The sequence below is a fragment of the Aeromonas aquatica genome (genome assembly GCF_000764655.1).
GTDB classification, from domain to species: Bacteria; Pseudomonadota; Gammaproteobacteria; order Enterobacterales; family Aeromonadaceae; genus Aeromonas; species Aeromonas aquatica.
In genome coordinates, this window is the sequence record NZ_JRGL01000007.1 from 1 (window position 1) to 113,035 (window position 113,035).

109 protein-coding genes, 1 tRNA gene and 3 pseudogenes are annotated in these 113,035 nt (G+C 61.1%); 47 read left to right on the plus strand and 66 right to left on the minus strand.

Annotated features, from left to right (window positions below; translation table 11 throughout):
• From LG30_RS0100605 to clcA, 3 genes are all read right to left on the minus strand, one after another.
• Nucleotides 1-139, minus strand: a 139-nt coding sequence (locus tag LG30_RS0100605; RefSeq protein ID WP_033128953.1) for an iron-sulfur cluster insertion protein ErpA, incomplete at its 3' end; no start/stop codon positions are given.
• Between the two features lie 89 nt (nt 140-228).
• Complete coding sequence (locus LG30_RS0100610) at nt 229-921, minus strand: DUF6776 family protein (RefSeq protein ID WP_033128773.1); 693 nt, start codon at nt 919-921, stop codon at nt 229-231.
• Between the two features lie 87 nt (nt 922-1,008).
• On the minus strand, nt 1,009-2,403 hold the full coding sequence (gene clcA / locus LG30_RS0100615; RefSeq protein ID WP_033128774.1) for a H(+)/Cl(-) exchange transporter ClcA: 1,395 nt from the start codon (nt 2,401-2,403) through the stop codon (nt 1,009-1,011).
• Nucleotides 2,404-2,623: 220 nt separating this feature from the next.
• On the opposite strand from clcA, the pseudogene hemL reads away from it, so the two are divergent.
• Both hemL and LG30_RS0100625 read left to right on the plus strand, forming a co-directional pair.
• Nucleotides 2,624-3,909: pseudogene (gene hemL, locus LG30_RS20890) on the plus strand (glutamate-1-semialdehyde 2,1-aminomutase).
• Between the two features lie 208 nt (nt 3,910-4,117).
• Nucleotides 4,118-4,927, plus strand: coding sequence for a hypothetical protein (locus tag LG30_RS0100625; protein ID WP_033128954.1), 810 nt, complete (start codon nt 4,118-4,120; stop codon nt 4,925-4,927).
• A 135-nt stretch (nt 4,928-5,062) separates the two neighbouring features.
• Here the strand turns inward: LG30_RS0100625 and LG30_RS0100630 are convergent, their stop codons facing one another.
• The gene (locus LG30_RS0100630) at nt 5,063-5,965 is read right to left on the minus strand and encodes a sulfite exporter TauE/SafE family protein (RefSeq protein ID WP_033128775.1); all 903 of its coding nucleotides are present in this window, start codon (nt 5,963-5,965) and stop codon (nt 5,063-5,065) included.
• Nucleotides 5,966-6,249: 284 nt separating this feature from the next.
• Nucleotides 6,250-6,931: pseudogene (locus LG30_RS20895) on the minus strand (phosphatase PAP2 family protein).
• 205 nt (nt 6,932-7,136) lie between these two features.
• Here LG30_RS20895 and LG30_RS0100640 point away from each other — a divergent pair.
• A complete protein-coding gene (locus tag LG30_RS0100640; RefSeq protein WP_033128776.1) occupies nt 7,137-7,649 on the plus strand; it encodes a DUF2937 family protein in 513 nt (170 codons plus the stop codon).
• A 70-nt stretch (nt 7,650-7,719) separates the two neighbouring features.
• Here the strand turns inward: LG30_RS0100640 and LG30_RS0100645 are convergent, their stop codons facing one another.
• Nucleotides 7,720-8,601, minus strand: coding sequence for a LysR family transcriptional regulator (locus LG30_RS0100645; protein ID WP_033128777.1), 882 nt, complete (start codon nt 8,599-8,601; stop codon nt 7,720-7,722).
• A 156-nt stretch (nt 8,602-8,757) separates the two neighbouring features.
• Here LG30_RS0100645 and LG30_RS0100650 point away from each other — a divergent pair, with 156 nt between their 5' ends.
• Together LG30_RS0100650 and LG30_RS0100655 are read left to right on the plus strand one after the other, a co-directional pair.
• Complete coding sequence (locus tag LG30_RS0100650; RefSeq protein ID WP_081965927.1) at nt 8,758-9,159, plus strand: SMR family transporter; 402 nt, start codon at nt 8,758-8,760, stop codon at nt 9,157-9,159.
• Complete coding sequence (locus LG30_RS0100655) at nt 9,147-9,467, plus strand: SMR family transporter (RefSeq protein WP_033128778.1); 321 nt, start codon at nt 9,147-9,149, stop codon at nt 9,465-9,467. Before LG30_RS0100650 ends, LG30_RS0100655 begins: the two co-directional genes overlap by 13 nt.
• A gap of 80 nt (nt 9,468-9,547) precedes the next feature.
• Here LG30_RS0100655 and gloA2 read toward each other — a convergent pair whose 3' ends face one another.
• The 3 genes from gloA2 to hrpB form a co-directional block, all read right to left on the minus strand.
• Nucleotides 9,548-9,958 (minus strand): SMU1112c/YaeR family gloxylase I-like metalloprotein, encoded by a 411-nt coding sequence (gloA2, locus tag LG30_RS0100660; protein WP_033128779.1) that lies wholly within the window; start codon nt 9,956-9,958, stop codon nt 9,548-9,550.
• 40 nt (nt 9,959-9,998) lie between these two features.
• Nucleotides 9,999-12,326, minus strand: coding sequence for a penicillin-binding protein 1B (gene mrcB, locus LG30_RS0100665; RefSeq protein WP_033128780.1), 2,328 nt, complete (start codon nt 12,324-12,326; stop codon nt 9,999-10,001).
• A gap of 92 nt (nt 12,327-12,418) precedes the next feature.
• Nucleotides 12,419-14,884, minus strand: a complete 2,466-nt coding sequence (gene hrpB / locus LG30_RS0100670; RefSeq protein WP_033128781.1) for an ATP-dependent helicase HrpB — start codon at nt 14,882-14,884, stop codon at nt 12,419-12,421.
• Nucleotides 14,885-15,128: 244 nt separating this feature from the next.
• On the opposite strand from hrpB, the gene thpR reads away from it, so the two are divergent.
• From thpR to LG30_RS0100715, 9 genes are all read left to right on the plus strand, one after another.
• Complete coding sequence (thpR, locus tag LG30_RS0100675) at nt 15,129-15,680, plus strand: RNA 2',3'-cyclic phosphodiesterase (protein WP_033128782.1); 552 nt, start codon at nt 15,129-15,131, stop codon at nt 15,678-15,680.
• Nucleotides 15,677-16,420 (plus strand): DNA/RNA nuclease SfsA, encoded by a 744-nt coding sequence (gene sfsA / locus LG30_RS0100680; protein ID WP_033128783.1) that lies wholly within the window; start codon nt 15,677-15,679, stop codon nt 16,418-16,420. The genes thpR and sfsA overlap by 4 nt, the downstream gene beginning before the upstream one ends.
• 119 nt (nt 16,421-16,539) lie before the next feature.
• Complete coding sequence (gene dksA / locus LG30_RS0100685; protein WP_005329052.1) at nt 16,540-16,989, plus strand: RNA polymerase-binding protein DksA; 450 nt, start codon at nt 16,540-16,542, stop codon at nt 16,987-16,989.
• A gap of 116 nt (nt 16,990-17,105) precedes the next feature.
• Nucleotides 17,106-18,008: a tRNA glutamyl-Q(34) synthetase GluQRS gene (gene gluQRS, locus LG30_RS0100690; protein ID WP_033128784.1), complete on the plus strand. Its 903-nt coding sequence runs from the start codon at nt 17,106-17,108 to the stop codon at nt 18,006-18,008.
• A 99-nt stretch (nt 18,009-18,107) separates the two neighbouring features.
• A complete protein-coding gene (pcnB, locus tag LG30_RS0100695) occupies nt 18,108-19,583 on the plus strand; it encodes a polynucleotide adenylyltransferase PcnB (RefSeq protein ID WP_052100803.1) in 1,476 nt (491 codons plus the stop codon).
• A gap of 7 nt (nt 19,584-19,590) precedes the next feature.
• The gene (gene folK, locus LG30_RS0100700) at nt 19,591-20,088 is read left to right on the plus strand and encodes a 2-amino-4-hydroxy-6-hydroxymethyldihydropteridine diphosphokinase (protein ID WP_033128785.1); all 498 of its coding nucleotides are present in this window, start codon (nt 19,591-19,593) and stop codon (nt 20,086-20,088) included.
• 18 nt (nt 20,089-20,106) lie between these two features.
• Nucleotides 20,107-20,901: a 3-methyl-2-oxobutanoate hydroxymethyltransferase gene (panB, locus tag LG30_RS0100705; protein WP_033128786.1), complete on the plus strand. Its 795-nt coding sequence runs from the start codon at nt 20,107-20,109 to the stop codon at nt 20,899-20,901.
• A 100-nt stretch (nt 20,902-21,001) separates the two neighbouring features.
• On the plus strand, nt 21,002-21,856 hold the full coding sequence (gene panC / locus LG30_RS0100710; RefSeq protein ID WP_033128787.1) for a pantoate--beta-alanine ligase: 855 nt from the start codon (nt 21,002-21,004) through the stop codon (nt 21,854-21,856).
• Nucleotides 21,857-21,879: 23 nt separating this feature from the next.
• Nucleotides 21,880-22,227, plus strand: coding sequence for a putative quinol monooxygenase (locus LG30_RS0100715; RefSeq protein WP_033128788.1), 348 nt, complete (start codon nt 21,880-21,882; stop codon nt 22,225-22,227).
• A gap of 59 nt (nt 22,228-22,286) precedes the next feature.
• Here LG30_RS0100715 and LG30_RS0100720 read toward each other — a convergent pair whose 3' ends face one another.
• The 3 genes from LG30_RS0100720 to hpt all read right to left on the minus strand — a co-directional run bounded on the left by LG30_RS0100720 (nt 22,287) and on the right by hpt (nt 24,668).
• Entirely contained in the window at nt 22,287-23,060 is a 774-nt protein-coding gene (locus LG30_RS0100720; RefSeq protein WP_033128789.1) for an ABC transporter permease, read from the minus strand.
• Nucleotides 23,061-23,106: 46 nt separating this feature from the next.
• Nucleotides 23,107-24,024 carry an ABC transporter ATP-binding protein gene (locus LG30_RS0100725; RefSeq protein WP_033128790.1) on the minus strand — a complete coding sequence of 306 codons (918 nt, stop codon included), beginning with the start codon at nt 24,022-24,024 and terminating at the stop codon, nt 23,107-23,109.
• Between the two features lie 113 nt (nt 24,025-24,137).
• Nucleotides 24,138-24,668 (minus strand): hypoxanthine phosphoribosyltransferase, encoded by a 531-nt coding sequence (hpt, locus tag LG30_RS0100730; protein ID WP_033128791.1) that lies wholly within the window; start codon nt 24,666-24,668, stop codon nt 24,138-24,140.
• A gap of 201 nt (nt 24,669-24,869) precedes the next feature.
• Between hpt and LG30_RS0100735 the strand changes: the two genes are divergently transcribed.
• The gene (locus LG30_RS0100735) at nt 24,870-25,484 is read left to right on the plus strand and encodes a TetR/AcrR family transcriptional regulator (protein ID WP_033128792.1); all 615 of its coding nucleotides are present in this window, start codon (nt 24,870-24,872) and stop codon (nt 25,482-25,484) included.
• Between the two features lie 75 nt (nt 25,485-25,559).
• On the opposite strand, the gene LG30_RS0100740 is transcribed toward LG30_RS0100735, so the two are convergent.
• Together LG30_RS0100740 and mpl are read right to left on the minus strand one after the other, a co-directional pair.
• Nucleotides 25,560-26,171, minus strand: a complete 612-nt coding sequence (locus tag LG30_RS0100740; protein ID WP_033128793.1) for a flavin prenyltransferase UbiX — start codon at nt 26,169-26,171, stop codon at nt 25,560-25,562.
• Nucleotide 26,172: 1 nt separating this feature from the next.
• Nucleotides 26,173-27,540 carry a UDP-N-acetylmuramate:L-alanyl-gamma-D-glutamyl-meso-diaminopimelate ligase gene (gene mpl, locus LG30_RS0100745; protein WP_033128794.1) on the minus strand — a complete coding sequence of 456 codons (1,368 nt, stop codon included), beginning with the start codon at nt 27,538-27,540 and terminating at the stop codon, nt 26,173-26,175.
• A gap of 178 nt (nt 27,541-27,718) precedes the next feature.
• Between mpl and ppa the strand changes: the two genes are divergently transcribed.
• Nucleotides 27,719-28,252, plus strand: a complete 534-nt coding sequence (ppa, locus tag LG30_RS0100750; RefSeq protein WP_033128795.1) for an inorganic diphosphatase — start codon at nt 27,719-27,721, stop codon at nt 28,250-28,252.
• 25 nt (nt 28,253-28,277) lie between these two features.
• On the opposite strand, the gene LG30_RS0100755 is transcribed toward ppa, so the two are convergent.
• Nucleotides 28,278-28,613 carry a hypothetical protein gene (locus LG30_RS0100755; RefSeq protein ID WP_033128796.1) on the minus strand — a complete coding sequence of 112 codons (336 nt, stop codon included), beginning with the start codon at nt 28,611-28,613 and terminating at the stop codon, nt 28,278-28,280.
• A 140-nt stretch (nt 28,614-28,753) separates the two neighbouring features.
• Between LG30_RS0100755 and LG30_RS0100760 the strand changes: the two genes are divergently transcribed.
• The 11 genes from LG30_RS0100760 (at nt 28,754) to LG30_RS21240 (ending at nt 39,803) form a co-directional block, all read left to right on the plus strand.
• Nucleotides 28,754-29,629, plus strand: coding sequence for a hypothetical protein (locus LG30_RS0100760; RefSeq protein ID WP_033128797.1), 876 nt, complete (start codon nt 28,754-28,756; stop codon nt 29,627-29,629).
• Between the two features lie 221 nt (nt 29,630-29,850).
• Nucleotides 29,851-30,393: a YtfJ family protein gene (locus LG30_RS0100765; protein ID WP_033128798.1), complete on the plus strand. Its 543-nt coding sequence runs from the start codon at nt 29,851-29,853 to the stop codon at nt 30,391-30,393.
• Between the two features lie 44 nt (nt 30,394-30,437).
• Nucleotides 30,438-30,728: a hypothetical protein gene (locus tag LG30_RS0100770; protein WP_033128799.1), complete on the plus strand. Its 291-nt coding sequence runs from the start codon at nt 30,438-30,440 to the stop codon at nt 30,726-30,728.
• Nucleotides 30,729-30,768: 40 nt separating this feature from the next.
• The gene (locus LG30_RS0100775) at nt 30,769-31,344 is read left to right on the plus strand and encodes a DUF2796 domain-containing protein (RefSeq protein WP_033128800.1); all 576 of its coding nucleotides are present in this window, start codon (nt 30,769-30,771) and stop codon (nt 31,342-31,344) included.
• A gap of 4 nt (nt 31,345-31,348) precedes the next feature.
• The gene (locus LG30_RS0100780; RefSeq protein WP_033128801.1) at nt 31,349-32,035 is read left to right on the plus strand and encodes an ABC transporter ATP-binding protein; all 687 of its coding nucleotides are present in this window, start codon (nt 31,349-31,351) and stop codon (nt 32,033-32,035) included.
• A 79-nt stretch (nt 32,036-32,114) separates the two neighbouring features.
• Nucleotides 32,115-33,362, plus strand: coding sequence for an ABC transporter permease (locus tag LG30_RS0100785; RefSeq protein WP_033128802.1), 1,248 nt, complete (start codon nt 32,115-32,117; stop codon nt 33,360-33,362).
• A gap of 23 nt (nt 33,363-33,385) precedes the next feature.
• A complete protein-coding gene (locus LG30_RS0100790; RefSeq protein ID WP_378051619.1) occupies nt 33,386-33,856 on the plus strand; it encodes a DUF3299 domain-containing protein in 471 nt (156 codons plus the stop codon).
• Nucleotides 33,857-34,027: 171 nt separating this feature from the next.
• Entirely contained in the window at nt 34,028-34,879 is an 852-nt protein-coding gene (locus tag LG30_RS0100795) for a TIGR03899 family protein (protein ID WP_033128803.1), read from the plus strand.
• Between the two features lie 251 nt (nt 34,880-35,130).
• A complete protein-coding gene (locus LG30_RS0100800; RefSeq protein ID WP_033128804.1) occupies nt 35,131-36,759 on the plus strand; it encodes a methyl-accepting chemotaxis protein in 1,629 nt (542 codons plus the stop codon).
• A gap of 661 nt (nt 36,760-37,420) precedes the next feature.
• Nucleotides 37,421-38,143: a DUF2971 domain-containing protein gene (locus tag LG30_RS21235; protein WP_081965929.1), complete on the plus strand. Its 723-nt coding sequence runs from the start codon at nt 37,421-37,423 to the stop codon at nt 38,141-38,143.
• Nucleotides 38,144-38,285: 142 nt separating this feature from the next.
• Nucleotides 38,286-39,803 carry an SIR2 family NAD-dependent protein deacylase gene (locus LG30_RS21240; protein ID WP_081965931.1) on the plus strand — a complete coding sequence of 506 codons (1,518 nt, stop codon included), beginning with the start codon at nt 38,286-38,288 and terminating at the stop codon, nt 39,801-39,803.
• Between the two features lie 189 nt (nt 39,804-39,992).
• On the opposite strand, the gene cysC is transcribed toward LG30_RS21240, so the two are convergent.
• From cysC to cysG, 4 genes are all read right to left on the minus strand, one after another.
• Complete coding sequence (gene cysC, locus LG30_RS0100810) at nt 39,993-40,586, minus strand: adenylyl-sulfate kinase (protein WP_033128806.1); 594 nt, start codon at nt 40,584-40,586, stop codon at nt 39,993-39,995.
• Nucleotides 40,587-40,734: 148 nt separating this feature from the next.
• Entirely contained in the window at nt 40,735-42,177 is a 1,443-nt protein-coding gene (gene cysN, locus LG30_RS0100815; protein WP_033128807.1) for a sulfate adenylyltransferase subunit CysN, read from the minus strand.
• 11 nt (nt 42,178-42,188) lie between these two features.
• A complete protein-coding gene (cysD, locus tag LG30_RS0100820; protein WP_033128808.1) occupies nt 42,189-43,097 on the minus strand; it encodes a sulfate adenylyltransferase subunit CysD in 909 nt (302 codons plus the stop codon).
• Between the two features lie 105 nt (nt 43,098-43,202).
• Nucleotides 43,203-44,630, minus strand: coding sequence for a siroheme synthase CysG (cysG, locus tag LG30_RS0100825; protein ID WP_033128958.1), 1,428 nt, complete (start codon nt 44,628-44,630; stop codon nt 43,203-43,205).
• A gap of 198 nt (nt 44,631-44,828) precedes the next feature.
• Here cysG and LG30_RS0100830 point away from each other — a divergent pair, with 198 nt between their 5' ends.
• Entirely contained in the window at nt 44,829-45,752 is a 924-nt protein-coding gene (locus LG30_RS0100830; protein ID WP_033128809.1) for an SPFH domain-containing protein, read from the plus strand.
• Nucleotides 45,749-46,204 (plus strand): NfeD family protein, encoded by a 456-nt coding sequence (locus tag LG30_RS0100835; protein ID WP_033128810.1) that lies wholly within the window; start codon nt 45,749-45,751, stop codon nt 46,202-46,204. The genes LG30_RS0100830 and LG30_RS0100835 overlap by 4 nt, the downstream gene beginning before the upstream one ends.
• Before the next feature lie 92 nt (nt 46,205-46,296).
• Here the strand turns inward: LG30_RS0100835 and LG30_RS0100840 are convergent, their stop codons facing one another.
• The 3 genes from LG30_RS0100840 to LG30_RS0100850 form a co-directional block, all read right to left on the minus strand.
• Nucleotides 46,297-46,530, minus strand: a complete 234-nt coding sequence (locus LG30_RS0100840; RefSeq protein ID WP_033128959.1) for a hypothetical protein — start codon at nt 46,528-46,530, stop codon at nt 46,297-46,299.
• A gap of 310 nt (nt 46,531-46,840) precedes the next feature.
• Nucleotides 46,841-47,890 carry an oxidoreductase gene (locus tag LG30_RS0100845; protein ID WP_033128811.1) on the minus strand — a complete coding sequence of 350 codons (1,050 nt, stop codon included), beginning with the start codon at nt 47,888-47,890 and terminating at the stop codon, nt 46,841-46,843.
• A 160-nt stretch (nt 47,891-48,050) separates the two neighbouring features.
• Nucleotides 48,051-49,217: a multidrug effflux MFS transporter gene (locus LG30_RS0100850; protein ID WP_033128812.1), complete on the minus strand. Its 1,167-nt coding sequence runs from the start codon at nt 49,215-49,217 to the stop codon at nt 48,051-48,053.
• 233 nt (nt 49,218-49,450) lie between these two features.
• Between LG30_RS0100850 and LG30_RS0100855 the strand changes: the two genes are divergently transcribed.
• Entirely contained in the window at nt 49,451-50,047 is a 597-nt protein-coding gene (locus LG30_RS0100855) for an XTP/dITP diphosphatase (RefSeq protein WP_033128813.1), read from the plus strand.
• 164 nt (nt 50,048-50,211) lie between these two features.
• Entirely contained in the window at nt 50,212-51,357 is a 1,146-nt protein-coding gene (gene hemW, locus LG30_RS0100860; RefSeq protein WP_033128814.1) for a radical SAM family heme chaperone HemW, read from the plus strand.
• Nucleotides 51,358-51,453: 96 nt separating this feature from the next.
• Here hemW and LG30_RS0100865 read toward each other — a convergent pair whose 3' ends face one another.
• The 3 genes from LG30_RS0100865 to zntR all read right to left on the minus strand — a co-directional run bounded on the left by LG30_RS0100865 (nt 51,454) and on the right by zntR (nt 52,768).
• The gene (locus LG30_RS0100865) at nt 51,454-51,669 is read right to left on the minus strand and encodes a ribosome alternative rescue factor ArfA (protein WP_033128815.1); all 216 of its coding nucleotides are present in this window, start codon (nt 51,667-51,669) and stop codon (nt 51,454-51,456) included.
• A 117-nt stretch (nt 51,670-51,786) separates the two neighbouring features.
• Nucleotides 51,787-52,341, minus strand: a complete 555-nt coding sequence (locus LG30_RS0100870; protein WP_033128816.1) for a dihydrofolate reductase family protein — start codon at nt 52,339-52,341, stop codon at nt 51,787-51,789.
• Entirely contained in the window at nt 52,331-52,768 is a 438-nt protein-coding gene (gene zntR, locus LG30_RS0100875) for a Zn(2+)-responsive transcriptional regulator (RefSeq protein ID WP_033128817.1), read from the minus strand. Before zntR ends, LG30_RS0100870 begins: the two co-directional genes overlap by 11 nt.
• A gap of 413 nt (nt 52,769-53,181) precedes the next feature.
• Here zntR and purH point away from each other — a divergent pair, with 413 nt between their 5' ends.
• The 6 genes from purH to LG30_RS0100905 all read left to right on the plus strand — a co-directional run bounded on the left by purH (nt 53,182) and on the right by LG30_RS0100905 (nt 60,981).
• Complete coding sequence (gene purH / locus LG30_RS0100880) at nt 53,182-54,774, plus strand: bifunctional phosphoribosylaminoimidazolecarboxamide formyltransferase/IMP cyclohydrolase (protein WP_033128818.1); 1,593 nt, start codon at nt 53,182-53,184, stop codon at nt 54,772-54,774.
• Nucleotides 54,775-54,881: 107 nt separating this feature from the next.
• Nucleotides 54,882-56,171 (plus strand): phosphoribosylamine--glycine ligase, encoded by a 1,290-nt coding sequence (gene purD, locus LG30_RS0100885; protein WP_033128819.1) that lies wholly within the window; start codon nt 54,882-54,884, stop codon nt 56,169-56,171.
• 257 nt (nt 56,172-56,428) lie between these two features.
• Complete coding sequence (locus LG30_RS0100890; RefSeq protein WP_033128820.1) at nt 56,429-56,803, plus strand: cytochrome b562; 375 nt, start codon at nt 56,429-56,431, stop codon at nt 56,801-56,803.
• Complete coding sequence (locus LG30_RS0100895) at nt 56,784-57,335, plus strand: cytochrome b/b6 domain-containing protein (RefSeq protein ID WP_033128821.1); 552 nt, start codon at nt 56,784-56,786, stop codon at nt 57,333-57,335. Before LG30_RS0100890 ends, LG30_RS0100895 begins: the two co-directional genes overlap by 20 nt.
• A gap of 341 nt (nt 57,336-57,676) precedes the next feature.
• A complete protein-coding gene (locus LG30_RS0100900) occupies nt 57,677-60,253 on the plus strand; it encodes an alpha amylase C-terminal domain-containing protein (protein WP_033128822.1) in 2,577 nt (858 codons plus the stop codon).
• A gap of 257 nt (nt 60,254-60,510) precedes the next feature.
• Complete coding sequence (locus tag LG30_RS0100905; RefSeq protein ID WP_033128823.1) at nt 60,511-60,981, plus strand: tetratricopeptide repeat protein; 471 nt, start codon at nt 60,511-60,513, stop codon at nt 60,979-60,981.
• Between the two features lie 47 nt (nt 60,982-61,028).
• Here LG30_RS0100905 and LG30_RS0100910 read toward each other — a convergent pair.
• The 5 genes from LG30_RS0100910 to rpsU form a co-directional block, all read right to left on the minus strand.
• A tRNA-Ile gene (locus LG30_RS0100910) sits at nt 61,029-61,105 on the minus strand.
• A gap of 199 nt (nt 61,106-61,304) precedes the next feature.
• On the minus strand, nt 61,305-63,200 hold the full coding sequence (gene rpoD, locus LG30_RS0100915) for an RNA polymerase sigma factor RpoD (protein ID WP_338010722.1): 1,896 nt from the start codon (nt 63,198-63,200) through the stop codon (nt 61,305-61,307).
• A 183-nt stretch (nt 63,201-63,383) separates the two neighbouring features.
• The gene (gene dnaG, locus LG30_RS0100920; RefSeq protein WP_033128825.1) at nt 63,384-65,171 is read right to left on the minus strand and encodes a DNA primase; all 1,788 of its coding nucleotides are present in this window, start codon (nt 65,169-65,171) and stop codon (nt 63,384-63,386) included.
• Between the two features lie 88 nt (nt 65,172-65,259).
• Nucleotides 65,260-65,703 carry a GatB/YqeY domain-containing protein gene (locus tag LG30_RS0100925; RefSeq protein ID WP_033128826.1) on the minus strand — a complete coding sequence of 148 codons (444 nt, stop codon included), beginning with the start codon at nt 65,701-65,703 and terminating at the stop codon, nt 65,260-65,262.
• A 14-nt stretch (nt 65,704-65,717) separates the two neighbouring features.
• Nucleotides 65,718-65,933, minus strand: coding sequence for a 30S ribosomal protein S21 (rpsU, locus tag LG30_RS21245; protein WP_005309452.1), 216 nt, complete (start codon nt 65,931-65,933; stop codon nt 65,718-65,720).
• Nucleotides 65,934-66,112: 179 nt separating this feature from the next.
• Between rpsU and tsaD the strand changes: the two genes are divergently transcribed.
• Entirely contained in the window at nt 66,113-67,126 is a 1,014-nt protein-coding gene (gene tsaD / locus LG30_RS0100930) for a tRNA (adenosine(37)-N6)-threonylcarbamoyltransferase complex transferase subunit TsaD (protein WP_033128827.1), read from the plus strand.
• 68 nt (nt 67,127-67,194) lie between these two features.
• Here tsaD and rpoS read toward each other — a convergent pair whose 3' ends face one another.
• The 14 genes from rpoS to rlmD all read right to left on the minus strand — a co-directional run bounded on the left by rpoS (nt 67,195) and on the right by rlmD (nt 81,940).
• The gene (gene rpoS, locus LG30_RS0100935) at nt 67,195-68,178 is read right to left on the minus strand and encodes an RNA polymerase sigma factor RpoS (RefSeq protein WP_033128828.1); all 984 of its coding nucleotides are present in this window, start codon (nt 68,176-68,178) and stop codon (nt 67,195-67,197) included.
• A 46-nt stretch (nt 68,179-68,224) separates the two neighbouring features.
• Entirely contained in the window at nt 68,225-69,295 is a 1,071-nt protein-coding gene (locus LG30_RS0100940) for a LysM peptidoglycan-binding domain-containing protein (protein WP_033128829.1), read from the minus strand.
• A gap of 9 nt (nt 69,296-69,304) precedes the next feature.
• Nucleotides 69,305-69,886, minus strand: coding sequence for a YqaA family protein (locus LG30_RS0100945; RefSeq protein ID WP_033128830.1), 582 nt, complete (start codon nt 69,884-69,886; stop codon nt 69,305-69,307).
• On the minus strand, nt 69,883-70,500 hold the full coding sequence (locus tag LG30_RS0100950) for a protein-L-isoaspartate(D-aspartate) O-methyltransferase (RefSeq protein ID WP_033128831.1): 618 nt from the start codon (nt 70,498-70,500) through the stop codon (nt 69,883-69,885). The genes LG30_RS0100945 and LG30_RS0100950 overlap by 4 nt, the downstream gene beginning before the upstream one ends.
• Nucleotides 70,501-70,504: 4 nt before the next feature.
• A complete protein-coding gene (surE, locus tag LG30_RS0100955) occupies nt 70,505-71,266 on the minus strand; it encodes a 5'/3'-nucleotidase SurE (RefSeq protein ID WP_033128832.1) in 762 nt (253 codons plus the stop codon).
• A complete protein-coding gene (truD, locus tag LG30_RS0100960) occupies nt 71,247-72,305 on the minus strand; it encodes a tRNA pseudouridine(13) synthase TruD (protein ID WP_033128833.1) in 1,059 nt (352 codons plus the stop codon). The genes surE and truD overlap by 20 nt, the downstream gene beginning before the upstream one ends.
• Entirely contained in the window at nt 72,305-72,781 is a 477-nt protein-coding gene (ispF, locus tag LG30_RS0100965) for a 2-C-methyl-D-erythritol 2,4-cyclodiphosphate synthase (protein WP_033128834.1), read from the minus strand. The genes truD and ispF overlap by 1 nt, the downstream gene beginning before the upstream one ends.
• Entirely contained in the window at nt 72,778-73,485 is a 708-nt protein-coding gene (ispD, locus tag LG30_RS0100970) for a 2-C-methyl-D-erythritol 4-phosphate cytidylyltransferase (RefSeq protein ID WP_033128835.1), read from the minus strand. Before ispD ends, ispF begins: the two co-directional genes overlap by 4 nt.
• Nucleotides 73,478-73,795, minus strand: coding sequence for a cell division protein FtsB (gene ftsB / locus LG30_RS0100975; protein ID WP_033128836.1), 318 nt, complete (start codon nt 73,793-73,795; stop codon nt 73,478-73,480). Before ftsB ends, ispD begins: the two co-directional genes overlap by 8 nt.
• Before the next feature lie 231 nt (nt 73,796-74,026).
• Entirely contained in the window at nt 74,027-75,328 is a 1,302-nt protein-coding gene (gene eno, locus LG30_RS0100980) for a phosphopyruvate hydratase (RefSeq protein WP_033128837.1), read from the minus strand.
• Between the two features lie 89 nt (nt 75,329-75,417).
• A complete protein-coding gene (gene pyrG, locus LG30_RS0100985) occupies nt 75,418-77,055 on the minus strand; it encodes a glutamine hydrolyzing CTP synthase (protein ID WP_033128838.1) in 1,638 nt (545 codons plus the stop codon).
• A 141-nt stretch (nt 77,056-77,196) separates the two neighbouring features.
• Complete coding sequence (gene mazG, locus LG30_RS0100990) at nt 77,197-77,994, minus strand: nucleoside triphosphate pyrophosphohydrolase (RefSeq protein WP_033128839.1); 798 nt, start codon at nt 77,992-77,994, stop codon at nt 77,197-77,199.
• A gap of 62 nt (nt 77,995-78,056) precedes the next feature.
• A complete protein-coding gene (gene relA / locus LG30_RS0100995) occupies nt 78,057-80,267 on the minus strand; it encodes a GTP diphosphokinase (protein ID WP_033128840.1) in 2,211 nt (736 codons plus the stop codon).
• 350 nt (nt 80,268-80,617) lie between these two features.
• On the minus strand, nt 80,618-81,940 hold the full coding sequence (rlmD, locus tag LG30_RS0101000) for a 23S rRNA (uracil(1939)-C(5))-methyltransferase RlmD (protein ID WP_033128841.1): 1,323 nt from the start codon (nt 81,938-81,940) through the stop codon (nt 80,618-80,620).
• A gap of 237 nt (nt 81,941-82,177) precedes the next feature.
• Between rlmD and barA the strand changes: the two genes are divergently transcribed.
• The 3 genes from barA (at nt 82,178) to LG30_RS0101015 (ending at nt 86,421) form a co-directional block, all read left to right on the plus strand.
• Entirely contained in the window at nt 82,178-84,898 is a 2,721-nt protein-coding gene (gene barA / locus LG30_RS0101005) for a two-component sensor histidine kinase BarA (protein WP_033128842.1), read from the plus strand.
• 140 nt (nt 84,899-85,038) lie between these two features.
• Complete coding sequence (locus tag LG30_RS0101010; protein ID WP_033128843.1) at nt 85,039-85,518, plus strand: YehS family protein; 480 nt, start codon at nt 85,039-85,041, stop codon at nt 85,516-85,518.
• 21 nt (nt 85,519-85,539) lie between these two features.
• A complete protein-coding gene (locus LG30_RS0101015; protein WP_033128844.1) occupies nt 85,540-86,421 on the plus strand; it encodes an N-acetylmuramoyl-L-alanine amidase in 882 nt (293 codons plus the stop codon).
• Nucleotides 86,422-86,490: 69 nt separating this feature from the next.
• On the opposite strand, the gene pdxJ is transcribed toward LG30_RS0101015, so the two are convergent.
• From pdxJ to rpoE, 10 genes and pseudogenes are all read right to left on the minus strand, one after another.
• A complete protein-coding gene (gene pdxJ / locus LG30_RS0101020) occupies nt 86,491-87,228 on the minus strand; it encodes a pyridoxine 5'-phosphate synthase (protein ID WP_033128845.1) in 738 nt (245 codons plus the stop codon).
• Nucleotides 87,229-87,491: 263 nt separating this feature from the next.
• Entirely contained in the window at nt 87,492-88,196 is a 705-nt protein-coding gene (recO, locus tag LG30_RS0101025) for a DNA repair protein RecO (protein ID WP_033128846.1), read from the minus strand.
• A 14-nt stretch (nt 88,197-88,210) separates the two neighbouring features.
• Nucleotides 88,211-89,110, minus strand: a complete 900-nt coding sequence (gene era / locus LG30_RS0101030; RefSeq protein WP_033128847.1) for a GTPase Era — start codon at nt 89,108-89,110, stop codon at nt 88,211-88,213.
• A 58-nt stretch (nt 89,111-89,168) separates the two neighbouring features.
• Nucleotides 89,169-89,840: a ribonuclease III gene (rnc, locus tag LG30_RS0101035; RefSeq protein WP_033128848.1), complete on the minus strand. Its 672-nt coding sequence runs from the start codon at nt 89,838-89,840 to the stop codon at nt 89,169-89,171.
• Nucleotides 89,841-90,764: a signal peptidase I gene (lepB, locus tag LG30_RS0101040; protein ID WP_033128849.1), complete on the minus strand. Its 924-nt coding sequence runs from the start codon at nt 90,762-90,764 to the stop codon at nt 89,841-89,843.
• A 3-nt stretch (nt 90,765-90,767) separates the two neighbouring features.
• A complete protein-coding gene (gene lepA / locus LG30_RS0101045) occupies nt 90,768-92,561 on the minus strand; it encodes a translation elongation factor 4 (RefSeq protein ID WP_033128850.1) in 1,794 nt (597 codons plus the stop codon).
• 185 nt (nt 92,562-92,746) lie between these two features.
• A pseudogene (locus LG30_RS20900) lies at nt 92,747-93,207 on the minus strand (SoxR reducing system RseC family protein).
• 102 nt (nt 93,208-93,309) lie between these two features.
• Nucleotides 93,310-94,290 (minus strand): MucB/RseB C-terminal domain-containing protein, encoded by a 981-nt coding sequence (locus LG30_RS0101055; protein WP_033128851.1) that lies wholly within the window; start codon nt 94,288-94,290, stop codon nt 93,310-93,312.
• Between the two features lie 21 nt (nt 94,291-94,311).
• Nucleotides 94,312-94,899, minus strand: coding sequence for an RseA family anti-sigma factor (locus LG30_RS0101060; RefSeq protein WP_033128852.1), 588 nt, complete (start codon nt 94,897-94,899; stop codon nt 94,312-94,314).
• 24 nt (nt 94,900-94,923) lie between these two features.
• Nucleotides 94,924-95,505 (minus strand): RNA polymerase sigma factor RpoE, encoded by a 582-nt coding sequence (rpoE, locus tag LG30_RS0101065; RefSeq protein ID WP_033128853.1) that lies wholly within the window; start codon nt 95,503-95,505, stop codon nt 94,924-94,926.
• Between the two features lie 181 nt (nt 95,506-95,686).
• On the opposite strand from rpoE, the gene nadB reads away from it, so the two are divergent.
• The gene (nadB, locus tag LG30_RS0101070; protein ID WP_033128854.1) at nt 95,687-97,294 is read left to right on the plus strand and encodes an L-aspartate oxidase; all 1,608 of its coding nucleotides are present in this window, start codon (nt 95,687-95,689) and stop codon (nt 97,292-97,294) included.
• A 75-nt stretch (nt 97,295-97,369) separates the two neighbouring features.
• On the opposite strand, the gene LG30_RS0101075 is transcribed toward nadB, so the two are convergent.
• Both LG30_RS0101075 and LG30_RS0101080 read right to left on the minus strand, forming a co-directional pair.
• Nucleotides 97,370-97,741 (minus strand): protein YgfX, encoded by a 372-nt coding sequence (locus LG30_RS0101075; protein WP_033128855.1) that lies wholly within the window; start codon nt 97,739-97,741, stop codon nt 97,370-97,372.
• A gap of 68 nt (nt 97,742-97,809) precedes the next feature.
• Nucleotides 97,810-98,079: an FAD assembly factor SdhE gene (locus LG30_RS0101080; protein ID WP_033128856.1), complete on the minus strand. Its 270-nt coding sequence runs from the start codon at nt 98,077-98,079 to the stop codon at nt 97,810-97,812.
• A 113-nt stretch (nt 98,080-98,192) separates the two neighbouring features.
• On the opposite strand from LG30_RS0101080, the gene ygfZ reads away from it, so the two are divergent.
• Complete coding sequence (gene ygfZ, locus LG30_RS0101085) at nt 98,193-99,104, plus strand: tRNA-modifying protein YgfZ (protein ID WP_033128857.1); 912 nt, start codon at nt 98,193-98,195, stop codon at nt 99,102-99,104.
• Nucleotides 99,105-99,128: 24 nt separating this feature from the next.
• Here ygfZ and LG30_RS0101090 read toward each other — a convergent pair whose 3' ends face one another.
• A complete protein-coding gene (locus LG30_RS0101090; RefSeq protein WP_033128858.1) occupies nt 99,129-100,010 on the minus strand; it encodes a LysR family transcriptional regulator in 882 nt (293 codons plus the stop codon).
• Nucleotides 100,011-100,140: 130 nt separating this feature from the next.
• On the opposite strand from LG30_RS0101090, the gene LG30_RS0101095 reads away from it, so the two are divergent.
• On the plus strand, nt 100,141-100,578 hold the full coding sequence (locus LG30_RS0101095; protein ID WP_033128859.1) for a PACE efflux transporter: 438 nt from the start codon (nt 100,141-100,143) through the stop codon (nt 100,576-100,578).
• A 91-nt stretch (nt 100,579-100,669) separates the two neighbouring features.
• Here LG30_RS0101095 and LG30_RS0101100 read toward each other — a convergent pair whose 3' ends face one another.
• The gene (locus LG30_RS0101100) at nt 100,670-101,011 is read right to left on the minus strand and encodes a hypothetical protein (protein ID WP_033128860.1); all 342 of its coding nucleotides are present in this window, start codon (nt 101,009-101,011) and stop codon (nt 100,670-100,672) included.
• A 194-nt stretch (nt 101,012-101,205) separates the two neighbouring features.
• On the opposite strand from LG30_RS0101100, the gene cutA reads away from it, so the two are divergent.
• From cutA to LG30_RS0101115, 3 genes are all read left to right on the plus strand, one after another.
• Nucleotides 101,206-101,523, plus strand: a complete 318-nt coding sequence (gene cutA, locus LG30_RS0101105; protein ID WP_033128861.1) for a divalent-cation tolerance protein CutA — start codon at nt 101,206-101,208, stop codon at nt 101,521-101,523.
• Nucleotides 101,520-103,304 carry a protein-disulfide reductase DsbD gene (locus LG30_RS0101110; protein ID WP_033128862.1) on the plus strand — a complete coding sequence of 595 codons (1,785 nt, stop codon included), beginning with the start codon at nt 101,520-101,522 and terminating at the stop codon, nt 103,302-103,304. Before cutA ends, LG30_RS0101110 begins: the two co-directional genes overlap by 4 nt.
• 128 nt (nt 103,305-103,432) lie before the next feature.
• On the plus strand, nt 103,433-103,873 hold the full coding sequence (locus LG30_RS0101115) for a hypothetical protein (protein WP_033128863.1): 441 nt from the start codon (nt 103,433-103,435) through the stop codon (nt 103,871-103,873).
• Nucleotides 103,874-103,971: 98 nt separating this feature from the next.
• Here LG30_RS0101115 and LG30_RS0101120 read toward each other — a convergent pair whose 3' ends face one another.
• The 8 genes from LG30_RS0101120 to LG30_RS0101155 all read right to left on the minus strand — a co-directional run bounded on the left by LG30_RS0101120 (nt 103,972) and on the right by LG30_RS0101155 (nt 112,894).
• Complete coding sequence (locus LG30_RS0101120; RefSeq protein WP_033128864.1) at nt 103,972-105,282, minus strand: NAD(P)/FAD-dependent oxidoreductase; 1,311 nt, start codon at nt 105,280-105,282, stop codon at nt 103,972-103,974.
• Between the two features lie 205 nt (nt 105,283-105,487).
• The gene (gene fbaA, locus LG30_RS0101125; RefSeq protein ID WP_033128865.1) at nt 105,488-106,567 is read right to left on the minus strand and encodes a class II fructose-bisphosphate aldolase; all 1,080 of its coding nucleotides are present in this window, start codon (nt 106,565-106,567) and stop codon (nt 105,488-105,490) included.
• 116 nt (nt 106,568-106,683) lie between these two features.
• Nucleotides 106,684-107,847, minus strand: coding sequence for a phosphoglycerate kinase (locus tag LG30_RS0101130; RefSeq protein WP_033128866.1), 1,164 nt, complete (start codon nt 107,845-107,847; stop codon nt 106,684-106,686).
• A gap of 62 nt (nt 107,848-107,909) precedes the next feature.
• Nucleotides 107,910-108,920, minus strand: coding sequence for an erythrose-4-phosphate dehydrogenase (gene epd / locus LG30_RS0101135; RefSeq protein WP_033128867.1), 1,011 nt, complete (start codon nt 108,918-108,920; stop codon nt 107,910-107,912).
• Nucleotides 108,921-108,966: 46 nt separating this feature from the next.
• Nucleotides 108,967-109,896 (minus strand): ROK family protein, encoded by a 930-nt coding sequence (locus tag LG30_RS0101140; RefSeq protein ID WP_033128868.1) that lies wholly within the window; start codon nt 109,894-109,896, stop codon nt 108,967-108,969.
• Nucleotides 109,897-110,113: 217 nt separating this feature from the next.
• Entirely contained in the window at nt 110,114-111,181 is a 1,068-nt protein-coding gene (gene hemE, locus LG30_RS0101145) for a uroporphyrinogen decarboxylase (RefSeq protein WP_033128869.1), read from the minus strand.
• 155 nt (nt 111,182-111,336) lie between these two features.
• Nucleotides 111,337-112,116 (minus strand): NAD(+) diphosphatase, encoded by a 780-nt coding sequence (gene nudC, locus LG30_RS0101150; protein WP_033128870.1) that lies wholly within the window; start codon nt 112,114-112,116, stop codon nt 111,337-111,339.
• Nucleotides 112,117-112,288: 172 nt separating this feature from the next.
• The gene (locus LG30_RS0101155) at nt 112,289-112,894 is read right to left on the minus strand and encodes a TIGR04211 family SH3 domain-containing protein (RefSeq protein ID WP_033128871.1); all 606 of its coding nucleotides are present in this window, start codon (nt 112,892-112,894) and stop codon (nt 112,289-112,291) included.
• Nucleotides 112,895-113,035 lie beyond the last annotated feature (141 nt).

Here is a 113,035-nt window from a genome sequence, read left to right on the forward strand (position 1 = left end):
AACCGGAGCAGCCCCCCCCAGTGATATAGACCCGCAGCTTGAGCTCGGTATTTTCTTCTTCGGTAATCAAGGTCTTTACCTTGTTAGCCGCCGCATCCGTCATCTGGATTGGCAACGGGGCTTCTGCTACTGCACTCATTACTGACCTCACAACCGTTAAATCCACAAACATGGAAACTGTGAAATTATCCAATACCCGACCATTTAGTTCAAGTATTCACCGCTCTGTTACTGTGCCGCAGGCAGTGGGGCGGGTTGCGTCACCAGAGGCTTGAGCACCTCGCTCCACTCAGCCAGCAACTCCTGGGCGGGTTGGCGACCCTCTTTGGCAATGGTGACACTCACCCGATCCGGGATAAAACCTGCCGGCAATTGCCAGTTCCCTTCCAACAACTGGAAGTAGCGCAGCGCATAGCGCCCCTCCCCTACCTTCATGCCGAGATCCCGACCGCTGAGGGTCTTGGGCTTGTCAGCCAGGCTGCCCTCCACCTTTATCTGTATCTGACCACGGAACAGCTCACGCTTCTTGGCGGGCTGGGTCAGGGCCAGACGATAGTGGTAACGGCCGGGTACGCTGGTCTCTTGCAGGGTGAGATTATCGATCACCACCCCCACTTGCTCACCCGTGGGCCTCATGATCCGCTCGAAGAAGGCCAACTGGCGCTTCTGCTCCTGTACCTGCGCCTCCTGATCCTTGAGGGTCTGCTGCAACTGTTCGAAGGCCGCCTTCTGGGTCGCCAGCAAGGTATCCTTTACCCCCAGATCGGTCTTGAGCAGGCCGATCGCCTTGCTCTGACGCTCCAGGGTCTCCTGCTGCACTGTCAGCAAACTGCTCTGAGCCAGATCCTGTCGATTACCGACGAAATAACCGATGATCACCCCCACCATCAGCACCACCAATACCTTCACGATTCGGGACATAGGGCCTCTTTATATGACTCCGTCGCACACGGCCACTCTCCCTTCACTATACGCGACATCCTCTGATTGATGCGGATAAACAAGGAGTTAACCGGCCGTCACGCTGCTTTCTCCCCGTTTTTGACGCGCCGCCAGCCGTAAAGTTCGCTCCAGGATCTGGGAATAGATGGGACGCCCCCCCAGCCATTGCGCCACCAGGGTCGCCCCTATAGTGGTGATCATCATGGGCAGGATCAGCTGATAGTTATCCGTCATCTCGGTCACCAGCACTATGCCGGTGATGGGAGCCCGTACCGTGGCGGCAAACAGTGCCCCCATGCCAGCGATGGCGAAGGCGCCCGGCTCGATGCCAAGTTCGGGGAAGGCCGTATGAAACAGATGGCCGAATACCACACCGAACAGGGTGCCAAGCGCCAGGGTCGGGGCAAAGACCCCGCCCGGCGCCCCTGAGCAGAAGCAGATCAGGGTTGCAATCAGCCGTACAGAGAAGAGGAGGAACAGGGTCGCCAGCGCATACTCATTGCCCAGCAGATGCGGAATGAGCTCGGTACCGCCGCCGGTGACCGAGGGGACAAACAGCGACAGCACGCCGAAGATGCCCGCCACCAGCATGCCGATGGCGACGAAACGGTGCCGCTTGTTCTGGTGCAAGGCCAGATAGCCGTCCTGACAGGCGAGCACCAGCTTGTTGAAGACGAAGCCCAACACGCCAAAACAGCCCCCCATGAAGAGAAACAGCCAGAGTGCCTTCAGGGCGGGGGCATCGTAATGAGGGAGGCTTATCACCGGCCCCTGCCCCCTCATGTTTTGCAGCATCAGGGTCGCCATGACGGCGGAGATCCCCACCGCCTTGATGGCGAGGAAGGAGTAACGGAACTGCGGCCGCATCTCCTCCATCACGAACAGGATCCCCGCCAAGGGGGCGTTGAAGGCGGCGGCCAGGCCACCCGCGGCGCCGGCGGCCAGCAGGGCATGGCCATGCTCCTTGGGCAGCCGGAAGATATCGGCCACCATCTTGCCGAGATTGCCGCCGATCTGCACCGAGGGCCCCTCCCGTCCCAGCACCATGCCCGAACTCAGGGTGCAGATGCCGCCGAAGAACTTGACCGGCAGCACCCGCCACCAGCGCACCGGCCGCAGATCGTCCATGGCCCCCTCGATCTCGGGAATGCCGGATCCCCCCGCCTCGGGGGCGAAGGTGTGGGTGAGGAAATAACCGACCAGGCCCAGCAGGGCGCTGAACCCGAAGCCCAGCAGACCGAGTTGCCACCAGGGGCGATCCGCCAGCAGCGCTAGCCGCAGCTCCCCCAGCCAGCGTACCGAGAATTCGAACAGTCCACATACCAGTCCGGCCAGGATGCCGACCAGGGCCGCCAGCAGCAACACCAGCAATGGCATCTTGTCCTGCTGAATGAGGCGAAAAAAGACGGGTCTGCGGTGTGGCGCAGCCGGTTCAGAAGAGAAGAGAGATTCTTGCACCATGGGATACCATATTCATCTAACCAGGATCGGAAACACCCTGCCTCGGCTCGGCTGCCCAGCACAGGGCCTTTCTGCTATAGTCGGCCCGTTTCATGTGCCACGGAGCAGGCCAGGGCCCGGGTAACGAGAGCGCAAAGCATACTCCACCCCCTCCTGGCTGCCGAGCCTCATTCGGCCATCTTCCCGGGTACGACAACCAAAATCCCACTAAGGATGATCCATGTCAAAATCAGATCAGCTGTTTGAACAGGCCCGCCAGACCATACCGGGTGGCGTCAACTCCCCGGTCCGCGCCTTCAACGGGGTCGGTGGCACGCCCCGCTTCATCGATCACGCCGACGGTGCCTATCTCTATGATGTGGATGGTCAGGCCTATGTGGACTACATCGGTTCCTGGGGCCCCATGCTGCTCGGCCACAATCACCCCGCCATCAAGGCCGCCGTCATCCAGGCGGTGGAGAAGGGGCTGAGCTTCGGCGCGCCGACCGAGATCGAAGTGCTGATGGCCGAGAAGGTCGCCAGATAGTCCCCTCCATGGAACAGGTCCGGATGGTCAACTCCGGCACCGAAGCCACCATGAGCGCCATCCGCCTCGCCCGCGGCTACACCGGCCGCGACAAGATCGTCAAATTCGAGGGTTGCTACCACGGCCACGCCGACTCCCTGCTGGTGAAGGCCGGCTCCGGCGCCCTGACCCTGGGCCAGCCCAACAGCCCGGGCGTACCGGCCGACTTTGCCAAACACACTCTCACCTGTGTGTTCAACGATCTGGACTCGGTGCGCGAAGCCTTCACCCAGTACGGCAGCGAGATCGCCTGCATCATAGTCGAGCCGGTGGCGGGCAACATGAACTGCATCCCGCCGGTCCCCGGCTTCCTGGAAGGACTGCGCGCCATCTGTGACGAGTTTGGCGCCCTGCTGATCCTGGACGAAGTCATGACCGGCTTCCGGGTCTCCCTGCGCGGCGCCCAGGGCCACTACAACATAGATCCCGACCTCACCACCCTCGGCAAGATCATCGGGGCCGGCATGCCGGTGGGCGCCTTCGGCGGCAAGAAGAAGGTGATGCAATACATAGCCCCGACCGGCCCCGTCTATCAGGCGGGCACCCTCTCCGGCAACCCGGTGGCCATGGCTGCCGGCCTCGCCATGCTGGACCTGCTGCAAGCGCCTGGCCTCTATGAGCAACTGAGCGCCAAGACCACCCAAGTGGCCGAGGGGCTGAAGGCCGCCGCTGCCAAACACGGCATCCCGCTCGCCATCACCCATGTGGGCGGCATGTTCGGCTTCTTCTTCACCGACGAAGCCGAGATCACCCGCTATGAGCAGGTGACCCGCTGCGACATGGAACGCTTCAAGCGCTTCTACCATCTGATGCTGGAAGAGGGTGTCTATCTGGCGCCGAGCGCCTACGAGGCGGGCTTCCTGTCACTGGCCCACGGCGACAAGGAGATTGAACACACCCTGGCCGCCGCCGAGCGCAGCTTCGCCAAACTGGCGGGCTGAGCCCTGCCGGTATGAACCAAGGGCCCGTGAAGGGCCCTTTTTTGTTGCCTCTGTCGTCTCGCCGTGCCAGAGCCCCCTTCTGGTGCAGACCCCTCTCTTCTCGCCGATGTTTGCCACTAGCTGGTGCATCCACCACCACATTGGCTGTCATAAAGCGGGCCCACTATTTGCACGAGTTCATGCAGGAGCCCACTTGACCGAGGTGTGTATGGCAGAGATGAGCCCTATCGATGTGCTGCGGCGCTATCAGGAGTACGAGACCGAGCTGAGCCCCCTGCTGCTGGGGCTGCTCAGCCTGCCCCCGGAGGCCCTCAAGGGTTATCCCTTCGTGCAGAGCATAGGCCAGAGCCAGGCAAGCCCCGGCATACTGGCACCCATCCCCGCCCCGCAGGGGCAGCTTCGACTGGTGGTGCAGGGCCATGGCCGCGAGCTCGGTATCAATCTGCATCAGCTGATCGCCTGGTTGATGGGGGACAGGGAGCGGCGCCGTGCCATCCCCTGGTTCAGGGCCGTGTATGTGATCCTGAGTCTGGCGCTGTTTCTCATTGTCGCGACCCTGATCTGGCATGGGCTGGAGCAGATCTATTTGCTGCTGTGCGGCACCCAGCAGAACAAGCTCGGCGCCTTCAGCGCCATCATCTTCCTGACCCTGGCGCTGGCGGTGTTCGATCTGGGCAAGACCATTCTGGAGGAGGAGGTGCTGCTGCATAAGGACATCTTCCGCCACAGCGCCATTCGCCGCACCATCACCCGCTTCATCGCCGCCATCCTGATCGCGGTTTCCATCGAGGGCTTGTTGCTGCTGTTCAAGGGATCCCTCGGCCAGATCGAGCTGCTCTGGCCTGCGGTGGGGGTGATGGGCTGCGCCGTGGGGCTGCTGCTGGCGCTTGGGCTCTATGTCTTCCTTGGGGCCAAGGCCGAGGCGGCATTGGTCGCCTCCAGCCAGCGTCCCCCGCCGAGTACGGGTCAAATGAAGACGGGGACACTCGCCAGACGCGGGATCCGGCGATCCAAATGACAGGCCCAGCCGCTATCCGCCTGATGGGCCTTGTGACGCTATCGGGTAGCAGCGAGCCAGCCACTTCAGCATCTGCATGTCGGTGGACTACACCGGAACATGACCGCCAGAACCGTCCTGCCTGGTTGGTAGCAGCTAGCCGGTGGCACCCGCCAGTTGGGGCTGAGGTTGATGGCGCGCCGCCTTCCAGGAGGCATACATGGTCCAGGAGGTGTAGATGACGATGAAGGCCACCAGCCATTTCAGCATCTGCATGTCCATGGATTGCACCAGCATGGCCGCCAGCACCACCCCGATCGGGCCGAAGATGGCCACCGCCAGCACCGCCTTGGCATCGAAGGCTCCCTTGCGGATGAAGGTGCCCGCCGAGAAGACGCTGAGCACGGCGGTGGAGCCCATCATGATGGGGAAGGCCGCCAGCGGGTTCATTCCCAGCAGGTAGACCAGGGTCATGCAAGGGGCGAACAGGCCGATGCCGACATTCATCAGCACGCCGAAGATGAAGTTGCCGAGCAGCGCTATCCCCAACTTGTAACCGGTCAGCCCCATGGCCGCGCCCCCCAGGGGGAACAGGCCCAGCAACCCGGCGAAGATCAGCCCCGCCACCACCAGCAGGGAAACCGCCATCACCAGCCGGATGGTCTGCCTGTCGAAGGAGGCGACGTGACGAGCACCCCAGGCGGCCCCCGCCGCCGCCGCCGCCATCATGCCGATGAGGGTGACAGGATCCACCTTGACTGCGCCGACGAAGATGAGGGACTGGACCACGGTCGGCAACACGCACTGGCCGTTGAGGGTACCGGGCAACAGCCGGTCATCGATGAGCTTGAACTGCTTGTAGCAGGCTGTCTTCACCGCGAAGCTGCCGACCCCCAGGGTGTCGAGAAAGTTGGCGACAAACCCGATGCCCGCCACCGGCCAGAACGGCGTGGACTCAAGTTCGCCCTGACGCCGTTTGTGCCACCAGGCACGGACCAACATGAAGATGAAAACCAGGGCACAGCCAATAAACAACAGGCGTAAAAAAGTAATGAGCATACGAAGTCCTCCAGCGACGGGCGGCGATTCTAAGGCAGCAAGAATAAAAAATCTTGGTCAGGATCAACCCTTCAGCCAATGCAAACGATTAACTGGAGGATCTCTCGACAAGCACGCCCGAACGACTCTGCTAATACTTGTCTATGAGGGCGCAAGCCCGGGTTCATCGGTCGTAATCATGGTCATTTCGCGACGACCACAGATTCCGATGGTGCATCACCAAAAGAAGGCGGCTCACAACCGCCTTCTTTTTTATCGTTCGTGGGTCGGTGAGGGAGAAAACATCAGGACAGGCAGCGAGACAGTCTGGGGACGAGGCGCGCGATCAATCGATCCGACAATGGGGTCAGCAGCAGCGGCGGCAGGCAGAGCAGGGCCAGACTGAGGGCCCCCACATAGACATCCGTCAGCCAGTGGGCACCGGCAAGAATACGGGGGGCCGAGAACAGGGGCACCATCAGCACGGCTGACGACAGCGCCCGGCGCGGCAGGTAACGCAAGGCAAAACCGGCGAAGATCATCAGGAACAGGGCGTGATCGCCGGGAAAGCTGTTGCCGGCAGAGTCCTTGGTCGGGATCTGGCTAAGCTCGCTCACCCGCAGCGCCCGCCACCATCAAGGTGAGGCTGGAGCGGCTGATCGGCAGCAGGTGGACGACCTGATTGATAAGCAAGGCGCCGAGCAGCATGACCACCCCCATCGCCACCAGCCGGTGGCGTGCCTCACCCTGGACACGGAAGAAACAGGTGGCCAGGATCCCCCCCATGCAGGCCAGCACGGCCAGATCGAACAGCCGGTGATTGGTGATGGCAACCAGATAGGCCCAGTGCGGGGAGGCGCCAAGCCAGCCATTGACCAGCTGGAAGGTGGCGAGATCCCATCTATCCCAGGGGCCATGACCCGGCAGGACGGTCCAACTGAGGGCGATCAGGCCCCCGACCAGATAGAAAGGGATGAACTTGCTCATGCCAACGCCTCCTTCGAAAAGGGCCCATGTTAAGGCAGAGTTTTGGTGATCTGAATCACAAAAATGTAAGGGCGAGCGTCAAACACAGGCACCATCGATACTGACCCAGCCGCCTCTGCCTGCGTCGGGATCGGTGAACGCGCCGCCTTGGATCGCCCGCAACTTGCGGCTAGTATGGACTCTCCCCTCACTCAGGATGATGACGATGCGCAGCTACCTTCGCATGATGTTGTTTGCTCTCGGTTTGCTGGCAGGCGTGCAGATACCGGGGCTGATCGATCTCTACTACCAGCGGCTGGATGCCCGGCTGCAACAGGCCAACCTCAGTCTGGCGCCCTTCCAGGGCACCGCGGAACAGCATTTTGGCGGGGATCTGAATGCCTTGATCGCCCATTACGGCGCCAGCCAGGATCCCGTCTTCACCCAGGATGCCACCAGCCTGCAACTGCTGGTGAGCCAGCAACAGCGCCTGCAGCAGGAAAGCCTCTTCCAGGATTCCCCCTGGTATCGGCAGCTGTCCCACCTGCTGCTGCAACCGGATCCCCAGCTCTGGCAAGACACCCTGCACAACTACAGCTATGTGGTGCCCATCAAGCAGGCCGCCATCTTCTGTGGGATGATGGGGGGCCTGTTCGCGGCCCTGCTGGGGGATCTGCTGCTGGGGATAGTACTGCTGCCATTTAGCCAACGCCCTCCCTCCCGTCATAGCCTGCGCTGAGCCGGCGTCAGTGCAGAAAAGCAAGAGGGGCCCCGAGGCCCCTCTTGCTTTTCCCCTTCCCCCGAGGCGGCTACTCGAAGGGTTCGAGGTAGGCCTGGATCGCCTTCTTCAACCAGGCGAGCACCTTGCCGTGGTGGGCGTTCTCCGCCAGATAGACGCCGTAATCGCGCCACTGCAGGCTGAACTTGTGCTTGAGGGTCAACAGCTCCCCTTGCCGCAACTGGCTCTGGATCAGCGGCGAGGGCAGCACGGCCCAACCGAGGCCATCCAGCACGGCGTCCCGCATCAGCTCGAAGCTCGACAGGCCGATGTGCTGGCCGCCGATGGGCAGCAGGCTCTTGACCGAATACTCGTCGACGTAGGAGAGGGTGACCTGGGTATGGCCGGCCAGATCCTGCTGCAGCACCCGCTTCAGGCTGGCGAGGGGGTGGCTCGGCGCCACCACCATCAGGGTGCGGATCGGGTTCAGCACATCGATGCACAGACCGCTGCGCTCCTGCTCATCGGTGATGAGGCCGAAGGCGGCATCCACAAACCCCTCCTCCACCAGGGCCGGCAGTTCGGGGGGCGAGGCCAGCACCAGCGAAATACTGGTGCCCGGAAACTGGCGGCGCAGGGTGCCCAGCATGTCCCGCCAGACGGGTTCGGGGATGGCATCGTCCCGCGCCACCCGCAGCGCCACCTCGGCGCCTGAGGCGTGATGCTCGCACTTGAGCTTCAGACTGTTGGCCGCCTGCAGCAGCCGCTTGCAGTCGTCCAGCACCTGCTCCCCTATCTCGGTCAGCCGACTCTGGTTGGCCCCTCGTTCAAAAAGATCGACGCCAAGCTCCAGCTCCAGTGCCGCAATCGCCGTGCTAACCGCGCTGCGACTCTTGCCAAGCCGGCGCGCGGCATGGGCAATGGAGCCGCAGTCAGCTGATTCGACGAAGAGTTGTATCTGGTTAAGCTTCATAAGGATCGCGGATGGTGGAGTTTCCTATGACTACCTTAGCTCGCCCCCAATGCACAAGGCAAACCCACAGCGTCCGATTTCTCGACGCTCAGCGATTCCCGAGCCGGCTGTCACCACGGCTATCATCTCAGGGTCGCAGTCACAAAAGGACGTCGTATGTTAATCAGTCGCATGCTATTGGCCCGGATCTTTCTGACCGGCGCCATCCTGACCGAGGTGGCGGGCACCTCGACCATGGCCCTGATCCCGGACAATGAAGCCGGATGGCTCAACTATCTGCCCATGTGGGGGCTCATCGCCCTCTCCTATCTGTTGCTGGCCAAAGCCGCCAAAACAATCTCTATTGGGGTCGCCTTCGCCTTGTGGGAGGGGCTGGGGATCGGCCTCATCACCCTGGTCTCCATGCTGTTCATGGATTACGACCTCGGCACGCAGGAGCTGATCGGTCTGGCGCTGGCCATAGTGGGGATTGTTATGGTGACCCTGGGTGAAACCCATGAGGAGCCGCGCAGCCAGAATGGCCCGAGCAAGCTGAAGGAGGCGGTATGCACCCCCTGATCATCGTGCTCGGCGCGGCGCTGCTGGATATCTGTGCCAACATGGCGATCAACCGATCGGTCGGCTTTCGCTACAAGGGCTGGGGCTTTCTCGGCATCCTGCTGGTGCTCTGCGCCTTCACCCTGCTCTCGGAGGCGGTGAGCACCGGCAAGATAGATCTCGCCATCGCCTATGCCACCTGGGGCGCCATCGGCATCCTCGGTACCGCGCTCGGCGGTCTCTTGCTGTTTGGCGAGCGGCTCAAGCCCATCGGCTGGGCCGGGATCCTGGTGATGGCCGTGGCGGTGGCGCTGTTGACCACCGCCTGATTCTCTACCAGTTGCACATAAAAAAGCCGCCCGGTTTGCCGGGCGGCTTTTTGTTGGATAAAACCTCTACAGCAGATGACTCAGGCAGCGGAAGTCGCTACCTCATACAGCTCCAGCGGCAGGCCGTCCGGGTCGGCGAAGAAGGTGAAACGCCGGCCCGTCAGCTCGTCCAGCCGCACCGGCTCCACCTCGATCTGATGGGCTTGCAGATGGGCGATGACCCGCTCCAGATCCCCCACCCGAAACGCCAGATGACGCAGGCCGCAGGCCTCGGGCCGGGAGGGCCGCGCCGGCGGCGCCGGGAAGCTGAACAGCTCGAGCTGGCTGCCATCCGGCAGGCCCAGATCCAGCTTCCAGGACTCGCGCTCGGCACGCAGGGTCTCAGCGATGATGGGCAGCCCCAGCAGCTCGTGATAGAAGCGGCGAGAGCGGGCATAGTCGCTGGCGATGATGGCCACGTGATGAATGCCGTCAAACAGGGGCACTGTCATATCGACTCCGTGAAGACGGGCGACCAGGCCGCCCGCCTCGTTAGTTGAAGAAACCGTTGAACCAGTTGTCCAGGGCATTGACCGGGTTCGGGTTGGAGACCGGGCTGGCGCAGCTCATGGGTTCCCCCAGCCCCGCCAGTTTGGCCGGTACCTGCAGACTGCCGGGGCAATCGTTGGTGACCCGGGCACCGCTGGCGCGGGAGAAGCTGGCCCAGCTCACCCCTTCCGGCATGTTCAGGCTCAGGCTGTTGACCCCGCGCTGGCTCATGTAACCGCTGAACAGCTGCAAGGCGCCGCTGGCCCCGGTCAGTCCGGCCGGGGTGTTGTCGTCGCGGCCGACCCAGACGCTCACCAGCTCGTTGTTGTCGAGGCCCGCAAACCAGGAGTCCCGCAGCTCGTTGGTGGTCCCCGTCTTGGCGGCCATAGTGGCGCCGGGGAATTTGGCGCTCAGGGCGCGGGCCGTGCCCTGGCTCACCGTCTTGGTCATGGCGAACAGGGTCAGCCAGCTCGCCTGGGGATCCGTCACCCGCTTGGCGGCCTCATCGTGCTGATAGAGCTGGCTGCCATCGCTGTTCACCACGGCGCGAATGGCCGACAGCGGCTGGGTCAGCCCCTGGTTGGCGATGGGCAGGTACATCTGGTTCACCTCCATCGGCGACAGGGCCACAGCCCCCAGCACCAGGGACGGATAGGGCTGGATCTCCTGGGAGACGCCGAGCTTGTGCAGGGTGTCCACCACCTTGTCCAGGCCTACCTGCAGGCCGAGGTTGACGGTCGGCACGTTGAGGGAGCTGGCCAGCGCCTCCATCAGCGGCACGCTCTGGCGGAACTTGCGATCGTAGTTCTGGGGCGTCCAGATCTGGCCGTCCTGACCACGGATGCGGATCGGCTGATCTTTCAGCGGCGTGCCCAGGGTCAGGCCGTTGGAGAGGCCGGTCAGATAGACCGCAGGTTTGACCAGGGAGCCGATCTGGCGGCGGGCATCCAGCGCCCGGTTGAAGCCGGCGTAGCGCGGATCCCGCCCCCCCACCATGGCGACCACCTCGCCCTTGTGCCAGTCGGAGACCACCATGGCCGCCTCCAGCTTCTTCTTGCCACGCTGCTTCTCGATGGTGGCCAGACCGGACTCCACCGCCTGCTCGGCGGCGTGCTGGGCGATGGGATCCAGGCTGGTGAAGATCTTGAGGCCGGACTGCTTGAGCAGATCCGGGCCGAAGCGGCTCTGGATCTCGCGCTTGAGCAGGCCCATGAAGGCCGGGGTGCGACCATAGCTCATCTGGCCCCGGGTGATGATGCCGAGCGGCTGCTTGCTGGCCAGTTCATATTCCGGCTGGGTCAGGCTGCCGTGATCCATCAGCAACTTGAGCACCAGATCCCGGCGTGCCTTGGCCCGCTCGGGGAAGCGCCAGGGATCGTAATAGGAAGGCCCCTTCACCATGCCCACCAGCAGGGCCACCTGATCGATGTCCAGCTCGTTGACCGGGATGCCGAAGTAGAAGTAGGAGGCGAGCCCGAAGCCATAGACCCCCTGGGAGAAGTTCTGCCCCAGATAGACCTCGTTGAGGTAGGCCTCCAGGATCTCGTCCTTGCTGTAGCGATAGTCGATGAGTACCGCCATATAGGCTTCCTGCGCCTTGCGCCACAGGCTGCGCTCGCGGGTCAGGAAGAAGTTCTTGGCGAGCTGCTGAGTGAGAGTACTGCCCCCCTGCACCGTGCGGCCGGCCAGCACGTTGGCCACCATGGCACGCATGATGGCCACCGGCGAGACGCCGCCGTGCTGATAGAAGTCTCTATCTTCGGTGGTGAGCAGGGTCACCAGCAGGCTGTCCGGCACCTCGGCGATACGCACCAGCAGACGATCCTCCCGATCCTCGGTGTTGAGGCGGTCCAGCAAGACAGGGTCCATCTGGGCATAACCGAGCTGACGCTGGTTCTCGAGGGACTGGATCCCCTCCAGCCGCGCACCGTTGAAGCTCAGGCGCAGGCCGCGCGCCGCATCGGCACCGTCATGGAAGGCGAACGGACGACGAATGAGATCGATGCGATTGCCGTTGACCGCATATTCCCCCGGGGTGTGGGGCTGGCGCACCTGCTTGTAGCTCAGCATGCTGAGCTCGCGCAGCATCTGGGCCTGGGAGAGACGCTGGCTGGGGTAGAGCTCCAGCGGACGGCTGTAGACCATCACCGGCAGCTGCCACTTCTCACCGTCGAAGCGCTCGCGCACCTTGGTATCGAGATAGATACCGAAGACCACCATGAAGGCGCCCACCACCAGGGAGAGCTTGAAGCCAAGCCAGAACAGCTTGCGCCATATGGTGCGGTTGGGCGCCGCCTTCTTGGGCGCGCTCTTGCGTCTTTGGGTTGCCATGAATCCTCTTTGTTATTCGTCGTTATGCGTTGTGTCGCCTGAGTGGCGTGATCATTGATTCACCACCCTCTCCCGTCGGGAGAGGGTCAGGGTTAGATCCCCATCTTCTTCTTGGTCACCCTGGTCGGCATCGCCTCCAGCGGATTGTCCGGCCAATAGTGGCGGGGATAGCGCCCCTTCATCTCTTTCTTCACCTCGCCGTAGGAGCCGGCCCAGAAGGCGGCGAGATCGGCGGTGATCTGCAGCGGCCGCTGGGCCGGGGAGAGCAGCTCCACCACCAGGGGCACCCGGCCATCGGCCACGCAGGGGGTGGTGCCTTGCCCGAACATCTCCTGGATACGCACCGGGATCACCGGCGCCTGTCCCGGCTCATAGCGAATGCGCACCCGGCTGCCGGTGGGAGCGGTGAAGTGGCTCGGCAGCGCCTCGTCCAACCGCCTCGGCAGCGGCCAGGGCAGGGACTGGCGCAATATGTCCACCAGATTGAGGCGCTTGAGCTGCTCCAGCCGGCTCATGCCCGCGAGGGCGGGCAGCAACCACTCCTCGAGGCGCGCCAGCAGGCTCTCCTCATCCATGGCGGGCCAGCCCTCGTCCGGCAGCCAGCCCTCGTCCGGCAGCCAGTCGGCGGCGCAGCGCAGCCGGGCCAGCAGCCCTTCGCTGCCCTCATCCCAGGGCAGCACGTGCAACCCCTTGCGCCGGATCCCTTGCAGCAGGCAGCACCCCTTCTGCTCGTCGGAGAGATCCGTCAGCGGCCGCTGGCTCAGCACCAGTTCGCCGATCACCTGCTGGCGCTCGGCCCGCACCCGTTCCTCCCGCTCGTCCCAGTCGAACCACTGGCGCTCGCTCACCAGCTCCGGCAGTTGGCGCACCAGCTCGTCCAGCTCCACCGGCTCGGCGATGAAGATGCGGCTGCCGCGCTCGTTCTGCCCCATCTCCACGGCAACGATCGCCGCTTGTCCCTGACAGGGATGACCTTCTACCAGATCGCAGCTCACCCCACCACTGAGTTGATAACGCTGACCGCTGCGCAGCTTGCCGATCCGATCCGGCCAGGCGAGGGCGCACAGCAGCCCGAGCCATTGACCCTGGGCGACCGCAGGCCTTGCGCCGAGGCGCTCGAACCAGCGGGCGGCGCCCTGACGCAGGGCTCCTTGCCGGCGATGGAACAGCACGGAGAGACGCTCGGATCCTCGCAGATCCTCTTCCAGCAGCGCCACCAGATAGGCCGCGTCGGCGACAATCCCTGTCAGACCCCCGGCCTCCAGCGCCCGCGCGCGCAGCAGCAGGCGTGCGAGCCGGGGATGGGTACCGAACGCCGCCATGGCTCTGCCCTCGGGGGTGAGTTGCCGATCCGCCTCCGGCCGCATGGCGCCGAGTGCCACCAGCAACCGCTGGGCGCTGGCCAGGGCGGCGGCGGGAGGCATGTCCAGCAGCGGCAGGCTCTCGACCCTGGCGCCCCACTGGGCGGCGTCCAGCAACAGGCCGGTCAGCTCCTGGGTCAGGATATCCGGTGGGCTCTGCTCGGCGAGGCGCTCCTGCCCTTCACTGCTCCACAGCCGGTAGCAGACGCCGGGGCCGAGGCGGCCGGCGCGGCCCGCCCGCTGGGTGGCGGACGCCCTGGCGATCTGGCGGGTCTCCAGCCGGGTGACGCCGCTCTTCAAGTCGAAGGAGGCGCGCCGCTCCAGGCCGCTGTCGATGACGATGGAGACCCCCTCTATGGTGAGGGAGGTCTCCGCCACATTGGTGGTGAGCACCAGCTTGCGACGGCCCGCCGGGGCCGGCTCTATGGCGGCCTGCTGGGCCGCCATGTCCAGGCGGCCATAGAGCGGTGCGAGGCGTACGTCCTCCGGCAACCGCCCCTCCAGCCATTGTGCCAGCCGCTCTATCTCCCCCTGCCCCGGCAGGAACACCAGGGCGCTGCCGGCATGACTGGCCAGCGCCTCCAGCACCACGGCGCCGACTTGCGGCTCCAGCCACTGCTGACGGTTGGCGGGGCGATAGTGATAGTCGATGGGAAAGCCGCGTCCCTCGGAGCGGATGACGGGGGCATCCGGCAGCAGGCGCTCAAGCGCCATGCCATCCAGGGTGGCGGACATGATCAGCAGCTTGAGATCGTCCCGCAGCCCTTGCTGACTCTCGATGGCAAAGGCGAGCGCGGTGTCCGCATGCAGGCTGCGCTCGTGAAATTCGTCGAAGATGACCAGGGAGACGCCCGTCAGCTCGGGATCCTGCTGCAACATCCGGGTCAGCACCCCCTCTGTCACTATCTCGAGCCGGGTCTGTGCACTGGTACGGCTCTCGCCGCGCACCCGCAGGCCGATGCGCTCTCCCACCTTCTCCCCCAGCTGACGGGCCAGGAAGCTCGCAATGTTGCGCGCCGCCAGACGGCGGGGCTCCAGCATGATGATGCGACCGGGCAGCCGGTTTTGGCGCACCAGCTCCAGCGGCAGCAGGGTCGATTTGCCCGCGCCCGGGGGCGCCTGCAGGATCACGCTCGGATGAGCAGCGATGGCATCAAACAGCCCGGACAGCACCGAGACGATGGGGAGTTGGGACAAAACGGCGAAGACCTTCTGTGGCGACCTTAAAAACGGGGTCCATTCTGCCATAGCATCCGCCAAGACCATAAGCGGATGTCGCAGGCGCACCACAACAACCCAGGCATTAAGGCTACGGCGCGCGCTTCCACACGGCGGTTGCCACCATAAGCCAGGGATTGCCGGGCAGCGATGGCGAGACAGGGGCCGGCTCGCTGCCATAGAATGGGCCATTCCACTGTGCCCACGAGGACCGACGACTCGCATGCCCAAACTCTTCTTTGCCCTGCCTCTGCACGAGCTGGCTCCCACCCTGATCGCGTGGCGTGAGCGGTGTCCCTGGCCCGGTCAGCCGGTGCCGGAGATCAACCTGCATCTGACCCTGGCCTTTCTCGGGGAGGCCGACGAGACCACCCTGGTCCAGCTGATGGCGGCCGCCGAACTGCAACACTGCCCGCCATTCAGTGTCCGGCTCGATCAGACCGGCTGGTTCAATCGCGCCAAGGCCGCCTGGGTGGGGCCCAGCGAGTGGCCGAACGAGCTGAACGTGCTGGCCAGGGCGCTGCGTCGCCACGGCGAGAAGCTGGGACTTGGCAACGGCGAGCAGGGCTATCGCCCCCACGTCACCCTGTCGCGCAAGGCCGCCGAAGCCCCGGCCGAGCTGCCAGCACCGGATTTCATGCTGCACGCCGATCGCTTCTGCCTCTATCGATCCGCCAGCACGCCGGACGGAGTGCAATACGAGCCGCTGGCCTGCTGGCCGCTGCGGGCCCGCGCCAAAGACAAAGCACAGCAGAGTGAGGAGCTAAGCCGATGATCTTCGATCCTCCCCTGCAGTCCGGGCAACTGATCGCCCGCTACAAGCGCTTCCTGACCGACGTCCTGCTCGACAGCGGCGAGCAGATCACCATCCACTGCGCCAACACAGGTGCCATGACCGGCTGCGCCCTGCCAGGCACCCGGGTCTGGTACTCCACATCAAGCAATCCCAAACGCAAGCTGGCCCACAGTTGGGAGATCGCCGAGAGCCCGGCGGGGCACTTCATCTGCGTCAACACGGCGCGCGCGAATCAAATCGCCAGGGAGCTGATAGAACAGGGGCTGCTCGCCCCGCTGACGGGCTATGCCAGGCTGCGCACCGAGGTGAAATATGGCGAGGAGAACAGCCGCATCGATCTGCTGCTGGAAGACGATGACAAGCCCCGCTGTTACATAGAGGTGAAGTCCGTCACCTTGCTGGATGAGCGGGAACAGGCCGGCATGGGCTACTTCCCCGATGCGGTCACCAGCCGTGGCGCCAAGCACTTGCGTGAATTAATGGCCATGAAGGCGGCCGGTCACAGAGCCGTGCTGTTGTTCATGGTGTTGCACTCGGGGATTGAGCGGATGCGTCCTGCAGCCCATATAGATCCGCACTATAGTCTGCTTGTTGAGCAGGCAATGGCGGCAGGGGTTGAAATTTTATGCTATCGCCCCCATGTTGGGGTGCAGGGCATGGTGGCCCAGAGTTTTATTCCATTTGAATCTGACCACCTGCGACCCGAGGGCTGCGAATAAATACTGGAGTGGGTAACATAATTGGCAAGGCTTGTTTGCCTCCGGTTAACCCTTCTGCTATAGATACGGCCCTCAATTTACGGATGGCACGGGTAGCGTGCTGAATTAGGAGACAGGGCATGCCAACAGGCGAAAACAGGAAATCTCTGGGCCCCCTGGCCATTGCGGGTGTAGAGCCTTACCAGGTCAAAGCCGGTGAGGAGTACATGAATGACCAACAGAAGGTACATTTTCGCAAGATCCTGGGAGCCTGGCGCAACCAACTGATGCAGGAAGTTGACCGCACCGTTGACCATATGAAGGATGAGGCTGCCAATTTCCCGGATCCAGTCGATCGCGCTGCGCAGGAAGAAGAGTTTGCTCTCGAACTGCGGACCCGCGACCGCGAACGCAAGCTGATCAAGAAGATCGAGAAGACCTTGCTGCTGCTCGAAGAAGACGACTTTGGTTACTGCGAACACTGCGGTATCGAAATCGGCATTCGTCGTCTCGAGGCCCGTCCGACTGCAGACCTCTGTGTCGACTGCAAGACGCTGGCCGAGATCAAGGAAAAGCAGATGGCTGGCTGATGCCGACCGTCCAGATGCACAAAAGGGGGCCTGCGAGCTCCCTTTTTTATTGAGCTTTTGGCCGCAGCGTCCCAAAATGCTGCCTCAATGTACCCCTTGCCCGAATCGCCACGCCCGTGAACCCAGTTCCCCCTTCCCAGCCTCGTCCTTATATAGGCCGCTTCGCCCCCTCCCCCTCGGGTCCGCTTCACTTTGGCTCCCTGGTGGCGGCCCTTGGCAGCTTCCTGCAGGCCAGATCGCAACAAGGGCGCTGGCTGGTGCGGATCGAAGACATAGATCCGCCGCGAGAGATGGCGGGAGCCAGCAGCCTCATCCTCCAGACCCTGGAGGCTCACGGCCTGCACTGGGATGGGGAGCCGATGTTCCAGAGCCGACGCCACGCCCGTTATGACGAGATCATCGAGCAACTCTACCAGGTAGGGGCGCTCTACTGGTGCCGCTGCACCCGGCGCGAGATCATGGCCAGCGGCGGCCTGTATTACGGCCACTGCCGTGAGCTGGGGCTGAGCCCACAAGACTGCGCCGCCCGACTGCGCCAGCCTCATCCCGTCTACCGCTTCGACGATGGGCTGCAAGGCGAGATAATCGTGTCCGCCGGGCTCGCGGAGGAAGACTTCATCGTCCGCCGCCGGGACGGGCTCTACGCCTATAACCTGGCGGTGGTGGTGGATGACATGGACAGCGGTATCACCGAGATAGTGCGCGGCGCCGATCTGCTGGAACCCACGGTGCGCCAGATTGCGCTCTACCAGACCCTGGGAGCCACGGTGCCCGGCTGGGTGCACCTGCCGCTGGCGGTGCTGGCCGATGGCAACAAGCTGTCCAAGCAGAACCATGCGCCGGCACTGGCGCTGGATGACGTCAGGCCGGCCCTGTGGCAGGCGCTCGCGTTTCTCGGTCAACGTCCTCCGCCAGAACTCAGAGAAGGCGAGGTCGATGAGATCATCGCCTGGGCTATCGCCCACTGGCGGCTGGCACAAGTCCCTCGCCAGCAAAAGATCGTCATGGGATCCCGATAAGCAGGCCCAAACCAAGTGAGCAGACCACACCGTTTCTCATTTGGTCAGGGCTGAGCTATGATAGGCCGCTATTTTTTGGCCTCCCGTCAATTTGAAGTCATGAAGAGGTGTACCATTTTTTCCCAGATCGCAAACTTTTGCCGCAAGGTGCTCGGCAAGGAAGACGGCGAGCAGTCGATGGAGTCTCCCATTCCAGCCCGTGTCGCCGGTCAACGCCGAACCTTGAGCCGTGACCAGCACCCCATCTCGCGCAAAGAGATCAGCGAGAATGCGCTCAAGGTGCTCTACCGCCTGAACAAGGGGGGCTACGAAGCCTACCTGGTGGGTGGTGGCGTCCGGGATATTCTGCTCGGGAGAACGCCAAAGGATTTCGACATCGCCACCGATGCCACGCCGGAGCAGATCAAGGCGTTGTTCAGCAACTGCCGCCTGATCGGCCGTCGTTTCCGCCTGGCCCACATCGTCTTTGGTCGTGACGTGATCGAAGTGGCTACCTTCCGTGGTCACCACCATCAGGTCAATACCAGCAAGCACGTGTCGGCCCAGTCTGATGAAGGCATGCTGCTGCGTGACAACGTCTACGGCACCATCGAAGAAGATGCCGAGCGCCGCGACTTCACCGTCAACGCCCTCTACTACAGTGCCAAGGACTTCACCCTGCACGACTTCGAGGGTGGCATCGAGGATCTCGCCCAGCGCAAGCTGGAGCTGATCGGTGACCCCGAGACACGCTACCGGGAAGATCCTGTGCGGATGCTGCGTGCCGTGCGCTTCGCCGCCAAGCTGGACATGACCATCAGCCCGCGCACCGCCGCCCCCATCAAGGAGCTGGCGCCGCTGCTGCAGGACATCCCGGCCGCGCGCCTGTTTGAGGAGACCCTCAAGCTGTTCCTGGCCGGCGATGGCCTCGCGACCTACAAACTGCTGAGGGAATACGGGCTGTTCCAGCCGCTGTTCCCGCAGGTCGCCGCCCTGCTCACCCCGCACGGCAGCTCGCCGTTCGAGCAGTTCATCGAGCAGGCGCTGATGGACACCGACAACCGGGTCCGTGAAGACAAGCGGGTCAACCCGGCCTTCCTCTACGCCACCCTGCTGTGGGGCGCCGTCGAGGCCCGTGCCCGAGTGCTGGAAAACGAGAGCGGCCTGCCTTGGCACGATGCCTTCATGCTGGCCATCAACGAGGTGCTGGACGCCCAGGTACGGATCATCGCCGTGCCGCGCCGCTTCACCACGGACGTGCGGGACATCTGGGCGCTGCAACAGCGACTGACCCGTCGCCAGGGTCGTCACCCCGAGCGCGCCATGGAGCATCCGAAGTTCCGTGCGGCCTTTGACTTCCTGTTGCTGCGCAACCGGGTCGAACGGGGCCTCGGCGAGCTTGCCAGCTGGTGGGAGCGCTACGTGGCCTCCAATCCGGATGTGCGCCCGCAGCTGCAACGGGAAGCGACCCGTCGCCCGGCGAGCGGTGAACGCGCCCCGGCGGCTGAGCCGCACAGCGGGGACGGTGAGAAACGTGGCACCAACAGCCGCAATCGCCGTCGCCCCCGCCGCCGCAAACCGAAAGCGGCCGAGTGATACTCTGATGATCGAGGCCTTCGTTGCCATCGGCTCCAACCTGGGCAATCCCATTGCCCAGGCCCGGCGTGCCATCGCTGCCCTGGCGATGCTGCCGGAATCCGAGCTGCAACAGGCCTCGCAACTTTACGGCAGCCGCCCCATGGGCCCTGCGGACCAGCCGGACTACGTCAATGCCGTGGTGCGACTTCATACCCGGCTCGGCCCCCTCGCCTTGCTGGATCAACTGCAGAAAATCGAGTTGGAACAGGGACGTGTGCGCAAGGACGAGCGTTGGGGGCCAAGAACCCTGGATCTGGATCTGCTGCTGTACGGCGAGCAAGTCATCCAGCATGAACGCCTGACCGTTCCCCACTACGGCATGAAGGAGCGGGAGTTTGTCCTGCTCCCCCTTGCCGAGCTCGCACCCGCCCTGGTGCTGCCCTGCGGCACCCCACTCACCGAACTGGTTGCCCGCTGCCCGCGCAATGGTCTCGCGATCCTTGCCTGCGCCACGGGTGAGTAGAGGAGTAGGAGCAACGTTATGAGCAAGATAACCACCACCAGCCTGTTGAAAATGAAGCAGGACGGGCAAAAAATCACCGCCATCACCGCCTATGATGCCAGCTTCGCCAAGCTGTTCGACGACGAAGGCGCTCAGGTGCTGCTCATCGGTGATTCCCTCGGCATGGTGCTGCAGGGAGGTGAAGACACCCTGGGCGTCAACATGGATGAGATGGTCTACCACACGCGCTGCGTGGTGCGTGGCACCAGCAAGGCGCTGGTGGTCAGCGACATGCCGTTCATGAGCTACGCCACCCCCGAGCAGACCTACCAGAATGCCGCCCGCCTGATGGCCGCCGGTGCCCGCATGGTGAAGATGGAAGGGGGCGACTGGCTGTGTGACAGCATCCGCCACCTGACGCGTAACGGCGTGCCGGTCTGCGGTCACCTCGGCCTGACACCGCAATCCGTGCACGTGTTTGGTGGCTTCAAGATCCAGGGTCGCGACGAGTTCCAGGCCCAGGAAATGTATCGCCATGCGCTCGAGCTGCAAGCTGCCGGTATCCAGCTGCTGGTGCTCGAATGCGTGCCAGTTGCCCTGGCCGATCGCATCACCAAGGCGCTGCGCATCCCGGTGATCGGTATAGGGGCCGGCCCCGCCACCGATGGCCAGATCCTGGTCATGCACGATGCCTTCGGCATCACCTCCGGCTATGTGCCCAAGTTCACCAAGAACTTCCTGGCCGAGACCGGTGACATGCATGCCGCCATCCGCCTCTATGTGAAGCAGGTCAGCGAGGGCACCTTCCCCGGCCCCGAACACTGCTTCAACTGATTGCACGCCTCAGGGCAATAGCGGGGGCATAGGCCCCCGCTTCGTCATTCTTAACTGGTCGATTTTGTCTCTCTTTGAAGTATCTGAAGGTGAACTCTTGATGTTGGTCGTTAATAATCCCGTCGCGCTGCGTGAGCAGATCAATCAATGGCGTCGCGAAGGCCGTGCCATCGCATTCGTGCCCACCATGGGCAATCTTCATCAGGGCCACCTGACCCTGGTCAACGAGGCCCGCAGCCACGGTGAGAAGGTGGTCGTCAGCATCTTCGTCAACCCCCTGCAGTTCGACAAGGCCGAGGATCTCACCAACTACCCGCGCACCCTGGAACAGGACTGCGCCGCCCTGCGCGCCGCCGGGGTGGATCTGGTGTTCACCCCGACCCCGGAGCTGATGTACCCCCATGGGCTGGCAAGCCAGACCTTCGTGGAGGTGCCCGGCCTCTCCGGCCTGCTGGAGGGCGCGCTGCGCCCCGGCCATTTCCGCGGCGTCAGCACCGTCGTCACCAAGCTGTTCAATCTGGTGCAGCCGGACGTGGCCTGCTTCGGTCAGAAGGATTACCAGCAGTTGGCGCTGATCCGCAAGATGGTGGCCGACATGGCCATGCCGGTCCAGATCGTCGGCGTGCCGACCGTGCGGGCCGAGGACGGGCTGGCGCTCTCCTCGCGCAACGGCTACCTCACCGAGAGCGAGCGGGCGCTGGCCCCCGAGCTCGCACGCACCATGAACTGGATAGCCGAGCAGATTGAGGCCGGGGATCACCACCTGCCCTCCCTGGTGGCCCAGGCCAGTCAGCGCCTCGATAACGCCGGCTTCAGGACCGACGCCATCGACATCGTCGATGCCGATACGCTCGAATCCGCCACCGAGGCCAGCGAGCGGCTGGTGATCCTGATGGCCGCCTATCTGGGCAAGGCCCGCCTCATCGACAATTGTGTGGTCACGCTCGGGGCCTGACAGGTCCCGACAAGGAGAAAGAGATGTCCAAGAAGGTTTATTGCATCGCCCAGTTCCAGCCCAAGGCCGGTCAGGAGCAGGCGCTGTTCCAGGTGTTGCAGGGACTGGAGCCCAACACCCTGCGCGAGGATGGCTGCCAGCAATACATAGTCACCCGCCGCATCCCGAGCCCCTTCGCCGAAGGGGATAGCTTCCCCATCGTGTTCAACGAGGTCTGGCGCGACATGGCGAGCTTCGAGGCCCACTGTCAGCGGGCCGAGATCAAGGCCTTCTTCGAGCGTTACTGCCTCGCCGATGACGGCCTGGCGGCCAAATGGAACGTCTGCGTTTACAGCGACGAGCCCGAAGCCTACGACGCCCCCGTCCTCTGACTCCATTACGTCCACAAAACAAAAGGCGCCCGTAGGCGCCTTTTTCATGGTTCGAATACTCAGTGCCGCAGGCCGGTGCCACGGGAGATGAGCCACCAGGCCAGGGCGTAGAACACCACGATGAAGCCGATGATGATGAGGTAGGCGGTGCCGAGCGGCACGTCCGAGATGCCAAGGAAGCCGTAACGGAACGCGTTCACCATGTAGATGATGGGGTTCACCTGGGAGACCCCCTGCCAGAAGGGGGGCAACAGGCTGATGGAGTAGAAGACCCCGCCAAGGTAGGTGAGCGGCGTCAACACGAAGGTCGGGATGATGCTGATGTCGTCGAAGGTCTTGGCGAACACCGCATTGATGAGCCCTGCCAGGGAGAACAGGATGGCGGTCAGCAGTACGGTGAAGCAGACGCTGAACAAATGGTGGATCTGCAGCGGCACGAAGAACAGCGACACCAGGGTGACGATGAGGCCAACGCAGAGTCCACGGGCCACGCCGCCGCCTACATAGCCGGCGATGATGACGTAGTTCGGCACCGGCGCCACCAGCAGCTCCTCCACGTTGCGCTGGAACTTGGCGCTGAAGAAGGAGGAGGCGACGTTGGAGTAGGCGTTGGTGATGACCGACATCATGATGAGGCCGGGCACGATGAACTCCATGTAGCTGAAGCCCCCCATGTCACCGATACGCGACCCGATAAGGTTGCCGAAGATGACGAAGTAGAGGCTCATGGTGATGGCCGGTGGCACCAGGGTCTGCAGCCAGATCCGGGTGAAGCGGACCACTTCCTTGGTCAGGATGCTCTTGAAGGCGATGTAATAGGTGTTGGCGTTCATGCGCTGTGACTCTCTTCCACCAGGGTGATGCAATTAGGGTTGGTCTTCATGCCTTGCGGCCCTCTTCCACCAGATTGACGAACAGCTCTTCCAGCCGGTTGGCCTTGTTGCGCATGCTCTGCACCTGCACCCCCTGGGCCGAGAGCTGTTCGAACAGGCTGTTGAGGGACTGGCTCTTGTCCAGCTCCACCTCCAGGGTACGTTCATCCTGCATGCGGCCCTGGAATTCAGGCACGTTCGGCATGGCCGATCCCGGGGCCAGGTCCAGCATGAAGGTCTCCCGCCCCAGCTTGCCCAGCAGGTTCTTCATGCTGGTGTTCTCGATGAGGCGGCCCTTGTCGATGATGCCGATATTGCGGCACAGCATCTCCGCCTCTTCCAGATAGTGGGTGGTGAGTATGATGGTGACGCCCTGCTCGTTGAGCTGTTGCAGGAACTGCCACATGGAGCGGCGGATCTCGATGTCCACCCCCGCAGTCGGTTCATCCAGGATCAGCAGCTTGGGTTCATGCATCAGGGCACGGGCTATCATCAGCCTGCGCTTCATGCCACCGGACAGGGTGCGGGCCGGCATGTCGCGCTTGTCCCACAGATCGAGCTGGCGCAAGTACTTTTCGGCGCGCACCTTGGCCTCGCCGCTCGGCACGCCGTAGAAGCCGGCCTGGTGAGTGATGATCTGGCTCACCTTCTCGAACATGCTGAAGTTGAATTCCTGGGGCACCAGGCCGAGCTGGGCCTTGGCCTGCTCCAGCTGGCCATCGATGTCGTAGCCGAACACCTTCACCTTGCCGGCGCTCTTGTTCACCAGTGAGCTGATGATGCCGATGGTGGTGGACTTGCCCGCCCCGTTCGGACCGAGCAGGGCGAAGAAATCCCCCTGCTTGACGGTAAGATCTATGCCCTTAAGGGCTTCGACGCCCCCCTGATAGGTCTTTTTCAGGCCGGTGATTTCCAATGCGTTCATTGCAACCCCTGTGATGGATGATGCGCCCATCTCGAGACAGAAAAGGCGGCCAAGGCCGCCTGCTGACAGTGATGGCGGACCACCATACTGCCTTTGCCACTTCCGAGCCTTGCTTATTCTTGCGGAACAACCTTGCCGATGAACGGCAGGTTACGATATTTCTGGGCGTAGTCGATACCACAACCCACCACGAATTCATCCGGAATGGCGAAGCCTACCCAGTCTATCGGCACCTGTACTTCACGGCGGGACGGTTTGTCCAGCAGGGTGCAGATGGCCAGGGACTTGGGTTCACGCAGGGAGAGGATCTCGCGCACCTTGTTGAGGGTGTAACCGGTATCGATGATGTCTTCGACGATCACGATATCCTTGCCCTTGATGTCATCATCCAGATCTTTGAGGATGCGCACGTCACGGGTGCTGTGCATACCGGAGCCATAGCTGGAGGCGGTCATAAAATCCAGGGTGACGGGCAGCTGGGTCTGACGGCACAGATCGGCCAGGAAGACGCAGGAGCCGCGCAAGAGGCCGATCATGACCACTTCATCCGAACCCTGATAACGGGCGGTGATCTCTTCACCCAGTTTGGCGATCCGGGCGGCCACGTCGGCCTCGGAGATCATCACCTCGACAATGTGTTTCATCACATACTCCATTAATGGCCAAAGGGTTATTGGCCGTTCATTAACATCAAAACCGAAGATTCTACCATTCCAACCGGAGGGCGTCAGGCATACGTGATGCTTTTATCGGCTTATTTTAATTGATAGAGTTAGCGAGCCTTTTGGCATTATCGGTGACAATACTATAAACACCATAATCAATAACTATTAGATGAAAAAACTATGGAACCACGCGCAGAAATAAGACGTCGGACCCGGCTCTCGCCGGAGGCTCGCCGTGATCAATTGATGGAATGTGCCATCGAGGTGTTCTCCCGTCGCGGCATCGGCCGTGCGGGGCATGCCGAGATTGCCGAGCAGGCCAAGGTATCGGTCGCGACCGTGTTCAACTACTTCAACACCCGTGAAGAACTGGTCGATGAAGTACTGGCCGAGATCGAAGGCTTTGTGCAACAGATCCTCGAGCAGGCATACAGTGGCCAGGGTCCAGTCAGGGACAGCATCCACCGCCACGTGAAACTGTTTGTCGATGCGGCCTATGATCAGCCAGATCACGCCAGTATCTGGCTGGAGTGGAGCTCATCGGTACGCGAAGAGGTATGGCCTCGCTATACCCGCTTGCTGGACAAGGCGCTGGAACGCATCGCGCCCCACCTGCAAGCCGCCATGGACAGTGGCGAGATCCAGAGCGTGCTGTCGGCGCAGGATCTGGCCCGCTCCCTGACCGGGTTTGGCTATGTCATGATGCAGATGATCAATCAACCTCAACGCCCGTCCCGGGAAGAGGTGACCGATTTTCTGTTCAAATATGTGACGGCCCCCATTCAGGCTGCATAACCCGCCTCGCCAATAAAAAGCGGCGCCGGACTGTTCAGGTCGGCGCCGCTTTTGTTTGTCTGCCCTCTACCCGGCTCAGGGCTGGGCATAACCCCAGCGTTGGGTCAGATCCTGCTTTATCCCCAGATGGTCGAGGATCCGCGCCACCATGAAGTCCACCAGATCCTCGATGCTCTTGGGCTCGTGATAAAAACCAGGCGCCGCCGGCATGATGGTCACCCCTAGCCGCGCCAGTTTCAGCATGTTCTCCAGATGGATGGCGGAGAAGGGGCTCTCCCGTGGCATCAGGATGAGCTGGCCGCGCTCCTTGATCACCACATCCGCCGCCCGCTCCAGCAAGTTGTCGGAGGCGCCGTTGGCAATGGCGGAGACGGTGCCCATGGAGCAGGGGCAGACCACCATCTGTTTCGGCGCCGCCGAGCCCGAGGCCACCGGCGAGAACCACTCCTCCTTGCCGCAGGCCACTATCTGCCCTTCTTTTGCGCCATATTGGCGACAGAGGTAGGCGGACAGCTCCTTGGGTGACCCCGGCCAATCCACCCGCTGCTCGGTCTTGAGCACCACCCGGGCGGCCGAGGAGGCCAGCAGATAGACCCGATAATCGGCTTGTACCAGACATTGGAGCAGCCGCAGGGCATAAGGAGCGCCGGAGGCGCCCGTCAGCGCCAGAGTGATCTGTTTATCCATGCTAGTTCGCGATCTTTTGCTGGAGGCGGGCAAGCAGCTTGTCGTGAATGCCGCCAAAACCGCCGTTGCTCATGATCAGAATATGATCGCCCGGACGGCTCTCGGCCACCAGCCGCTCGATCAGGGCATCCAGCTCGCCGAACACGGTCGCCGGACGGCGCATGTGGGCAGTGACCTCCCCCAGATCCCAGCCGATGTTGGACGGCTGGAAGAAGAACACCTCGTCGGCGCCGTCGAAGCAGGCGGCCAGCTCCTGCTTGTGCACCCCGAGCTTCATGGTGTTGGAGCGTGGTTCCAGCACTGCCAGGATGCGGGCCTTGCCCACCTTGGCACGCAGGCCACCCAGTGTGGTGTCGATGGCGGTCGGGTGGTGGGCGAAGTCGTCATAGACGCTGATCCCCGCCACCTCACCCTTGAGCTCCATCCGCCGTTTCGGCGACTTGAACTGGCACAGAGCTTTGATCCCGTGCTCCACCATGACACCGGCATGACGGGCGGCGGCGATGGCCATCAGGCCATTGCTGACGTTGTGTTCGCCGATGCACTCCCAGTGCACCTCGCCCTGCTTGGCGCCGTCCAGCCACACCTCGAAGGCGGAGCCGTCGTCCGCCAGCTTGACCGCCTTCCACTTGGCGTCGTCCTGACCCACCAGCTCCACCTCGCTCCAGCAGCCCATCTCGCGCACGACCCTGAGGTTGTGATCGGCTTGGGGGAACAGCACCCGGCCATTGCTCGGCACGGTGCGCATCAGGTGGTGGAACTGGCGCTGGATGGCGGCGAGATCCGGGAAGATGTCCGCGTGGTCGAATTCCAGGTTGTTCATGATCAGGGTGCGCGGATGGTAGTGCACGAATTTGGAGCGCTTGTCGAAGAAGGCGCAGTCATACTCGTCCGCCTCGATGACGAAGAAGGGGGCGTCCCCCAGGCGGGCGGAAACCGGGAAAGTGCCCGGCACGCCACCGATGAGGAAACCGGGCTCCAGCTTGGCGTACTCCAGCACCCAGGCCAGCATGCTGGCGGTGGTGGTCTTGCCATGGGTGCCCGCCACGGCCAGCACCCAGCGATCTTTCAGCACATGCTCGAGCAGCCACTGCGGGCCCGAGATATAAGGCAGGTTGCGATCCAGCACATATTCCACGCAAGGGTTGCCACGGCTCATGGCGTTGCCGACCACCACCAGATCCGGCGCCGGATCGAGCTGGGACGGGTCATAGCCTTCGGTCAACTCGATGCCCTGCTGCTCGAGCTGGGTGCTCATGGGGGGATAGACGTTGGCATCGGAGCCCGTGACTCTATAACCCAGCTGCTTGGCCAGCACGGCGACGCCGCCCATGAAGGTGCCGCAGATACCGAGGATGTGAATATGCATACCGCTTCCCGTTCCTGTAGAGAGAGCGAGCATTCTAGCAAGATGGCGCCAATTTGGCAGACCCAAGCTGACCGGCTGCAGCCAACTCTGTCGCACTGCCCTTGAAATATGGTCATTTGATGCGACATCGCTATAATATCGGCCTGCAAACTTGACTCAAACACTCAAAGGAAACGTCATGAGCCTGAACCTGGTACCGGCTGGCAAGAGCCTGCCCGACGACATCTACGTCATCATCGAGATCCCGCAGAATGCCGATCCGATCAAATACGAAGTCGACAAGGACAGCGGTGCCATCTTCGTTGACCGCTTCATGTCCACCCCCATGTTCTACCCGTGCAACTACGGCTACGTGAACGCCACCCTGTCTCTGGATGGGGATCCGGTCGACGTGCTGGTACCGACTCCTTATCCGCTGCTGGCTGGCTCCGTCATTCGCTGCCGCCCGGTCGGCGTGCTGAAGATGACCGACGAGTCTGGCGAAGATGCCAAGATCGTGGCCGTGCCGCACTCCAAGCTGACCAAGCAATACGATCACATCAAGGATGTGAACGATCTGCCCGAGCTGCTGAAAGCCCAGATCCAGCACTTCTTCGAGCGCTACAAAGAGCTGGAAGCAGGTAAGTGGGTCAAGGTTGAAGGTTGGGGCGACAAGGCTGCCGCCGAAGCCGAGATCGTCACCTCCGCCGAGCGTTACGCTGCCGCCAAGTAAGCGTATCCCTCGCAAAAAAGGCGCCTCATGGCGCCTTTTTTATGTGACTTTGCGAACGTGAGCCCGGCGGATCACCCTGGATATAGAGGTCGCGCCCATTCTGCCGATAGGGGCGATAGTAGCTGTCACCACAGCGGTAATCCCCACCCGCTCCCCCCACCAGATCGCAGTTGACCGGCAACACCTCCAGCCACTTGACCGCCTGCTGGAAACGCAGCCACTCCTGCCATTCATGTTCCCGCGCCAGCTGATCCCGCAGGGCAAAGGTGTCGGCCGTGGACATGCCCTGATTGACGAAAACCTGACCCGCTGCCGCCGGCAACGAGAGCAATAGCAGAAAGAAGGTGGCGACAGCTTTCATGGTGGTTCCCCGTGTGACTTATTTTCAAAATTAAATTTAAAGCCTTATCAAATCATTACCAACTTATGTGCAATTGGAACAATCCAAATTCTGCCGCCTAACCTAGTTGTTTAGTATTACCCGGCGCAGGATGCAGCATCATGAAACTGGCACAAGCTCTGCTGTGGAGTCTGGCACTTGGCTCAGCCGCCGCCCACGAGGTCAACTTCAGCTGGCAATGGCAGTCTGCCGACGGCCAGCAGAAACACCTGCAGCTAAGCACGGATGAGCGCGTCATCTCCGCCAGTCGTCACGAGATGACGCTGATCGACACCTCCCTCAACTTTCCGCTGGAGACGCTCTACTCCTACATCAGCCCGCGGCTTTACAGCAGCATCAACCAGATCAATCAGAGCAGCCCCGAAACCGCCACCAAATTCCGCAACCTGGAGCAGGCGTTTACCCTGCACGACGACAGCCTGGAGTCGACCCAGTTCTGGCAGGCCTATCAGCAGTATCAGGAAGATGCCTTCTACCAGATGCGGGTGCTGCCCTGCGTTCATCCGGCCAATCGTAAACTGCCCTGTGTGAGACCCAATTATTCCCAGTTATTCTATCAATTCAAGGGGGATCTGAAGCCGCTTGCCCAGCAGTTCTCGGCCAAGGATCTGGCCACCAGCATCAACCTGCTGCAGGAGTGGTTGAACGCCATCCCCACCCCACCGGAACAGATGGACCACTTCGCCCCGCCCTTGCAGGCGCTGCAGGACAACAAGGCCGACAGCGACGAGAAGGCGCTGCTGATGGCCAGCCTCCTGGCCGAGCTGGCGCCGCAATATATGCTCAGCATCATCTACCCGAACATCAGCATCGGCAGCGTCTCCCCAGCCTGGCTCGCCATCACGGCCGACAGCGGACTGAAGGGGGATACCGTGGTGATCGACAATCAGCGCCACGTCTTGCTGACCGGCTCCCCCCTGCTGGCCCAGCAGATGACCATGGCCCAGATCCCGCTGGTCAGCGAGCCGCTCTACTGACTTTGACTCCTCAAACCAGTTAATAACGGGTTGATTATTAACTGCTGCATGCCATTCTAGCCGCCCTCGCCAGCCAGCGTTCTGCGTTGACACGAAGCATCGCCTGATCATTTGCGACTTCATTTAACACTTTTTAAACACATCCGATCAGTTTAGGATGAGTACTACCCCATTCCCTCAATCATAAAATCGTTATAACATAACAAAGGAGTGTCATCAGGATGAAACATCTCGTACTTACCCTGGCGCTGCTGCCAAGCTTGGTCATGGCCCACAACATCAAGGAATCCGCCCAAGTGCCGCTGGTCAATATCAGTGACAAGGGTGAGCTGGTGCTGAAGGACAAAGAGATCAGCTACCAGCCATGGCAGAGCCAGGTGCTGACCGGCAAGGTATTTCTGATCCAGCACATCGCGGGTCGCTCCAGTGCCAAGGAGCTCAATGCCCCCATGATCGAGGCGATCAAGGCGGCCAAACTGCCCCACGATCAGTACCAGACGGTCACCATCATCAACAGCAATGACGCCATCTGGGGAACCTCCGGCTTCGTGAAGAGCAGTGCCGAAGACACCAAGAAAGAGTTCCCCTGGTCCGCGCTGATACTGGATGCCAAGGGCATGGCCCGTAACGCCTGGGCGCTCGCGCCGGAGAGTTCGGCCATCGTACTGCTGGATAAAGAAGGCAAGGTGCTGTTCGCCAAAGATGGCCAGCTCGATGCCACCGACATCACCAAGGTGATGGGGCTCATCAAGTCCCATCTCTGAATCAGAGAGAAGGGGCGCTGATGGCGCCCTTTCCAAAAGGGTCTATGGGTCGTACCAAGCTGAAAATCTGGTTGCTGCTGCTGGGCTGGTTGTGGTTGCAACCGGCACTGGCACAGCATCCGCTGGAAGCTGATCTGCCCGATCACAGCCACCATTGCCTCATCTGCGCCCTCCACCTGGATGGCAAGTTGGCCCTGACCCCCAACTCCCTTGCCCCAGCCCACCCCTTTGTCGCCTACCAACCCCTCTCCACCGAGATCACCCGCATCTCGAGTCTGGATACCCCTCACTACAGCATCCGTGCCCCTCCCCTGCTTCAGCGTTTCACCATTTAAACATTTCCCTTAACGATCAATGGTTTTAAAAGGAATCACGATGAAAGCAGTCACCCTGTTGCTGGCGGCCGCCGCCTTTGGCGCACAAGCGAATCACGATGAACACGAGAGTCACGGTCACGGTCACGGTGCCCACGAGCATGGTCACGGCCACCTCAATCTGGTGCTCGATGGCAACCAGCTGATGATCGAGCTGCAGGCCCCCGCCGCCGATCTGGTGGGCTTCGAACACGCCGCCAAGAACGATGCGGAGAAGGCGCAATATGCCAAGGCAATGACCCAGCTCAAGCAGCCGGATGCCCTGTTCCGCCTCGATCCCGCCGCCGGTTGCACCCTGACCCAGCAGGAGCTCAATGCCCCCAAGGACGATCATGACCATGATCACGACCATGACAAGGCTGACGGCGCCAAGGATGAGCACCACCACGAAGACGGCCACGCCGATATGGGCGCCATGTACACCTACACCTGCGCGGCCCCGGCCAAGCTGACCGGGCTGGAGGCCACCCTCTTTACCGTCTACCCGAGCCTGGAGAAGCTGAGCGTGCAGGGCATCCTGCCCACCGGCCAGACCGCGGCCGAGCTGACCCCGTCCGCCTACAAGCTGAGCTGGTGATCCCATGAACAACGCCGTGGTTGAGATCCGCGATCTGGCCTTCGCCTGGCCAGGTGGCGAGGCTGTACTCGATCTGCCCGCCCTGCGTATCGCGCAAGGGGAGCGGGTGTTTATCAAGGGGCCTTCGGGCTCCGGCAAGTCGACCCTGCTCGGGCTGCTTGCCGGGATCCAGACCGCCAACCACGGCACCCTGGAGGTGCTGGGCCAACCCCTGGCCCAGCTCTCCGGCCGTGCCCGTGATCACTTCCGGGCGGCCAATCTGGGTTACATCTTCCAGCAGTTCAATCTGCTGCCTTTTTTATCCGTGCTGGATAATGTCACTACGGCGCTCAGCTTCTCCCCACAGAAACGATCCCGCCTGCGCGGCAGTCCAGAACAGGAAGCCCGTCGCCTGCTGGGAGAGTTGCAGTTGCCGGATGAGGCGCTGCACAGGCCGGTCCATGCCTTGAGCATCGGCCAACAGCAGCGGGTCGCCGCAGCCCGGGCGCTGATCGGCTCGCCGCCCCTGGTGATCGCCGACGAGCCCACCTCGGCGCTCGATACCGACAACAGGGCCGCCTTCATCAAGCTGTTGTTCGAGGAGTGCGACAAACGGGGCTCGACCCTCATCTTCGTCAGTCACGACCCCTATCTCGAGCCCCTCTTCCCCCGGGTGGAAAACCTGCAACAGCTCAACCGGAGGGCGGCATGATGAGATCTGCTAACCAGAACCTCTGCCCACGCGCGCCCGCACAGGCAGGCTGCCAGCCATCCAGGATGCGGAGGTCGCCATGCTGAAACTCGCCCTGCAAAGTCTCTGGGCCCGCCGCCTCACCGCCGGGCTCACCCTCTTGGCCGTGGCCATCAGCGTCACCCTGCTGCTCGGGGTGGAGCGGGTGCGCACCGAGGCGCGCGAGAGCTTCGCCAACACCGTCTCCGGCACCGATCTCATCGTCGGCGCCCGATCCGGCCAGGTGAACCTCTTGCTCTACTCGGTGTTTCGCATCGGCAACCCCACCAACAACGTGGGCTGGGACACCTATCAGGCCATCAAGCAGCGTCCCGGTATCGCCTGGACCATTCCCCTCTCCCTCGGGGATTCTCACAAGGGCTTCCGGGTGCTCGGCACCAATGGCGACTACTTCACTCACCTGAAGTACGGCCAGCAACAGTCGTTGCAGATGCGGGAGGGGCGCCCGTTCGAGACGCCGTTCGAGGCGGTGCTCGGCGCCCAGGTGGCCGAGAAGCTCGGCTACAAGCTGGATCAGTCCATCGTCATCGCCCACGGCGCCGGCAACACCTCCTTCAGCCAGCACGACAACCTGCCGTTCAAGGTGGTGGGGATACTGGCGCCGACCGGCACCCCGGTCGATCGCACCGTGCACGTGCCGCTGGCCGGTATCGAAGCCATCCACCTCGGCTGGGACACCGGCCGCCACAGCAAGAACGTCACCGCCGAGCAGGCGCTGGCCCAGGATCTCACCCCCAAGACCATCACCGCCTTTATGGTGGGCCTGAGCAACCGGATCCTGGCGTTCCAGCTGCAGCGCGGCATCAACACCTACACGGGTGAACCCCTGATGGCCATCTTGCCGGGAGCCGCCTTGCAGGAGCTGTGGGGCATGATGAGCGTGATGGAAACGGCGCTCACCGTCATCGCCGGCTTCGTGGTGGTGGCGGGCCTCATCGGCATGCTGACCACCCTGCTGGCGGGGCTCAACGAGCGGCGCCGTGAGCTCGCCATCTTGCGCTCCCTCGGCGCCGGCCCGTCCCACCTGTTCCTGCTGCTGGCGCTGGAGGCCATGGCCCTCACCACCCTCGGCATCGCCCTCGGGGTCGGGGTGCTCTACCTCGGACAAGGGCTTGCCACCCCCTGGCTGCTCAGCCACTATGGCCTGCAACTCGGCCTCGGCCTGCCGAGCGCCTATGAATGGCAACTGCTGGGACTGGTGTGGCTGGCGGGCATGGTGATAGGGCTGCTGCCCGCCGCCCGCGCGTATCGCTACAGCCTGAGCGATGGCATGAGTATCCGGATATGACAATGATCAAAGGAAAGATGACGATGTGGAGAATGCTGGCGCTGCTGCTGGGTGTGTTGGCATTGCCTGCCCATGCTGTGGATTACAAGACAATCGACTGGGATGTACTCATTCCAGAGGGTGAAAAGCTGCTACCGCCGCCCCAGGTCAGCCACGACGGCAACCTGGCCTCGGTGCCGCAGCCGGTCGGCGGGGTCAACAAGAAGCTGGACAACCAGGATCTGCGCATCCCGGGCTTCGTGGTGCCGCTGGAGGGGGATGCCAAGAAGATCACCGCCTTCCTGCTGGTGCCCTACTTCGGCGCCTGCATCCATGTGCCGCCGCCCCCCACCAACCAGGTGATCTATGTGAGCTACCCCAAGGGCGCACCGGTGGATGATCTCTGGGACGCCATCTGGGTGAAGGGCAAGATGCGCACCATCAGTTCCAGCCACGAGATGGCCACCGCCTCCTACTCCATGGAGGCGACCGAGGTCAGCGTCTACGAGGAGTAAGCCGCTGCGTCTATTGCCTTGATACGCAATCAAAATGGCCTCCCTTGGGAGGTCATTTTGTTATACGGCCTGCACATCGGGGGCCCAGCACCGCCTGAGGGATTGCTCGTTTGGCTGCTTGGGGTAACATTGAATACCAGCCTGATCCACCCCTGCCATCACGGAGCCAGCATGGCCGATCTTCCGCCCCCCAAGAAAGAGAGTTCCATTCTGAGCAGCCAGGAGCAGACCCTGCGCCTGGCCCGCAGCCGCAACATCGATGGCATGCTGACCCGCAACAGCGACAGCACCTTCGAGCAGCGCGCCACCTTCCGCCAGCTGGCGGATCAGGCCTCCCGTCAGCGCAACCTGGAATCCATCATGGTGATGGCGGCGCGCCACTGCGAGGAGACGGCCGCCGGCGGTGAGATGGACAGCGACTGGCTGACCCGCTTCCTGCAGCTGGCCGAGGAGATCAGCATGGTGCCCATGCAGCAGCTTTGGGGGCGGATCTTTGCGCTGGAAGTGGCGACCCCCGGTCGCTTCTCCATCCGGGCCCTCAGCACCCTCAAGGAGATGACCCAGCGCGAGGCCCAGCTGTTCCAGCGCATCTGCGCCCTCTGCTGCCACTACGAGGGCAGCGACGAGCAGCGCCTGCTGCTCGGCATGCACAAGGGCGCCAGCTTGCTCAGCCGCGCCAGGGTCACCCGCATGGGGCTTGGCAAATATCGGGTGCCCTACAGCGCCCTGCTGTTGCTGTTCGATCTGGGCCTGCTGCACCGGGGGGAGCTGGAATCCGGGCCGCTGCCGGCAGACGGGGTGGAGCTCGCCTTCGGTAACCAGCATTGGCGACTGCGTCAGCGTCAGAACGGCCTGACCCTGCTCTATTACCGCCTCACCCCGGTCGGCAACGAACTCGCCCTGCTGCTGGATGAACCGCCCCTGGAGGAGTACCTGCAGGACTTGAAGACCCTGCTCTCGACCAACCTGCAGATCGAAACCCTGACAGCCCCCCCCACCAGCACGCCGGAGATCCCCGCCTGAATCGGCCGGGAGCCCGTCTGGGCTCCCGCTTCACGGCTTGCCAAATTGCGAAACCGGGGGTTTTATTCCCAAAACGGCTCCCAAAAAGCGAATCGATTCAGCAACCCATCAATCCCCTGCCCTGTCGCCCTCCTCCACCGACAAATTTTCTTCGAATAACCCCCATCAAGCCCATTATTTGAGCTTTTTCCGCCACTCTGGTGCACGGCTTGCAGACGGGACTCATAGCCCCAATCCCAGTCGGAATCCCTATGAGAGTCAATCAACCCGTAACCCAGCGTGAGCGCCTCTTTCCGGAGCATCAGAGCCTGATCTCGACCACGGATCTGGAGAGTCGCATCACCTATGCCAACGAGGAGTTCTGCCAGATCGCCGGCTTCGCGCTGGAGGAGCTGCAAGGCGCCCCCCACAACCTGGTGCGCCACCCCGACATGCCGAGCCAGGCCTTCGCCGACATGTGGGCACACCTGCGCCAGAACAAGAGCTGGATGGGACCGGTCAAGAACCGCTGCAAGAATGGCGATCACTACTGGGTCAATGCCTTCGTCACCCCCATTCAGGATGCCAACGGCAAGGTGGTGGAGTATCAATCCGTGCGCACCGCGCCGGATGGGGAGCTGAAACAGCGGGCGGAGCAGGTCTATGCCCAGCTCAGGGAAGACAAGCAGCCCCTGGCCCTGCGTCTGCCGGCCTTCTCCCACACGCTGGTACTCAACCTCTGCCTGCTGCTTGCCCTGGTGGCCATGCTGGCGCTGGGCTATCGCCACGAGTCGGGTTGGCTGCTGGCCGCAGCCGTCCTGCCACTGGCAGGCGCCGCCCTGATCGTCAACGCCCTCTCCCGGCGCCTCGGCAAACTCGGCAAGCTGGCCCGCAACCGCTTCGACAACCCGCTGATGCAGTTGCTTTACACGGGCCGGGTCGACAACCTGGCCGCCGTCGAGCTCGCCATGCGGATGAATCAGGCCGAGTTCAATGCCGTGCTGGCCCGCACCCAGCAAACCTGCCAGCAAATCTTGCGGGCGGCGCAGACGGACCTGCACAACGCCGAGGCCATCACCGACAACCTGCAGCAACAACAGGCGCAGACCAACCAAGTCGCCACCGCCATCACCGAAATGGCGGAATCCATCCGCGAGGTTTCCCACAGCTCGACCGCCTCCTCCGATCGATTGGACGAAACCGCCGATCTGTTCAAGGAGGGCAACCGCAGCGTGCTGGAGACAATGACGGCGGTGGAAGGGATGCACAGCGAGCTGGTCACCTCCAAGGGGGTGATCAACACGCTAGCCAGCCAGTGCCGGGCCATCGACGGCATCCTGGATGTGATCAACAGCATCGCCAACCAGACCAACCTGCTGGCCCTCAACGCCGCCATCGAGGCCGCCCGGGCCGGTGAGGCGGGGCGTGGCTTCTCGGTGGTGGCGGACGAGATCCGCTCCCTTGCCATCAAGACCCAGTCCTCCACCGGCGAGATCCAGAAGATGATAAGCCTCTTGCAAGGCAGTGCCGGGGATGCGGAGCAGGCCATGGAGAAGGGAGAGCAGCTCTCGGCCAGCTGCCGCCTCAAGGCCTCCGCCACCGGCGACGTGCTGCAGCAGATAAGCGACCGCTTGCTGCAGGTGGCCGCCGGCAGCAGCCAGATTGCTCAGGCGGTGCAGGAACAATCCCAGGTCACCATGGACATCAACCGCAACGTGCTCAACATCAAGAGCCTCGCGGATGACTCCAGTCAGGGCAGCCAGCACGCGGTGCAGGGCGTCATAGCGCTGGTGCGCCAGTTGAACGAACTGGAGCGGCTGGTGCGCCAGTTCCAGCAACGCCCCGCCCCCCACGCAGCCAGTGAACCGCAACCCAATGGTCGAACCCTGCTCGCCCGCTGAGCCGATCCCGTCACCACCAAGAACTAAGTAGGCCGTGCGCTAAAAAAGAATGGGCCCGTATCGTCACCGGTACAGGGCCCATCGACATTATGAGGCTAAGGGCTGAGCCCTAAATCAGCCCCCGATTACACAGGACGGCCAGCCGCTCATTCACCATCACCGCCACCGGCTTCCTTTACCGATCTTTAATGGTTGCTGCACGACACCGTACTCAAAATGGCCCTAACTCCGCCCCGATGCACGATGAGCGTTGAGCGTTGAGCGTTGAGCGTTGAGGGAGTTGAACCGGCCATTACCACCCAATAGTCACTCAATTTATTGATCTCGCCCGAGAAACCACTATCTCCCCCTTCCCTCACCAGCCCCGTTCGATAACATAGCCATCAGGAAAATCTCTCGTCGGAGTCACCATGAATCAGGCCAGAGCAACACCGCAGGTAAACATCAGCAAACTGGAGGCTGTCATTCAGGGGCAGTAGCTTTGTCTGATGAAATAGATAAGCAAGTGGCGGCATGTAGTGCGTCACTCAAACATAGTGGCAGTCCCAATTTCATTACAAATTTTTTATTTCTGTGGGTGTAACTAGTTTTTCAAACACCGAGAAGTCAGAAATTAAATAACTATTTACCCCTCTCATAAGCATTGGTAACAAAGGAGGATATGTTGATATTATATAAATACATGCCATGCAATGAATTTACTTTCAAAGCATTAGCTGTGAGAGGATTATGGTGTCATAACCCTAGAGAAATGAATGATCCTTCTGAATGTTTGGATATACTTGAACGAACTTTACCTGTTCCTGAGATTGTGAAGCTTCACGAGCTAATTAAATCAACTCCAAACTCACCACTAGCTATGCTGGCTAATTTACCTAATAATCAAGTAAACAAAATACTCTCTGAGTCCAGAAAGAGAATGGCTAATTCATTTGCCTTTTGCTCACTAAGCACAAAGTGCGATGACGTATTAATGTGGTCTCATTATGCTAATTGTCACAAGGGAATGGTAATTGGTATTGAGCCTGATACGGACGAAGCTCAAGACAGTTTACAAAAAGTTGAATACTTGAATCATTTGCCAGATTGGAACGTTGAAGAATACTTTAGATTTATGAATGGTGAAGACGAGTTCAGGCATATATTCCTGAGAGACTTATCTGTTAAGTCAAAACATTGGCATCAAGAATCTGAATATAGAATTTGGAGAAAACAACCAGGATATTGGCTTTACAAAGAAGAGCAGATTAAAGAAGTATATTTTGGGGTTGATTGCGATTTAATCACTAAGAAAGTTGTTTTGGAATTATTGAATTTCCTACCAGAGAATTTCCCTATATATGAAATGGAAATAAACAAGGAAACATTAGACCTGACTTGGTAATGTCACCTCACAATATTTTAATAGTGATTCGCAACGCATGTCGCTTTTACTATGCATTGTGTTTAGCAATTAAGGTTCCTGCAGATTATTATGTATTGCGTTACTCACACATTTAAAAAGCAGTATATTTACAAGGATAATTATGAGCTGTATCAACCAATTGAATTATGATGTAAAAATAAGCCTTTTTTCATCAATATACTTAAAAAACTACTTTCTCTGGATAGGTTCAGGATTTTCATATAATTTTGGATTTGGTAGCTGGGAAGATGTTTTAAAAAAGATTAGTGATAAAATTAAATATCCGCTGGATCTCGATGTTAAAAATCCCCTCAAAGCTGCAGAACTACTATGTGCATTTTCAAAACAAGAAAAAGGGTTTGATGAAATCAAGTTTAACTCTTTAGTTGCTGAATCACTCTTAGAGCTAAAAAGTGATAATGTTGAACCTGACTGGGTTCGACGTTTTAGAGCATTTTCTCCCAATATGATAGTGACTACCAACTGGGATAACCAATTAGAAACTATATATGATAACCTCGTAAATGTTGTAGTTAGAAAAGATAGAGCACCTCAAGTTTCAAATACGGGTAAAAATTTATTTAAAATTCATGGTGATGTGGGAAGACCGGCAAGTATAGTAGTCACCCAAAGCCAATACTTTTCATTTCAAAGAGAGGACACTTACCTCAACAGGAAAATATACACCTTATTTTCAGAGGCTTCTCCAATTTTCCTTGGCTATAGCCTGACAGATCCAAATATTGGATTTTTATATGACGAAGTTTATGCCCACTTAGGAGAAGAAAAGCCGCCTGCATTTATGGTTGTTCACCCAACAGTTGATGACAAGGTTTTACAAGAATCAAAATTACTATTTAAAGATAAAAACATTCATATTATAAAAGCTGAAATAGGTGAGTTCTTAGAAGATCTTTCAAGTGAATTCAGAGAGTATAAAAAATCCGGAAAACGATTTTTTGTGGAGCATGCAAATATAAAAGTGAGATTAAAGGAAATTGTAGATCTTATTATTGTCAATAAAAAAATATCTCAAGATGATGTATTGAAACGCTTTAATAATCGTGACTCTAGACAGCAATCTGTTAAAGCTTTTGTAGAAATACTATCTAATCAATTGCTGTATGTAGAATTTGGTGGGAAACTATTATCCCCTGAAAACATAATGTCTTATAGAGAAATCGATCAAATAGTTAACTCTATAGTTTTATTGGTAAATGAAGATGGGTATCCTAACCAAGTTGTAAGAGAAAATTTTTACACATCGGTAATGAGATTGTGCTCCAAGTCAGATGGAGTATGGGATTTTTATAGTGCCAAACAGCCATTCTATAACGTATTGAGAATTTCACCAGGCGTCGAAAGCTCAATATACAGTGAACGAATCTCTCACATAATAGAAGTTTTAAGGTGGTCTGGAAAAGGTAAACTTGGTAAGTGCTGGGATACATGGGATGTGTTTTGCAAGCAAATAAATTGGTTTAGTGAATCAGATATTGAAGGAATTCTCATTGAAATGGAAAAAGATGAACTCTCATTTTATCGAGAATCTGACCAAGCTTGGCTATCAAAATTAAAGGATTGTAAAAACATTACTAACGCACAAAAAATGCGTATAGATAGCATTGTTAACATATAACTAGCAGTTTATAGATGGGACGTAAACAATTTGACTTACGGTGCAATGCGCTGCACTTATTGCACCCTACATCCATCTCAAAAACGCTCGGCGGAGAAATAGCGGCAGCGACAAAGGGAATGGTTGGCAGGCAGTAAGCGGGGGCACCTGCCCCCCTCTTATATCAATGCTCGTTATGGTCAAGCGACCTCAGTCGAGAAGCTCCCGCTGGCGCAGGGCGGTCAGCAGCTCATCCACCAGCACGGCCGCCGGCTTACCGGCGTTTAGCAGATGGATCTCGGGTTGCTCCGGCGCCTCGTAGGCGGAATCGATGCCGGTGAAATTGCGGATCTCCCCCGCCCTCGCCTTCTTGTATAACCCCTTGGGGTCGCGCTCTTCACAGACGGAGAGCGGTGCATCGACAAATACCTCGACGAACTCGTCCGCCCCCAGAAGGTTTCGCACCAGATCCCGCTCGGCACGGAACGGCGAGATAAAGGCGGTGAGGACGATTAGGCCCGCATCCACCATTAATTTCGCCACTTCGCCGACCCGGCGGATGTTCTCCTGCCGGGCGGCATCGTCGAAGCCGAGATCACCACAGAGGCCGTGGCGCACGTTATCGCCATCCAGCAGATAGGTGTGCTTGCCCTCGGCCGCCAGTGCCTGCTCCAGCGCCCCCGCCAGGGTGGACTTGCCCGCCCCGGACAAGCCGGTAAACCAGAGCACCAGCGGTTTCTGTGCCTTCAACTGCGATCGGCTCTGCTTGCTGACGGCATGCTGATGCCACACGACATTGTTCATCCAGACTCCTTCTCTACGGCTCGATCCCTCGCCCTCTTCCAGAGGAAGTAACCCCCTCTCCTTCTCTTTTTAATGGCGGGAGAAAGGGCTGGGGATGAGGGGGAAGCTCTTCATCGTGCTCTCCCCCCGAGGGAGAGGGCACCAGGCTCTATTGCTTGCCGCTGTCGTTGCCGACGGCCAGCGCCTGCCAGTGGGGGAAATGCTTGCGCACCAGGGCGTTGAGCTCAACTTCAAACTCGCTGTACTGCTCCGCTTTGCCACCAAGAGTCACCACTTTCGCGGCCAGCCCTTCCACTATCATTCCGGCGCCGACGGTGACGTTGGTCAGCCGGTCAATGAGGATGAAGCTGCCGGTGTCGCGGATATCCGTATAGGGATCGTACGCCACCGGGTCTGTCAGGCTCAGCTCGCACAGGCCGATCTCGTTGAGCTTGAGCTCGCTCGCCGCCAGCTCGCCCAACTTATTGATCTCGATGCGATGGCGGATGGCCTCCACCTGACCGCGGCTCTTCTTGGTGGCCAGCTTGACGTCATAGACCCGGCCCGGTTGCAGGGACTCCTCCCCCATCCAGACGATGTGAGCAAGTACGTTCTGGGTCACCTTGGGCTGGCGAGCGGCGTCCACCAAGAGATCCCCGCGGCTGATGTCGATCTCGTCCGCGAAGGTGACGGTAATGGCCTGACCCGGCAGGGCGTACTCCAGATCCCCGTCGAAGGTGACGATGCGCGTCACCTTGCTCTGCTTGCCGGACGGCAGCACCGCCAGGGTATCTCCCACCCGCAAGATGCCGGATGCCAGGGTGCCCGCGAAGCCGCGAAAATCCAGGTTCGGACGGCTGACGTACTGCACCGGCAGGCGCACCGGATGGCGTTCCAGCTCGCGCTCCACCTCGGCAGTTTCCAGCAGGGAGAGCAGGGTCTCCCCCTGATACCAGGCCAGCTTGTCGCTTTGGTTGACCACGTTGTCCCCGTCCAGCGCCGAGACCGGCACTATCTGGATAGTCTCGACGTTGAGCTTCTTGGCGAACTCCCGATACTCGGCGCTGATGCGATCGAACACCGGCTGGCTGAACTCCACCAGATCCATCTTGTTGACCGCCACCACGAACTGCTTGATGCCGAGCAGGCTGGCGATAAAGCTGTGGCGACGGGTCTGATCCAGCACCCCCTTGCGGGCATCGATGAGGATGATGGCGAGATCGCAGGTGGAGGCACCGGTGGCCATGTTGCGGGTGTACTGCTCGTGGCCCGGGGTGTCCGAGATGATGAACTTGCGCTTCGCCGTGGAGAAATAGCGGTAGGCCACGTCTATGGTGATGCCCTGCTCGCGCTCGGCCTGCAGGCCGTCCACCAGCAACGCCAGGTCGAGCTTCTCGCCCGTGGTGCCGAGCTTCTGGCTGTCGGACTCCAGCGCCTTGAGCTGATCTTCATAGATCTGTTGGGAGTCGTGCAGCAGGCGGCCAATGAGAGTGCTCTTGCCGTCATCCACGCTGCCGCAGGTGAGAAAACGCAGCAGGCTCTTATGCTGCTGGGCGTGCAGGTAGGCTTCGATACCCTGCTCTGTGATGGCGGTCTGAATGTGGTTGTTCATGTGTCGATTCCTTAGAAATATCCCTGACGCTTCTTCTGCTCCATGGAGCCCGCCTGATCGTGGTCGATGAGCCGTCCCTGCCGCTCGCTGGAGGTGGTCAGCAGCATCTCCTCGATGATCTCCGGCAAGGTGGTGGCATCGGATTCGATGGCCCCGGTCAGCGGGTAGCAGCCGAGGGTGCGGAAGCGCACCAGCTCCTGCTTCACCTCGTCTTCCGGGCCTATGGGCATGCGCTCGTCATCTACCATGATCTTGATACCGCTGCGCTCCACCACGGGGCGCACGGCGGCGAAGTAGAGCGGCACTATGTCGATGTTTTCCAGGTAGATGTATTGCCAGATGTCGAGCTCGGTCCAGTTGGAGAGCGGGAACACCCGGATGCTCTCCCCCTTGTTGACCTGGCTGTTGTAGACGCGCCACAGCTCGGGCCTCTGGTTCTTGGGATCCCAGCGGTGGGACTTGTCGCGGAAGGAGTAGACCCGCTCCTTGGCGCGGGACTTCTCCTCGTCCCGGCGGGCGCCACCGAAGGCGGCATCGAAGCCGTATTTGTTCAGCGCCTGCTTGAGCCCCTCGGTCTTCATGATGTCGGTGTGCTTGCCACTGCCGTGCACGAAGGGGTTGATGTCCATGGCGAGGCCATCCGGGTTCTTGTGGACGATGAGATCCAGCCCGTACTTGGCGGCGGTCTCGTCCCGGAACTTGATCATCTCCTTGAACTTCCAGTTGGTGTCCACGTGCAGCAGCGGGAAAGGGATCTTGCCCGGGTAGAAGGCCTTGCGGGCCAGGTGCAGCATGACAGAGGAGTCCTTGCCGATGGAGTACATCATCACCGGGTTTTCAAATTCGGCGGCCACCTCGCGGATGATGTGGATGCTCTCGGCTTCCAGTTGTTGCAGGTGGGTTAGTCTTTCACGATCCATGTCTGGGTCCTCAGTCATTACCAGCACGCCTTGGCGTGCCGTGGGTTCAGTGCGGCGCCGCGTTGGCGGCGCCAAAAAATCGATTCGTCTTTGGCGGGAGATGGCTCAGGCCAGGCTGACCAGCTTCAGATCCGTGCTGCCCGCATCGGCAGCCTGCTCTCGCCCTTGCTCGCCAAACCAGGCCAGCTGCTCGCGCAGGGCCACCACCTCACCGATGACGATAAGGGAGGGGCTGGCCGCCTGGGCGGCCAGTGTGGCCAGCTCGCCAAGCGTGCCGGTCAGCACACGCTGACTGGCCTGGGTGCCTCTCTCTATGATGGCGATGGGGGTGGCTCGGCTTCGGCCATGGCTGACCAGCTGCTGTTGAATGTGTTCCGAGCGCATCAGCCCCATGTAGATGACCAGGGTCTGGTTGGTCACTGCAAGCTGCTGCCAATCCGGCTCCTTGCCATCCCCCTGGCAGTGGCCAGTGATGAAGACGGCGCTCTGGGCATGATCACGGTGGGTGAGCGGGATGCCCGCATAGGCGGTGGCACCGGCGGCGGCCGTGATGCCCGGCACCACGGAGAAGGGAATACCCTCGGCGGCCAGCACTTCCAGCTCCTCGCCACCCCGGCCAAACATGAAGGGATCCCCGCCCTTGAGGCGCACCACCCGGTTGCCCGCCCTGGCATATTCCACCAGCAGGCGGTTGGTCTCCTCCTGGGGCACGCTGTGGGCGCCGGCCTTCTTGCCGACCGACACCAGGGTGGCATCACGGCGCACCAGATCCAGGATCTCGGGGGAGACCAGCTGATCGTAAAGCACCACTTCCGCCTGCTGGATCTGTTGCAGCGCCTTGAGGGTCAGCAGGCCCGGATCGCCGGGACCGGCCCCGACCAGCACCACCTCGCCGACTTCGGTCTGTGCCTTGTCCAGCCCCTCGTTGAGCCAGCGCTCGGCCCCCTGCCAATCCTGCTTCTCGATCAAACTGGCGAGGCTGTTGGAGGCGAAGGCCCGCTCCCAGAAACGGCGGCGATCCGAGATGGACGCAAGCAGCTGCTTGGCCTTGCCGCGCACCCGGCCGGAGAGCTCCGCCAGCCCGCCCAGATGGCGGGGCAGCAGGCTTTCGAGCCGCTCGCGCAGCAACCGCACCAGCACCGGTGCCTTGCCGCCGCTGGAGACGGCGACCATGATGGGACTGCGATCGATGATCGAAGGGAAGATAAAACTGGAGCGCTGTGGATCGTCCACCACATTGACGAACAGGCCGAGCGCGTCGGCGCTCTGATAGACCAAGGCATTGACTTCCAAGCTGTCGGTGGCGGCCACCACCAACTGCTGGCCCGCCAGGTGATCCGGCGTGAAGCGCTCCGCCAGATGGGTGAAACGGTCGCCGAATTCATGAAACGCCGGGTCGAGCTCGGGGGAAACCAGGGTCAGCTTGGCACCCGCCGCCAGCAGCAGGCGCGCCTTGCGCAGGGCAACCTCGCCCCCACCCACCAGCAATACCGGGCGGCCTTCCAACCTGGCAAACATAGGTAAATAATCCATCAGGGCCCACTCCTCGGCATACGACGACATCTGGGGCGACTATAGGCAGGCTGCTTATTCCTTCAAAATAATAAAAAATGCTCTTTAATGCGTTTTGGTAATTAGTAAAGCCCCAAGCTGGCAAAGGCGAGTGAATGTCCTTGTGGTGCCGGGCACCAGACTCTAGGCTAATGAAAGTGTTTCATAAGGAGCTTAATAATGAATGAGTCATTGATTGTATTGGGGATCTTTGTATTCCTGGTGCTCGCTACCCTGAGCGCCGGCATCAAGATAGTGCCCCAGGGTTATAACTGGACGGTGGAGCGCTTCGGCCGCTACACCCGTACCCTGACACCCGGCCTCAACCTGCTCATTCCCTATGTGGACCGCGTGGGCCACAAGATCATCATGATGGAGCAGGTGCTCGACATCCCCGCCCAGGAGGTGATCTCCCGCGACAACGCCAACGTCACCATAGACGCCATCAGCTTCGTGCAGGTGGTGGATGCCCGCAAGGGCGCTTATGAGGTCAACGATCTCACCAGCGCCATCCGCAATCTCACCATGACCAACATGCGGACGGTGCTGGGGGCCATGGAGCTGGACGAGATGCTCTCCCAGCGCGACACCATCAACGAGAAGCTGCTGCGCACCATGGATGCGGCCACCGCCCCCTGGGGCATCAAGGTGACCCGGATCGAGATCAAGGATGTGCGCCCGCCGCTGGCGCTGGTGGAAGCCATGAACGCCCAGATGAAGGCCGAGCGGCAGAAACGGGCCGAGATACTGGAGGCCGAAGGGGTACGCCAGTCCAAGATCCTGAAAGCCGAGGGCGAGAAGCAGTCCCAGATACTCAAGGCCGAGGGTGAACGCCAGGCCGCCTTCCTCGCCGCCGAGGCACGGGAGCGGGCCGCCGAGGCGGAGGCCAAGGCGACCAACATGGTCTCCAAAGCCATTGCCGAGGGGGATATGCAGGCCATCAACTACTTCGTGGCCCAGAAATACACAGAGGCGCTGGCCCGCATCGGTGAAGGCCCCAACAGCAAGATCATCATGATGCCGCTGGAGGCGGGCAGCCTGATAGGCTCGGTCGCCGGCATGGCCGAACTGTTCAACAAGGATGGCAAGGGCAGCAAATCATGACAGCCCTGTTCGAGGGGCTGACGCACTGGCACTGGCTGGGGCTGGGCTTCGCCTTGCTGGCCATCGAGGTGCTGGGCTCGGTGGGCTTCCTGCTCTGGACCGGCATAGCCGCGCTGGAGGTCGGGATCCTGCTGCTGCTGTGGCCCTTCGGCTGGCAGGCACAGCTGCTGCTGTTCGCGGTGCAGTCCCTGTTCACCACCTGGGCCTGGTGGCGCTGGCAGCACAGGCGCGACCGCTCGAGCCGCGATGCGGCCGCCCCCATCAACGAGCGGATGCACAGCTACCTGGGGCGGGAGCTGACCCTGCTGGATGATGTGACTCAGGGCACCAGTCGGGTGCACCTGGACGACACCGTCTGGACGGTACGCTGCGAGGTCGCCCTGCCGGCGGGCAGCAAGGTCAGGGTGGTGGGTGCGGATTCCCACATCCTGCTGGTGGAGCCGCTGACCTGAGCGCGGCACCAGCCTCATAACCTCGTGAGAGCCCCATAAAAAAACGGGCCCGGCGCACAAGCGCCGGGCCCGTCTTCAGATGAGGTGCAGGCTTAGTTGGCCTTGGCATCGCTCACTGCAGCTTCCGCCTTGGTGGCTACGTCAGCAGCAGCCTTCTCGACGGTAGCAGAGGCTTCGGAAGCAGCCTTCTCTACGGTAGAGGCAGCTTCGCTAACAGTTGCAGCAACTTCGGCGGCCGGAGTAGCGGCCGGAGCGGCGGCTTCTTCTTTTTGACCACAGGCGGTCAACATCAGACCCAGGATACCGGCTACCAGTACTTTGTTCATGTGCATACCCTCAAAAAAAGATGGAGAGATAGTCTCGACGACCATCACTGTGCGTCTTCACCCCCGGTAAGCAAAGCCATACACCGGGAGCCAAGAGGCGCGCGAAATATAGCGCCATACGCCGCCAATGAAAACGCATATCACAATGATATTTTCTCGTGGGCTGGATGAAAAGGACTACTGCAACGACAAATATTAATACAATCCACTATAAATAGCCGAAAGTTGCATAATAAAACACCACCATCATGGTCATTGTCAGCCATGAATTGCCGTTTCAGCCAGCCGGCACCGGCCCCGAAAATCAACCTCAGTCAGACAGCTTCTGACAGCTCAACCGTTTGCCCTGGCTGTCGCTCTCCCTGGCCAGATCCAGCAGCGCCATCACCGCCAGCGCCTCCTGCGCCGGCACCGGATTGGCGGCCTCTCCCCTGATGGCGGCGCAGACCCCGCGGTAATAGGCACCGTAGTCACCGGCCTCGCCGTTTACCGGCTGGGATTGAGACTGCCCGTCAACCACACGGCTGAGCTGGCCCGACTCGGGATCCCGACCCCAGTCGGCGGCGGGTGGACGTAGCCCGAGCTTGAGCTGCTCTTCCTGCACATCCATGCCGAACTTGATGAAGGAGCCTGTGCTGCCGTGGATCACGAAACGCGGCATGGTGGCGGACACCAGGCAGCTGCCGTGCAGTATCACCCGCAGCGCCCCATAGCCCAGCACCACGTGGAAGTAGTCATCGCTCAGAGCGCCGGGACGCTGCTGGGCGAGATCGGCCTGGATCCAGTCGGGCTGACCGAACAGCTGCAGGGACTGGTCGAGGATGTGAGGGCCGAGATCGAACCACAGGCCGGAGCCCGGGCCGCCAGCCTCCCGCCAGCGCTGACGCACCTCGGGACGGTAGCGGTCAAAGTGCGACTCGAACTGGGCAATCTCGCCCAGGGCTCCCTCGGCCAGCAGCCGGCGCACCGTGAGAAAGTCCCCGTCCCAGCGCCGGTTGTGGAAGATGCTGAGCAGCCGGTCCTGCTTCTGTGCCAGTGCCACCAGGGCCTCGGCCTCGGCCAAGTCCAGCGCGAACGGCTTGTCGATCACCACGTGCTTGCCGGCCAGCAGCGCCTGACGGGCGATGGGGGCATGGGTGTCGTTCGGCGTGGCGATCACCACCAGATCCACGCTCGCATCGGCCAGCACCTGCTCCAGCGAGCCGACCTGGCAGCCGGGCAGTTCGGCCTGCACCTTGGCGGCATCCCGGCTCACCACCCAACCGAGGGAGAGACCCGGGGTGCTGGTCAGGAAGGGGGCATGAAAGGTCTGGCCTGCAAAGCCATAGCCCACCAGGGCGGCATTAATTGTGTGACTCATCCGGTTGTCTCCACGGGCATCTGTGTCATGAGTATCAGGCGAGTTGCCTGCAAAAGAAAAGGGGGCCTAAGCCCCCGTTTGTGCTCATCAGAGCACAGGATTTATTGCCAACACAAGCCGCGTTATCCATCAGCCCTGAGGAAATGGGCGGCCCGCACCATCAAGGCTGCAGGCAGAGGCGACGGCCCTGACGGGTCATCAGCAGCAACAGCGGCGGCAACAGCAGCCACATGTGCAGCGCCAGCTGGCTGAGGGGGTCCGGCATCAACGCGCCTGTGATCCCCACCAGGGCGCCGGAGCCGCTCATCTGGAACAGGCCGAGCAGGGCCGCCGCGGTGCCGGCACAGTGGCCGAACGGTGCCAGCGCCATGCCGGCTGCGGCCCCCAGGATCATGGCAAAGCCGATGCTGGAGAGGAACACAGGGCCCATCATGGCCAGCGGGTGCGCGAGGTGCATGCTCAGCGTCAGCACCACGGCCGATACCAGCAATACCAGCAGGCCGATGCGCAGGGTGCGTCTCGGGCCCACCCTGGCGATGAAGCGCGGCGCCAGGAAGCAGGCCAGGATGTTCAGCGCCGCGTTGGCGGTAAACCAGTAGCTGAAGCCGTTCATGTCCAGACCCAGCTTCACCATCAGTTGCACGGGCGCGGCGGTGACATAGGCCAGGATCACCGCCATCGCCAGCATGCAGAGGCTGGCGTTGAACAGGAAGCTTGGGCTGCGCAGCACAGGGCTGTAGCGGGACCAGCTGATCAACTGGCCGTGGCTGCTGGTCTCCTCCGGACGGGTCTCCGGCATGCGCCACAGCAGCCAGCTACCGACGATAACCGCGTAACCGGCCATGAACCAGAAGTTCGCCGACCAGCCCGCCTTGGCGGTGAGCCAGCCACCGAGCAGCGGTGCCAGCGCGGGAATGAAGCAGATGGCGCCATTGAGGTAGGAGATCATCTGGCCGCTCTTCTTGGGGCCATAGCTGTCACGCACCACCGAGAAGGCGGCGACCGAGGTAGCGCAGGCGCCGAAGCCTTGCAGCACCCGCGCCAGCATCAGCTCACCCAGGCTGGCGGCAAAACCCGCAGCCAGGGCGCTCAGGCCGTAGAGCAAGACGCCGCCCAGGGCGATGGGTTTGCGGCCATAGCGATCGGCGAGCGGCCCCACCAGCAGCTGGCCCAGCCCCATGCTGAACAGGAACCAGGTGATGGTGCCCTGCATCAGGGTGACCTCGGCGCCGAGCTGCTCGGCCATCTGCGGGATGGCGGGCAGGTAGATGTCGATGGCCAGCGGACTGAACAGCACCAGGAGTACAAGCAGAAGAATCAATGGCATCAGTCACCTCAAGCCGTGGGGAATTTCGATTGGGGCGCGAGTCTACTGACTCAGAGTAATGAATTGAAATGGTATTTAATCACTTCGGTTATTCCATTATGGAAAGATGTATTTTACTTGCTCCTCAGCGTCCCGTGATCCGGGCCCGGGGCGGCCCTGCCAAGGGGTAATTGAGCTTTGACTAAATGCCTGCCCCGCATAGAATGCGCAGATAATTTTTGCGGAGATGCGTGATGAGCAAGCTTGTCCTGGCAACAGGTAACCAGAAGAAGGTGAAGGAATTGGCCGCCATGCTGGCCGATATGAAGATCCAGGTGATCCCGCAGAGCGAGTTCGCCGTCTCCGATGCCGAGGAGACCGGCACCACCTTCGTCGAGAATGCCATCATCAAGGCCCGCCACGCCGCCCGCATCACCGGCCTGCCTGCCGTCGCCGACGACTCGGGTCTGGAAGTGGACCTGCTGCACGGTCGCCCCGGTGTCTACTCCGCCCGTTTCGCCGGTGTGGGCGCCAGCGACAAGGAGAACATCGACAAGCTGCTGGAAGAGCTCAAGGGTGCACCAGATTACCTCAAGAGCGCCCGCTTCTGGTGTGTGCTGGTCTACATGCGTCACGCCGACGACCCCACTCCCATCATCTGCCAGGCGAGCTGGGAGGGGACAATCCTCGATGAGCCCCGCGGCCAGCACGGCTTTGGCTACGATCCCGTATTCTTCGTGCCGGATCACGACTGCACCTCGGCCCAGATGCCGGCGGAGCTGAAGAACCAGCTCAGCCACCGTGGTCAGGCGCTGGCCAAGCTCAAGGCCGCCCTGGCGGCGGCGCACTGAGACCCGACCGGGTTCCGGATACGCCGGAGCGCATTTCATCTACAATGGGGGCCGTCGGCCCCCGTTTTGCTCGCTGCATCGCCGATCTGCAAACACACATTGTCATCTGCAACGGGGGTCAGTTCCATCAGCCCCCGTTCTGATTTTTGATTACTGGAAACCCCATGCTGCAACTGCCGCCCCTCTCCCTCTATATCCATGTGCCCTGGTGCGTCCAGAAGTGCCCCTACTGCGACTTCAACTCCCACGCCCAGAAGGGGGAGCTGCCGCACCTCGAGTATGTGGCGGCCCTGCTGGAGGATCTGGATCAGGATCTGCACTGGGCCCAGGGGCGTCCGCTCTCCTCCATCTTTATCGGTGGCGGCACCCCGAGCCTGCTGAGCGTCGAAGCCATGCAGACCCTGCTGGACGGTGTGCGGGCGCGCATCGCCCTGACCCCGGACTGCGAGATCACCATGGAGGCGAACCCGGGCACGGTAGAGGCGGACAAGTTCGCCGGCTTCCAGCGGGCGGGCATCAACCGCATCTCCATCGGGGTGCAGAGCTTCCAGCAGGAGAAGCTGACCCGGCTCGGCCGCATCCACGGCCCCGAGGAGGCGCGCAAGGCCGCCGAGTTGGCTCACGCCATAGCGCTTCCCACCTTCAACCTGGATCTGATGCACGGCCTGCCGGATCAGAGCCTGGAGGATGCGCTCTATGACCTGCAGCAAGCCATCGACTGCGCGCCGCCGCACCTGTCCTGGTATCAGCTCACCATAGAGCCGAACACCGCCTTCGCCTCCAAGCCCCCCAAGCTGCCAGAGGATGACACCCTGTGGGACATCTACGAGCAGGGCCACGCCATGCTCACCGCCCAGGGTTACCACCAGTACGAGATCTCGGCCTACGCCAAGGTGGGCTATCAGTGCCGCCACAACCTCAACTACTGGCGCTTTGGCGACTATCTGGGCATCGGCTGCGGTGCCCACGGCAAGATGACGGATCTGGCCGGTCAGCGGATCCTACGCAGCGCCAAGGTGAAGCACCCGAAAGGTTATCTGGATCCCGCCCGTCCCTACCTGGACAACCAGTGGACTGTGACCGAGGACGATCTGCCGCTGGAATACTTTATGAACCGGTTCCGGCTCTTCGAGCCGGCCCCCAAGGCGGAGTTCGAGGCCTATACCGGTCTGGCGCTGGAGCGGGTGGAGACCATGCTGGCGATTGCCCAGACCAAGGAGCTGATCGAGGATCTCGGCGACAGCTGGCAGCTGACCTCCCTCGGCCATCGCTATCTGAACGTCCTGCTCGAGCTCTTTATGGACGAATAAGCCGACGGGGCATCAAGGTCTGGCTTCACCGCCAAAACAGAGAGGGTGCCCATGGCACCCTCTCTGTTTCAGTCATGCCTAGCGGCAGAAACCCGCTCAGCAGCAGACGCGTACCATCTGCTGTTGACCGGGCTCCCACCGCTGGCCCTGCTTGGCCTTGCGTTGGTAGCTGCCCTTGCCCTTCTTGCTTGGTTCGACCCTGGCCTGAAACAGGGTTGAGGTGACCAGCGCCTTGAGGTGATTGTCCTGGATGACACCCCGCCCATGATCGTGGGCCTGATCGATGATATCGACCCGCTTCTTCTTGGCCATATTGGCTCCTGTCTGTGTGGTTGAAACTGGCTAAAAATACGCCAGTGGAAATAAAAACGCGCCGATTGTGCGCCTCCCGGCCCCCGAGTGCAAGAGGCCGGGGCGGATTGCCCAGGCTCAGGGAGCGGGCCGGTAGATCACCCGCACCAGGCCGCTCGCCAGCACTGCAGTGGAGAGCGGGACAAGCCGCTCTGGCAGCGGCTCGCCGCCAAACAGCGAGACTCCCTTGCCCAGCACCACCGGCACCCAGAACAGGGTCAGCTCATCCACCAGTCCGGCCTGCAAGCCCTGGCGCACCAGCTCGCCGCCGTCCAGATAGAGGTGCCGTACCCCCTCCTGCCACAGATCGCGCAGCACTTGCCCAAGCTCCCCTTGCCGGAAGGAGAGGTTAGCACCGGGCTCGGCAGGCCTGTGGGTCAGCACCACCACCGGCTTGTCGCCGTAGGGCCAGTCGGGGAAGGCGCGCACGACATCGAAGGTGTTACGCCCCATCAGCAGCACATCCGCGCTCGCCATCAGGGCGCTGTAGCCGGTCTCTTGCGGTGAGTCGCCGGAGAAGGGGGTCAGCCAGTCCAGATCGCCACCCTCCCCCGCGATAAAGCCGTCGAGGGAGAGTGCCAGGAAGGCACAGACGCTGGGGCGGCGCTGGGTGCTCAGGGATTCAGTGCTCATGATCGTGATGCTCATGTTGAGCGGGCGCACCGGACTCCAGGGTCTCCAGGATGGCGCAGTGCTCCGCCGAGCGCGGGCCACCGCAGCAGATGTTGGAGAGCTCGCGCAGGTTCTCGCGAAAACGGGTCAGCTCGATGATCTTCTGCTCCACCTGCGCCAACTTGGCATCGGCCACCGCCTTCACCTCCTGGCAGGTGACGCTGGCCTTGTTGGTGTCAAGATCCAGCAGCTCGCCTATGTCCGCAAGGGAGAAGCCCACCGACTTGGCACGGATGATAAACTCCAGCCGCCGCCTGTCCTGCTCGCCATAGACACGGTAGCCGGAGTCGTTGCGCAGACCCGGCGAGAGCAACCCGTTCTTCTCGTAAAAGCGCAGGGTATCCGCCTTTACTCCGCATGCCTTGGCCAGTTCTCCGATCCGATACATGTCCGCTCTCCCGCCGGCGTTGGTACTCAATATGAAGCGGTTCTCACTATCTCCCCTTTGCCTGCCGATTACCAGCCAAAGGCAGGAAAGCAGTAGATAACGGGCTCCCGCCCGGTCATTTCCAATCAATACACTGAAAAGACAAACGTTTCACAAAATACGAGCGGAAAACGTTTAACACCGCACCACAAAAGGCTTCGCCATTTCAAAAAATCCACCACGGCTCACATTTTCTGTGTAGAATACGCGCCCACAAGAGAGCGTCGCGTCAAGCGGGTATTTCCTAAAATACTCTTGCCCAGTGCCGGTGAGAGTGCTTTGCGAAATCCCCCACTTCCATTTATTTGGGGACTCTCTGTGTTGAGCCTCGCCTCCCATGGAACGGTCCCCGTTATGCTGAGGACGATAGTGTGATGGAACAAGCTCGACCCATTCGCCGTGCGCTGCTGAGTGTGTCTGACAAGACCGGCATCCTGGAATTTGCCGAGGCGCTCAACGAGCGTGGCGTTGCCCTGCTCTCCACCGGTGGCACCGCCAAGCTGCTTGCCGAGGCGGGTCTGCCGGTGACCGAGGTCTCCGACTACACCGGATTCCCCGAGATGATGGACGGCCGGGTCAAGACCCTGCATCCCAAGGTGCACGGTGGCATTCTCGGCCGCCGCGATCGGGATGACGCCATCATGGCCCAGCACGCTATCTCCCCCATCGACATGGTTGTCGTCAACCTCTATCCCTTCGCCGCCACCGTCGCCAAGCCAGGCTGTACCCTGGAAGACGCGGTCGAGAACATCGACATCGGTGGCCCGACCATGGTGCGCTCCGCCGCCAAGAACCACAAAGACGTGGCTATCGTCGTGAAGGCCGCCGACTACGGTCGGGTGATCGCCGAGATGGACGGCAACGGCAACAGTCTGCGCCTTTCCACCCGCTTCGATCTCGCCATCGCGGCCTTCGAGCACACCGCCGCCTACGACGGCATGATCGCCAACTACTTCGGCACCCTGGTTCCCTCTTACGGTGACAACAAGGAAGGCGACGCAGAGTCCCGTTTCCCGCGCACCTTCAACAGCCAGTTCATCAAGAAGCAGGACATGCGCTACGGCGAGAACAGCCATCAGGCCGCCGCCTTCTATGCCGAGGAGCAGGCCGCCCCTGGCTCGGTGGCGAGCGCCGTCCAGCTGCAGGGCAAGGCACTCTCCTACAACAACATCGCCGACACGGACGCGGCGCTGGAGTGCGTGAAGGAGTTCAGCGAGCCGGCCTGCGTCATCGTCAAGCACGCCAACCCCTGCGGCGTGGCCATAGGTGCCGATCTGCTGGCGGCCTACGAGCGCGCCTGGCAGACCGACCCCACCTCCGCCTTCGGCGGCATCATCGCCTTCAACCGTGAACTGGACGGCGCCACCGCCGCCGCCATCGTCGAGCGCCAGTTTGTGGAGGTGATCATCGCCCCCAGCGTCAGCCAGGAGGCCCGTGACACCGTCGCGGCCAAGCAGAACGTGCGCCTGTTGGAATGCGGTCAGTGGACCGCACCGGCGCAAGGGTTTGATCTCAAGCGCGTCAACGGTGGCCTGCTGGTGCAGGAGCGCGATCTGGGCATGGTCACGCTCGGGGATCTGAAGGTCGTCAGCAAGCGCCAGCCCACCGAGGCCGAGCTCAAAGACCTGCTGTTCTGCTGGAAAGTCGCCAAGTTCGTCAAATCCAACGCCATCGTCTACGCCAAAGACGGCCAGACCATAGGCGTTGGCGCCGGCCAGATGAGCCGGGTCTACTCCGCCAAGATTGCCGGCATCAAGGCCGAGGATGAAGGGCTGACCGTAGCGGGCTCCGTCATGGCCTCCGACGCCTTCTTCCCGTTCCGCGACGGCATCGATGCCGCCGCCGCCGCCGGCATCGCCTGCGTCATCCAGCCCGGTGGCTCGATGCGGGATCAAGAGGTGATCGACGCCGCCGACGAGCACGGCATGTGCATGCTGTTCACCAACATGCGCCACTTCCGTCACTGATGAGACAGGGCCGCCCCGGGGTGGCCCTCTTTTCAACGGACTATTTCAACTGACTGGTTTGCACCTGCAAATGCAGTGGGTTATCACGAATAGAAGCGAGCGAGACGATGAAAGTACTGATCATTGGTAATGGTGGCCGTGAACATGCCCTGGCCTGGAAGGCCAAGCAATCTCCCATGGTGACCCGGGTGTTCGTCGCCCCCGGCAATGCCGGCACGGCCCACGAAGGCAGCATAGAGAACGTCGCCATCGAGCCCACCGACATCGCGGCCCTGCTGGCCTTCGCCAAGGCCCAGCAGATCGGCCTCACCATAGTCGGGCCCGAAGCCCCGCTGGTGAAAGGGGTGGTGGATGCCTTCCGCGCCGAAGGGCTCGCCATCTTCGGCCCGACCGCCGCCGCCGCCCAACTGGAAGGCTCCAAGGCCTTCGCCAAGGACTTCCTGGCCCGTCACGCCATCCCGACCGCCGACTACCAGAACTTCACCGAGGTGGCGCCGGCACTGGCCTACCTGCGCGAGAAGGGCGCCCCCATCGTCATCAAGGCCGATGGCCTGGCCGCCGGCAAGGGCGTCATCGTCGCCATGACCCTTGAAGAGGCCGAAGAGGCCGTGATCGACATGTTGTCCGGCAATGCGTTCGGCGATGCCGGCGCCCGGGTGGTGATCGAGGAGTTCCTGGACGGGGAAGAGGCTAGCTTCATCGTCATGGTGGACGGCGAGCACGTGCTGCCCATGGCCACCAGCCAGGATCACAAGCGGGTTGGCGATGGCGACACCGGTCTCAACACCGGCGGCATGGGAGCTTATTCCCCGGCCCCCGTGGTGACCGATGAAGTGCACAAAAAGGTGATGGAACAGGTGATCATGCCGACGGTGCGCGGCATGGCGGCCGAGGGCAACCTCTACACCGGTTTCCTCTACGCCGGCCTGATGATCGATGGCCAGGGCAATCCCAAGGTGATCGAGTTCAACTGCCGCTTCGGCGACCCCGAGACCCAGCCCATCATGCTGCGCATGCGCTCCGATCTGGTGGAGCTGTGCCTCGCCGCCTGCGCCGGCAAGCTGGATCAGGTAGAGGCTATCTATGATCCCCGCGTCGCCATCGGCGTGGTACTGGCCGCCGGCGGTTACCCCGGTGACTATGTCCAGGGCAAGCCCATCAGCGGCCTGCCGGTGGAAGAGGCGAGCGGCGAGAAGGTGTTCCATGCCGGCTCCCGTCTCGAAGGGGATACCGTCGTCACCGCCGGTGGCCGCGTGCTGTGCGCCACCGCCCTGGGCCACACTGTCGCCGAAGCGCAGCGACGCGCTTACCTGCTGGCGGACCGCATCCAGTGGGACGGCGTCTTCTACCGCCGCGACATCGGCTGGCGCGCCATCGAACGTGAGCAGGCCCAATAATCGGGCACTCGTCTCAAGCTGAACATCAGGGCCTGCGGGCCCTTTTTGCTGCCCGTGACGGCAGTCTCAGGCCCGATTCCCCTCTGGTTTTCCTCACTGGCTTGCTACATATCATCAGCACAATGCGCACACTTAGTCACAATTGGTCGCACTTTATCCATACAATTGACCCCGCTTTCATGGCATCATGCTGCATGACGCCGCACTCAAATGAGTGCCATAAAAACTGCAATGTCGTTACTTCATAAGGAAATCCCATGTTGAAAACTGTGCGCCCCCTGCTGTTGCCCCTGATGTTCGGCCTGATGGCCCTGCCTGCCATGGCCGGCGATCTGGAGCAGCCGATGAAAAATATCGGCTTCAACTACAAGCAGGCCGTCAAGGCTGACGATGCCGCCACCATGGAGAAACACATCAAGGAGATGAAGGCCCAGCTCGACATCGCCAAAGCGAAGAACATGCCGACCGCCAAGAAAGAGAAGTTCCTGGAAGGCATGAACGAGGTGCAGACCGAGCTGGATGCCAGCCTGGCGGCGCTGCAGGCCGGTGATCAGGAAAAGGCCCGCGCTCACCTGGCCAAGATCAACGACCTGAAGAAGGAGTACCACACCTATGCCAAGCAGAAGGGCTGATCCCTTTCGCTGGGATGCGCTGGTTCGCCTCACCCACTGGGGGGTGGCGGCCGCCTGCGTCGCCAACCTCTGGTTCAACGAAGCCGGGGAGACCTGGCACGAGCGGCTCGGCTATCTGGCCATCATTCTGATCAGTGTCCGGCTGGGCTGGGGCCTCTCCTTTGCGCGGGGTCATGCCCGCCTGAGTTCCCTCATCCCGAACCGGGTTGAGTTCCGCCAGCAGGCGGCGGCGCTGCGCGAGCGCACCCCTCCCGCCCCCGGCCATCACGGCAGCGGCAAGCTGGCGGTCTGGGCACTCTGGCTGATCATCCTGGCCACCGCCGGCAGCGGCTGGTTCCAGAACACCGAGCTGGGCTTCGAGCTCGATGCCGATGACTGGCACCAGTGGTGCACCTGGGCGCTGCAGGCCATGATAGCCCTGCACCTGGGCGCCATCGTCTATACCTCCTGGCGCCAGCGCAACAACCTGGTCGCGCGCATGCTGCCAACGCGCCGCCGCGCAACCCCGGCCCGGCAAGAAACCCATTCCTGAGCCAGACGGGCACCCACTTCGGGTGCTCGTTCCATTATCCCGCCAGCCTGATGCCACCTTGCATGGCCAGGCATGGCGTCCTCCCTCCCCCTCTGAATATGCTCCAGGCTTTCGCAAGCCAACCCTTTACCGAGATGGCACAAATGTCCGATCAGGGTCTCAATACAGCCTTTCATGAGCCTCATATGAAAGCATTTTCATTCACAATTCTTAACTAAATCCCGCTGTTCGATTTTCAACCATTTCGATTTCATGAATGCTACTGACCGAACGAGGTTGTTCGTCGTCCGTTCGAGACTCAGGCAGTGATAACCAATAACAAAGTCGAAGGGAAAATCGTCATGCACAACACACTGTTTCGAACCGCCCTGCTCGCGGCGGCGCTTGGCTCATTCAGCCACAGCGCCAGCGCCGAAGGGGTCATGGTCCACCTGTTCCAATGGAAGTTCAACGACATCGCCAACGAGTGCGAGACCGTGCTCGGGCCCAAGGGATTCGGGGGTGTCCAGATCACGCCACCGGCCGAACACAAGCAGGGCAGCGAGTACTGGTGGACCGTCTACCAGCCCGTCAGCTTCAAGAACTTCAACAGCTTCGGCGGTAGCGAGGCGGAGCTCAAGAGCATGATCGCCCGCTGCAACGCCGCCGGGGTCAAGATCTACGCCGATGCCGTCTTCAACCAGCTCGCCTCCGGGACCGGTACCGCCACCGGCGGCGGCAGCTACAACTCGGGCCAGTTCCAGTATCCCCAGTTTGGCTACAACGACTTCCACCACAGCGGTGACATCACCAACTACGGCGACAGCAACAACGTCTGGAACGGCGCCCTCTACGGCATGCCGGATCTGAACACCGGCTCCGTCTACGTGCAGGATCAGATAGCCACCTACATGAAGACCCTGCTCGGCTGGGGGGTCGCCGGTTTTCGAGTCGATGCGGCCAAACACATGGCCCCGAGCGAGGTGAAAGCGATCCTCGACAAGGCGGGCAGTCCCAAAGCCTACCTTGAGGTGATAGGCGCCGGCGGTGAGTCCGCCGAGATCCAGCCCAACCGTTACACCTATATCGACCGCGTCACCGACTTCAAATACGGCACCAGTCTGGCCGCCAACTTCAACGGCCAGATCAAGAACCTCAAGACCCTGGGCGAGAGCTGGGGCCTGCTCCCCTCCGACAAGTCCTTCATCTTCGTGGTCAACCACGACCGCGAGCGCGGCCACGGTGGCGGCGGCATGCTCACCTTCATGAACGGCGCCCGCTATGAGCTGGCCAACGTCTTCATGATGGCCTGGCCCTATGGCTGGAAGCAGGTGATGTCAGGCTATCGTTTCGCCGACATGGGAAAATACGAGACCGACAAGGGGGCGCCAGGCAGCACGCCTTGCTCCGACAGCCAGTGGAACTGCGAGCAGCGCCGCCCGACCATCATGAACATGGCCCTGTTCCACAACCGCACCGAGGGCACGGCGGTCAGCAACTGGTGGGATAACGGCAACAACCAGATCGCCTTCGGCCGGGGTGACAAGGGCTTCGTCGCCATCAACAACGAGGGCGGCAGCCTGGTGGCCTCGGTGCAGACCGGCCTGCCGGCCGGCGAGTATTGCAACATCTTGAGTGGCAACGACTACTGCAGCGGCGCCTACATCACAGTCGACGGCAGCGGCAAGGCCAACCTGAACCTCGCCGGCATGAAGGCCGCCGCCATCCTGGCCGGCTGTACCAAGGCCAGCCCCTGTGGCGGGACCACCCTGCCTGGCAACAAGTTCAGCAGCATGAACCTGCGCGGCACCCACAATGCCTGGGGCAATACCCCTATGACAGTCGATGCCAACCGCGTCTGGTCCGCCACCGTCAACCTGACCGGCACAGGTGATGCCACCGGGGCCCAGCGCGTCAAATTCGACGTCTTCGGTAACTGGACCGAAAACTATGGTGACAACGAGGGGGATGGCATCGCCGACAAGGGCAGCACCAAGGACATCTTCATCAGCGGCGCCGGCCAGTATCGCATCTCCCTCAAGGAGAGCGATCTCAGCTACCAGATCTCTCCGCTGAACGACAACCAGGCCCCCGTCGCCGTCCTCTCTCCCAAGACCATCAGCGTCAAGCTGGGTGAGAGCGTGGTGTTCGACGCCTCCGCCTCCAGCGACGATGCCGGTGTGCTGAGCTACGCCTGGTCCACCGGCGGCAGCGCCAAGACAGAGACGGTGCTGTTCGATGCCCTGGGTACCCGCACCATCACGGTCACCGTCACCGACGCCGAGGGGCTGACCGCCAGTGCCAGCGCCACGGTGACCGTCACCGACAGCAACGGCGCCTACAACAGCGTGCTGCCGACCCTGAGCTTCCGTGGCACTCCCAACGGCTGGGGGACGCTTGCCATGACGCTGGTCGCCGACAACCAGTGGGAAGCGCTGGTCAGCTTCGACGGCCAGACCAATCAGCGCTTCAAGTTCGACGTCAAGGGGGACTGGAGCCAGAACTACGGCGATACCAACAAGGATGGCGTGGCCGAGCAGGCCGGTGCCGACATCGCCACCACTGTCACCGGCCTGTACCGCGTGCGCTTCAACGACCAGACCCTGGCCTACAGCCTGACCCCGGTCAGCGTCGGCTATGCGAAGACCTTCCCCAGCCTGAACCTGCGTGGCACCCCCAACAACTGGGGCACCACCCCCCTGACCCTGGTCGGCGACCACCTGTGGCAGGCCAGCATCACCTTCAGCGGCACCGGTGATGCCAACGGCGGGCAAAGCTTCAAGTTCGACGTCAAGGGGGACTGGACCCAGAACTACGGCGACAGCAACCAGGACGGCGTGGCCGAGTCGGCAGGGGCTGACATCGCCACAGCCGTGGTCGGTGCCTATCTGGTTCGCTTCAACGACCAGACGCTGGCCTACAACCTGAGCGCCCAATAAGCCTAGGGCGAGAATGCTCTGGCGGCAGACGGTACCCATGCCGATTGCCACCGAAGCAGATCCGCCACCATAATGAAGCCGTGTCACCGGGTCCTCGACCCGGTGACATTTTTCTACTCGCTCTCCCCCTCACACCCCGACCTCCCAGCCGAATATTCTCCTGCCTTCTCCTCCGCCGCCAGGGGACCTCGCTTACCCCATTTCCCGACCGCCGACTCACAGGCATACTGGATCGACATCCCCATGCAGGAGCGCATATGAAACAGCTGGAAGCCCTCAAGGCCGAGGGAAGGATTGAAGAGGCCCGTCAACACGGCCTGCTGCAGCTCACCGAGCATCCGCAGCACGCCGAGCTGCACTACGAGGTGGCCTGTCTGCACGACATGCTCGGGCGCGAGACCCAGGCCATCCCCCTCTACCAGAAGGCCATAGCACTGGGGCTGGGGGGAGTGACACTGCGCGGTGCCTGGCTCGGCCTCGGCAGCTCCTATCGCAGCATCGGCCAATATGCCGAGGCGCTGGCCGCCTTTGAGCAGGGACAGGCCCGTTTCCCCGAGGCCAATGAGTTCAAAGTGTTTGGTGCCATGGCCAGCTACAACCTGGGGAACCACAAGGAGGGGATCGAGACGCTGCTGAGGGTACTGGCGGAGACGACGACGGATCCCGATCTGGTTCCCTATAGACGCGCCATCACGCTCTACGCCGAGGATCTGGACCGGCGCTGGTAACGCCAGAAACGACAAAGCCGCTCATGATGAGCGGCTTTGTCTGAATTTGGTGGCCCCTGCCTGACTTGAACAGGCGACCAATCGATTATGAGTCGACTGCTCTAACCAACTGAGCTAAGGGGCCAGAATCTTGGTTTTGCGGCGTGGATTATAGGGGATGCGAGATACCTCGTCCATAGGCAGATCAATCACTTGCTGATATTTTGTACAGCCCCCGCCAATATGCGTGATCCCCCCGACTCGTGAAACCCTGATAAAACAAAGCCCCGCATGGCGGGGCTTTTGACAAGGCTGTATCGGGTTGACCACCCCCTACCCTGAGACTACTCGTCCAGGAAGCTGCGCAGCACTTCCGAGCGGCTCGGATGACGCAGTTTACGCAAGGCCTTGGCTTCGATCTGACGAATACGCTCACGGGTCACGTCGAACTGCTTACCCACTTCCTCAAGGGTGTGGTCAGTGTTCATGTCGATACCGAAACGCATCCGCAGCACCTTGGCTTCACGGGCAGTCAGGCCAGCCAGCACTTCGCGGGTAGCGTTGCGCAGGCTCTCGCTGGTGGCCGCATCCGCTGGCAAGGCCAGGGTGGTATCTTCGATGAAGTCGCCCAAGTGGGAATCTTCATCATCACCGATGGGCGTCTCCATGGAGATGGGCTCCTTGGCGATCTTCAACACCTTGCGGATCTTGTCTTCCGGCATGCCCATGCGCATCGCCAGCTCTTCCGGGTTCGGTTCACGACCCATCTCCTGCAGCATCTGACGGGAGATACGGTTGAGCTTGTTGATGGTCTCGATCATGTGCACCGGGATACGGATGGTACGGGCCTGATCCGCGATGGAGCGGGTAATGGCCTGACGGATCCACCAGGTGGCATAGGTCGAGAACTTGTAGCCACGACGGTACTCAAACTTGTCCACAGCCTTCATCAGACCGATGTTGCCCTCCTGGATCAGATCCAGGAACTGCAGACCGCGGTTGGTGTATTTCTTGGCGATGGAGATCACCAGACGCAAGTTAGCTTCAACCATCTCTTTCTTCGCACGGCGGGCCTTGGCCTCACCGATGCTCATGCGACGGTTGATGTCTTTGATCTGGGCGATGGAGAGGCCGGTTTCCTCTTCGATCTGCTGCAGCTTGCCGATGGCACGCAGCACGTCTTCGTCCATCTCGAGCAGACGCGGAGACCAGGCCTTGCCAGCCTGTTTCTGGTATTCAAACCAGGCGGTCTCGCACTCGTTGTTGGTGAAGGCCGCGACGAAGGTTTTCTTCGGCATCTTGGCCTGCTCAACGCAGAGTTTCATGATGATGCGTTCCTGCACGCGAACCCGCTCCATCATCTCGCGCATGTTGTTGACCAGGCGATCGAACTGCTTGGGCATCAGGCGGAATTGACGGAACACATCGGCCAGCTGGGCGATAGCGGCCTGGGTGTCATCGTGGGCACGACCATTCTTCTGAATGGAGAGACGGGTTACTTCGTACTGGGCACGCAGCTCACCGAACTTCTCACGGGCGACTTCAGGATCCGGACCACCGTCCCCCTCGTCATCGGCGTCGTCGCCATCCCCATCTTCGTCTTCGTCTTCGTCTTCGTCTTCGTCAGCCAGGTCATCTTCGCTGAGCTCGGAGCCGATATGAGTGGCGGTTGGCGCCACGTCATCCGCTTCGTTCGGATCGATAAAGCCGGAGATGATATCGGACAGACGCAGCTGCTCGGCTTCGTACTTGTCGTACTGTTCGAGCAGGTAAGTGATAGCTTCGGGGTACTCGGCAACGGAGCTTTGTACCTGGTTGATACCGTCTTCGATCCGCTTGGCGATGTCGATTTCGCCTTCACGGGTCAGCAGTTCGACGGTACCCATTTCCCGCATGTACATGCGGACGGGATCGGTCGTGCGACCAATCTCAGATTCAACAGATGCCAGAGCCTGGGCCGCTGCTTCGGCAGCGTCTTCATCGGCGGTACCACCTTCAGCCATGATCAAGTCGTCGGCATCCGGGGCGTTCTCCACCACCTGGATACCCATGTCGTTGATCATCTGGATGATGTCTTCGATCTGGTCAGAGTCGACAATGTCTTGCGGGAGGTGATCGTTCACCTCGGCATAGGTCAGGTAGCCCTGTTCTTTACCTTTGGCAACGAGGAGTTTAAGCTGAGACTGCGGGGTTTGCTCCATAGAACTCATCCGGTTGGTGTTGCTAGGTTGCGCGTACAGTGCGCTGCTGCGCAAATAGCCAATTCTAATAGAAAACCGCCAGACATGCTATGTCTGGTTGCGGCGTCGGTCATGAGAAACCCCTGCCCGCAGTATTGTCGGGGCCAGGCGGTTATAAAATTTTTGCTTTTAATCCCGTCGATTCGGGCAACAGTAGACATATTGGGGCCCATCACTCAAATATCAAGCCCCGCTCTCATTTCTTTTCTCGGTCTGTACTTCTTTGATCAGCATCATCAGCTCCTGTGTTTCCTCAGAGCTTAGTCCCTCCTGAGCCACCTTAGCCTGCAATTCTTCAATTCGTTGCTTCAGGAACTGATTGATGAATCCGACGAAGGTATCCTGCAACTCCCCCAAAATATCCGGCTCCTGGTCGAGCTTGATATCTTCAAACAGGTCATGCATCGCTAGCTGAGCGAGGATCTCCCCCTCCCGAGTACCGCGCCAATGCTCCAGCAAGATGCCGGTGGTGACAGCGGGTTGGGACAAGATCTGTTGATGCAGTTGCAGCAGGAATTTGATGCCCTGCACTCGCAATCCGGCCAGCTCCGGCATGGCCGGCAGCTCGGCCGTCACCGCCGGATATTGCAACATCAACGCCAGCGCGCGGCGGATCGGCGTCAGCTTGGCGGCCTTGGGTTTGGTCAGCTCGGTCTTTGGCTGACTGTTGCGGGCAAACAGCTCGGCGATCCGCTGCTTGTTCTCTCCCCAGCGCATCATGCTGGAGAGTCGGGTGATAAGTCCCTCCCGGGTGAAACCTTCCGGCACCCGGCGAATAAGCTCGGCCGCCTTGTTGGCGACTTCGAACTTGCCCGCCTCACCGGAGAGGGCGGCATCCCGTCCCAGACGCTCGAACATGAAATCGGCGAAAGGTTGTGCCTCGTCCAGCAGGGCTTCGAAGCCCTCCTTGCCAATCTGGCGCACCAGGGAATCTGGATCCTCACCATCCGGCAGGAACACAAACTTGAGCTCCCGCCCGTCCTGCAGGTGAGGCAGCGCATTGTCCAGCGCCCGCCAGGCCGCTTCACGACCGGCATTGTCACCGTCATAGCAGCAGACCACTTCGGCCGTGGTACGGAACAGGGTGTGGATATGGTCGCTGGTGGTGGCCGTACCAAGCGCAGCCACCGCATAGTCGATGTCATACTGACCGAGCGCCACCACGTCCATGTAGCCTTCCACCACCAGGATCCGGCGAGGATCCTTGTGTGCCTGCTTCACCTCGTAGAGGCCAAACAGTTCTCGTCCCTTGTGGAAGATGGGCGTTTCCGGCGAGTTGAGGTACTTGGGCGTGCCGTCCCCCAGCACCCGGCCACCGAAGCCAATGACCCGGCCGCGCTTGTCACGGATCGGGAACATGATGCGATCGCGGAAGCGATCATAACTGCCGGGGCCGCTATCACGCGTGATCAGCATACCGCCCGAGATGAGCAGTTGCTCGTGATCCCGGCTGGCGCCAAAGCGGCGTCTCACCTGATCCCAATCTGCAGGGGCATATCCGATATTGAAACGCTTGACCACTTCCCCGGTCAGACCACGGCCCTTCAGATATTCAACAGCTTGGGGGGCATTCTTCAGATTGCTCTCGTAGAAGCGAGCAATCTGGCTCATCAGCTCAAAAAGATCCTTGCTGACAGCAGGCTGTGCCTTGCCCGTCCCGCCCACATTCTGCTCACGGGGCACCTGCATGCCCTGCAGGTTGGCAAGCTCTTCGATGGCATCGGGGAATTCGAGTCCGTCGTACTCCATGACAAAGCCGATGGCGTTGCCGTGGGCGCCACAACCGAAACAGTGATAAAACTGCTTCTCCTGGCTGACGGTGAAAGAGGGGCTTTTTTCGTTATGAAAAGGGCAGCAAGCCTGATAGTTCTTGCCGGCTTTTTTCAGACGCACTCGTGAGTCGATCAGCTCGACTATGTCTGTGCGTACGAGCAGATCATCGATAAAGGATTGTGGGATCCTGCCTGCCATAACCGTCCTGTTTCATGACTCGGAAAATAAAAAAGCCGCGCATTCACAGGGAAGCACGGCTTCTTTCGACTAACAAGAGAAATGCCTGTTATGCCAAGCGGGTTTTCACCTGAGCACTGACAGCGCCGACATCGGCACGCCCCTGAATCTTCGGCTTCAAAACAGCCATGACCTTGCCCATATCAGCCATGACGGCAGCACCACTTTCAGCGATGGCTTGCTCGATCAACGCGGCAATTTCGTCTGCGGTCAGCTGTTGCGGCAGGAATTCCTGCAGAACCAAGATCTCGGCAGACTCTATGTCGGCAAGATCCTGACGACCGGCAGCTTCAAATTGGCTGATGGAATCGCGGCGCTGTTTGACCATCTTGGTCACGACAGCGAGGATATCCTCATCATTGAGCTCGATACGGGAATCAACTTCACGCTGCTTGATTTCTGCCATCAACAAACGGATCGTCCCCAGGCGAGCCTTATCTCTGGCAAGCATGGCGAGTTTTTGTTGATCCTTGAGTTGATCCTTCAGAGACACGGCATTACCCCCAATTAGTACAGGCGGATACGACGTGCGTTTTCGCGGGACAGCTTCTTGGCGTGACGCTTAACGGCAGACGCTTTGGCGCGCTTACGGATGGTAGTCGGCTTCTCGTAGAACTCACGGCTACGAACTTCAGACAGGATACCGGCCTTTTCGCAAGAACGCTTGAAGCGACGCAGAGCAACGTCAAACGGCTCATTTTCACGGACTTTGATTACTGGCATGTGCCTTTCACCTCAGTGATATATTGTTAGCTGACCATCAGTCGATCAGCATGTCTTAAAATGGTGCGAAATTATACTCTGGACAGGGAATGAAAGTAAACCCGTAGAGATCGCTCTGGTTTAAAAAACCCGCGAAGGTTACCATAGCCGTCTCATTTTAGCAGTGAAATTTTTTAGCAATGCGTGTATTGGGCATAGAGACATCCTGTGACGAAACCGGGATCGCGATCTTCGATGATCAAAAAGGGATCCTTTCCCATCAGTTATACAGCCAGGTCAAGCTGCATGCGGACTACGGTGGCGTCGTCCCCGAGCTTGCCAGCCGGGATCATGTACGCAAGACGATCCCCTTGATCCAGGCCGCATTGCAAGAAGCGGGGCTGGGTAAAGATGATATCGACGGCATCGCTTACACTGCCGGTCCAGGTCTGGTTGGCGCCATTCTGGTCGGTGCCACCATAGGCCGCTCGCTTGCCATGGCGTGGAACAAACCGGCCATTGCCGTGCATCACATGGAGGGTCATCTGCTGGCCCCCATGCTGGAAGAGAAAGCCCCCGAATTCCCCTTCGTGGCGCTACTGGTCTCCGGCGGTCATTCCATGCTGGTGCGGGTCGATGGTATCGGCAGCTACCAGCTGCTGGGAGAGTCCATCGACGACGCCGCTGGTGAGGCCTTCGACAAGACCGCCAAGCTGATGGGGCTGGACTATCCAGGTGGCCCCCTGCTCTCGCGCCTTGCCGAGAAGGGCACTACCGGACGATTCGTCTTCCCGCGCCCCATGACCGACAGACCCGGCCTCGACATGAGCTTCTCCGGCCTCAAGACCTTTGCCGCCAATACTATCGCCGCCAATGACAACGATGAGCAGACTCGTGCCGACATCGCCCGCGCCTTCGAGGATGCGGTGGTCGACACCCTAGCCATCAAGTGCCGCCGTGCCCTGAAAGAGACGGGTCTGCAGCGCCTGGTTGTCGCCGGTGGCGTCAGCGCCAACCGCCATCTGCGGACCCAGCTGGCCGAGCTGATGGAGAGCCTCAAGGGCGAGGTATTCTATCCCCGCACCGAATACTGCACCGACAACGGCGCCATGATCGCCTACGCCGGCATGCAACGCCTCAAGGCTGGCGTGTTTGAACCCCTAGTCATCAAGGCGGTGCCACGCTGGCCGCTGGACACCCTGGATCCGGTGTGATCCACAAGATCCATTGCAATATAAAAAAGGGGCCTCAGGCCCCTTTTTGTTGTTTCTGACTGCAAAGCTTAGTTTGTGCGGAACAATGCCTCGATGGAGAGCCCTTGCCCCATCAGGATCTCCCGCAGACGGCGCAGCCCCTCCACCTGGATCTGGCGCACCCGCTCCCGGGTCAAGCCAATCTCGGCCCCCACGTCTTCCAGGGTGGCAGGTTCATAGCCGAGCAGGCCGAAGCGACGAGCCAGCACCTCACGCTGCTTGGGATTAAGCTCCTCCAGCCAGTGCACAATACTGGCACGCATGTCGTCGTCCTGGGACTCCAGCTCCGGGCCCATGCCGCGCTCGTCGGAGAGCACATCCAGCAGCGCCTTGTCCCGATCGCCGCCGATGGGGGTATCCACCGAGGTGATCTTCTCATTGAGCTTGAGCATGCGATTCACGTCATCGACCGAGCGATCCAGCGCGTGGGCAATGTCCTCGGCGGTAGGTTCATGATCGAGACGATGAGAGAGCTCGCGAGCGGTGCGCAGGTAGACGTTCAGCTCTTTGACCACATGGATGGGCAGACGGATGGTGCGGGTCTGATTCATGATGGCCCGCTCTATGGTCTGGCGGATCCACCAGGTGGCATAGGTGGAGAAACGGAAGCCGCGCTCGGGATCGAATTTTTCGACCGCGCGGATGAGACCGAGGTTGCCCTCTTCGATGAGATCCAGCAGCACCAGGCCCCGGTTGTTGTAGCGTCGGGCGATCTTGACCACCAGACGCAGGTTGGATTCGATCATGCGCTTGCGGGCGGCTTTGTCACCGCGCAAGGCACGACGGGCGTAATAGACTTCTTCTTCGGCCGTGAGCAAGGGGGAGAATCCTATCTCCCCCAGGTAGAGCTGGGTGGCATCCATTACCTTGTTCAGTTCGGGCACCATGAGCTCGTCGGAGATAGTCTCCTCAGCCTCGGCGGTGACTTCCTGAACTTCTTCTTCCTCTTGGGACTCCAGCTCCTCGTCGAACTCTAACTCTGCATCCTGCATTACCAGTTGTTCTTGGCTCATGATATGTCTCCCTGACCTGAACCAGAGCAAGACTCAGCTCTCTGGGTTAACGCTTTGGCAAATAGCCCATCGGATTGATTGATTTGCCTTTGTACCGGATTTCAAAGTGCAAGCGCACATCCGGCGCATCCGTGCTACCCATATTGGCGATGACAGCTCCGCCCTTGACGGAGTCTCCCTCCTTCACCCTCAACTCGTCGTTGTGGGCATAAGCCGAGAGGTAGTCATCGTTGTGTTTGAGAATAATCAGCTTGCCATAACCCCGCAGTGCGCTACCCGCGTAGACCACCTTGCCACCACTCGCGGCGTAGATGGGTTGCCCCTTCTGGCCCGAGATATCGATACCCTTGTTACCCTGTTCCGCAACAGAGAAACCTTCGACGATCCGGCCTTGTGTCGGCCAGTGCCACGAGAGTGTCGACTGGGAGTTGCTGTTTTTTTGTTCTGTCGACTGAGCGTATGCTGTTGAAGATGCCGGAGCAATGCTTTTTTGTGAGATGAATGGGGTGGTCGTACCTGCTGGTGCAGTCGCCAGCGGTTTGGGGCCGGAACTGGCCACAGCCGGTGTCGTCACCGCCACCATCTGACCGCCGCTCGCCGCACCGGACGACGGCACGCTCAGCACCTGGCCGACATGCAGCCCATAGGGTGCCTGCAGGTTGTTGCGCTGTGCCAGCGTCTGATTGGACACATTGAACTGGCGGCCAATGCTGCTCAGAGTGTCGCCACGGCGTACTTCATAAGTGCCGTTACTGGCCCCGCTACTATGGCTGACAGCACTAGCTGTGCTCACCACAGTACCGGATGATGCGCCATCCAACCTGAGTTGCTGGCCCGGATAGATGTTGTAGGGAGGGCTGATGCCGTTGAGGCTGACCAGGGATGCGACATCCATGCCCGAACGGAATGCGATGGAGTACAGGGTATCCCCCTTCACCACTGTGTAACTGCCACCCTGCATGCCCGAATTGGCCATGTTTTGACGAGTCGGGATGGTCGAGGCAATGGGGTCATTGCCGAGACTCTGTACCGGGGCAGCAGTCTTGCTGGAAGAGCAGGCAAGCAGCAGCCATGACAACACGACGACACTACTTCCTTGCCAAACACGCGAACGCATAGTGGATCCTTAACGACTAAACCAGAAATAGGCCGCAATGGCCAAACCAATACAGAGCCAGCCGAGCACATCCACATAGTGCATCAGCTTGCGCTCCATCTTCTCACCGCCCCAGCGCATCAGGCCCGCCACCAGGAAGAAGCGCATACCACGACCTATCAGCGAGGTCAGGATGAAGGGCAATAGCGCCATGTGGAGCAGGCCCGCCGTGACGGTAAACACCTTGTAGGGGATCGGCGTGAAACTGGCAATAAAAATCACCCAGATGCCCCATTGTTCAAACCACTGCTCGGCCAGAGCAATCTTGTCTTCATAGCCGACCGAGACCACCAGCGGCTGTACCACGGGCTCCCATAAGGCGTAGCCAAGCAGGTAACCAAACAGTGCCCCCAATACCGAGCACAGGGTCGCCAGGGCGGCATAGTGCCAGGCCCGCCGGGGCTTGGCCAGCGCCATGGGGGCCAGCATCACATCCACCGGGATGGGCCAGAACACCGACTCGATAAAGGCAGTGATCGCCAGATAATAAGGTGCGTACTGATGGCGGGCCCAGCGCATCACCACGACATAGAGTCGGGAGAACAGCGTCACTCAACATCTCCGTCGATAAGAGGAACGAAACGCACCGGCTCCAGGACCCGGCTGGTCAGCTGGGAACCGGAGCGTTCGATCAGCTGCAGCGTCTGCTGGCTGTCACCCACCGGCAACACCAGACGGCCGCCATCGGCCAGTTGATCGGTCAAGGCCTTGGGCACCTCGCTCGCCGCCGCCGTCACCAGAATCGCATCGAACGGCCCCTTATTTGGCCAGCCCAGCCAGCCGTTACCATGCTTGGCCGAAACGTTGTGCAGATCGAGCTGACGCAACCGGCGCCGGGCCAGAAATTGCAGAGACTTGATCCGCTCCACCGTATAGACATGCTCCACCAGATGAGCCAGCACCGCAGTCTGATAACCGGAACCCGTGCCTATTTCCAGCACATGGGCCGGATTGTTCTGGATCAGCAGCTCGGTCATCCGCGCCACCATGTAAGGCTGCGAGATGGTCTGGCCCTGACCGATGGGCAGAGCCGTGTTGTCCCAGGCTTTGTGCGCCATGGCTTCATCTACAAATAGCTGGCGCGGCACTTTCGCAATCGCCGCGAGCACGCGGAAATCGCGAATGTCCTGGGCGATCAGCTGGTTCAACAGGCGCTGTACGATCACCGCGTCATCCCTGCAGATCCAACCAGGCTCCCAGACTCGCCAGACTGCCGTAGGCCGTCATGTCGATGGTCAAGGGGGTGATGGAGACATAACCCTGCTCGATGGCGGCGAAATCCGTACCCTCCCCCGCATCCTGCTGGCTGCCCGGCGGGCCTATCCAGTAGATGGGTTGACCACGGGGATCCTCGGTGCGGATCACCGCCTCGGCCCGATGGCGATTGCCAAGACGGGTCACCCTGATCCCCTTGATCTGCTCGATCGGCAGATCCGGCACATTGACGTTGAGGATCTGGTCGGCAGGCAAGGGGTGCACCATCAGGCCTCGCACCAGCTGGGCCGCATAGTGGGCGGCCGTGGCGAAGTGGGTCTTGCCCACCAGGGAGATGGCGAGCGACGGGAAGCCGAGGTGACGTCCCTCGGTCGCGGCCGCCACTGTGCCCGAGTAGATGACATCATCCCCCAGATTGGCACCGTGATTGATGCCGGCCACCACCATGTCCGGCTCGGGGCGCACCAGCTCATTGACCGCGAGGTGCACGCAGTCGGTCGGCGTCCCCTTGACCGCATAGCTTTTGATCCCGTGAAAGGCAGCGTCGCTGATGCGGGTGACCCGCAGCGGCACCTCCAGCGTCAGAGAATGACTGGCGCCACTGCGGTTGCGATCCGGCGCCACCACAATGACCTCACCACAAGCCGTCAAGGCCGTGCTGAGGGCAAGGATCCCCTCGGCATGTACTCCATCGTCATTACTGACCAGAATTCGCATCGGTTGGGTTCCTGAAACCGTGATCGGCCTCTTCGGCCTGCATTAACTCGCGTACCACGCTGGTGGCAAAGGCACCGGCCGGCAGGAAGAACGACAGGGTCAGCGCATCGGCGCCCAGCTCCCAGCTCATTCCTTCCGGTTGCAGCAGCAGCGGGCGTCTGTCCTGATCCAGCCCGGCCTTCTCCAGGCCAGCGCACCAGTCGGGGTAAGCGGCCAGCACGCCCAGCTCGAATTCGGCGGCGGCGCCCTGACTGGCCAGCCGGCCACGGCCCCACTGGGGAGCGGTCAGCTGCACGTCACCGGAAGCCAGCCGCGCCTCCAGCTCGGGGGTCACCGCCTCCTCGCTGAAGATGGAGTGGCTGCCCTTGAGCATCAGGCAATCGCCGGCCAGCAGCTGCTGAGCCAGGCCCTGCTCGATGCGGGCGCTGACGATGGCGTTGAACAGCATGCTGCGGGCGGCGGAGAGATAGAGGGAGCGCTTGTTGCGATCATTGATCCGCTTGCCGGCGAACATCGCCTTGGCCGCCTCCAGGTTGTTGCCACCGCGACCGAAGCGCTGTTCGCCGTAATAGTTCGGCACCCCCTGGCTGGCGATGGCGTGCAGACGGGATGCCAGCCCATCGGCTTGCTCTATGCCGGTCAGGCGCAAGGTGAAGTGATTGCCCTTGAGGTAACCGACCCGCAGCTTGCGGTTGTGGCGCTTGGCCTGCAGGATCTGGATGCTGTCGCTCTGGATGACCGACAGATCCGGCTCGCCCTTGCCCGGCAAGTGAATGCCGAACCACTGCTCGGTCACCGCATGGCGATCCTTGAGGCCGGCCCAGGTCACCGCATTGCGGTTGACCCCGGCCGCATCGGCCAGCAGGCCCGCCACCCAGGCGGTGTTCTCACCGGTCTTGCGCACCCGCACGAAGATATGTTCACCCTCGCCGCAGGGTTCGAAGCCGAGATCCTCGACCACCACGAAGTCACTGGCCTCGGCCTTGAGGATGCCGCGGGCGGTCGGCGCCCCGTGCAGATAGCTAAGCTGTTCCAACATTATTGTTTCACCAGTAAGACGACGGCTTCGGTGGCAATCCCTTCCTTGCGCCCCGTAAAACCAAGCTGTTCGGTGGTGGTCGCCTTGACGTTCACCCGATTCAAATCACATTGCAGATCCGCCGCCAGCACGGCGCACATGGCATCGATATGGGGCGCCATCTTGGGAGCCTGGGCGATGATGGTCACGTCCAGATTGCCGATGGCATAACCCGCCTGCAGCACCCGGGCATAGACGTCCCGCAGCAGGATACGGCTGTCGATCCCCTTGAACTCGGCGGCGGTATCAGGGAAGTGGCGGCCGATATCACCGGCACCGATCGCCCCCAGCAGCGCATCGCTCACCGCGTGCAGCACCACATCACCGTCGGAGTGGGCCAGCAGCCCCTGTTCGTACGGCACCGCTACCCCGCCCAGCATGCAGGGGCCGACCCCGCCAAATCGGTGTACATCAAAACCATGTCCAATGCGGATCATGATGGCTCCTTGAACGATGAATTCTGTTGATCTAAAAACAGCCCCGCCAGAGAGAGATCCTCCGGCCGGGTCACCTTGATATTGTCGGCGCGCCCCTCCACCATCCGCACCGGGAAACCGGCCCGCTCCATGGCGGAGGCCTCATCGGTGATGCTGGCGCCGAGCGCCAATCCTTCTTCCAGCGCCCGCTTGAGGCGGACGGTGGGAAACATCTGCGGGGTCAGTGCATGCCAGAGCTGTTCGCGCTCGACGGTCGCCACTATGTTGCCAGCTGCGTCGGTGCGCTTCATGGTGTCCCGCACCCGACTGCCGAGGATGGCGCCATCGCAGGCCAGGGCCGCCGCGATGAGCGCATCGAGATCGCTGTGGCAGAGGCAGGGACGGGCGGCATCGTGCACCAGCACCCAGTCCGAGCTCGCCACCTGCAGGGCATTGAGCACCGAGTAGGCGCGCTCCGCGCCGCCTTCGACCCGCAGGATACGTGGATCGGCCGCGATGGGCAGGGCATCAAACCAGCCATCGTGGGGCGCCAGCGCCACTATCACCTGGGCGATGGCCGGGTGGGACAGCAGACAGCCGAGGGTATGCTCCAGAATGGTCTTCCCCGCCAGCGGCAGGTACTGCTTCGGGCACTCGGCGCCCATGCGGCTGCCGATACCGGCGGCCGGGACTATGGCGGTCAGCCCGGTTGGCAGATCAATCATCGTAGGGCGCACCGTCCGGCTCTGTTACTTGGTCTTTTTCCTTGGGAATGATCCGGTAGAAGGTCTCGCCCTGCTTGATGTAACCAAGATCGTTGCGCGACAGCTCCTCGATGGCCTCGAGGCCCGAGGTGAGATCGTCGATCTCACGATAAATCAAATTGTTGCGATCCTTGAGAGTCAGATTGTCCTGCTGCTGCCGGTTGATGGCATCGGAGAGTTCCCGATAGTCGGAGAGGCCGTTCTTCCCCAGCCAGAAATCATACTGCAGCCCTCCCAACAGGAAGAGCAGGATAAGAGTGAATAGCCGCATGCACTGAATCTCCTTCAAGCGGCCTAGTTTCCCATATTCGCAGGCAAGACAAAAGGAAGCCGGTGTGCCAGACGGGTAAGGGGGAATAAAAAAACGGGCGGGATCCGGGGGGCGGATATGAAAAAACCGAGATAGAGAAGATGGTGAGGCTTTGTACCGCCCAGGCAACAGAGACGAAAAAGCCCCGCCACAAGGTGGCGGGGCTTTGCGCAGCTCAAGTGAAACTCGGCATTAAGCGTGGTTTTTCACTTCTTTCAGACCGCGGAACGGAGCCTTGGCACCCAGGGCTTCTTCGATACGGATCAGCTGGTTGTACTTGGCAACACGGTCAGAACGGCTCATGGAACCGGTCTTGATCTGGCCAGCAGCAGTACCCACGGCCAGGTCGGCGATGGTCGCGTCTTCGGTCTCACCGGAGCGGTGGGAGATGACGGCAGTGTAGCCAGCGTCTTTGGCCATCTTGATGGCAGCCAGAGTCTCGGTCAGGGAACCGATCTGGTTGAACTTGATCAGGATGGAGTTGGCGATGCCGTTGTCGATACCGCGCTTCAGGATGCTGGTGTTGGTTACGAACAGGTCGTCACCCACGATCTGGATCTTGCTACCCAGTTCCTTGGTCTGGTAGGCAAAGCCATCCCAGTCGGATTCGTCCAGGCCATCTTCGATGGAGACGATCGGGAACTTGGTGGTCAGATCGGCCAGGTAGTCAGAGAACTCGTTGGAGGTGAAGATACGACCTTCGCCCTTCAGGTTGTACTCTTTCTTCTCTGCGTCGTAGAACTCGGAAGCAGCGCAGTCCATGGCCAGGGTGATGTCGGTGCCCAGCTTGTAACCGGCAGCGGCAACGGCTTCGGCGATCACTTCCAGCGCTTCGGCGTTGGACTTCAGGTTAGGCGCGAAGCCACCTTCGTCACCAACGGCGGTAGCGTAGCCCTTGGACTTCAGTACCTTGGCCAGGTTGTGGAACACTTCGGCACCCATGCGGATGGCTTCTTTCAGAGTCTTGGCGCCAACCGGCTGGATCATGAACTCCTGGATGTCGACGTTGTTGTCGGCGTGCTCACCACCGTTGATGATGTTCATCATCGGCAACGGCATGGAGTAGACACCCGGGGTGCCGTTCAGCTCGGCGATGTGAGCGTACAGCGGCAGGCCCTTGGAGGCAGCAGCAGCCTTGGCGGCAGCCAGAGAAACGGCCAGGATGGCGTTGGCGCCAAACTTGGATTTGTTCTCGGTACCGTCCAGATCGATCATGATCTGGTCCAGAGCGGCTTGGTCCTTGGCATCTTTACCCAGCAACGCTTGGGCGATCGGGCCGTTGACGGCGGCAATGGCTTTCAGTACGCCTTTACCCAGGAAACGGCTCTTGTCGCCGTCACGCAGTTCCAGCGCTTCGCGGGAACCGGTGGACGCGCCAGACGGAGCGGCTGCCATACCAACAAAACCACCTTCCAGATGAACTTCGGCCTCAACGGTCGGGTTACCACGGGAGTCGATGATTTCACGACCGATCACTTTAACGATCTTGGACATGTGTATTTCCTCAGGTTTCGTAAAAAAACAACAAAAATATGCCAAAAAAAGCGGCTGCGGCACAGAGCCTCAACCGCATTTATTTTAAATTACTTCAAATTACGCTTCTGATACTCGCCGGCAGCCTTCACGAAACCGGCAAACAGGGCGTGTCCATCGCGGGGAGTCGAGGTGAACTCCGGGTGGAACTGCGCCGCTACAAACCAAGGGTGATCCGGAATCTCGATAATTTCCACCAGCTTCTTGTCGGCGGAGAGACCGGTGACCTTCAGGCCGGCCGCTTCGATCTGCGGCAGCAGCTTGTTGTTCACCTCATAGCGGTGACGGTGGCGCTCATAGATGGTCGGGCTGCCGTACATCTGACGCACCTTGGAGCCTTCGACCAGGTGGCAGAGCTGGGAACCCAGACGCATGGTGCCGCCCAGATCGGATTTCTCGGTACGAGTCTCGACGTTGCCTTCTTCATCCACCCATTCGGTGATGAGGCCAACGACCGGATAAGCGCAATCTTTCTTGAATTCGGAGGAGTGAGCGCCAGTCATGCCGGCCACGTTGCGAGCGAACTCGATCATGGCTACTTGCATGCCGAGGCAGATGCCCAGGTAAGGGATCTTGTTCTCACGGGCATACTGGGCGGCCAGGATCTTGCCTTCCACGCCGCGCTCACCGAAGCCACCCGGCACCAGGATCGCGTCCAGACCTTCCAGCAGCTCGGCGCCACGGGTCTCGATGTCCTGAGAGTCGATGAACTTGATGTTGACGGACAGGCGGGTTTTCAGGCCACCGTGCTTGAGCGCCTCGTTGACGGACTTGTAGGCATCCGGCAGGGACACATACTTGCCGACCATGCCGATGGTCACTTCCGCGGTCGGGTTGGCCTCTTCATAGACAACCTGTTCCCACTCGGACAAGTCGGCTTCGTTGCACTTCAGGCCGAAACGGGCGATGAAGTAGTCATCCAGATTCTGGGATTTCAGCAGCGCCGGGATCTTGTAGATGGAGTCGACGTCCTTCATGGAGATGACGGCGCGCTCTGGCACGTTGCAGAACAGGGCGATCTTGGCACGCTCGTTGGCCGGAATGGCGCGATCGGAGCGGCAGATCAGCACGTCTGGCTGGATCCCGATGGAGAGCAGCTCCTTGACGGAATGCTGGGTCGGCTTGGTCTTCACCTCGCCGGCGGCGGCCAGGTAAGGAACCAGCGTCAGGTGCATGAACATGGCATTGTCGCGGCTCACTTCGGCGGCCAGCTGACGAATGGCTTCGAGGAACGGCAGGGACTCGATATCGCCCACAGTACCGCCCACTTCGACGATGGCCACCTGATGGCCTTCGGCACCGGCAATCACCCGCTCCTTGATGGCGTTGGTGATGTGCGGGATGACCTGGATGGTGGCGCCCAGATAGTCACCACGACGCTCTTTGCGCAGCACGTCGGCGTAGATACGGCCGGTGGTGAAGTTGTTGCGACGGGTCATCTTGGTGCGGATGAAACGCTCGTAATGGCCCAGATCCAGATCGGTCTCGGCCCCGTCCTCGGTTACGAACACTTCACCGTGCTGGGTCGGGCTCATGGTGCCCGGATCCACGTTGATATAGGGGTCCAGTTTCATGATGGTCACATCCAGACCACGGGCTTCCAGAATGGCTGCCAGAGAAGCTGCGGCAATGCCTTTGCCGAGGGATGAAACAACGCCACCAGTTACAAAAATATATTTTGTCGTCATGCTGAACCTGAAAGAAGTTTAGGGATTTTTAAGGGGTGCTTCGGGGATGAAGCAGGACGGGGAAACAGTATACCAAAACCCCCTCTCCCAAACAATGAACAAAAATCTATCAGGCTCGCCGCGCCCCCGTCTTGCGCCAAATCAACTTTGCTCGGTTTCCTTGGCCTTGTCCCAGGCCGCATCCAGCTTCTCCAGAGTACAATCGGTCATTTTCAAGCCTTCCGCAGCAATAAACTGCTCAACCTGACGAAAACGACGTTCGAACTTGGCGTTGGCGGCCCGCAGTACCTGCTCCGGATCCTTGCCCAGATGCCGCACCAGATTGACGGTGGCAAACAGCAGATCCCCGAGCTCGTCGCTCACCCGCTCCTCGTCCACGTCGACCATCAGCGCCTCTTCCATCACCTCCTCGATCTCTTCGTGGATCTTGTCCACCACGGGGCCGAGGGTCTTCCAGTCGAAACCGACGGTGGCGCAGCGCTTCTGGATCTTGGCGGCCCGGCTCAGGGCCGGCAGCGCGAGCGGAATGTCATCCAGCACGCTCTCTTTATCGAGGGCGGCCCGCTCTTTGGCCTTCTCTGCCTCCCAGTTCTGCTTCACTGCCTGCTCGTCCTCGAGGTCCGCCTCGGCGAACACATGGGGATGACGGCGGATGAGCTTCTCGCTCACGGTATCGACGATATCGGCAAAGTCGAACAGCCCCTGTTCCTTGCCCAGCTGGGCGTAGAACACCACCTGGAACAGCAAATCGCCAAGTTCACCCTTTAATCCCTCCCAATCCCGGGTTTCGATGGCGTCGGCCACTTCGTAGGCCTCCTCCAGGGTGTGGGGGACTATGGTCTGGAAATCCTGCTTGAGGTCCCAGGGGCAACCGCCGTTCGGGTCGCGCAATTGAGCCATGATATCGAGTAGCTGGGGCAAGTCGTAATGCGAGGACATAAGCGGTTCACTTCATCAAAGGGGTCAAAGAACAACCGGCCACTGAGGCCGGTCGGTTGATGTCACAGGCGCTTGGCGCTGATCACGTCGTTGAGCTGGCTGAGCTTGGCCAGCGCCCGGTTGAAGGCGTTGATGTTGTAGATCTCCAGCTCCATGTCGATCTCCGCGGTCTGCTCGCGCACGTTGGAGCGCGAGCGCACCCCCATCACGTTGATCTTCTCGTTGGCGAGCACCGTGGTGATGTCACGCAACAGGCCGGATCTGTCGTTGGAGAGGATCCGAATGGTGAGGCCATAACCGCCGGAGTAGTTCTCCCCCCAGACCGCCTCGATCAGCCGCTCCGGGTTGCGGCGGGACAGCTCCTTGAGCTGCTCGCAGTCCTCCCGGTGGATGGAGACGCCGCGCCCCATGGTGATGAAGCCCTGGATGCCGTCCCCCGGAATGGGCTGACAGCAGCGGGCGATGTGGGTCATCAGATTGCCGACCCCTTCCACTACGATGTGATCCTTGGGCTTGGGCCGGAACGGCACATTGGCCTTCTGCTCCAGCTTCGCCAGCAGGCGGCGATCCTCTTCCTCCGCCGTCGGCTTGTTGTAGCGGGTGTCCAGGTAGTTGAGCAGTTGGTTGATGCGAATGTCGCCGCTGCCGATGCCGGCAAGCAGGTCGTCCAGCTCCTCGGCATGGAAGCGCTCCAGCACCACCTTGTCCACCTTGGAGAGGGTCAGGTTGTGCCTGTCCAGCTCCTTCTCCAGCAGCTCCTTGCCAGCGGCGATGTTCTTGTCCCGATCCAGCTTTCTGAACCAGGTCGCCACCTTGGCCCGCGCCCGGCTGGAGCGCAGGAAGCCGGCGTTGGGGTTCATCCAGTCGCGGCTCGGGTTCGGCTCCTTCTGGGTGATCACCTCCACCTGATCGCCGGTCTGCAGGGTGTAGGTGAAGGGCACGATGCGGCCATCCACCTTGGTGCCGATGCAGCGGTGACCGATCATGCTGTGCACGTGGTAGGCAAAATCCAGCGGCGTGGCGCCGGCCGGCAGATCGATGACATCGCCCTTGGGGGTGAAGACATAGACTCTGTCTTCGAACACCTGACTGCGCAGATCGTCCAGCAGAGAGCCACTTTCCGACAGATCCTCCTGCCAGGCGAGGAGCTTGCGCAGCCACTCGATCTTGTCCTCGAAGGTGCTGGTCTTGGCGGCGACCTGGGCACCTTCCTTGTAGCGCCAGTGGGCGGCGACACCGAGTTCGGCGTCCTGGTGCATCTGATCGGTCCGGATCTGGATCTCGACCGTCTTGCCCTCCTCCCCTACCACCACGGTGTGGATGGACTGGTAGCCGTTGGGCTTGGGGTTGGCGACATAGTCGTCGAATTCACGGGGAATATGGTGGAAATGGGTGTGCACTATGCCGAGCGCCGCGTAGCAATCCTGCAGCCGCTTGGTCACCACCCGTACCGCGCGCACGTCGAACAGCTCGTTGAATTCGAGGTGCTTCTTCTGCATCTTGCGCCAGATGCTGTAGATGTGTTTAGGCCGGCCATAGACCTCGGCCTCGACTCCGGCTTCGGCAAGCGCATCGCGCAGGGACTGCACGAACTCACGGATGTAGCGCTCCCGATCGAGACGCTTCTCGTCGAGTTGCTTGGCAATCTGCTTGTAGGTGTCCGGGTGCAGGTAACGGAAGGCGAGATCTTCGAGCTCCCATTTCAGCTGACCTATGCCGAGGCGGTTGGCCAGCGGCGCATAGATGTTGGTGATCTCCTGGGCCATCAGCACCCGGGTCTCCTCATCCGCCAGCTTGGCCTCCCGCAGGCAGGCGATCCGCTCCGCCAGCTTGATGACGACGGCGCGCACATCCTCGACCATGGCGAGCAACATGCGGCGCACGTTGTCCACCTGCTCCGGCGAGGTTTCGCTGCGGTGCAGGGTCTGCAGGGAACGGATGGCCTCCATCTCCAGCACCCCTTCCACCAGCTTGGCGATTTTGGGGCCAAAGTCCTCTTCAAGCTTCTCCTGCTGGAGGAGGCCGGCTTCCACGAAGGGGTAGAGGATAGCTGCCTTGAGGGTGGCGAGATCCATGCTGAGCATCAGCAGTATGCCGACCATCTCGACCCCGCGCACCAGCAGGCGGCTGGTGAGCGCCTCGTCACCGAGGGTCAGGCAATACTGGTAAGCGGTTCGCAGCTGATTCTTGTCGCCTTCACTCAGGGAGAGGGAACTGACCCACTCTTCCAGAGTGAAATTGTCTTTCAAATGAATATCGCGCACCGCAACCATGGTATCAATCCTTAAAATTGTGGGGTCGAAAGCCGGTGCTTTCCTGCCCCTCATCAGCTGATGAATGCCTCAAATGGGGATAAACAAGAGACTTTTCAAGGCATGTCATCCTCAAAGGTGACAGGAGTCTCCAACAAGCCTTGCCGATCCCTGCGGGCCTAGATTACCCCAATCATTTTCTCTCAAACAGCACCCTGGATGCCAGATGGCCAGCATGAAAGCGCTCGCTGCCGGGGCTGGATTACCTTGTCCATTTTCTCTCGAGCAGCTCCCTGGATGCCAGATAGCCAGTATGAGAGAGCACATCCAGCCCCTACAACAAGCCAACTGTCGGGGCCGGATTACCTTCTTTATTTTCTCTCAAACAGCGCCATGGATTCCAGATGGCCGGTGTGAGGGAACATGTCCAGCATCCCCAGGCGGGTCAGCCGGTAGCCCTCTTTCACCAGCACCTGACTGTCCCGCGCCAGGGTGACCGGGTTACAGGAAACATAGACCACCCGTTTCGGGGAAAGTGCCGCCACGTGGCTCATCACCTCCAGCGCACCTGGCCTGGCCGGATCCAGCAAGACCAGGTCAAAGCCTTCCCGCGCCCAGGACATGCCGACGATGTCACCGCTCAAGTCCGCCTTGTAGAAGCGGGCGTTGTCGATGCCGTTGCGACGGGCGTTTTCTTCGGCGCGCGCCACCATGGCCAGCTCCCCCTCGACCCCCACCACCTCGCGGGCCTGACGGGCCAGCGGCAGGGTGAAGTTGCCGATGCCGCAGAACAGATCCAGCACCTTGTCATCCTTGGTCGCCCCCAGCCAGGACAGCGCCTGGGCAACCATGCTCTGGTTGATGGGACCATTGACCTGAATGAAGTCACCGGGGGCGAATGCAAGAGCCAGGCCATCGAGGGAATAGCTCGGCTGGAATTGCTGACGCAGGGGTTCTATCTGCTCGTCCGCGGCCTGCAGGTAGAGATCGATGCCCTGAGCCTCGGCAAACTCCACCAGCAGGGCGCGGTCCATCTCGTTGGGGCGGCCGGTGTGGCGCAGCAGCATCATGATGCCCTGCTCGGCCTGGATGAACTCGGCATGACCCAGCTCACGCTGGCTCTTGAGGCGATTGAGACAGTCGCGCAGCGGGTTGATGAGGGCAGACAGGGGCGCGCTCAGCACGGGACAACCGCTGATCTCCACCAGGTCATTGGACTGGCGACGGCGGAAGCCGACCCGGGTGCAGCGACCGTTCTTGTCAAACTTGATGGCCAGGCGGCAGACCCGGCGATAGGCACGGGACTCGCCGGTCAGCACGGGCTCCAGCGTCGGTGCCTGGATGTTGCCGAGCCGCTCGAACAGGCTGACCAGCCCGGCCTCCTTGACCGCCTGCTGATCCGCTTCGCCGAGGTGCTGGGCACTGCAACCGCCGCACTCGCGATAATGGGGGCAGAAGGGATCGATGCGATTGGCCGCCGGGGTCACTATCTGTTGCAGGGCGGCGTGGGCATAGTGCTTCTTGTCATCGACGATGCGAGCCTTGATCAGCTCACCGGGGAGTGCCCCTTCGACGAAGATGGCCTTGCCCTGATGACGGCCGACACCGACACAGTGGTGGTCCAGACTGTCTATCGTAAATTCAATACGTTGGGGCTGGGTGGATTTCTTTTGGGGCTTGAAAAACTGGGCCATAAAACTTGGTGCCTATAGGTGGCTATGTCATGATTGTGGAATCTGCAGCAGGCCATTGTCCCACAAGAATAATAGTATGACCAAATACGGTCTGAGGGCCCGGGCTGTGGCATTCAACCCTATCGCCAATGCTGACCATAAGTGGCCCATGGATATGACCCGATACGGCCCCCAAGCCCGTGCTGCAATGACCCTTATCTTCCTGCCCATCTTCATCATCGCCGGTGGTTTATCAGCATGACTAGATACGGTCTGCGGGCCCGTGTGCTGGCTTTTACCATATTGCCAACCCTGATCATCGGCGGCCTGATTGCCGGGTATTTCACCTTCCACCGCTATCATCAGCTGGAAAACAACCTGATCGACCAGGGCATCAACATCATCGAGCCCCTGGCCATCGCCAGCGAATACGGCATGACCCAGCACAGCCGCGAGTCCCTCAAGCGGCTGATCGGGCTCACCCATCGCAAGAATTCGCCCTTCATCAAGTCCATCGCCGTCTTCACCCAGGACAACCAGCTGTTCGTCACCTCCAACTACCACAGGGACTTCGGCCAGTTGCGCCTGCCCGATGGCAGCGCCATCCCGGAGTTGACCAGCGTCTCCTTCAACGGTGATGACATCATCCTGCGCACCCCGATCCAGGCCGAGACCAGCCTGGACGGCTTCCCCCTGCCGAGCGATCTGGAGCCGCCGGTGATCGGCTACATCTCCATGCAGCTCGCCACCGACAGGGCCATCGTCCTGCAGTATCGGGATGCCTTCTTCGCCGTGCTCATGGTGCTCATCGGCCTCGCCATCAGCACCCTGTTCGGCTTCCGGTTGGTCAAGAGCGTGACCCAGCCCATCACCGACATGGTGCAAGCGGTGCACCGGATCAGGGAGGGGCGGCTCGATACCCGGGTCAGCGGCCAGCTCACCGGTGAGCTGGACATGCTGAAGAACGGCATCAACGCCATGGCCAAGGCGCTGTCTGAATACCATGAGGAGATGCAGCAGAACATCGATCAGGCCACCTCTGACTTGCGCGAGACCCTCGAACAGATAGAGATCCAGAACGTCGAGCTCGACATGGCGAAGAAACGGGCCCAGGAGGCGGCCAGGGTCAAGTCGGAGTTCCTTGCCAACATGTCCCACGAGCTGCGCACCCCCCTGAACGGCGTCATCGGCTTCACCCGCCAGTTGCTCAAGACCAGCCTGACCCCGAACCAGGCCGACTACATGCAGACCATCGAAAAGTCGGCGCGCAACCTGCTCGGCATCATCAACGACATCCTCGATTTTTCGAAACTCGAGGCCGGCAAGCTGCAGCTGGAGCACATCCCCTTCAGCCTGCGCGACACCCTCAACGAGACCATGCACCTGCTGGGGCCCAGCGCCCACGACAAGCAGCTGGAGCTCTCCTTGCAGGTGGATGCCGCGGTGCCGGACTATCTCACCGGCGATCCCATGCGCCTGCAGCAGGTGCTGACCAACCTCACCGGCAACGCCATCAAGTTCACCGAGCACGGCAACGTGGATGTCCGCGTCGAGCAGACCGGCGGTGCCCATGGCAACAAGGTGCGCCTCAAGGTGCTGATCCGCGATACCGGCATCGGTATCTCCGAGGAGCAGCAACGCCAGCTGTTCCAGGCCTTCAACCAGGCCGACTCCTCGATCTCGCGCCGCTACGGCGGCACCGGTCTCGGCCTCGTCATCACCCAGAAGCTGGTGCAGCAGATGGGTGGCCAGATCCGGTTCGAGTCCGAATTCGGCAAGGGCTCCGTCTTCTCCTTCAACCTGGAGCTGGACGTCTCCCCCCTGCCCCAGACCGACAGACTGCCGCTGGATGGGATCCAGGGCAAGCGGGTCTGGCTGCTGGAGCCGGATCCCTTCGCCCACGCCTCCCTGCACGTCCTGCTGGCCGAATGGCAGCTGGATGTGCAATCCCTGTCCATCGACGCCGACTGGCCCGAGATGAACAGTCAGGACATCGTCATCATCGGCAGCAGCACCCTGCACACTCCGCAGCAGGTGATCCGCCGCCTCGATGCCCTGAGCGGACAACACAACGCCATAGTGGTGCTCAGCAGCCACGAGCCCGCCCTGTATGACGCCATGCAGGCTCACGGCGCCCAGCACTGCCTCTCCAAGCCCATCAATCACCGCAAGCTGCTCAACGCCCTGCTCTCCCCGGACGCCGTCCGGAGCATCCCGCTGCCGGCCCCGTCACAGCGCCAGGTGCAGGACGTCAAGGTGCTGGCGGTGGATGACAATGCCGCCAACCTCAAGCTCATCGCGGCCATGCTCAAGGAGATGGTGAGCCAGGTGGTAGTGTGCAAGAACGGCAAGGAGGCAGTCAGCCTGGCCCAGAGCCAGCCGTTCGACATCATCTTCATGGATATCCAGATGCCGATCATGGACGGCATCAGCGCCACCCAGGCGATACGCCACCACTCCCTCAACACCGAGACCCCCATAGTCGCGGTCACCGCCCACGCCATTCCCGGCGAGCGGGAGCGACTGATCCGCCAGGGCATGGACGACTATCTGGCCAAGCCCATCGACGAGAGCATGCTGGCGCAGCTCATCACCGACTTCGCCCATCGCCGCCACCAGAATCACGGGGATCAGCAGATAGACTGGTCACTGGCAGTGCGCCAGGCCGCCGGCAAGACGGATCTCGCCCTGGAGATGCTGCGCATGCTGCTGGCCAGCTTCGATGAGGTGGAGCCCGTGCTGGAGGCGGCGCTGGCGGGTGAGGTGGACGATGCCGAAGTCCTGGCTCAGCTCCATCGCCTCAACGGCGGCTGTGCCTACTCAGGGGTGCCAGGCCTGCAACGTCTGCTCTCCCAGCTCGAGCAGCAGCTGCGCGACGGGGTGCCGGTCAGCGAGCTGGAGCCCGAGCTGCTGGAGCTGCAGGATGCGCTGGAGCAGGTGCGCCAGGAGGCCCCCCGCTACCTCGGGGCGACCGAATAAGCCGTCGTGATGAAAGGCGACAGCAGGATGAGCGGCCCATCGGCGCGGGCGGCATCCACCAGGGATCGGGCAAAGCAGCCGCTTTTTATGGCGGTAAGCTCGGCAGATGGTAAAATCGCGCCGTTTCCACAGGAGTCAACATGACGAATAACGATATTCTGCGCCGTCTGCGCTACGCCCTCACCATCAGCAACGACCAGATGGTCGATATGTTTGCCAAGGGCAACCTGACCGTCGATCACGCCCAACTGCACAGCTGGTTGCTCAAGGGCGCCGAGGAAGGGGAAGAGCAGGAAGCGGGCTTTGTCGCCTGCCCCGACGCCGCCCTGAGCCAGTTCCTCGACGGCTTCATCATCGCCCGCCGCGGTGTGAAAGAAGGCGCCCCCGCCCAGGTGGTCCCGAACCGGATCAACAACAACCTGATCCTGCGCAAGCTGCGGATCGGCCTGGACTACAAGGAAGAAGACATGCTCAGCACCCTGAAGCTCGCCAACTTCAACCTGTCCAAGTCCGAGCTCAGTGCCCTGTTCCGCTCCAAGGATCACAAGCACTACCAGGATTGCGGGGATCAGATCCTGCGCAACTTCCTCATTGGCCTCACCGCCAAGCATCGCGCTTGACATAGGCACCGCGCCTAAGCCATGGACCAGCGCCACTCACCGTCAGCCCGCATCAGGATGGCCGGTGAGCGGTGCTGGTCGCTCTGTCTTCTTGTTCTGCTGCTGACCGCCTGTCAGCCCGCGCCCGAGCCCGCCCCCTACCGCCTCGATACCCGCCATGTCAGCGCCAACCAGAATGAGCGCATCGCCTTCCTGATCCTGCACTACACGGATGAGGACGACGCCCACTCCCTGCGTCTGCTGACCGAGCCCGAGCACAAGGTGAGTGCCCACTACCTGGTCCCGCGCGACACCGAACAACGCCCGCTCCCCGTCTATCAGCTGGTGCCCGACAGCCAGCGCGCCTGGCACGCAGGCCGCAGCCGCTGGCAGCAGTATGCGGGGCTCAACGCCAGCTCGCTCGGCATCGAGATAGTCAACCTGGGCTACGACGAGCAGGAGGCCGATCTCCCCGTTCACCTTCGCCACTGGCAACCCTATACCCCCGCCCAGATCGCCGCCGTCGGTGCCCTCAGTCGGGAGCTGGTCCAGCGCTACCGGATACCGCCAACCCAGGTGCTGGGGCACAGCGACGTCGCCCCCGAACGCAAGCAGGATCCCGGCCCACTCTTCCCCTGGCGCGAGCTGGCCCTGACGTACGGCGTCGGTGCCTGGCCGGACGAGGCCAGGGTCGCGACCCTGCAACAAGCCCCTCTACCCGCCTGGGATGCCCTCCAGTGGCAGCAGGGGCTCGCCCGCTACGGCTATGGCATTGCCCCCAGCGGCCTCTGGGATGAGCAGAGCCGCGCCGTGCTGCGCGCCTTCCAGCTCCACTTTCGCCCCGCCCTGGTCAATGGCGAGCCGGATGCCGAGAGCCAGGCCATCTTGATGGCACTGCTGGAACGTTACTTCCCGGCCCACTGAATTCCTGCACTGAAAAACAACAAGGGACGCCGTGGCGTCCCTTGTTCGTGCGATCCCGATAATCCGGCATCAGATCCCCTGGCGGGCTTCCTGCATCAGCAGACGCATGTCGCTGACCGCCTTGGCCAGGCCGTCGAAGGCGGCGCGACCTATGATGGCGTGGCCGATGTTGAGCTCATAGAGCTCGGGGATGGCGGCGATGGCCTTGACGTTGTGATAGTGCAGGCCGTGGCCGGCGTTCACTTTCAGCCCCTTGCCGGCGGCATAGGAGGCACCGGCGGCGATGCGCTTGAACTCGGCGTTGCGCTCCGCATCCGTGGTGGCATCGGCGTAACGGCCGGTGTGGATCTCGATGAAGGGGGCGCCACTCGCGGCGGCGGCGTCGATCTGCAGCGGATCGGCGTCGATAAACAGCGACACCTGAGCGCCGACGGTGGCGAGGCGGGTCACCGCATCGGTGATCTTGTCGAGCTGCCCGGCCACGTCCAGGCCACCCTCTGTGGTCACCTCGGTGCGTTTCTCCGGCACCAGGCAGACGAACTGGGGCTGGATCCGCTGGGCGATGCCGATCATCTCCTCGGTCACCGCCATCTCCAGGTTCATCCTGGTCTGGATGGTCTGGCGCAGGACCTCAACATCGCGGTCGGTGATGTGACGGCGATCTTCCCGCAGGTGAATCGTGATGCCATCGGCACCGGCCTGCTCGGCCACGAAGGCGGCCTGTACCGGATCCGGGTACTGGGTGCCGCGGGCATTGCGCAGGGTGGCGATATGGTCGATGTTCACACCCAGGTAGATCTCGCTCATTGCTTACTCCTTGATACAGGTCATCTGTTCACTGCGGGTTGGCGAGTGCGCCAGCCTTGTCTGTCCATGGGCCGCCACCTGTCAATATTTGCACGCAGATGGCAGTGTTATATTCTTTAAGTGATCATTTTATATACATAAAAGATCACTAAATTCATCTAATTCAGCCTGAAACACTGCCTCTGCGTTTCAGAAACAGCTCACGACTCTTCAACTGGCGTTTCCCGAAACATGAGAGGTTGCAGCGCCAGCCGATACTAGCCTCATGCACTCGCCTTACGCTTTAAAAACAGCTCCCGGCTCTTTAGCTGGCGTTTCCCCAGATAGGGTTGCAGCGCCAGCCGGCTGAAACGCTTGGCCGCCTGCAGCAAGGGAGGGCTGTCGAAACGCCCCTCGGCGAAGGCCAGCAGGTGGGCACCGAGGAACAGGGTACGGGGATCCGGCGCCCGCTCGCAAGCAACAAAGCCGAGTTCGCGCTCGAAGCCGTACAGCAGCTCGGGCCGGATCGCGGACTCGTCATCGGCGGCATATTCGAAATCCACCGCGTAGCCGAGGGCCTGCAACAGCAGGAACTCGAAGCGGCGCAACGGCAGCTCGGGGGTCTCGCCATCTGCCAGCGCCATCAGGGCGCGGGCATAGGCGTCGAACACCTCGGGGAAAGGGGTGTGAGCTTCGAGCAGGTAGTAGACCAGCTCGTTCAGGTAGAGGCCGTAGAACAGGCGGTCGCCGCCGAGACGCAGGGAGTGATCCGGGCATTCGACCTGGGCGAGATTCTTGAGATCGCCCTTGCCGCGCCAACTCAGGGTGAGCAGGGTGAAGGGTTGCAGCAGCCCCTTCAGAGGGGAGCGTGGCCCGCGAGAACCGCGAGCCACCAGGGTAAAGCGGCCACTATCCTGGGTGAATACCTCGACCAGCTGGCTGGTCTCCCGATAGGGCCGACTGTGGATGACGAAAGCCGGACTCAGCAATCGCTCAGCGCCACTTAGTCATCGCCATAGCCGAGACTGCGCAGGGCGCGCTCGTCATCGGCCCAGCCCGATTTGACCTTGACCCACAGCTCCAGGTGCACCTTGTTCTGGAACAACCGTTCCATGTCGAGGCGCGCCTCTGTGCCTATGGTCTTGATCTTCTCACCCTTGTTGCCGATGACCATCTTCTTCTGGCCTTCACGTTCAACCAGGATCAGGCCGTGGATGTGGTACAGACCGTTTTCCTCCACCTTGAAGCGTTCGATCTCCACCGTCACCGAGTAAGGCAGCTCCTCACCGGTGAAGCGCATCAGCTTCTCGCGGATGATCTCGGAGGCCATGAAGCGGGACGAACGGTCGGTCACGTAATCTTCCGGGAAGAAGTGGTTGTTTTCCGGCAGCAGATCCTTGGCCCACTCGCGGATCTTCTCCACGTTGGTGCCCTTCTCGGCACTGATGGGCAGGATGTGGGAGAACTTCATCTGCTGACCGAGCCACTCCAGGTGCGGCAGCAGGTCTTCCTTGTCCTTGACGTTGTCTACCTTGTTGACCGCCAGCACCACGGGGCAGGGCAGATGGCGCAGCTTGCCGAGCACCATCTCGTCATCCTTGGTCCAGTGGGTACCGTCGACCATGAATACCACCATGGCCACGTCCCCCAGCGAACTGGTGGCGGCGCGGTTCATCAATCGGTTGATGGCCCGCTTCTCCTCGATGTGCAGACCCGGGGTATCCACAAAGATGGTTTGATAGTTGTCCTCGGTGTCGATCCCCAAGATCCGGTGACGGGTGGTCTGGGGCTTCTTCGAGGTGATGCTGACCTTCTGGCCGAGCAGCTTGTTGAGCAGGGTGGACTTGCCAACGTTGGGGCGCCCCACGATGGCGACAAAGCCGCAATAAGTCGTATCTGTCATGACAGTTTTTCCAATGCCTGTTGTGTTGAAAGACCGTGGCCTCTTGCATCAATAGCAGTCATGACAGTCTTTCCAATGCTTGCTGCGCCGCGGCCTGTTCGGCCTTGCGACGGCTGGTGCCGACCCCGACCAGCGGACCCGCCAGGCCATCTACCTCACACTGGACGGTAAACTCCTGGTTGTGGGCTTCGCCCTTGACGTTGGTCACTGTGTAGGTCGGCAGGGATTTGCGGGTTCCCTGCAAAATTTCCTGTAGCCGGGTCTTGGGGTCCTTCTGCTCTATGCCTGGCTTGATCTCGTCCAGGCGGCTGGCGTACCAGCTCAGCAACAGGGTCCGCACCGTCTCCAGATTGGTATCCAGATAGACGGCGCCGATCACCGCCTCGACCGTGTCGGCCAGGATCGACTCGCGGCGGAATCCGCCGCTTTTCAGCTCGCCCGGTCCCAGGATCAGATGATCGCCGAGGTCAAATTCCCGGCCGAGCTCGGCCAGGGTCTTCTCGCGCACCAGGGTGGCGCGCATCCGGCTGAGATCCCCTTCCGCCGCTTGCGGGAAGCGGTGGAAGAGTTCATCGGCAATCACCAGACTCAGGATGGAGTCACCCAGAAATTCCAGTCGCTCGTTGTGACGGGAACCGGCACTGCGGTGCGTCAAGGCCCGGGTCAGTCGTTCCTGATCCTGAAAGACATGCCCGAGACGGGACTGCAGTCTGTTCATCTTGATATTCATTTACTGTATTCCGCCGATGCGGTTGAAGCGCACGCCAGTCGGCACCCAGCTTGGCAAGCTGGAACCTTCCTCGCGCTCAAATTCGAAGCTGATCCAGATGGCAACCGCCTTGCCCACCAGATTCTGCTCGGGCACGAAGCCCCAGAACCGGCTGTCGGTGCTGTTGTCGCGGTTGTCGCCCATCACGAAATAGTGGCCTTCCGGCACCACCCACTCATCCGGGTAGGTGCCCGGCTGGCGGTAGTAGCGATCCACCAGATCCGGCATCAGGGGATTGCGCAGGGTTTCGTGAGGAACGTTGCCCAGCTGTTCGGTGTAGCGATCCAGCGGGATCCCCATCTGGCTGAACTCGCCCCGCTGTTCAAACTTGACGTCGAGCTTCTTGAAGCCCGGGCACGTTTTCCCTGCCTGCTCCTCGCACTTGGGCCGGATCATCAGCTCCTTGTTGCGATAGATGACCCTGTCCCCCGGCATGCCGACTACCCGCTTGATGTAGTCAATCCGGGTATCCAGCGGATACTTGAACACCACCACATCGCCGCGCGCAGGCTTGCCTGTCTCGAGGAACTGGGTGTTGGTCACGGGATCCTTGAGGCCGTAGGCAAACTTCTCCACCAGGATGAAGTCACCCACCAGCAGGGTCGGCATCATGGAGCCAGAGGGGATCTGGAATGGCTCGAAGATGAAGGAACGCAGGATCAGCACCAGCGCGATGACCGGGAAGACCCCGCCGGTCTGTTCGATCCAGACCGGCATGGGGGCCACACTGGCCAGCGTCTTCTCGTCGACATTCGGGCCGGCATTGGCGCGGGCCGCCGCAATCTTGGCCGCCCGTTGCTTGGACCAGACCAGCTTGTCGACGGTCCAGATGATACCGGTCAGGACGGTGACAATCGCCAGGATCAGGGAAAAGGTGCTAGCCATCGATTAGTCCTTGCCTACGTGGAGGATAGCGAGGAAGGCCTCTTGCGGCACGTCGACACGGCCGACAGACTTCATCCGCTTCTTGCCTTCTTTCTGCTTGTTCAACAGCTTCTTCTTCCGGCTCACGTCACCACCGTAACACTTGGCGGTCACGTCTTTGCGCAGGGCCTTGACGGTGCTGCGGGCGATGATCTGGTTGCCGATAGACGCCTGAATCGCGATGTCGAACATCTGGCGCGGGATCAGCTCACGCATCTTCTCCACCACCTGGCGACCGCGATACTGGGCGTTCTCCTTGTGGGTGATGATGGCCAGAGCATCGACGCGCTCGCCGTTGATCATGATGTCGAGGCGCACCATGTCGGAGGTCTCGAAGCGTTTGAAGCCGTAATCCAGGGAGGCGTAGCCACGACTGGTGGACTTGAGGCGGTCGAAGAAATCGAGCACCACTTCCGCCATCGGGATCTCGTAGGTCAGCGCCACCTGCTTGCCGTGGTAGACCATGTTGGTTTGCACGCCACGCTTCTCGATACAGAGGGTGATGACGTTGCCCATGTACTCCTGCGGCAGCAGGATGTTGCACTCGGCGATGGGCTCGCGCATCTCCTTGATGTTGTTGACCGGAGGCATGGCGGACGGGCTGTCGATGTGGATGGTCGAGCCGTCGTTGAGCTCGATTTCATACACTACGGTCGGCGCCGTGGTGATCAGATCCAGATCGTATTCCCGCTCCAGCCGCTCCTGGATGATCTCCATGTGCAGCATGCCGAGGAAGCCACAACGGAAGCCGAAGCCCAGCGCGGTGGAGCTTTCCGGCTCGAAGAACAGGGAGGCATCGTTGAGGGACAGCTTGTCCAGCGCATCGCGGAAGGACTCATAGTCGTCGCTGGAGATGGGGAACAGGCCCGCATACACCTGCGGCTTGACCTTCTTGAAGCCCGCCAGCACCTTGTCGGCACCGTTCTTGGCCTGCGTCAGGGTGTCACCCACCGGCGCACCGTGGATGTCCTTGATGCCGCAGACGACCCAACCTACCTCGCCACAACCCAGGCCCATGGTGTCCACCTGCTTGGGCGTGAAGATACCGATGCGATCGACACCCCACACCTGACCGGTGCTCATCACCTTGATCTTGTCGTTCTTCTTGAGCGAACCGTTCTTGATGCGCACCAGGGAGACGACGCCCAGATAGGAGTCGAACCAGGAGTCGATGATCAGCGCCTGCAGCGGTGCATCGGGATCACCGACCGGCGCCGGAATGCGGGCCACTATCTCTTCGAGCACCAGATCGACACCCAGGCCGGTCTTGGCGGAGCAGCGCACCGCCTCCATGGCATCGATACCGACGATGTCTTCGATCTCTTCGGCGACCCGCTCGGGTTCGGCAGCCGGCAGATCGATCTTGTTCAGGATTGGCACTACTTCCAGCTCCATCTCCATGGCGGTGTAGCAGTTGGCCAGAGTCTGTGCCTCAACCCCCTGACCGGCATCCACCACCAGCAGCGCCCCTTCACAGGCCGCCAATGAGCGGGAGACTTCGTAGGAGAAATCCACGTGGCCGGGGGTGTCGATAAAGTTCAGCTGGTAGGTGTTACCGTCTTGTGCCTGGTAGTTCAGGGTCACACTCTGTGCTTTGATGGTAATGCCGCGCTCGCGCTCCAGATCCATGGAGTCAAGCACCTGAGCCTGCATCTCGCGGGAGGACAGGCCGCCGCAAGTCTGGATCAGACGGTCCGACAGGGTCGATTTACCGTGGTCGATGTGCGCAATAATCGAAAAGTTACGAATGTATTTCATCGAGCAAGAATCACTCAAAATTAAGTTAGGGTCGGATATGAGGGCAGGATTTTACTGGATAACCCGGTCGACGGCCAATCTTTAGTCGACGGGCACCAGAAATAGCACCTTGCCAATCACGCGTGCTGGCTGGCATAGAGCGCCACGCCGAGCATGAAAGAGCCAGAAATCGAATCTGGCCAGTGTCAGGAGAGGTGGCGGGTACTGAGGACCACACCGAGCATGCGAGGACCATATTCCCCTTGCTCTAGCCTTGCGGAAAAGTAACGAACCAGTAAAAAACCCAGGGTGCCACCGAGCAGGCAACTGAGAATGGTCACCCCTTCCCCCGCCGACAACAGCGGTGCCAGCCAGAGCTGACCCAAAATGGCACCGACAGCAGGCAGAACAGCGGCAGCACATACACCAGCGCCGCACCGCGCAATATGTTCGCCTGGGGAATGCCGAGGCGGATCTGCTGGCCAACATTCACCTCACCGGTGAGGGCAACCCGTAGTCGCTGCGATTTCATGGGGAAGGCCTTGGCGACAGTGCCGGTACCGCAGTTGGACTGCTGATGGCAGCCACTGCAGGCGGAGCGCCGTTCGCACTCCACCCAGGCATGGGTCCCCTCGATGGCGACCACGGTCGCCAGCTCTTCGCTCATGTTACTCACCTGACGGCTCCAGACTAACAGCAGTGGATTTATCCAATCTGAACACGCCCATTCCGCCGCGGCAAGCCAAATAGGTGTATCTCGGAGGGAACTTTATTGCACCGCCTCGTTGCGAGCCAGCGGCTGCACCGATTCGGCGATGCGTTTTGCGGTCTCGGCCGGGACCTCACCTACTACGGTGATCTCCACCCCGACCTCGTTGACATAACTCACCAGCGAGGTGGCGCCCTGGCGTATCAACTGCTGGCGCACCGCCTGCTTGGGATCGACTCGGGAGACATAGACTGAGAGATCCACCAGGCCATCGGAGAGCATCATGTAGTCCACCGGCTGGCTGGTGCTGACAAGCTGGTGCCGATCCTGAGAGAGTACCTTGAATCCAACCGGCAACCAGGTCAGGTGCCAGCTCAGGGTCTGCTGGGGCGTGGGATAGGCGTCTTCCAACGCCAGCGCCTCGGGCAACTTGCTGTTGGCCAGGGTCACCAGCCAGGGAGCCGGGGTCGATTGCCTGTCCAGATCCACGCCCAGCACCTGTTCCACCAGGTTGCCTTCCCGATCCACCATGTCAACCCGCAGCAAGAGATGGCTCTGCTCATCAACCCAGAGCACGAAGCCGTATTTGTCCGCTTCTTTGGGCACCAGCCTCACCACCTGGGCCACCAGACCGGCGACCCGGCTGCGGCCAGCCAGCACGGGGTCATAGCTCTCCAGCACCCTCGGCAACGGCATCTTCACCAGGCTCGACCAGACACCGGGGAAACGGGCGCCCTTGAGCGTATAGGGTTCATGGGTATTTTCGAAGAAGGTGTATTCGTTCTGGCGTTGCAGGTATTCCACCGTCTTGCCATCGAGATAGCTCAGATGAGCGATCTCCTTGCCATCTATCACTCCGTGACTGAAGCGGATGGGCTCGAGGCGCCCCTGACGGGCCTTGACCATGGATAACTCGAAATTTTGATGTGAAACGGCACTCTGCATCTGCTGCAACAAGGCCTCGGCCGACAGATCGTCGGCCGAGGCCTTGGCACAAATTAGCAGGAGAGAGGCCAGCAGGACACGGCTGGACTGGCGCACGATCTGATCCCTAAAAATGCGTTATTCCTGGATCTGCTTGTCTTGCAGCAGACGTTGTTGCAATTGGTGATCTCGCAAGAAGGCATTGATCCGCTCGCGCTGCTCTTGCATCTGCTGCTCACTCAACCCTTGCTGGCGAGTGGTGGCGCGGTTGCCATCTTGCGGATAATGCACGCTCACCGGGGTGGCACTGCCGCCCACCGGTATGGTATTGAGCACAGGATTGACCGGCATACCGTCGTGCCCCTGATACTGCTGCACACCGAAGATGACGGCGGCGGCGACCGAGGCGGCGATGGCGTACTGCCCCATCTGTTGGCCGAAGCGGCGGATCAACGGCAGCACCTTGCCGGTGGTGTGAACCTGCGGCGCTGTGGGTTGTACCGGCTTGGGAGCCAGCACTGTTGGTTCGTCTTCCAGCGCCAGCATGATGCTGTCACTGAGATCCAGTTGCAGATTGACCGACAGGTCGCCCCGCATGGCATCACCGATCAGATGGTAACGAGCCCAGGTATCCTGCAGAGCCGGATCCATTCCCAACTCATTCAGTACCTCAACATCGCTCAGGTCGCCATCCATCAGGGCTGAAAGTTGCTCTTTATTTGCCATAAGTTTGCCTGTCTTTCCCCAGTTTTAATTCTCGATCAGAGGTTGCAGCTTTTTGTCGATTGCTTCCCTCGCCCGGAAGATGCGGGATCTCACCGTACCCACAGGGCAATCCATGATCTCCGCAATCTCTTCGTAGCTCAGCCCTTCCATTTCACGAAGGGTGATCGCTGTTCTCAAGTCTTCAGGCAAGGCTTCTATGGCGGTAAACACGGTACGCTTGATCTCGTCGGTCAGCGCCAGGTTTTCCGGGGTAGCCACCTCTTGCAAGGCTTCGCCCCCACCATAGTATTCAGCCTCATCTGCTTCGACATCACTGCTGGGCGGTCTGCGCCCCTGTGAGGTCAGGTAATTTTTGGCCGTGTTGACGGCGATCCGGTACAACCAGGTGTAAAACGCGCTCTCGCCACGGAATGTCGGCAACGCACGGTAAGCCTTGATAAAGGCCTCCTGCGCCACATCCGGTACATCGCCCGGATTGTTGACATACCTGGCCACCAGGTTGACCACCTTATGCTGGTATTTTTTTACCAGCAGGTTGAATGCATTTTTATCGCCACGCTGGACCCGTTCAACCAGCTGTTCGTCCAGTAGATTCTGGTCGCTCATCAGAGCCGTAAAACCCCCATCAGGTTATCGTTCTTCTTTTCCGGCCCTTTCTAAGCGCACAAGTTCAGACAGGAGGAATCAGAGAAAGTTCGCTTGCATTGAAAAAAATGTGATGCGAGCTGCATCACAACCCCCCTTGGGCTACCATGGGGCCAGTTCTTAATCCAGGCCAATGATACTTATGAAAGCAAGTGTTGAATACCTTTGCGACGTACTGATCATTGGCAGCGGTGCCGCCGGTCTGTCCCTCGCATTGCGATTGGCGGACCAGGCCAAAGTCCTGGTTCTGAGCAAGGGGCCCATCAGTGAGGGGGCCACTTTCTATGCGCAAGGAGGCATCGCTGCCGTGTTCGACGAGACCGACAGCATCGAATCCCACGTGAGCGATACGCTCAACGCCGGCGCCGGGTTATGTGACCCGGCCGTGGTGGAGTTCACCGCCCGCAACGCCCGTGGATCCATCCAGTGGCTGATCCAGCAGGGGGTCCCCTTCGATCAGGAAGAGGATGCCGAGGGCGAATCCCACTACCACCTGACCCGGGAAGGGGGTCACAGCCATCGCCGCATCTTCCACGCGGCCGATGCCACCGGCAAGGCGGTGCAGCTCACCCTGATCGATCAGGTGCGGGCCCACCCCAACATCCGGCTGATGGAGCGCTTCAACGCGGTGGATCTCATCACCACCCGCAAGCTGAACCTGCCAGGCAACAAGGTGCTCGGCGCCTACGTCTGGAACCGCAACGTCGAACAGGTCGAGGTGATCCGCGCCCGCTTCGTGGCACTGGCCACCGGCGGCGCCTCCAAGGTGTATCAATACACCTCCAACCCGGACGTGAGTTCCGGCGATGGCATCGCCATGGCCTGGCGCGCCGGCTGTCGGGTGGCAAACCTGGAGTTCAACCAGTTTCACCCCACCAGCCTGTTCCACCCCGACGATCCCAACTTCCTGCTGACCGAGGCACTGCGCGGTGAGGGCGCCTATCTGCGCCGCCCCGACGGCAGCCGCTTCATGCTGGACTTCGACGAACGCGCCGAGCTGGCACCGCGGGACATAGTCGCGCGCGCCATCGACCACGAGATGAAACGCCTCGGCGCCGACTGCATGTATCTGGACATCAGCCACAAGCCGGCGGACTTCATCATAAAACACTTCCCGACCATCTTTGAGCGCTGCCTCGCGGTCGGCATCGACATCACCAAGGAGGCCATGCCCATCGTGCCGGCGGCGCACTACACCTGTGGCGGCGTGATGATAGACAACAACGGCCAGACCGACATCCCGGGTCTCTACGCCATCGGCGAGGTGACCTATACCGGCCTGCACGGCGCCAACCGCATGGCGTCCAACTCGCTGCTGGAATGCGTGGTCTACGCCCATCAGGCGGGGGCCGACATTCTGGCCAAGCTGCCCATGAGCGTGGAGCCGCCCAAGCTGCCAGCCTGGGACGAGAGCCAGGTAGACGACTCGGACGAGCAGGTAGTGATCCAGCACAACTGGCACGAACTGCGGCTGATGATGTGGGACTACGTGGGGATAGTGCGCACCAACAAGCGTCTCGCCCGCGCCAAGCGCCGCATCGACCTGCTCAAGCAGGAGGTGCAGGAGTACTACGCGAACTTCCGGGTCTCCAACAACCTGCTGGAGCTGCGCAACCTGTTGCAAGTGGCCGAGCTCATCGTCAACTGCGCCCTGCAGCGCAAGGAGTCTCGGGGCCTGCACTACAATCTGGACTATCCGGACCTGCAGCCGGACTCCAAGCCAACGGTGCTGACCCCGGACAGGGATTGATCCTGCCCACTGCAAATGACCAAGTGAACCCCGCCCCGGCGGGGTTCACTGTTTATGGGCGACGGAACAATGTGGTCAGCGGGGCGGCGCGAGATGGATGGCGCGGGCCAGCAGGCGGTAGTGTGCCGGCGCCAGCGCATCGGAGAAGAGCCAGAGCTGGAGCCTTGGCCCCTCCCCCTGCAGTTGTAGCCAGAGCACACCGGGCAGGATGCGGCTGCGGGAACCCAGCCGGTAACGCTTCCCCTGCCATTCCAGCCATTCGCCATCCCAGATCAGCTCACCGCGAATGAGCATGACACGACGCCAGGCAAGCCAGAGGCCCGTCAGCCAGCAAGGCAGAAACAGCCCCCACTGCCAGCCCTGGATCAGGCTGGCGGTAGGCCAGAGCAGCAACAGAAACAGGAGGCACAGCAGGCAAAGTTGCTGGCGGGAGACGATAACGGGCATCTGAACCCGCGTCCGGGAAGCTGCGCCGTCAGTCATGATGGCCCTGGGTGCGCGTCAGGTGCGAAGCATTAGCGCAGATTGTCGTGACGGGCCTGGTTACGTTCCAGGATCAGCGGGATCATGGCGGCGAAGGCGGGATCTTCCGGCACGCCGTGGCCCATGCTCCAGCGGAACAAATCCGGATCCTCGCACGCCAGCAGGCGGATGAAGGTCTGCTGCTGCTCGTCGCTCAGGCTGTCGAACTCGTGTTCAAGAAAAGGCATAAAGATCACATCCAGCTCGAGCATGCCGCGACGGCAGGCCCATTTCAGGCGGGACTTTTCAATTGGGCTCAACATGGAACTCTCCTTACAAAGACGCGGGAATGGTAGCAGCTGGATTTTCCGGCTGACAAACATTCCTTACGTCTTTACCATGCAGGTCACATACTTTCTGTCTCTGGAATACCATCGTGAGCCTGCTGACCCCTGTTTTTCCTGCCGAGCCAACCCTTTTCCCCCTGACGGATCTCGCCATCACCAGCCTCACCGGTCAGGACCGCGCCAAGTATCTGCAAGGCCAGGTCACCTGTGACGTCAATGCGCTGCTACCGGGCCAGAGCAGCCTGGGAGGTCATTGCGATCCCAAGGGCAAGTTGTGGAGCGATTTTCGCCTGCTCTGCCTGGAGGATCGCCTGCTGCTGCTGACCAAGCCCTCGGTGCTGGTGCACCAGCTGCCGGAGCTCAAGAAGTTTGCGGTGTTCGCCAAGGTCGAGATCGGCGAGAACCACGGTCAGGCGGTCGGGGTGGCCGGTCAGGGCACGGACGGCTGGGTTGCGACGCGTTTTGGCTTGTCACAGACGGCGCTGATCGAAGGCGGCATGGCGGTGCGGGTCGAGGCGGATCGCTGGCTGCTGGTGAGCGAGCAGCCCCTCGCCATCGACTTGCCGGCCGGCAACGAGTCACTCTGGTGGGGGCTGGAGATCAAGGCGGGCATGCCGCATATGGAGGCGGTGCATCAGGGGGAATACATTCCCCAGATGTTGAACCTGCAGGCGCTGGATGGCATCAGCTTCACCAAGGGCTGCTACATGGGGCAGGAGATCGTGGCCCGCGCCAAGTATCGTGGCGCCAACAACCGCGCCCTGTTCGTGCTGGCCGGGCAGGCCAATGCCCCCGTCGCCAGCGGCGATCCCCTGGAGATCCGCCTCGGTGACAACTGGCGCCGCAGTGGCATGGTGCTCAACGCCTGGCAGCAGGAGGGACAGCTGTGGCTCACCGCCGTGCTGCCCAAGGATACCGAGGCCGACGCCCAGTTCCGTCTCAAGCAGGACGAAGGCTCCAGCCTCGGCCTGCAGCCCCTGCCCTATCCCCTGATCGACTGATCCCCGATCGGCGGATGCCGATCGCTAACGAGGCACCCGCGCCAGCAGTGCCTCTTTCAGCCAGCGCCCCGCCAGCCCCAGCGGGCGGGCGCGATGCCACTGCAACTCCAACCCCAGCTCCTGGCTTGAGAGAAAGTCGGGGGTCAGTATCACCACCTCCCCCCTGGCCAGGGGCCGATGCAGCAAGAAATCGGGGACGGCCGACCAGCCCAACCCCAGTTTTACCAGCTCCAGGATGCCCAGATCCCCCTCGACCCACCACACCTGGGACGAGAGGCGGAAGCGATGGCGCTCCGTCCCCTCCCGTCGTCCCGTCACCATCAGCTGGCGAGCCCCTTGCAGGTCGCTCTCCCGCAGCGGCGCCTTGTGGGCCAGCGGGTGATCCGGGGAGACCACCAGCGGCATGCTGACGACCCCGAGGGAGCGCGCGACTATCTCCCGCTCCGGCTGCTCCTTCTGGTAGCTGATGCCAAGCTGGGCGCGGCCGCTCTTGAGCAGTTCGGTCACGTCCTCCATCAGCGGGAACAGCAGCTCCAGCTCCACCGTCGGGTAACGGGTGGCGAACTCCTCCAGCAAAGAGCCGAGCCAGGGAAGATGGGAGTCGTCGTCGATGGCCAGGGTGAGCCGGGATTCGATGCCGGTGGCCAGCTCCCCGGCAATCGCCTGCAGCCGCTCACTCTGGGCCAGCAGTATACCGGCCTCCTGGCTGATGCGGGCCCCCGCCTCGGTCAACACGGGATAGCGGCCGGTGCGATCGAACAGCTCCAGCCCGAGATCGATCTCCAGGTTGGCGATGGCAGTGCTGACCACCGACTGCGCCTTGCCCAGCTTGCGCGCCGCCGCCGAGAAGGAGCCGGTTTGTGCCGCCGCCAGCAGCGCCTTGAGTTGTTCCAGAGAGGGGTTCATCGGCCTGTTCCTGTCATTGGTGGGCGTTCTATCCATCTATTTTAGCGATAGATACTAACGTGAATCTATCCAATATAAGCGGTACATTGACCGCCATAGAGATTCAGCCATCAAGTAAAGGAGACTGAAGATGCGTAATACTCGTGATCGTCTGCGCCATGCCATTGGCTTCGAACTCATTGGCCTGCTGATCGCGGCCCCGCTGGCAAGCTGGGTCACCGGCGTCGGCCTCAATCACATGGGCCCGCTGGCCCTGTTCTTCTCGGTGGTCGCCACCGTCTGGAACTATGTCTACAACATCGGGGTGGACAAGCTGCTGCTGCGCTACCAGGGCCATACCCACAAGACGCTGTGGCAACGGGTGCTGCATACCTTCGGCTTCGAGGGGGGCCTGCTGATCGTCGCCCTGCCGGTGATGTCCTGGTGGCTCAACATCGGCCTGCTGGAGGCGCTGGTGCTGGATCTGGGCTTCGTGCTGTTCTATCTGGTTTATGCCTTCGTCTACAACTGGAGCTATGACAAGCTGTTCCCCATCCCGGCTCGGGTGCAGCAGAACGCACTGGGTTAAACGATAGAAAGAAGTGATAAGTCATGCGAGGCACCATCATGCGAGAGACATGATGGTGCTGGGAGGACAAGGCGCCGGGCCTGCCGGGCGATCAGGCTTGCGCCTTCACCTCTTCGGCCGGGGCTTCTGCCTCGGCTGACTCTTGGGCCAGCAGGGCCTCGAGTTTGCTCTGGTACTGGTTCAGCATGCGCTGGGCCGCCACCATATCCCCCTTGTGCAGACGCTCGAACAGATGGTGTTGCACCACGCCGTTGAGATACTCCACCGTGACAGGTTGATCCAGGGTAGCCAGCAGCTCCTCTTTTTCCAGCTCGGCATTGATTTCATCGGCACTGGTACGCAGCAGACCGGCCAGTTGCACCAGCATACGGCGCTCACCTTCGCGCAACAGGCTCAACATGCGGTTTCTCTGCTGCTCATTCTGTTGGGTCATACATTTCCTTACGTCGAATGGGAACAAGCCCGCTCATTCTGCCCTGTCCTTTTCACAGCGTCTATCTCGGGCGCATCACTTATTTGGCGGCTTGGCAGGACATGCACGGCGGGTGCTATTTATGCGGCCCCTAGGGTATAGTAGCCTCTGGTTTATGGGTCTGTTTCAGCCCATTCTGACGAGATTTTCACGCCATGACCGACGCTATTTTGGTGCTATGCACCTGCCCGGATGAAGCCAGTGCGGATCGCATCTGCGAACAGCTGCTGACCGAACACCTCGCCGCCTGTATCAATCAGCTGCCGGGGCTCACCTCCGTCTATCGCTGGCAAGGCAAGATTGAACGCAGTCGTGAAATCCAGCTCATCATCAAGTCGAGGAGCGGGCTGTTCGAGCCCTTGCGCCGGTGCATTCTCGATCATCATCCCTATGAGGTGCCGGAGATCCTGGCGCTGTCCGTCAGCCAGGGTCATCAGCCCTATCTCGACTGGTTAACACAGGAGACCTCATGACCTTGCCACGCCTGCTCTCCCCTCTGCTGCTCCTGCTCAGCCTGCTGGCGTCCCCCGTGCACGCCAGCGGCAACGATCTGCTCGCCAGCCTCGGCATCGCGACCGGTGCCCAGCCCACGTTTCTGACCGTCGACGAGGCCTTCGTGCTGGACAGCGAGCAGCGAGGGGACAAACTGCTGCTGACCCTGCGCATCGCCGATGGCTACTATCTCTATCGCCATCGCTTCAGCTTCAAGGGGGAGAACCTCGCCTTCCGCGAGCCCGAGCTGCCCACCGGGACCGAGCACCAGGACGATTTCTTCGGCAAGACCCGGGTCTTCTACCAGGAAGTGCAGATCCCGCTCACCCTGACCGAGGTGGGCCAAGCCGCCAGCATCAAGATCAGCTATCAGGGCTGCACCGATGGCCTCTGCTACCCGCCCACCGACAAACAGATTGCGGTGCAACCCCTGGTCGCGGCGCAGTCCGCTGGCGAGGCGGCAGCGGCGGCGAGTTCAGAAACGGCCGCCACCCCGGCCAGCAGCCAACAGGATCAGCTGGCCGCCGCCCTCGGCAGCCAGGGCTTCTGGCTCAATATCGCCGCCTTCTTCGCACTGGGGCTGGGGCTCGCCTTCACCCCCTGCGTCTTCCCCATGTACCCCATACTGACCGGCATCATCGCCGGTGCCGGCCAGCATCTCTCCACCCGCCGCGCCTTCCTGCTCTCCTTCGTCTATGTGCAGGGGATGGCGGTCACCTACACCCTGCTCGGGCTGGTGGTCGCCTCGGCGGGCCTGAAGTTCCAGGCGGCGCTGCAGCACCCCTATGTGCTGATCGGCCTCTCCGTGATGTTCGTGCTGCTCGCCCTCTCCATGTTCGGGCTCTACAGCCTGCAACTGCCGAGCAGCCTGCAGACCCGGATCGTAGGCCTGTCCAACCGCCAGCAGAGCGGCTCCGTGGTAGGGGTCGCCATCATGGGGATGATCTCCGGCCTGGTCTGCTCCCCCTGTACCACGGCGCCGCTCTCTGGCGCCCTCATCTACGTGGCCCAGAGCGGCGATCTCTGGCTCGGCGGCGCGGCCCTCTATGCGCTGTCACTCGGCATGGGGCTGCCACTGCTACTGCTCGGCACCTCGGGAGGCAAGCTGCTGCCCAGGGCTGGCGCCTGGATGGATGTGATCAAGCAACTGTTCGGTTTTGCGCTGCTGGCGGTGCCCGTGCTGCTGCTCTCGCGGCTGTGGGGCGATCAGATCACCAACCTGGTCTGGCTGGGCTGGGGTCTGGCGCTGTGCGCCTACCTCTATCACCACAACCAGCACAGGCCCCATTCGGTAGGCCGGAGTCTGTGCGGCTTCACCCTCTTGCTGGTGATGATAGGGACCGTGGTAGTGGGCAAGGAGCTGCTGTTGCCGGCGCCAGGGGTCAGTGCCAACACCCAGACCCAGACGCCCCAATTCACCCGCATCAAGACTCTCGACGATCTCAAGAGCCAGCTCACCGCCGCCCGTGGCAAACCGGTGTTGCTGGATCTCTATGCCGATTGGTGCGTGGCCTGCAAGGAGTTCGAACACAAGACCTTCAGCGACCCCGCCGTGCGGGCACGCTTCGCCGACATGGTGCTGCTGCAGGCGGATGTCACCGCCAACGACGATGCCGATGTCGATCTGCTCAACGGCCTGAACGTGCTGGGACTGCCGACCCTGATCTTCTTCGACAGTGCCGGCAATGAGGTAAGCGGCCAGCGGGTGACCGGCTTCATGGGGCCGACCGAGTTCCTCGGTCATCTGGACAAGCTGCGCTAAGACTTCGGCTCGGGGCCGCAGCCCCGGGCCTGCCGCGATCGGCGGCTGATTTTTCTGACCATCCCTTGTATCTGCGAGACGCCGTGGCAAACTTTGCCCTTTCCCGTCTCGCATCATCCGGAGTTTTGATGAAAAAGTGGTTCATCCCCCTGCTGGCCTGCTGGCTTTATGGCTGCGATGCAGGTCCAGGTGAAGAGGCGATCCAGACTCAGGTCACCGCCAGACTCCAGGCAGACACAGACGCCAACCTGTTTGAGATCAGCGACTTCGCCGTGCTCGGCAAGGAGGAGCGGATGGAGGGCGTCTATCTGGTGAAGGTGGGCTACCAACTGCACTTCAAGCAGAGTCTGGATCAGCTGCAGATCCTGCAGGATGAAGACCTGATCTACGACAGGGTGGGCCCCTTCCAGCAAGAGATGGGGCTGATGGAGCTGGAGCGCAAATACGGCGAATTCGAGGCCGGCCAGGCGCTGGCCCAGGAGACCGAAGTCTGGATGATGAAGACCGAACAGGGTTGGCGCCTCGCCGAGCCAGGCCAGACGCAAGCACCGGACTCCCCCGCCTCCTGATTGCCTCGGGGCCTGGCAGCGCCTGGCCCCGACACCATCCCTTTGCGACCCATCCCTTGCCGCTTTAACCCGGCACCTCCCAGGCGCCGGTCAAGTCCTCACAGCAGATCCTTCATCCTGTGCCACAACATCCCCAGCGCCAGCAGGGGGGAGCGCAGGGAGGGCCCGCCTGGGAAGGTCATGTGAGGCACGGTGCTGAACAGATCGAAGCCCCGACTCTCCCCCCTGATCACCTCGGCCACCAACTTGGCGGCCATGTGAGTGGCATTGAGGCCGTGTCCCGAGTAAGCCTGGGCATAGAACACATTGGGGTACTCTTTGAGACGCCCGATCTGCGGCAGCCGGTTGGCGCCTATGCCGATCATCCCCCCCCACTGAAACTCGATGGCGGTGCCCGCCAGCTCAGGGAAGACCCGCAGCAGCTTGGGCAACATGAAGGCCTTGATGTCCGTGGGATCCCGTCCCGAATAGTTGCAGGCCCCGCCAAACAACAGCCGGCCATCGGCTGACAGCCGGTAATAATCGAGCGCCACGTTCTGATCGCAGACCGCCATGTTCTGCGGCAGCAAGCGCTGGCGCAGCCGCTTCTCCAGCACCTCGGTAGCGAGGATATAGGAGCCCGCGGGCAGCACCTTGCCCCCCAGGTCGGGATTGAGATCGTTCAGATAGGCGTTGCAGCCGATCACCAGGTAGTCGGCACTGACCCGGCCGTGGGCCGTGGTGACCTGCACCCGATCGCCGTAGTCGATGTGGATCACCCGGGATTGCTCGAACAGGGAAGCGCCCAGACTCGCGGCGGCGCGCGCCTCGCCCAGCGCCAGGTTGAGGGGATGCAGATGGCCTGAGCCCATGTCGATCAGGCCACCGAGGTAGCGATCCGACCCCACCACCGATTTGATCTCGCCGCCGGGCACCAACCTGACCTCATGCCGGTAGCCCAGGCTGGCCAGGTGCTCGGCATCCTCCTCAAATCCCTTGAGATGGCGCGCCTTGGTGGCGAGATCGCAATAGCCCCAGCGCAGATCGCAATCGATGTTGAACTGCTCGATGCGCTGGCGCACCAGCTCCACCGCCTCCAGTCCCATCAGATCCAGCTCGCGCACCCCCTGCTCGCCGATCCAGCGGGCAAACTGGCTGGTGTCGTGGCCGATGCCACGAATGAGCTGGCCACCGTTGCGGCCAGACGCCCCCCAGCCGATACGGTTCGCCTCCAGCAGCACCACCTTGTAGCCCGCCTGTGCCAGGTTGATGGCGGTATTGAGGCCGGTGAAGCCGCCGCCTATGATGCAGACGTCGGCATCCCGCTCACCGCTGAGCTCGGGCCACTGCTGATGGTCGTTGCGGGTCGCCGCATAGTAGGAGGCGACGTGCTCCTGATGTCCCTGTCTTCCTGTGTGCATGCTCAGCATCCTGCCTTGGTCGCATTCGTTTACTAAATTAAACGATCTGTTATCGATAATACCCAGCCCATGGGCACGGATCCAGCCTGTCGGGATCACAGAAATGCAAAAGGTGCCCCGAAGGACACCTTATCTACGCGATACCGTCACCGAGATGACATAAAAAAGGCGCCCCGTGGGGCGCCTCTTTATGCATGCAAGGTACGGTAACGAATTACAGTACGTTGATGGCGTTCAGGTCGGAGAAGGCTTTCTCCAGACGGGCGATCATGGAAGTCTGACCGGCACGCAGCCATACGCGCGGATCGTAGAACTTCTTGTTCGGCTTGTCGGCGCCTTCCGGGTTGCCCAGCTGACCCTGCAGGTAAGCTTCGTTGGTCTTGTAGAAGTGCAACAGACCTTCCCAGGTAGCCCACTGGGTGTCGGTGTCGATGTTCATCTTCACGACGCCGTAGGAGATGGATTCACGGATCTCTTCCAGAGTGGAACCTGAGCCACCGTGGAACACGAAGTCCAGGGACTTGGCAGGCAGACCGAACTTCTCGGAAACGTACTTCTGGGAAGCGTCCAGGATGGACGGGGTCAGCTTGACGTTACCCGGCTTGTATACGCCGTGCACGTTGCCGAAGGAGGCAGCGATGGTGAAACGCGGGCTGATCTTGGACAGACGCTCGTAGGCGTAAGCCACGTCTTCCGGCTGGGTGTACAGGGCGGATTGATCCATGTGGCTGTTGTCCACACCGTCTTCTTCGCCACCGGTGCAACCCAGTTCCAGCTCCAGGGTCATGTTCATCTTGGCCATGCGAGTCAGGTACTCACAGCAGATGTCGATGTTCTCTTCCAGCGGCTCTTCGGACAAGTCCAGCATGTGGGAGGAGAACAGCGGCTTGCCGGTCTCGGCGAAGTGCTTCTCGCCCGCGTCCAGCAGACCGTCGATCCACGGCAGCAGCTTCTTGGCGGCATGGTCAGTGTGCAGGATAACCGGAACCCCGTAGGCGGCAGCAACGGCGTGCACATGCTTGGCACCGGAGATGGCACCCAGGATGGCGGCTTGCTGACCTTCCAGCTTCAGACCCTTACCGGCGGTGAACACGGCACCACCGTTGGAGAACTGAACGATGACCGGCGCTTTGACCTTGGCAGCAGCTTCCAGTACGGCGTTGACGGAGTCGGTACCGACGCAGTTGACGGCTGGCAGAGCGAAGCCGTTCTCTTTCGCGATGGCGAACACTTTCTGAACGTCATCACCAGTGATCACGCCGGGTTTTACGAAGTCGAAAATTTTCTTAGACATGTTAAATCGTCCTGTTCTCGTATGCCGTTAATAAAAAATGGGGGGTTCATCATGAACTGGCACAGCGGTCACATGATAAACGAAACGGGAGGCTTTTGCCCCCCGTCCCGGGTCAATTAGGCTTTGGCGCGCTGTTCCAGCATCGCAACGGCCGGCAGTACCTTGCCTTCCACGAACTCCAGGAAGGCGCCGCCGCCGGTGGAGATGTAGGAGACCTTGTCGGCGATGCCGAACTTGTCGATGGCGGCCAGGGTGTCACCACCGCCGGCGATGGAGAAGGCCGGGGACGCGGCGATCGCTTCGGCGATCACCTTGGTGCCTGCCGAGAACTGGTCGAACTCGAACACGCCGACCGGGCCGTTCCACAGAATGGTCTTGGCGTTCATGATGATGTCGGCCAGGGCCTTGGCAGAGTCAGGGCCGATGTCGAAGATCATGTCGCCGTCGGTCACATCGGAGACGGACTTGATGGTCGCCGGAGTGGATTCGGAGAACTCGGTACCCACGACCACGTCGGTGGTGACCGGAATGTTGGTCTCGGCGGCCAGCTTCTTGGCGGTGTCGAGCAGGTCGTGTTCACACAGGGACTTGCCGACGTTGTGACCGGCAGCAGCGATGAAGGTGTTGGCGATGCCACCACCGACCACCAGCTGGTCAGCGATCTTGGAGAGGGATTCCAGCACGGTCAGCTTGGTGGAGACCTTGGAGCCGCCCACGATGGCAACCATCGGGCGCTCGGGCTTCAGCATGGCCTTGCCCAGGGCTTCCAGTTCACCGGCCAGCAGCGGACCGGCACAGGCGACGGGGGCGAACTGAGCCACACCGTAGGTAGAACCTTCGGCGCGGTGAGCAGTACCGAATGCATCCATTACGAAGATGTCACACAGGGCGGCGTATTTTTTGGCCAGCTCTTCGGTGTTCTTCTTCTCGCCCTTGTTGAAGCGGCAGTTTTCCAGCACAACCAGCTCACCGGCGGCGACGTCTACGCCATCCAGATAATCCTTGGCCAGGCGGACCGGGCAGGACAGAGCGTCTTTCAGATAGTTGACAACCGGGGCCAGGGAGAATTCTTCGTTGTACTCACCCTCGGTCGGACGACCCAGGTGGGAGGTGATCATCAGCTTGGCGCCCTTTTCCAGAGCCAGCTTGATGGTCGGCAGCGTTGCCACGATACGTGCGTCGGAAGTGACCTTGCCGTCTTTTACCGGTACGTTCAGGTCAGCACGGATCAGAACGCGTTTACCCGCCAGATCCAGGTCGGTCATCTTGATAACAGACATATTCAGTCCTCTATATTTTCAGGTAATGTTAAAAACAGTAACCTTGCGCCCGGTGCACGCTCTCAGCATGCGGCCATCATGGCCCGGGTGGTATCCAGCATACGGTTCGCGAAGCCCCATTCGTTATCACACCACATCAGCATCTTGACGAGGTTGGCATCGCTCACCCGGGTCTGGGTACCATCAATGATGCAGGAGTGTGCATCATGATTAAAGTCTACGGAGACCAAAGGCTCTTCCGTGTAGTCCAGGATACCGCTTAATGTACCTCTGGATGCCCGTTGCAGGGCTTGATTTACGTCACTAACTGTCACTTTTTTACGAACAGTAATGCTCAGATCCATGGCGGTGACGTTGATGGTCGGCACCCGTACCGCGATCGCTTCGAACTTGCCGGCGAAGTGGGGCAGGATACGCTCCAGCCCCTTTGCCAGCTTGGTATCCACCGGGATGATGGACTGGCTGGCTGCCCGGGTTCTGCGCAAGTCACTGTGGTAGGCATCGATGACTTGCTGATCGTGCATGGCCGAATGAATTGTCGTAATAGTACCACAATTTATCTCGAATTCTCGATGCAATGTTTCGATGACAGGCACCACGCAGTTGGTGGTACAGGAGGCATTGGAGACGATCCGCTCCCTTCCTGTCAGCACCTGGTGGTTCACCCCGAAAACGATTGTCGCGTCTACGTCCGCCTCGGCCGGATGGGAGAACAATACCTTGCCCGCCCCCGCCCCCAGATGACGCTCGGCATCGGCTCGCGAGCCGAACACCCCGGTGCAGTCCAGCACCACATCCACCCCCAGCGCCCGCCAGGGCAGATTGGCCGGATCCCGCTCCGCAAACAGGGAGATGAGATCCTCCCCCACCAGCATGCTGTTGCCCGCGAGCTGCACCGGATGGTGGAAACGGCCGTGGCTGGTGTCGAAACGGGTGAGGTGCACCATGGCCTCGGGCGCCGCCAGCTCGTTGATGGCGACTATCTTGATGTTCTTGTCACGCCCGCTCTCGTAGAGGGCCCGCAGCACGTTGCGGCCGATGCGCCCGTACCCGTTGATGGCAATCTTGATCATGGAAAAAGTGTGTCCTTAGCGACGACAAAAGGGGCCTGTGGATGGCTCACGACAGCAGGGCATCCTGGAAGACGCCTCTGGCCAGCAGCGCCGCTCCGAAGACGCCGGCGCTGTCCCCCAGCGCCGGCGCTATGATGGGCGTGGCGAAGCGGGGGTTGAACAGGAAGGGCAGCACCGTCTGCCGGCCTGCGGTGTAGAGGCTCTGCACGTTGCCGACCCCGCCACCGATGACGATGACGTCCGGATCCAGGATGTTGACCACGTTGGCCAGGGCCTGACCGAACAGCAGGTGCAGGCGGTCTATGGTGAGCTTTGCCACGTGATCGTGGGCGCTGGCCGCCGCAATCTGGGCGAGGGACAGGTGGCGCTTGGCCTTGGCCTCGTACCAGGCCTCCAGTGCGGGGCCGCTGATGAAGGTCTCGACACAGCCGCGCTTGCCGCAGTAGCACTCGGGGCCATCGGGAGAGAGCACGTTGTGACCCCACTCCCCGGCGATGCCGTGGTGGCCGTTGAGGATCCGGCCGTTGATGACAATGCCGGAGCCGACCCCGGTGCCCATGATGATGCCGAACACCACCTTGGCCTCGGGATGATGCTGACGCACCGCCCCCAGATGGGTTTCCGCCAGGGCAAAGCAGTTGGCGTCGTTGGCGATCAGCACCGGCACACCCAGCTTGCGCTCCAGATCTTCCTTGAACGGCTTGCCGTTGAGCTCGGTGGTGTTGCAGTTCTTCATCAGACCGGTCTGGGGATCCCGTGCCCCCGGCGTGCCCATGCCGATGACACTGGGGCGCTGGCCGAGTTTCTCAGCACATTCCTCCACCAGCTTGGCAATCTGGCCGATCATGTGCTGATAACCACCGTGGCGTTCGGTGGGGATACGATGGCGCAGCAGCACCTCATCACCCGCCAGCACCACGCACTCGCACTTGGTCCCGCCAAGGTCGATGCCCCAATCCCACGATGTCTTGCTCATTCTGCCTCCTGCATGGCGAGCGAGTCGGCCGAGACGCGTCCCCACCGGCTGTCGCTCATCTTGTGTGTGGCCACCGCCACAGATGGCGCAGTGTAACCCGAGCCGGGGCCCCTGCGCAGCTCCCAAACAGTGCAGCCCAGGCGACAGGCCCTCAACGCCAGATCGCCAGAAACGAAACGGGGCCAGCAGGCCCCGTCGTCATACAGATTTTGTCGCCTTAGCGGCCGTGATACTGGGCCGACAGCTCGTGCACCGCGTTCACAAACACCCCTGCGTGCTCGGGATCCACATCCTGATGGATGCCGTGGCCCAGGTTGAAGACGTGGCCGTTGCCCTGACCGAAACCGGCGAGGATGGAGGCAACTTCTTCGCGGATACGCGCGGGCGCGGCATAGAGCATGGAGGGATCCATGTTGCCCTGCAGCGCCACCTTGTCACCCACCCGGCGCTTGGCATCGGCGATGTCGGTGGTCCAGTCCAGGCCCAGCGCATCGCAACCGGTGGCGGCGATCTGCTCAAGCCACTGGCCGCCGTTCTTGGTGAACAGGGTGACAGGGACGCGGCGCCCCTCATTCTCACGGATCAGGCCGTCGACGATCTTGTGCATGTATTGCAGGGAGAAGTCGCGGTAGTCGCGGGGGGTCAGCACGCCGCCCCAGGTATCGAACACCATGACTGACTGGGCACCGGCCTTGATCTGGGCGTTCAGATAGGCGATCACGCTGTCCGCCAGCTTGTCCAGCAGCAGGTGCAGGGTCATGGGCTCGGCGTACATCATCTGCTTGATCTTGGTGAACGCCTTGGAGCTGCCCCCCTCCACCATGTAGGTGGCCAGGGTCCAGGGACTGCCGGAGAAACCGATGAGCGGCACTTCGCCCTTGAGCTCACGGCGGATGGTGCGCACCGCGTTCATCACGTAGCCGAGTTCATCTTCCGGATCCGGAATGGGCAGCGCCTGCACGTCGGCCATGGATTTGATAGGGCGCTCGAAGCGCGGGCCTTCGCCGTGCTCGAAGTAGAGACCGAGCCCCATGGCGTCGGGCACGGTCAGGATGTCGGAGAAGAGGATGGCGGCATCGAGGGGATAGCGGCGCAGGGGCTGCAGGGTGACCTCGCAGGCCAGCTCGGCGTTGCGGCACAGGGACATGAAGTCCCCCGCGACGGCGCGGGTCGCCTTGTATTCCGGCAGGTAACGGCCAGCCTGACGCATCATCCAGACCGGGGTCATGTCCACTTCCTGGCGCAGCAGGGCACGCAGGTATCGATCGTTCTTCAGCTCTTTCATCCCAGTTCCTGAGTCATATCCAGCATAAAATGGCGGATATGATACCACTTTGTGTGGGGAGAAGGGCGGCCCAAACGCACGGCCTGACCGGTTCGAGTGCAAAGATGTGAGGGGGCGCAAACAAGGGACCCGCTTTCCTGCCGGCATGGGCTCCGTCAGACCCCGTCGCCGAGGCACAGCGCGATCAGTCGCCGCGCTATGGTGCCCTGGGGCGGCAACCGGGGCAGCGCATTGGCCTCAAAGAAGTCGGCGGCTACCAACTCCTCGTCCTGCACCTTGATCTCGCCGCTCAGGTAGTCGGCGGTGAAGCCCATCATCAGGCTGTGGGGGAAGGGCCAGGGCTGGCTCGCGACGTAGCGGATATTGTCGACCCGGATGCCGCTCTCCTCGAACACCTCCCGCGCCACGCACTGCTCCAGGTTCTCACCTGCCTCCACGAAGCCGGCCAGCACCGTATACATGGGATCCTCCGCCTGATAGTGACGGCGATGGGCCGCCAGCAGCACGGCCGGTCCCTTGCGCACCGCCACTATGATGCAGGGAGAGATGCGCGGGTAGACCAGATGGCCCTGCTGGCATCCCAATGCCCACTCCCCCGCCTTGGGGGCCATGGGGGCGCCACACTCGCCACAGAAGCGGTGACTGCGCCTAAAGGTGGCCAACTGCCAGGCGCGACCGGCAAGGCGAAACCCTTCCTCATCTCCCGCCACCATCAGCTGGCGCAGGCCCGCCATGGCCTGGGTATCGGCATCCTCCCCCAGATCCAGCAGGTAGCAGGGCTCGCCACCCCAGTCGTCGAAGCGCTCGAACGGGGCCTCTTGCAGCGGCGGTGGCAAGCATTCACGCGAGCCCTGCGGGATCTGCCCCTGCGTATCCAGCAGGACGAGGTGATCGCCCCCCAGCACGAACCAGCGGGCCTGTTCGGTCGATGACATAAGATGAAAGCTCTTGTTGAGAAGGGCGTGCGAGGCACGGACAAGTGGGGTTTATCTTACGATCGGGCCAGCCCGGAGGCGACCCCAAGATGGTCACGGCATCGACTATCTCGCCGCCCAAAAGCAGAGGGGCCGCCTTGGCGACCCCTCTCTCTTTCAATCGATCGTTCGATCAATTCATCCAGCGTTCGCTGCTCTTGCGACGGCGAGGCAGCATAGGCAACAGAATCCCGAGCAGGATGCCGCCACCCACCATGGCACCACCGCGGATGAACCAGTCCATCTGCATGTCGTGCTCCTGGTTGTCATAGCTCTGGGTCAGGGCGTCGTTCTGCTCCTTCAGACTCCCCATCTCATCGCTCTGGCTGGCGAGCTGGGCCTTCAGGCTGGCGATCTCCTTGGTCTGTTCGGCGATCTGGCCATCCTTCTCGGTGAAGCGTCGCTCGTTGTCGCCGTTGAGATTCAGCAGGCGGGCCTTGGCCTCTTCCAGCGCTTTCTCAACCTGGGGCAGCCGCTCGCGCAGGCTGATGCCGGTTTGCAGCTCGGCGTTCTTGATCCAGCCTTCACGGCCGCGACCGTCCACCACCTGGGTGAAACCGGCCTCGTTGTTCACTGCCTTGACCTCCAGCGGTTCACCGGCCTTGACGCTGCCGAGAATCCGGTACTGGGTACCAGGACCGTTGTGGATATAGGTAAATATGTCGTCTGAAACATAACGGGTATCGGCCAGTGCCTGTTGGGCACACAAGCAGATCAGGATCCCGAGAAGGGCGCGCATGGTCGATCGATTCTCTTCGTTGAATTAGGTGACAGGCCGAATGTTAAGCTGCTGGCGGGTCAAAGGACAAGCAAAGAAAAGCGTCTTCCCCCTCCCTGAGAGCTGTCTCGCATCTTCTCCCCTTTGCCACGCGACCATTCC

Excerpts from the sequence above, each read along its gene's own strand:
- pcnB (WP_052100803.1), top strand. The coding sequence starts at position 18,108 with ATGAAGAGGTGTACCATTTTTTCCCAGATCGCAAACTTTTGCCGCAAG.
- LG30_RS0100775 (WP_033128800.1), top strand. The coding sequence starts at position 30,769 with ATGAAAGCAGTCACCCTGTTGCTGGCGGCCGCCGCCTTTGGCGCACAA.
- nadB (WP_033128854.1), top strand. The coding sequence starts at position 95,687 with ATGAAAGCAAGTGTTGAATACCTTTGCGACGTACTGATCATTGGCAGC.
- rnc (WP_033128848.1), bottom strand. The coding sequence starts at position 89,840 with ATGAATATCAAGATGAACAGACTGCAGTCCCGTCTCGGGCATGTCTTT.
- ppa (WP_033128795.1), top strand. The coding sequence starts at position 27,719 with ATGAGCCTGAACCTGGTACCGGCTGGCAAGAGCCTGCCCGACGACATC.
- LG30_RS0101080 (WP_033128856.1), bottom strand. The coding sequence starts at position 98,079 with ATGTTGAGCCCAATTGAAAAGTCCCGCCTGAAATGGGCCTGCCGTCGC.
- pyrG (WP_033128838.1), bottom strand. The coding sequence starts at position 77,055 with ATGACGACAAAATATATTTTTGTAACTGGTGGCGTTGTTTCATCCCTC.
- hpt (WP_033128791.1), bottom strand. The coding sequence starts at position 24,668 with ATGAAACACATTGTCGAGGTGATGATCTCCGAGGCCGACGTGGCCGCC.
- LG30_RS0100790 (WP_378051619.1), top strand. The coding sequence starts at position 33,386 with ATGTGGAGAATGCTGGCGCTGCTGCTGGGTGTGTTGGCATTGCCTGCC.
- fbaA (WP_033128865.1), bottom strand. The coding sequence starts at position 106,567 with ATGTCTAAGAAAATTTTCGACTTCGTAAAACCCGGCGTGATCACTGGT.
- LG30_RS0100630 (WP_033128775.1), bottom strand. The coding sequence starts at position 5,965 with ATGCTCATTACTTTTTTACGCCTGTTGTTTATTGGCTGTGCCCTGGTT.
- cutA (WP_033128861.1), top strand. The coding sequence starts at position 101,206 with ATGACCGACGCTATTTTGGTGCTATGCACCTGCCCGGATGAAGCCAGT.
- mpl (WP_033128794.1), bottom strand. The coding sequence starts at position 27,540 with ATGCATATTCACATCCTCGGTATCTGCGGCACCTTCATGGGCGGCGTC.
- LG30_RS0101095 (WP_033128859.1), top strand. The coding sequence starts at position 100,141 with ATGCGTAATACTCGTGATCGTCTGCGCCATGCCATTGGCTTCGAACTC.
- LG30_RS0100795 (WP_033128803.1), top strand. The coding sequence starts at position 34,028 with ATGGCCGATCTTCCGCCCCCCAAGAAAGAGAGTTCCATTCTGAGCAGC.
- LG30_RS0100780 (WP_033128801.1), top strand. The coding sequence starts at position 31,349 with ATGAACAACGCCGTGGTTGAGATCCGCGATCTGGCCTTCGCCTGGCCA.
- LG30_RS0100740 (WP_033128793.1), bottom strand. The coding sequence starts at position 26,171 with ATGGATAAACAGATCACTCTGGCGCTGACGGGCGCCTCCGGCGCTCCT.
- eno (WP_033128837.1), bottom strand. The coding sequence starts at position 75,328 with ATGTCCAAGATCGTTAAAGTGATCGGTCGTGAAATCATCGACTCCCGT.
- LG30_RS0100625 (WP_033128954.1), top strand. The coding sequence starts at position 4,118 with ATGGCAGAGATGAGCCCTATCGATGTGCTGCGGCGCTATCAGGAGTAC.
- dnaG (WP_033128825.1), bottom strand. The coding sequence starts at position 65,171 with ATGGCAGGCAGGATCCCACAATCCTTTATCGATGATCTGCTCGTACGC.
- LG30_RS0101120 (WP_033128864.1), bottom strand. The coding sequence starts at position 105,282 with ATGCTGAGCATGCACACAGGAAGACAGGGACATCAGGAGCACGTCGCC.
- era (WP_033128847.1), bottom strand. The coding sequence starts at position 89,110 with ATGACAGATACGACTTATTGCGGCTTTGTCGCCATCGTGGGGCGCCCC.
- barA (WP_033128842.1), top strand. The coding sequence starts at position 82,178 with ATGACTAGATACGGTCTGCGGGCCCGTGTGCTGGCTTTTACCATATTG.
- LG30_RS0101115 (WP_033128863.1), top strand. The coding sequence starts at position 103,433 with ATGAAAAAGTGGTTCATCCCCCTGCTGGCCTGCTGGCTTTATGGCTGC.
- lepB (WP_033128849.1), bottom strand. The coding sequence starts at position 90,764 with ATGGCTAGCACCTTTTCCCTGATCCTGGCGATTGTCACCGTCCTGACC.
- hemE (WP_033128869.1), bottom strand. The coding sequence starts at position 111,181 with ATGAAAGAGCTGAAGAACGATCGATACCTGCGTGCCCTGCTGCGCCAG.
- LG30_RS0100770 (WP_033128799.1), top strand. The coding sequence starts at position 30,438 with ATGGGTCGTACCAAGCTGAAAATCTGGTTGCTGCTGCTGGGCTGGTTG.
- clcA (WP_033128774.1), bottom strand. The coding sequence starts at position 2,403 with ATGGTGCAAGAATCTCTCTTCTCTTCTGAACCGGCTGCGCCACACCGC.
- LG30_RS0100865 (WP_033128815.1), bottom strand. The coding sequence starts at position 51,669 with ATGGCCAAGAAGAAGCGGGTCGATATCATCGATCAGGCCCACGATCAT.
- LG30_RS0100850 (WP_033128812.1), bottom strand. The coding sequence starts at position 49,217 with ATGCCATTGATTCTTCTGCTTGTACTCCTGGTGCTGTTCAGTCCGCTG.
- LG30_RS0101075 (WP_033128855.1), bottom strand. The coding sequence starts at position 97,741 with ATGCCCGTTATCGTCTCCCGCCAGCAACTTTGCCTGCTGTGCCTCCTG.
- LG30_RS0100830 (WP_033128809.1), top strand. The coding sequence starts at position 44,829 with ATGAATGAGTCATTGATTGTATTGGGGATCTTTGTATTCCTGGTGCTC.
- LG30_RS0100890 (WP_033128820.1), top strand. The coding sequence starts at position 56,429 with ATGTTGAAAACTGTGCGCCCCCTGCTGTTGCCCCTGATGTTCGGCCTG.
- zntR (WP_033128817.1), bottom strand. The coding sequence starts at position 52,768 with ATGTATCGGATCGGAGAACTGGCCAAGGCATGCGGAGTAAAGGCGGAT.
- LG30_RS0101015 (WP_033128844.1), top strand. The coding sequence starts at position 85,540 with ATGGACCAGCGCCACTCACCGTCAGCCCGCATCAGGATGGCCGGTGAG.
- cysG (WP_033128958.1), bottom strand. The coding sequence starts at position 44,630 with ATGGATTATTTACCTATGTTTGCCAGGTTGGAAGGCCGCCCGGTATTG.
- LG30_RS0100870 (WP_033128816.1), bottom strand. The coding sequence starts at position 52,341 with ATGAGCACTGAATCCCTGAGCACCCAGCGCCGCCCCAGCGTCTGTGCC.
- LG30_RS0100610 (WP_033128773.1), bottom strand. The coding sequence starts at position 921 with ATGTCCCGAATCGTGAAGGTATTGGTGGTGCTGATGGTGGGGGTGATC.
- LG30_RS0101130 (WP_033128866.1), bottom strand. The coding sequence starts at position 107,847 with ATGTCTGTTATCAAGATGACCGACCTGGATCTGGCGGGTAAACGCGTT.
- LG30_RS0101155 (WP_033128871.1), bottom strand. The coding sequence starts at position 112,894 with ATGCGCGCCCTTCTCGGGATCCTGATCTGCTTGTGTGCCCAACAGGCA.
- thpR (WP_033128782.1), top strand. The coding sequence starts at position 15,129 with ATGCCCAAACTCTTCTTTGCCCTGCCTCTGCACGAGCTGGCTCCCACC.
- panB (WP_033128786.1), top strand. The coding sequence starts at position 20,107 with ATGAGCAAGATAACCACCACCAGCCTGTTGAAAATGAAGCAGGACGGG.
- mrcB (WP_033128780.1), bottom strand. The coding sequence starts at position 12,326 with ATGGCAACCCAAAGACGCAAGAGCGCGCCCAAGAAGGCGGCGCCCAAC.
- LG30_RS0100715 (WP_033128788.1), top strand. The coding sequence starts at position 21,880 with ATGTCCAAGAAGGTTTATTGCATCGCCCAGTTCCAGCCCAAGGCCGGT.
- LG30_RS0100835 (WP_033128810.1), top strand. The coding sequence starts at position 45,749 with ATGACAGCCCTGTTCGAGGGGCTGACGCACTGGCACTGGCTGGGGCTG.
- LG30_RS0100760 (WP_033128797.1), top strand. The coding sequence starts at position 28,754 with ATGAAACTGGCACAAGCTCTGCTGTGGAGTCTGGCACTTGGCTCAGCC.
- rlmD (WP_033128841.1), bottom strand. The coding sequence starts at position 81,940 with ATGGCCCAGTTTTTCAAGCCCCAAAAGAAATCCACCCAGCCCCAACGT.
- cysN (WP_033128807.1), bottom strand. The coding sequence starts at position 42,177 with ATGAACAACCACATTCAGACCGCCATCACAGAGCAGGGTATCGAAGCC.
- gloA2 (WP_033128779.1), bottom strand. The coding sequence starts at position 9,958 with ATGACAGTGCCCCTGTTTGACGGCATTCATCACGTGGCCATCATCGCC.
- purH (WP_033128818.1), top strand. The coding sequence starts at position 53,182 with ATGGAACAAGCTCGACCCATTCGCCGTGCGCTGCTGAGTGTGTCTGAC.
- pdxJ (WP_033128845.1), bottom strand. The coding sequence starts at position 87,228 with ATGAGCGAGATCTACCTGGGTGTGAACATCGACCATATCGCCACCCTG.
- LG30_RS0101010 (WP_033128843.1), top strand. The coding sequence starts at position 85,039 with ATGACGAATAACGATATTCTGCGCCGTCTGCGCTACGCCCTCACCATC.
- LG30_RS0100940 (WP_033128829.1), bottom strand. The coding sequence starts at position 69,295 with ATGCGTTCGCGTGTTTGGCAAGGAAGTAGTGTCGTCGTGTTGTCATGG.
- folK (WP_033128785.1), top strand. The coding sequence starts at position 19,591 with ATGATCGAGGCCTTCGTTGCCATCGGCTCCAACCTGGGCAATCCCATT.
- purD (WP_033128819.1), top strand. The coding sequence starts at position 54,882 with ATGAAAGTACTGATCATTGGTAATGGTGGCCGTGAACATGCCCTGGCC.
- rpsU (WP_005309452.1), bottom strand. The coding sequence starts at position 65,933 with ATGCCAGTAATCAAAGTCCGTGAAAATGAGCCGTTTGACGTTGCTCTG.
- rpoE (WP_033128853.1), bottom strand. The coding sequence starts at position 95,505 with ATGAGCGACCAGAATCTACTGGACGAACAGCTGGTTGAACGGGTCCAG.
- LG30_RS0100645 (WP_033128777.1), bottom strand. The coding sequence starts at position 8,601 with ATGAAGCTTAACCAGATACAACTCTTCGTCGAATCAGCTGACTGCGGC.
- LG30_RS0100855 (WP_033128813.1), top strand. The coding sequence starts at position 49,451 with ATGAGCAAGCTTGTCCTGGCAACAGGTAACCAGAAGAAGGTGAAGGAA.
- LG30_RS0101060 (WP_033128852.1), bottom strand. The coding sequence starts at position 94,899 with ATGGCAAATAAAGAGCAACTTTCAGCCCTGATGGATGGCGACCTGAGC.
- LG30_RS0101140 (WP_033128868.1), bottom strand. The coding sequence starts at position 109,896 with ATGAGCAAGACATCGTGGGATTGGGGCATCGACCTTGGCGGGACCAAG.
- ftsB (WP_033128836.1), bottom strand. The coding sequence starts at position 73,795 with ATGCGGCTATTCACTCTTATCCTGCTCTTCCTGTTGGGAGGGCTGCAG.
- cysC (WP_033128806.1), bottom strand. The coding sequence starts at position 40,586 with ATGAACAATGTCGTGTGGCATCAGCATGCCGTCAGCAAGCAGAGCCGA.
- panC (WP_033128787.1), top strand. The coding sequence starts at position 21,002 with ATGTTGGTCGTTAATAATCCCGTCGCGCTGCGTGAGCAGATCAATCAA.
- tsaD (WP_033128827.1), top strand. The coding sequence starts at position 66,113 with ATGCGTGTATTGGGCATAGAGACATCCTGTGACGAAACCGGGATCGCG.
- LG30_RS0100655 (WP_033128778.1), top strand. The coding sequence starts at position 9,147 with ATGCACCCCCTGATCATCGTGCTCGGCGCGGCGCTGCTGGATATCTGT.
- hemW (WP_033128814.1), top strand. The coding sequence starts at position 50,212 with ATGCTGCAACTGCCGCCCCTCTCCCTCTATATCCATGTGCCCTGGTGC.
- epd (WP_033128867.1), bottom strand. The coding sequence starts at position 108,920 with ATGATCAAGATTGCCATCAACGGGTACGGGCGCATCGGCCGCAACGTG.
- LG30_RS0100650 (WP_081965927.1), top strand. The coding sequence starts at position 8,758 with ATGTTAATCAGTCGCATGCTATTGGCCCGGATCTTTCTGACCGGCGCC.
- LG30_RS0100755 (WP_033128796.1), bottom strand. The coding sequence starts at position 28,613 with ATGAAAGCTGTCGCCACCTTCTTTCTGCTATTGCTCTCGTTGCCGGCG.
- LG30_RS21240 (WP_081965931.1), top strand. The coding sequence starts at position 38,286 with ATGAGCTGTATCAACCAATTGAATTATGATGTAAAAATAAGCCTTTTT.
- LG30_RS0100640 (WP_033128776.1), top strand. The coding sequence starts at position 7,137 with ATGCGCAGCTACCTTCGCATGATGTTGTTTGCTCTCGGTTTGCTGGCA.
- LG30_RS0100840 (WP_033128959.1), bottom strand. The coding sequence starts at position 46,530 with ATGAACAAAGTACTGGTAGCCGGTATCCTGGGTCTGATGTTGACCGCC.
- nudC (WP_033128870.1), bottom strand. The coding sequence starts at position 112,116 with ATGTCATCGACCGAACAGGCCCGCTGGTTCGTGCTGGGGGGCGATCAC.
- lepA (WP_033128850.1), bottom strand. The coding sequence starts at position 92,561 with ATGAAATACATTCGTAACTTTTCGATTATTGCGCACATCGACCACGGT.
- LG30_RS0101100 (WP_033128860.1), bottom strand. The coding sequence starts at position 101,011 with ATGACCCAACAGAATGAGCAGCAGAGAAACCGCATGTTGAGCCTGTTG.
- mazG (WP_033128839.1), bottom strand. The coding sequence starts at position 77,994 with ATGTCCTCGCATTACGACTTGCCCCAGCTACTCGATATCATGGCTCAA.
- LG30_RS0100800 (WP_033128804.1), top strand. The coding sequence starts at position 35,131 with ATGAGAGTCAATCAACCCGTAACCCAGCGTGAGCGCCTCTTTCCGGAG.
- ispD (WP_033128835.1), bottom strand. The coding sequence starts at position 73,485 with ATGATTGATCTGCCAACCGGGCTGACCGCCATAGTCCCGGCCGCCGGT.
- LG30_RS0100765 (WP_033128798.1), top strand. The coding sequence starts at position 29,851 with ATGAAACATCTCGTACTTACCCTGGCGCTGCTGCCAAGCTTGGTCATG.
- dksA (WP_005329052.1), top strand. The coding sequence starts at position 16,540 with ATGCCAACAGGCGAAAACAGGAAATCTCTGGGCCCCCTGGCCATTGCG.
- LG30_RS21235 (WP_081965929.1), top strand. The coding sequence starts at position 37,421 with ATGTTGATATTATATAAATACATGCCATGCAATGAATTTACTTTCAAA.
- LG30_RS0100725 (WP_033128790.1), bottom strand. The coding sequence starts at position 24,024 with ATGAACGCATTGGAAATCACCGGCCTGAAAAAGACCTATCAGGGGGGC.
- LG30_RS0100895 (WP_033128821.1), top strand. The coding sequence starts at position 56,784 with ATGCCAAGCAGAAGGGCTGATCCCTTTCGCTGGGATGCGCTGGTTCGC.
- truD (WP_033128833.1), bottom strand. The coding sequence starts at position 72,305 with ATGTTGGAACAGCTTAGCTATCTGCACGGGGCGCCGACCGCCCGCGGC.
- LG30_RS0100905 (WP_033128823.1), top strand. The coding sequence starts at position 60,511 with ATGAAACAGCTGGAAGCCCTCAAGGCCGAGGGAAGGATTGAAGAGGCC.
- LG30_RS0100900 (WP_033128822.1), top strand. The coding sequence starts at position 57,677 with ATGCACAACACACTGTTTCGAACCGCCCTGCTCGCGGCGGCGCTTGGC.
- cysD (WP_033128808.1), bottom strand. The coding sequence starts at position 43,097 with ATGGATCGTGAAAGACTAACCCACCTGCAACAACTGGAAGCCGAGAGC.
- LG30_RS0100845 (WP_033128811.1), bottom strand. The coding sequence starts at position 47,890 with ATGAGTCACACAATTAATGCCGCCCTGGTGGGCTATGGCTTTGCAGGC.
- LG30_RS0100785 (WP_033128802.1), top strand. The coding sequence starts at position 32,115 with ATGCTGAAACTCGCCCTGCAAAGTCTCTGGGCCCGCCGCCTCACCGCC.
- sfsA (WP_033128783.1), top strand. The coding sequence starts at position 15,677 with ATGATCTTCGATCCTCCCCTGCAGTCCGGGCAACTGATCGCCCGCTAC.
- ispF (WP_033128834.1), bottom strand. The coding sequence starts at position 72,781 with ATGATCCGCATTGGACATGGTTTTGATGTACACCGATTTGGCGGGGTC.
- LG30_RS0100720 (WP_033128789.1), bottom strand. The coding sequence starts at position 23,060 with ATGAACGCCAACACCTATTACATCGCCTTCAAGAGCATCCTGACCAAG.
- LG30_RS0100735 (WP_033128792.1), top strand. The coding sequence starts at position 24,870 with ATGGAACCACGCGCAGAAATAAGACGTCGGACCCGGCTCTCGCCGGAG.
- relA (WP_033128840.1), bottom strand. The coding sequence starts at position 80,267 with ATGGTTGCGGTGCGCGATATTCATTTGAAAGACAATTTCACTCTGGAA.
- LG30_RS0101090 (WP_033128858.1), bottom strand. The coding sequence starts at position 100,010 with ATGAACCCCTCTCTGGAACAACTCAAGGCGCTGCTGGCGGCGGCACAA.
- surE (WP_033128832.1), bottom strand. The coding sequence starts at position 71,266 with ATGCGAATTCTGGTCAGTAATGACGATGGAGTACATGCCGAGGGGATC.
- LG30_RS0101110 (WP_033128862.1), top strand. The coding sequence starts at position 101,520 with ATGACCTTGCCACGCCTGCTCTCCCCTCTGCTGCTCCTGCTCAGCCTG.
- rpoS (WP_033128828.1), bottom strand. The coding sequence starts at position 68,178 with ATGAGCCAAGAACAACTGGTAATGCAGGATGCAGAGTTAGAGTTCGAC.